Origin of the sequence: Sulfolobus sp. A20 (assembly GCF_001719125.1) — an archaeon.
Lineage (GTDB): Archaea > Thermoproteota > Thermoprotei_A > Sulfolobales > Sulfolobaceae > Saccharolobus.
The window spans coordinates 57,672-173,014 of record NZ_CP017006.1 but is presented as its reverse complement, the minus strand read 5'-3'; the positions used below and the strand labels follow the sequence as shown (position 1 = coordinate 173,014).

Sequence of the window (115,343 nt, the reverse complement as noted above, 5' to 3'; positions counted from 1 at the left end):
AAGACTACTACAAATAATGCTAGATTCCTTGCCTCCATAATAAAATGTTAATTATTTAACTATTTAATCCTTTTGTTATGAGAAGTTTAACGGCGTTTTATAGCCAGAAGGTACACCTTTATAAGAATTATATGTTGTTGAAAGACAGTTCATTCAAGGTCGAAGTTAATCCAAGAAATGCTGATGTCTCTTATACAAATGATTCCTAATATTAGTAATTAATACGATCTAAATATATTTTTGTCGAAATATCTTTTGATTTTACCTTTACTCTAGACTCTTCCCACGTAAATGTTTAGAGCTTATTCTAGCTAAATAATAGTATAATTGAATAATTCCTAACTGTCTCATTTTTTTAAGTAATTAGTGAAGATAGATTGAGTAATAATGTATTATACTTTATTTCTCTATTAACAATTCTTAGTCCATGAGAAGTAGTGGGTTTCTTAAGACGTGTTTAAGTCCCACGTTTTTTATTGAATTTAGGGAGAGTTGAGGGCTTTTCTCAGCTGAAAATTCTGTTACGTTAATTTGCCAAGTTAACCTCCAGTTAACTCGACAAAATATTACTTAGAGTTTTAATCCCGTTTATTCCAGTAGAAATAATTGTCCTTCTAATCGTTACATAGATTGAAAGTAATATCTTCCATCAGTATTCCCAAATGAATTGGATTAAAGGATATAGCTCCAAGACTCATGAAAACTTTAGAAATATTTTCACAGAATAAAAAAGAGGATCTTCTCCATGATCGATTAAGGTATCATAGATATCTTAAAGTTAGATGAAAGGTCAAAACATATTTATTCGTCATTTCTTATTATAGAGTCAATGAAGGTATACGAAATTCCTTTGAGGTTTGTGAAAGCGTTTTTGATCGTTACTGATAATGGTTCAATCCTCGTCGACTGTGGAATTCAAGGTAGTGGAGAGAGAATTATAAATGCTATAACTAAGATCAATAAGAAATTAGAAGAAGTGAAATATGTAGTGTTTACGCATTCTCATGGAGATCATATAGGAGGTGCTTATGAAGTAAGGAAAGTATTGGATAGAGCTAAGTTTGGTATTGATAAGAACGGTGTAAAGTATTTAGAACGAGGTGAAATCAGAGAACCAGTACTACACTCCTTAATCATGAAGACTTTTTTTGCCATAGGAAAACCGTTTCTCTTTAAGAAACTTAATCCAGTTAGAGTTGACTTTGAGCTCAATGAGGGGGAGCTAGTAGATGGTGTGGAAATAATTAAAACACCAGGTCATACTGACGATTCAGTGTCAATATATCTTCCATCAATTAATTCGGTTATTGTAGGTGATCTGTTACAAGGTACTAAAGAAGGATTGAAATACCCTTCAATATATGAGGATTTCAATGAATTACAGAAAAGCGTAGAAAAGATAAAGTCCCTCAAGCCATCTATGGTTTACGTCTCTCATGGTATAAGTTCCTCCAAATTCCTTGTGTAAAGTCTTAAAACGTTTCAAAGACGCAGAGAGTAAACCTTTTATGTTTACAGTTAAAGTAAATCTTATGAGTGAAGTAATATCAATAAGGGTTAGTAGGAAGCTTAAGAAGGATCTAGAAGAGCTAAACATAAACTACTCTGAGCTGGTAAGGCAATACTTAGAACGAGTAGTCAGGGAAGAGAAGATGAAAAGGCTTTTACAAAACGCTGACAAAATTAGAGAAGAGTTAAGCAATAAGAGTTTTATACCCTCCTATGAGTTAGTAAGGCAAGACAGAGATGAGGATAGTCGTTGATACGTCTGCTTTAGTAGCATTATATATACCTGAAAAGTTAAGTAAATACATCAGAGAGGAAATGGAAAAGAACGAAGAATACCACTTCTTGGATCTCATATACTATGAATTCACTAATGTTATAAGAAAGAGAGTTGCTAGAGGAGAAATAAGTAATGATAAGGCAATGGAGATTCTAAAAAATGGATACGAGTTAATATCTAATTCTACAGTTCATGAGGGTAAAGAAGTTATCATGGAAGCATATGAGATGGGATTAAAATATAGTATAACAGTTTATGATGCTTCTCTAATAGCCTTAGCTAATAAGATAAATGGGAAGATCCTCACTACAGATTTAAAGTTGTTGAATTCTCTTAAAAATACTCAATTATATAGTCTATTTCTAGTGGGTGATGGGGTATCGTAGTGATTGGTTATTTTGATGGGTTATGTGAACCAAGGAATCCTGGAGGCATTTCAACTTTTGGATACGTTATATATTTGGATAATGAGGTCATTAGAGGTTTTGGACTAGCCTCAAAACCCTTTAGTAAGGACTCTACGAATAACGTTGCAGAATATATGGGTTTAATATGTTTAATGGATAAAATGATTTCTTTGAAACTAGATTCTCCTATTATAAGAGGGGATTCTCAACTGGTTATTAGGCAAATGAATGGGGAATATAAAGTGAAGGCTAAGAGGATAATCCCGCTCTACGAGAGGGCTATTCAGCTTAAGGAAAAACTTAATGCTAAATTAGAATGGGTTCCACGAGAACAGAATAAAGAAGCAGATAGGTTGAGTAGAATTGCTTATGATCTAGTTATGAAGAATAAGTTAAAGGAGATAGGGTGTAGAGAAGAAGATCAATCCCTTTGAATTACAGCTGTCATGCAGTGTATACCACCACCGCCACTCGTTAGATTTTCGACGGGAACTTCTATAACGTCTATCCCTTGTAATTTCCTATTAGCACTATTTTTGGGTGAGACTACTTTACCATCATCTATAGTTAAGAAGTTAGTAGCGTACTTTCTAGCTTCATCTAAGGTTACTTCGACTACATTAAATCCCTTCTCCTTGATGTAATCATAAAGGTTTGTGACTTTGACCAGCTTCTTATCATAATATACCTCAACTCTGCTTTCCTTCATCAATTCTTTAACCCCCACTGCTAAATTCGATGAGGCGACGTTAAAGAAAGTATCAAGGTGAAAGAACTCTTTTCTAGTCTCATAGACTATTCCAACCTCATCTTCAATTTCAAGCAATATTTTAGCTCCGTCAAAGCTACTCCTATTACCTATCCCCATTAGGGAGAAATCACCCATTGGGAAGAAATCACCCCCTTCAAGATATCCTTTATTAACCTCGATATAATCAAGTCCTAAGGCTTCCCAAAACAGTTTAACTATTTCAACTTCCTTTTCTCTTTGCTTTGTAGCCATCTTTCCTATGATAATTCCTTTCTTTGTAGTTATCTGTTGATCTCTCATGAAGTACAAGTTTGATAAGAAATTGTTTAACTCTATTTTAAGATAGGTCTGCGAATTCTTAGATTCGTAACTTAAAGAAGGTTTAAGGGTCAATAATTCTACTAAGAGAAAAGGGTCCTCAGTCTTAGCATTTGTCTCATTTATTAATTTTTTCCTAAAGTTAGGGTCTTTCTTAGCTCTACTCCTTAAAACTTGTTTGAGCCTAAATACTTTTATTCCTTCTTCTCTAAGCACTCTCCTAAGCTCATCGTGTTCTTTCTTAGCCTTATTTAAATTAAATGGTTTTTCGTAGAGAAACGAAGATGGATCGATTAACCCGAATAGTACTTCCACCCCAGGCTTATGGACTGCAACGGCTCTAAGTTTTCCCCACTCGGCTTTAGAATAAGCCTTCATCATATCATTGAATAAAATAATACGAGATAAGGACAAAAAATTTTTGGCAATACTTTTCAATTATTTTGTATCAATCCCTTAATTTCTGTATCCTATTAGCAATAAGCAGATGAAAGATGCAAGTATGTAAGGGATTACGATTTGAATTACTTGTAAATGGGTTAAGGCTAATAGTGAAGGAGATAAAGAACCTCCTATTATACTAGCTAGCTGATAAGAAAAGTTTGTTGTAGTGTATCTGTATTTTTTATCAAAGAGATCTACGAATAATGAGGATTGAGGAGAGTATAAGGCTGAATCAGAAATTGAGAGTAAGAGTTCCCCTAACAGTAGGTCAGATTTAAGAAATAAAGAGCCTAAAGCAAATATTATTAATCCTAATGTGAGTATTATTTTTCTACCTATGCTATTAGCTAAATATCCGAAAAAAGGCATTGTTATTAGTTGTGTTAAAATAGATATCAAAACAACTGATGAGATGAGATTAGTAGATACAGACTGAGAGAAGACATATGAGGTAAATATATAAAAATTCGAACTCTCACTCACCTTAATCCCTATAGCAATTAGCACGTTCTTCCATTCTTTCCTTATTGCATCTACTAGAGGGATTTTAACTAAACTAGTCACCCTTCTCTCCTCAAAATTGGATAAAATTAGTGTAGTCGAAATGACGGATAAAATTATAGTTAAGAGGAAAGAGTAGTTCCATAACTTAATTATAGAGAATAAGGATAATAGGAATATGACTGATGTAGAGATTATTAATCCTATAGGGACAGCTAACTGAACTAAACTTAAGATGAAGATTCTAAGTTTAGAGTTGGTGAAGCTTTCTGAAACTATTATACTTGCACCTCCCCATTCACCCCCTAAACTTAATCCTTGTAACGTTCTAGAGATTATTAACGCATAATAATTATTAGCTAAGAAGATAAGAAGAAATGAGGAAATGATGATTGAAATTGTAACCAACGTTATTGATAACCTACCGCTTATTTTATCTCCTACATATCCAAATATTATACTACCCATAACTCTCCCAATAAATCCTAAGATGAATACGATTATTCCTAGTCTAATAGGAAATATAATGAAGGATAGTTGGGAAACTAAGAAAAACGTGTACCACTCTGTAATAGTTAAAAGTACACTGCTGAACAGCACTAAATTCCTTCTCACAAATAAAAAACACTGAAATCTACTCTTTAAATAATACAGAGGCGTAGTTACCTAGGTCGAGTAGTCCATGCCCTGAGAAGCTCACTAAGATAATTTTCTTCTCTCCGCTCTTCTTAGCTTCCTTAACAATCTCCTCAATTATTGGCAAGGCGTGAGAAGTCTCTGGAGCTGGTACATAACCTTCAATTTGCGAAAACAACTTAGCCCATTTAAACGACTCTTCTTGAGAGTAATCCCTAGCTTCAACTATCCCCTTATTCATTAATAGGCTTAGCGTAGGGGCTACACCATGATATCTTAGTCCTCCAGCGTAAACTGGTGGAGGCACGAAATCAGATCCTATCGAGTACATTTTAAGCTTAGGGAGTAATTTAGCAGTATCTGGATAATCGTACTTATAAACTCCTTTGGTCATCTTTGGTACTTCTAATGAACCGCTCGCAATATATTTTCTCCTAACTTTTCCGCTTCTAAGCTCGTCTCCTAAGAATGGATATGCTAATGCAGCATAGTTAGATCCTCCTCCAACCACTCCGATAATATAATCTGGATCCTCCCCTATCATTTCCATCTGCTTTTTTGCCTCTAGACCGGCAATTGTCTTGAACATTATATCTGAGTTAACTACGCTTCCAACAACATATTTACCTCCATGCTCTTCTGCATATTTAACCGCTTCACTTATTGCAATTCCTAGCGATCCAGGGTGATTAGGGTCTTTAGCCAATAATTCTCTTCCAAAATCAGTTAAATCAGAGGGAGAAGGATGAACTTCGGCACCATACATCTGCATTAAGTATCTTCTATATGGCTTAGCAAAATAACTAGTTCTAACCATGAATACGTGAGCTTTTATGTTAAATAAAGCTGATGCTAAAGCGACTGACGATCCCCATTGTCCAGCTCCAGTCTCAGTGGTGACGAAGTTTGCACCATCTTGAGTAGCGTAATAGACGTGTGCTAGGGCACTATTAATCTTATGTGACCCGGTGTAAGTATAACTCTCCATCTTTAAGTAAATCTTTACAACGTTTCCTAAATATTCCTCTAATCTCTTAGCTCTAATGATTGGAGTAGGTCTACCCACTTGTAAATATCTTTCAAGAACCTCATCAGGAATTTTAACATACCTTTCCCTAGAAAATTCTAGCTCTAACACTTTACTCGGCAAAACCTTTTTTAAAGTTTCAAACGATTTTCCGGTCTCATCAATAGGCTGAGGCAATTCCTCTGGTAAGTCCGGTAAAATATTATACCAAACTGTAGGTATTTCGTCTTGCGACAAATCTATTCTGATCTTATTCATAGCTTTAATCTAATGTATTCACCTTATTATCTTTTCGTTTTAAGTTGCTTAAGAGTTTTCTTGGTAAGTGTATCTTAATCGTGGCATTATCATTAATGGTCTCTCAGTTTATACAAGAACTCTTTTCGTATAGAGATTTTAAAAAGTGAGTTTGGATCATCTGTCGATATAATACCGTTATATAGGCATAAAATATTAATCCCATCCAGCTTATCGACGAATCAGATTTTACTAAATCCTCATCACTAAACTACATTCACACATTTTATAATTTATTTTATACCTTCAAAGCGGCATCATATTTACACTGCTTTTGAGACATTACTATATTGACTAAGAAAACAAGTTTTATAAGTTTTTATTATCTAAAATAGATTATGATATCAAAGATCTTAGTCGCGTATGATGGTTCTTCTAGTGCTGAGAAAGCCCTTGACTTTGCAATAGACTTAGCCAAGTCTGTTAATGCTTCAGTGGTCATTCTGCACGTAGTCAATACGTGTATAGAAAGCTGGGGTGTTGTATCAAACGACACTATAGAGAGGATGAAGAAAAAGGCATATGAGTGTATAAATAATGCAGTGGAGAAAGTTAAGAAAAACGGTATAAGTGTAGAGGGGCAAGTTATTGAAGGTGAGCCATCGTCAACTATTGTTGACTTCGCGGAAAAGGTTAACGCTAGCTTGATAGTAGTAGGGAGCAGAGGTTTGTCTAGGCTAAAGAGGACGCTAATAGGTAGTGTCTCCTTGGCTGTGCTTGAACATTCGAAGATACCAGTATTAGTGGTTAAGTGAGTATTTTCTTCACTCTACTCTCCTTTAACTCTCTCATTAGCTTCATTAGATCGTCCTTAGTGTAGCCTAAAGGTTTTATCTTGCTAATTCCATCTGATAGTATTCTCTCGACCTTAGGATGTATTTCCTCAACTAGGGTAGAGATGATAAATATATTTCTCTATACCTTTACGTAGAGGAGTTAGAAACAATATAACTTATATGGTCCTCTCAATTATTCCCAAAACGAGGATTAACGAGGTGAACCCTCCAAGGTGGGAAGAATTTAGAATGTTGATGTTCCTATAGCTCAACAGAGATATAGTTTATTATTAACTATTATATATGATATGATATGGCGGAACTGGAAAATCTGTATGACGCCTTTTCTAGATATCCATACACTGAGGTAAGGAAACACGTTATATCCTTCAACTATTTACATTTCTTAAACGGTAAGCTTATGGGATCATTTAAATTTAAGGATGACGGTTACTCTGTAAGGTATTATAAAGATGGTGTTCTCTATTTCTCATCATCTCATCGCCTAGAAGATCTTAAAAACGTGAATGAGTATAAAGTCCCGGGATGGGAAGGAGGATATGATGATACTGAGCCAAAGGATGGTGAGTATGAGATTAAGGAAGTAAAACCGTTCGATTTAATGAGTGTAGAGGAAAAGGTAAGTTACTTTAAAGGCTTATATGACTCAATAAAAGAAATTCCATCAGTAGTTAGTATAACTTTCTCTTACTCGGAGAGTGTAGAAGAAAAGGAGATAATTGTGAATAACGCAAAAATTAGAGGAAGAGTACCTAGGTTATATGTAGGGGTTAGCTTAGTTATTAAGGAGAACAATAGGACAGCAACAGCTTTTTATGAACAAGGAGGAAGCGGAGGTCTAGAACTATTAGATAAGATGAATTTGGAAGAGTTTATAAATGAAAAGGCTAGGGCGGTGACAGAGGTTTTAAGAAAGGGTAAATCGTTTGGAGAAAGGGTTACAGATGTAGTTCTAAGTAATATGTTGTCTGGAATAATGGCTCATGAATCGGTTGGACATCCGTTTGAAGCTGATAGAGTTTTAGGTAGGGAGTTCGCTCAAGCTGGTTTCAGTTATTTAAATAGCTTTAAGGGTAAAATAGGTAGTGACGTAGTAACGGTAATAGATGATCCCACTATCCTCGGAAGTGGTGGTTTCTACAAAATTGATGATGAGGGAATAGAGGCAAGACCCAAGTACTTAATAAAGGATGGAAATGTAAATGAACTGCTTCATGATAGATTTTCATCTGTTAAGTTTAATACTAAAAGTAATGGATCCGCTAGGTCAGCTGGATTTGATAGGGAACCCCTCATTAGAATGTCTAATACATTTTTCAAGCCTGGGAATATGAGCTTTGATGAGCTAATAGAGGACGTAAAAGAAGGTGTATATATAAAGAGTTATATGGAGTGGAACATTGATGATATGAGGTTAGGTCAGAGGTATGTCGGATTGGAGGCTTATGAGATAAAGAATGGTGAGATTGGTGAACCAGTTTTGTTCCCAGTACTTCAAGGCAAAACTTACGAATTGTTGCGATCTATTGATGCAGTAGACAATACGTTGGTCTTCTACCCCGGGACTTGTGGAAAGGGAGATCCGGATCAAGGTGTCCCTGTTTGGTTAGGTGGACCAAACATGAGATTAAGGAATGTTAGGATAAAGGTGATGGTAAATGAATGAGGAAATGGTAAAATACGTTCAAGAAATTGGTGGAGAAGAGACTGGTTTACTAAGAGTTACAACTAAGTCGATAATTATCAAAATAGTTGAGTCTAAAATAGCTACGATCCAGCGATTAAATAGTCAGTACTATTTCTTATCTGTGAGGAAGGGTAATAGGGGATATATGGGAAGGATAGGAAATCTAAATGAAAAGCCACAACTTAATCCAATGGATTTCTATCCAATTATGACTAAGAACGAAAGAGAATATAAGTTAGTGAGGCAAAGCAATATACAATCGCTATTTGATGATCTTTCCCCCCTTCTCTCCTTGTTAACTGAGTCAGAATATCCACTATATGGTATAGTATCATTAGATAGTGTAGAGAGAGCTTTAGTTAACTCTAAGGGGTTTAATGGTTTAGAGAGCAATTACTCCATCAGCGGATATTTCAGGGCTAAGAATAAGGATTTCAGTGGGCAATGGGCTTTCTCTTCAAATAAGTTTGAACCATCAATTGTAAAGGAGTCAATAAAGAGGGCTAACGAGCTAGCTTCAATTACTGGTAATTACCAACTCTCTGATGGAAAGTATACTGTAGTTTTATCGCCATTGGTTATGGGAAATCTAATGGAAAGTGTTGCTAGGATGGCTTCTGGATATTCAATAATCTCCGGTATGTCAATGCTGAAGCCAGGTGAAAAAACAGCCTCAGAAATCTTCACCCTATTGGATACTCCAAAAGAAGATAGACCAAACGCGTGGGGATTTGATGATGAGGGGACCTTCACTTATAATAAACCAATAATAGACAAAGGTGTGTTCGGTACCCCTCTACTGAATAATGAAATAGCTCAGATCTTTAAGACAAATACTACCGGAAATGCTGGTTGGATATTCCCATCAGCATGGAATTTAGAGGTTAAGGAAGGGGATGTCAGTTTTGAATCGTTATTGTCGGGTAATAACGTAGTTTTCATAAATAACGTATGGTATACTAGGTTCCAAAACTACGCTGAAGGAGATTTCTCCACAGTTTGTAGAGATGCTACAGTAGTATATAATGAAGGCAAACCCTTAGGTGTAGTTGGCAGGGTTAGAATAGCTGATAACCTTAAAAGGTTATTATTAAATATAGAGAACTTGTCTAAAGAGAGGTATTCAGTGAGATGGTGGGATGCTCCAATGCAAGGTGTATATCCTTATGCTTTAGTTAAAGATGTCAGATTGACGTTAGCCTAGATGATGAACCGTGTTTCAGCTTAGAGGTGAAGAGAATCGCTGTGCTGATGAGAAATCTTTAATCTAAGATAACATTACCGAATCATAAACTATTTTTCCTATCAAACGCTTCTTTAAAGTGGTGAAGAATTTTTGCTTTTAGATGTTGAGACTAATGAGGATCTCGAGCTCGTAAAGAACTCCTTATCCCAACTTCTGTCCCGAGAATGGAACATTTACGGAAGTAAAAAGCATGAGGTACCTAAAGACAAAGTACTTGATCTTTTCAATAAGTTTAAGGATCTTGGAATATTTCAATTTGTTAAAGAGGATTTCACTAACGCTTTAATTATAAACGAAATAATAGGTGAGAACTTGCTCCCCGGTATCATTGCTACTACCGCAATGGTGGGAGAAGATAATCCCATAACTGTTGGAACTGAATACGTTCCGGAAGCTGAAATAGCTAACTTTATATTAACTCCACATGGGATTGCTGATAAAGATAAAGTTAAACTTAAGAGAATTGAATCTCCAGATCCATCAATCAATATGTATAAGGTAATAAGTGGTGAATGGAGTAAGTCAGAAATAGATTTCGACAGAGTGATGTTGATGGCTTCAGCTCAGATTGTCGGACATGGTGTAGCATGTATGAGGGAGATAATTGAATATTCTAAAAATAGGACAGCATTCGGGAAACCCATAGGTAGTTATCAAGCTATTAAACACAAAATAGTCGATGACGTCATCTCGTTAGAGTTGGTTAGGTCTAGGTATTTAACCATTAAGTCCCCCTCAAATGCAAAAAGTATTCTAGAACACGCTTTCAGGAAATCATTTAGGGCGATACTGGACTCGATCCAAATGCATGGAGGAATAGGATTTACTGCAGACTTAGACCTACATCTACATCTTAAGAGAATAATAGCTTTAGAAAAAATCTTTCATGTTTAACCTTTCTTATTGCAAACTATCTCCATCCTTAACGTCATAACTTCCTCTCCCGACTGGTTCATAACTCTTGTCATTAAGTATACCCTTCCATCCTTTTCCCTCTCCTTCTTGTCAGTAACCTCTACTACACATTTTAGTGTATCCCCTATTTTAACTGCCCTTTTTGCATCGAATTCTAACTTAGCTAACGCTACGAAACCTTCTCCAAAAGGATCAGCAGGTAACTGATACGTTAATCCAACCGCTATTGACGCTGTTAATAACCCGGGTACTATCCTCCCCTTAAATCTAGTCCTCTTTCCATACTCCTCATCTAAAAATAGAGGGTTTAATGCTCCAGTCATTCCCGTGAATATTACTACATCTGCTTCAGTCACAGTTCTACCTTTAGTCTCCCATTTTTGACCTAACTGAAAATCTTCGAAGTACATGATTAAGAAAAAGTGTTAATAGTATTTATAGATTAGTCTTCAACTTCTTATGAATCTTAAGATACTTAAAAGCTTAAAGAACTGACCTCCTTCCCTAAAGGCTAAAGTTTTTGCTAAGGTATTACTTCAGCTTTTTCTTATCTAGATGATTTTTAAAAAGGTATAATAATATATATTAACGTGATTAAGATTGAATGAAGAAGATTTCAGAAGACAATTGAGAGAGTGGATAGAAAATAATGCCATTGAGTCTCTCAAAGGAAGGAAAATCTTATTTGAAACTGTTGAGTTCGATGATTACAATTTACTGAGACAGTGGCAGAGAAAGCTTTATGAAGCTGGTTATTTAGGAATAACTTGGCCTAAGGAGTATGGTGGACAAGGTCTAGATCCCATTTACGAGGTAATAGCTTACGAGGAGTTCATAAGGGCTGGATTGCCATATGGTAGAAGCCTAGGTTCCATTGGTTTAATGGTTTCAGCTCCAGCTATATTAAAACACGGAAATGAAGAGCAAAAGAAAAAGTATTTACCCAGAATATTAAGGGCTGAGGATATCTGGTGTCAAGGGTTCTCTGAACCTCAAGCTGGCTCAGATTTAGCCTCAATAAAGACTAAGGCTGAGGATAAGGGAGATTACTTCTTAGTTAATGGTCAAAAGATATGGAGTAGTTACGCTCATCTAGCTGATTATATGATATTGCTAGCTAGAACTGGAGAGGATAGGTATAATGGTTTAACTATGATGATTGTGAACATGAAACAAGAGGGTATTAGGGTCTCACCAATTAATCAGATGACTGGAAAAAGTGATTTCAACACTGTATATTTCAATAACGTTAAGGTGCCAAAGGAGAACGTTATAGGGAAAGTAGGAGAAGGATGGAAGGTAGCAATGACGGTATTAAATCACGAGAGGTTTACGTTAGGGATAACTATGCTTTTCTCGTCTAAGATAGCGTTAGAGAGACTAAGTGATGATAGGTTAAAGGAGTTAAGAGAAGATGTTGAGGGGTTGTACGGCTTTTATCAAAGGCTCTTGGTTAAATTGAGAAAAGGGGAAGATATAGATGTAGAGGGGGCAATACTTAAACTAGTTTCATCAGAGTTACTTCAGAAGATATACGAATTTGCCGTTTCAAATTATAACTTAGAGTATATAATGAACGAGAAGTGGTATTTAGGTATGCTAGCTTCAAGAGGAAGAACTATCGCCGGGGGAACATCAGAGATTTTGAGAAATTTGATCGGTGAAAGGGTTCTAAAATTGCCTAAGTGATAAAGGAAAGACAGAATCTAAGCCCTTTAGGAAGAGCTGACCTCCTCCCCGCCCTGAAGGGCAAGGCTTGTCCTTCCTTTGTTAGTAGAACCTTATAGCGTTTAACATTTCCTTCTTGATTCACAAATATTTTAAAATTTTTATAAAATTAAATTCAAAAGATCTACCAATTAACTTAAAATGACTTCCTTCTTATAAACTAGTATTTACTTAAGCGAAATTTACAAAAATTTTAAAAGATATATTGTGTATAATAACCTAATGAAAGTTATTGATATTAAAGGAGTATGGAAGCTTTACGGAAAACTAATAGCTAACGAAAATATATCAATGTCAGTCGAGGAGGGAGAAATAGTATCGTTACTAGGTCCTAATGGTGCTGGAAAGACTACTCTAGTTAAGCAAATTTATGGAGAGTTAACTCCCAGCAAAGGTGAGATTAAGGTATTGGGAAAGAAGCCTTCTGATAGAAACGTGAAGAAGCTCATAGGCGTAGTTCCTCAAGAGTGTGAGCCATATGGCGATTTAACGGTTTGGGATAACATATATTATATGGGAAAGTTAAAGGGGGTGGATAAGGAAGTCATTAAGAATAGGGGTGAGGAATTGTTAGATAAGCTAGATTTAAAAGATAAGAGGAATACCTTGGCTAGAGACTTATCTGGAGGGCTAAAGAGAAGGACGTTAATTGCTATGGCTCTAATAAATGATCCAAAGCTCTTAATTCTGGATGAGCCAACTACTGGCCTTGATCCAGAGGCTAGAAGAGAGGTCTGGGACATTTTGCTGAAAATGAAAAAGGAGGGTAGAAGTATGTTATTGACCACTCATTACTTAGAGGAGGCTGAAAGATTAGCTGATAAGATATATTTTCTCAGTAGGAAAATAATAGCTGAGGGAACCCCTTCCCAAATAAAGGAGAAGTTTGCAGAGTGGTATGAGGTAATAGATTACTCTACTGGTAAGACTTATAAGGTAAGGGGGGAGGAAGAATTGAAGAGCCTTATACTGAAATTGAATGGAAAGTTTGAGGTAAGGATGCCTAGTTTAGAAGAGATTTATTTACAGGTGATCAAAAATGCTGAGTGAGTTCTTTAACTTAATTGTAATGCAATTTAAGATGGTTAAGGCTTATTTACCAGCGTTTCTTTTCTTCTCAATACTCTTTCCAATTGGTTTCATGTTAGTGTTTGGAAACATCTCTATAAAATCGCTGACTCCCTATATAGTAGCTGGTACTATAACGTTCTATATATCAGTAGGTGTTTTGACGTCAGTAGCACAATCTTTAGCTTTTGAGAGAAATGCAGGAAGGTTTTCATTAATGATAGCCACTGGAATACCTAGAGAGTTATACGCTATAAGTATAGCTTTAAGTAATGGTTTAGGCACGTTAATAATGGTTCCCATAATCTTGATCTTAGGAGAGTTCTTGTTACATGTAAGAATACTGTCAATTCCATACTTAATAGTTTCCCTATTAGCGTCGATATTTATGGGTTCTATGTTAGGAATGACACTTGGATTAGGGATAAGAAACTTATATGCAGTCAATCAGTACTCAACAATTATAGGCTTCGTTCTGTCCTTCTTCGCCCCAGTTTATTTCCCGCTCTACTTCATTCCATTACCCTTCAGATATCTAACCTTTTTAGAGCCTACTACATACGTTTCTCAAGCCCTATATAACGCTCTAATAGGAAACCCTTCATCACTCTTATGGTGTTTAGGAATAATAGTTTATGCAATTATCTTCGTCCTTCTAAATAGATTTGTGTTAAGAAGACAGTAACTTTCTACCATGTTGTGAATGTCATCCTTATAGGGTTCCCCTCATCGACTCTATTTTTAGGGATAATCTTAAGGACCCTATGGTCATTATTTTTCCAAGTCCCTTACCTTATGAGATAGAGAGGTTTAAATGTTCCTTTATTTCAGTCTTGAAAGATGAGGATCATTTTATAATAGAAAGTAATCTAAAATAAAACATACTCGCCACTTTTTATTTTTGCTTGAAAGAAATTTTGGTGAAAACTTACAAAAGTAGCATCTTTATGATCTAAGTCTTTGAATTACTCTTATTATCGTCTAAAGAATGGTTTTTCATTTAACTTTAAAATCTTTAATCTAATATTTTTCCGTTAATGGGTGAGTTGACGTGAATAGAAACAAATATATTATAATAGGTTTCATAGTGATGTCTTTTAATTCTTTATATCAGTACTCGTGGAATGCATTAGAACCTCTATTAAGATCTGGCTTTGATGTAAGTTTAGTCCAAATAGCTTTAGGCTTCACTTTATTTAGTATATTTTCCTCGGCTTTTCAACCAATAGGTGGACATTTCGCTGACAAATATGGTCCAAAAATGATAGGAATATTATCTGGAGTTCTATCAGCAATAGGCTTCTTAGGTACTTACTTATCTCCCAATATTTATGTATTTTATGCAGTCTGGTCAATCGGAAGCATAGGCGAGGGTATCCTATATGGCATAGCAGCTAACTTAGCTATGAAGTGGTTCAGAGATAGGATGGGCTTTGCAACTGGTATAGTATCTATGGGTTTTGGTTTAGGATCAGCAATAGCTAATCCGTTTATAGCAATGGCTGCGGATTACAAGTTAGTTACACTAATAATAGGTTTAGCTGAAGTAATATTGTTACCAATTCTCCTTTGGTTATCTGATTATCCACCAAAGTTGGCAGGACAAGCCCCAAAACAAGTTATTCTAACTGCCAAGTTCTGGCTAATTTACGTATCGTTTGTAGGAGCAGTAGTACCTTTAACCACAATGTCATCTGAGTTGCCTATTTTAGGAAAGAATTTACCTCAGCAGGAACTAATAGCGTTAATATCAATTTTACCTCTACTTAGTGGAGGTTTGAGACCATTTTTTGGATACATCGCAGATAGGCTGGGAATAGTGAGGACAACTTTACTCCTTAACGTACTAATAACCATTGGTGCAGCTTTCCTTTTAGTTGATTTAGTTCCAGTATCTACAGTTTTAATAGGTTTTGCAGGAGGTTCTATGATTACGTTGTATTTTAACGTTGCTGGGGAAATATTTGGAACTAGATTTTCTACTGTAAATAGTGGAATCTTATATACTGGCAAAGCCTTAGGTGGAGCTTTAGGAAGCGTAGTATTCGCTATTCTCTATACGATAAGTTTGCAATTGTCAGAAATTTATACTGTAATTTGTGGTATTATAGGTGTTATAGGCATATTATCAGTAATTATAATGAGTCCTAAACAGACTAGAAAAGTACAGTAATTTTTTTCTTTCATTATTACGATTACATGTATCTTACTTAGTGTTAAGTAATACGTTAAATGATAATACGCCTAAAACAGACTAAATTTGGGATAGCCCAATTGAGTTAACTTTTCTTCCTTATATTTTTACAATACTAATTTTATTGTTGTACATTAAAAATATTAATATTAATATTTATCATAATTACAAAAATATTATAATATAAGACTATCTTAATATGAAAAAGAATAAAATATATCTATAAATATTATAATAATAATAGTTTTATTTTATAATAATACAAATATATAAAAAATAGTGGAAGATAGAAAAGTTAAGTCATGTATTTAAATAATAGATTTTACTATAATTCATAATTAAGCAGTGATAGAAAGAGCGACAAACCTCGCCTTTTAAGGCGGGGGGAAGAGATCAGTAAGTCAATTTTAAGAATACGTGTGAGGATTCATTCGTCTTTATATGCGACGAAACTTTCAGATTTCCGCTAAGTTATTTTGACTTAAGCTTTTAGGTTAGGAAAAGTTTCAGAATTATTTTTACGCTGGTTCGTACTCCTTAACTATGTTTTTTGTTATACTGCATCATGTCTATCATGCTATTATATTTTCTATATATATTATAAAGAATCAGAATACATGAGTCATATCTAATATTTCATTCAACTTAATTACAGCGGTGTTATGAATTCCTCATTATTTTGCTAATAGGAAAAAGTATTAATATACAAAGAAAAGCTTAAAAGATTGAACAATATGGATTACATATGAATAAGGGACTTATTTTAATGACTATAATGTTAATATCTATAACGCCAGTTTTTCTTGTTTCAAGTTCATCTGTAATTAGCTATCAACAGCCTGTGGTGCTTCACGGATTTAGACAAGTAGGTACTCTTAATCCTAATCAACAAGTTATCGTCAGTATCTATCTTCCCTTAAAAAATGTAGGTCTACTTTATTACTATGCGTCAGCAGTTTCGGACCCTAATTCCCCTCTATATCATAAGTTCTTAACTTCTCAAGAAGTTTCTCAATTATTCTTACCTACAAATCAGTTTAATACTATAATGGATTACTTGAACAATGATGGCTTTAAAATTTTATTTACGGCATTAGATTCTGTCATAGTTATTCAAGGAACTGTATCTCAAGTTGAAAAATATTTAGGTCTCAATTTTGCTGTCTACTCTAACGGTAGTGTAACCTATTATACCTCCTATGGGATGCCTAAGATTAACGCATTAGTGTATTCCAGTAATGTCTCAACAATATATTTCTCTCATCCGTCCACACTAATAACTCAAAAAGATATAGAGAAGTTATATAGTACGATCAATCAAACCTTCCCTATTGAGGGATATTGGCCTACAGTTTTACAAAAAGTGTATAATACTTCATCCATACCTACTCAAGGGGAGAACACTACTATTGGAATACTCGACTTCTATGGTGATCCTTACATCTATCAGCAATTAGTTTATTTTGACAAGGTTACTGGCTTGCCTAATCCTCCTAACTTTACTGTAATACCAATAGGTCCTTATAATCCTAACTTAGGTATCTTAACAGGATGGGCAGGTGAAATAAGTTTAGATGTTGAAGTTGCTCACACGATGGCTCCTAAGGCTAACATAATCTTATACATAGCTAATGATGAATTACCATTAGCTAGCATAATAGCCTACATAGTTCAACAAGACGCTGTAAACGTTTTATCCCAGAGTTTTGGTATTCGAGAGTCAGCGTTTTCTTCATCATTCAATGGGCAAGCTTTCTACACATGTATAATGTTGAGTGATGAGTATTATGCTTTAGGTTCTGCTGAGGGAATAACTTTCCTAGCGAGCTCTGGTGATGCGGGAGGTTCTGGTTATAGTAACGGTCCTATTGGGACTGTAGGCTATCCAGCTACTTCTCCCTTTGTTACTTCGGTAGGTGGAACTACAGTTTATGTACAGTTTCCTAATGGTTCATATTACCAGACAGCCTGGTCAAATTACGGTTTTGTCCCTAATGGCCTTAATTATGGTGGCTCTACTGGTGGTGTAAGTATAATTGAGCCTAAACCTTGGTATCAATGGTCATTACCAACTCCATCAACTTATCCTAATGGTAAACTGATTCCAGAGATCTCGGCTAACGCTAACGTATATCCCGGCATATTTATAGTATGTCCTACTAACATTACAGGGATTTCTGGAGGTACTAGTGAAGCATCTCCTCTTACTGCTGGTATCTTAGCTAATGTAGAGAGCTACTTGCACATGAGGATAGGCTTACTTAATCCGATTTTACAATATATGTATGAAAAATATTATGGAAAAGCCATTGAGCCAGTAACATTTGGATATAACATACCTTGGGTTTCTGCCTATGGTTATAATTTAGTTACGGGTTATGGTACGATTAATGCAGGGTATTTTGCTAAATTGTTTCCTGTAAATTCAAGTGAACAAGGATTATCGATCGTTATTAATGTTTATAATACTTCAATACCAACCTTACCAGCTATTCAATTCTATCCTAGTCAAAGAGTGCTGATAGTAGCTAATGTAACATATAATGGCTCTCCAGTTCAAAGTGGAGAATTTCATGCATTGGTAGAGAATTATTTAGGTAATCTTTCCCTAGTTAATCTCACATATAATCCTTTAAGTAAGGTATGGGTTGGGTCGTTAACTCTACCTAGTGATGCAAACGGTATTCTATTCTTTTACGTATTTGGAGAAGCTAATAATGGTATTAGCGGTATCGGATACTATGAGGCTTTCTCTGGTTACTATGTGGAATTCTTTTCTCCAGTTACATTTGTTCCAGTTGATAGCGAGTTTGGAGTACCTCTTGCTGTAAATGTTAGCAATATTTACGGTCAGCCTGTTTTAGGTCCTACTAACATTACCTTTAACATCTACGTTTATAACATTACTAATAATGAATATACATTTTTAACTAGTATTAACGTAACTGTAGCAAATGGGACAGGGGGAGTCTATTTACCATTAAACTTGACTTCTGGTGACTTGTTAATAGAGGCAGTGAACGGTTACGGATTTGACGCGTTTACTAACGGTATATATATGCAAAGTCTATTCATATTGCCTCAAGTAGTTACGGAACCAGGCAGTGTTTCTCCTGGGCAATATATTGAGATTGAGGGTAGCATAACTTCTCCAATTAACTTACCATTAAGTAACCCATCAAACGTACTTTATGGTACTAATATTACAGCTGAATTATTAAGTAGCAATGGTAGTATTGTGAATAAGGCTAACGTACTATTGAATCCAATAACTTTACAGTATCAAGGATACTTGTACGTACCTTATGGTATTCCTAGCGGGCTTTACACAATTTTGTTATTTGCAAAATACTACTCTTATTCATTAAACGTTAATATAACTGGTTTCTACTATGGACAAATTTACGTTTCAAGTATGGCTAAAATTAAGGTTAATTCTGTTAATTACGCTTTTGAAGGACAAAATGTTATAGTTTATGCCAATATAACAAATGCCAGTGGGAGAGAGATCGAGTATGGTATGTTTAGTGCAACTATCTATCCATCTAGCCTTACCTCACAATATACTACAATCAGTCAGTTAATTGAAATACCCTTGTGGTATAATCCTAAGATAGGGTTATGGGAAGGCAATTTCACGCTACCTTCCTCATTGAGTCCGGGAAATCTCTCCTACTTAGCTGGAATAGGTTACTATGGAGAGCCATTTAACATTTTGGTAACTGGTGTATCTGCTTTTGGTAACCCAACTACCACTAATTACACTGCTGAATACACACTATATGCCTTACCTTACACGTACATTGCTAATCAAAAGCTAAATGATCCTCTAACTTACTATGCCAGTTTAGTGAATGATGAGATTTCTAACTTAAGAGGTGCGATGATAAATGATTTCCTCATCAACGATACGATTAGTAACGGTAATTTAAGTATAACATCTAGTAACATTTCTAATGTAGTAGTCTATAACTCTTCATTAACTTTATCACAAGATGACGTGAATAACCTAACACTATATAACTCCGTAATTTACGCTATTAGTAGTAACATAAACGGTATAAAGCTAATAAACTCTAAAGTTATTCCAATCAACACACCACTAAAGAGTGTTTATCCCTCCCTTCCAACTATCTATATATCAGCCCCTATAAGTAATCTCACGGGTATACAGAACATTACAGTAAGCGTAAATGGGATTGATGTGAGTTCTGTTAATGCCTATTTAGATAATCAACTGATAGCTTCATTTAGCAGTAATGGAACTCATGTCATCACTATTAATACTACTAAATATCCTGATGGTTCGTACAATCTGACAGTAATAGCTACTCAAGTTGATGGATTGAGTTCTTCAAACAGTACCCATCTATATTTCGAGAATTCTCTCCTTAATCTAAACTCTAAAGTTAACGTAATTAGCAGTACGCTAAACACGAGAATAAGTAGTTTAAATAGTACGCTAGTATCTTATGAGCATACTTCATTTACGTATAATATAATTGCCATAATACTTTCAGTAGTTGCAATAATTGTAGGGATATTCGCTTTAGTTAGGAGAAGAGGATAATACATAGCAAAAGTTTTTAAGTCATTTTAGTCTTTCTTGACTATGATTAAGAGAAGAGGGGATGTTTTAAAGATCTCTTTTTCCGCATTCTTTGCTGATTTAGGTTATCAAGCGGTCGTAGCATCGTTTCCTATAGTTTTTGTCTTAGTCTTTAATGCTCCTATTCCACTGTATGGATTTGCCGAAGCCTTGAACTATGGTCTAGGTACTTTCATGTCATATATCGGTGGGATAGCCGGGGATAAGTATGGTAGAAAGAAAATAGCGATTATTGGAAATATACTGATTATCCTTGTATCCTTTGTCGGATTTGCAAAGGATTACGTGGAGGCACTGATATTTTTCATGCTAGGATGGTGGTTTAGGAATTTCAGATCACCTCCTAGAAGGGCGATGATGGCTGAAGTCACGACGCAAGAGGAAAGAGCTGAAGCTTTTGGAATTTTACATTCGTTAGACATAGCTGGAGCTTTATTGGCAATAACTTACTTATCTACTCTCCTCTTCTTTCATTTTCCAATACTCCTTATTCTTCCATTTACGGCTATTCCTTTAGTGATTTCAACTATAGTTTTGGGCACTGTCAACGCTGGAGAAAGAGTGGTAAAAGAAGGAAGAAAAGAAGCAATAACTAATAAGAAGGTCTTCTGGACAATAATAGTTTCTACTATGTTTTTTGGGTTTAGTCAGTATAGCTTTGGATTTCCGATTCTTACTACCGCTGAAATCAGTGGAAAAGACTACTTAGGTATAATATCTTATGGCGTTTTTTTAGGAGCCTCTTCGCTGTTCGGTTATGTTTTCGGTAAGTTAAGGTTGAAAGAATTGTCTAGCTTAGCTTTCTTAGGATATTTAGTAGCTAGCTTAGCTTCTTTAGGTTTCGCTCTCTTGTCAAAGTTTGGGTTAATCACTCTGTATCCATTGTCGTTTATTATGGGTATAGCAGTAGCTTCTACTGAGACTTTTGAACCCACTATTATATCTAAGCTGATAAAAGAGGAGTCATACGGTGCGGGAATGGGTTACTTATCAGCGGGTAGGAGTATAGGACTGTTCCTAGGTAATACAGTAATGGGATTTCTATATCAGATAAGTTACAGTTACGCATATCTGTTCGCCTCAACGATGTCATTAGTCTCATTCCTTTTAGTCTTAAGTATAATATTGAGGAAATAAATAGTATTAAAGAGATTCATTATTTTAAAAAATTAGGGTTGATATGTAACTATTACAGTTAATGTTTGACCATTTGATAATGCTATTTGAATCGTATAGATGTTGCCGGGTACTAGAGCAAAAGAGGTTCTGAAGTTTATCCTTACTGTATTATATCCTACGTTTAGTTGACTAGGAACGATATCTGATGTAACGTAATTTGTTCCTAACAGTGTTGCGCTTAACATCTGTAATATATATTGCGAGTAAATGGTTAGCGTTGCTACTCCATTGCTATATAGAGTTCCAACTCCTATCTGAGATATCGGTCCAGTAGGTGGAGGAGCTTGAGGTATATTAACTTGTCTTTGAGGCAAAGTTTTCACTAATTCTCCTAAGCCTGAATAAATCATTATGAAGCCTATTAAGTTCAAAATGTAACCTATTATTCCGATAAATAGTCCGAGTATAGATCCTATTAATACTAATAGTCCACCCGTTTTTAGATTATCATTCATATATATTTCCCCAGTCCTTCTATAAGATAACGCTAATATAATGTATCCTATAAAGGCTATAATACCTCCTATTAATAGAATTGCTACACTTCCAAAAAGAGAAGGAAGTGATGACACTCGGACAGTTGAAATAGTTGATAAAACAGCAATAAAGGATAAAAATCCTATGAAAATAATGACTATGCCAACGAGTATTAGGGTTGTTGCAGTTAATCCTTGCCTTAGGTCTTTCCCAGTTGATACTAATAATCTGAAACCCTCTCTAGTTCTGAGATAAGATAAGACTAATATTGGTATTGTAATAAGAGAGATTATTAATCCCGAAATCAATATTGGCAAAAGCCCAGATACGCCAGATGGTGCAATAGCTAATATAGAAGATAATGCTAACGCATATGTTACTCCTATTATTATTCCCAGAATTGAGGCAATTAGGTAAAATAATACACCTTCCCTTAGTTTTGTCAATCCTAATATTTCTGTATTCTGTTGTGTCATATCATAAATGATTTGAGCCGTTTTAAATAACTTGTCATAGTTGAATCAATGAGTAGCTGAGTTTCAGTTCCTACTAAATTAAAAACGATGAAGAAATGTGAGATATTATTAATACAAATAAACAAAATTTCAAATATTTTTTATTATAACTTACTAACTATTAAACTATTGAAGAATTTTATGATAACATATACCCTAAAATTAACGAATTAACAAGAATATGCATGTAATTTTGCAATTTCTTTAAAAATTTCCCTAGACTTTTTGCATATTTTTTAAAAATCCTTTTATCTTCAAAATCATAATTATAGACTAATGGGTGCTAATTTAATTAGGCTAGATGATATAGATGAGAAAATTCTTAACATTTTGCGTTATAATGCGAAGAGGAGTTTAAAAGAATTATCTGATGAATTAGGCATTCCTATAAGTACTGTGAGATATAGGATCAAAAGACTTGAAGATGCCCAAGTGATTAGAGGATATGTTGCACTGATAGATAGAGTAAACTTGGGATTGAACGTATCATTAGTTATGGAAATTGAAACCGTGCCATATTCGATAAAGAAAGTAGCTCAAGACTTAGGAGAATTTTCAGAAGTCGTTAGAATCTATGGTTTAGATAATGGTCCTAGATTACACGTCCATATGATATTTAAAGATGACAGTAGTGCACATCAATTCATAGCAAATAGATTATATAATATTAAAGGAATAAAGACAGTCTCTATATCAAGAATAATCGAGAGATATAAAATTGACCCCTCAGTATTATTATAAAAAAAGATAATTATCTTTTCTTCTTTATTTATTTATCACTTATTTTAACGTTAACTGATTTTATAGGCATTACTGCAGGAATCTCCCACTCCTCATACATCTCATCTACCATCTTCTGGAAGTATTCTACATCTTCCTCAGTGAAGTGTGAGAATCTACCTTGTTTTTCTAAATACTCCTTTACTGGTTTTCTCTTAATCCTCCCCTCAATTATACTCTTAGTAGGCTCGTTATATACTATCTCCCCATTAATGTACTCGTATAGTGGCCATATCCCAGTCTCCACTGCTAATACTCCCAGCTCATGAGAGAACTTTGGATCATAATCCCATCCTTTAGGGCATGGATCTAGAGAGTGTATGAATGTAGGTCCACCTATAGCTAGAGCCTTTCTAAACTTATTAATCGAGTCTAATGGATAGGCTGGTGTCATAGTTGCTGCGTATTTAACGTTTCTGTGCCCAGCAATTATCATCGGCACAACACTCTTCTTCCATCTAACCTTCATTATTCTTCTTTGCTTGCCAGGTCTACTGAAAGAAGTTTGTGCTCCATAAGGAGTCATACTAGTCTCTTGTATATCAGTATTGGCTGAGGATTCGTTATCGTATAGAACTATTACTAGGTTATAATTGTATGTCATCGCATTAGATACTCCAGATAATCCCATATCTGCACAGCCTAAGTCTCCGCAGAACGCTATTACATTTATTGGCTCTTGCTTAATCTTGCCTTTTCTCATTAATGCTCTTAAAGCTGCAGCAGTTCCTAATGCTGCTGCTCCTGATCCTCCTAACTGTGTGTGAACCCATGGTACAATCCAAGACGTAGTATAATAAGTGGTGTTGGCAACATACATACATCCAGTGGCTCCTATTACTATAGTTCTAGGACCTGCAGCTTTAGCTAAAAATCTCATCACTAATGCAGATTCACATCCTTGACACGTTCTATGTCCGGACGTATAGAACTCTTCTAATGGGGCATCTTTGATTGTCTTAACTATTGACTTATAAACCTTTTCTTCTATTTCTTTTTCAACCATGACTTGATCACCTCAAATTACCAGGGGTCACCTCTGACCCCAACCCAATAAACGGGCTTAGTTATAGGGGTATCCCTATGCTCGTAACCTATCTTGATTATTTTTTCTACATCTTGAATCGTTATTTCCCTACCGCCTAACCCTCCTATGAAATTCAATACTTTCGGTCTTTGATCCAGATCATATAAGGAGGATCTAATCTCGTGATAAATGACTCCTCCCCTATTAGGAGAGCCTATAGAATAATCTCTGTCAATCACACAAACCACCTTAGCTTGACTTAAGTACTTTATTACGTCTTGAGTTGGAAATGGTCTGAACCATCTTATTCTCAGCATTCCTACTTTATATCCTTGGTTTCTCATCTTCTTTATAGCGACTTTCATAGGCTTTGATACAGTTCCCATTCCTATGAGAACGATTTCGGCATCATCAATCATGAAAGGTTCTACAAATGGATTTTCAGGCATTTCGATCTCGCTTGTAGAACCAGGATATCTTCCAAAAACTTTCTTAAAGCTCTCATACGCCTCAACTATTACTCCTCTAGCTCTTTCAACTGCCTCGTCATGCTGTCTCCTTATCTCCATTACCCAATCCTCGTTAACTTGCGGAGCTACTGTTATAGGATTATCAGGATGTACTAGGTACTTACCTCTATTATAAGGAGGCAGGAAATCCTTGACTAATTCCTTCGGGGGCAACCTAACTATTTGCTCTGAATGGGTTAGAAAGCCTCCATCCATTGAGATCCCTACGGGTACGAGCACCCTAGGATCTTCCCCGACTCTATAGGCTATTAAAGTAGTATCAAATGCTTCCTGGGCAGTATCTACCCATGCCAATAACCAGCCTACATCTCTAACCATCATTGCATCATTGTGTTCAACTCCATATGCTCCGGGATCATCTAGAGCTCTATTTCCTATTATAGCAACTACTGGAGCCCTATCAGTTGCTGTAACTACTATAGCCTCCATTGCATATAACCAACCTACACCACTACTCCCTACTAAAGTCCTAGCTCCTACTAATGATGCATGCTTGACTGTCTCAAATTGTCCATGCTCTCCTTCAGCTACTATGAACTCTGCATCTAACTCACCATCAGCTATTAACTTAGATATCGTATCCATCACTTCTGTATAAGGTCTTATAGGATATGCTGCTACTACGTCAACGTCAGCATACATTGCTGCATTTGCTACAGCTTGCGTTCCATTCATTAGGACTTCTCTTTCAATTATTTTTCTAGTCTCTGTCATCTTCCCAACCCCGGAACGTATACTCTTTCCTTCCTCGCATTTCTTACTTCTTTCAACCACTCCTTATACTTAACCTTATTCTCCTTCCACATCTCATACGGTCTCCTATAGTCAGTAAACATACTTTCATCTACCATTACTATACAGTCCTTCACGGGGCATACTTCAGCACATATCCCACAGCCTACGCAATAATCGTAGGCTATATCGTAATAGCCGTCAGGAGTTTCATCGAAGCATTCATCTGGGCAATATATCCAACATAACTTACATTTTATACAAGTGTCAAAATCTACAGTTGGTCTTTCAAATTTCGTAGTTCCCCTCTTGAACTGTTCATTTCTTTTACCTCTCGGCACTGCGGGAACAACAGTTCCCTCAAGCATTTCCTGCCATGTTAGGAGTCTCGGAGGATTGTAAATGAAATCTATTCCCTCTCCTTTCCTAATTGTTCTATAGTCTACTGAAGAAAAGGCTTCCTTAACAGCAGATATTCTTTTATCCGAACTTTGCTTTTTACTAACATATTTTACTAGATGATCTATATCAATTATATCTGGTCTGAGTTTAGCAATAGCTCCCCAAACTTTTTCCATCGTTAAATCATCTTTGAAAGCCCATAATCCAGAGAAAGAAGGCTCAGTTTTTATCACACCAAAAGTCCATTCGAAATCCTTTTTCGGCACCATCTTGACTAATTCATCCATTCTCTTAGTTGATGTAACTATCATCGTTCCATTTGCTTTTAACTTAAGATTTATTGGTTGTACTCCTTGCCAAGCCCATGACTCAACACCTTTAAGTAGAGTATCATCTAGAACTACTATGACATCTACTAAATCAGGCTCAACTCTTGTTGAATATCCTATTAAATCCTCCTCACCTATACCATTACCTATCCCTACATAATATTTTGCCGGTACTCCATTTCTTTCGGGAGAATCCCCATATCTTCCGAAGGACAATGCAGGTTTACCCATTTCTCTTGCAGTATAAACTATACCCTCAGCTATGTATTTAGCGAGTCTCTTCTGGAAGATTCCCCTATATACTATTTCAACATACTTTACTTCATCCTCTGTTTTCATTAAGTAAATTATCAATAATCGATTATATATAGATTGATTTGTAATTTTGGCAATTAATGATCAATCCATTCTAACTATGACCCGCTAAAGTTAAAGATAATTTGTAAAGATTGCAATTATAAACGTACCGATTGTTAAAGTAGCTATCAACAATTTTCTATACAGATTTGGTAAAATAGTTTAAAAACATCTTTATTTAATACTGAACTATATTCTCTTGGTTTAAAGCTTAATATATTCCGAAGCAGACTATGCAAAACTATTCATAGATTTAAAAATAAGATGGAGAGTTAAAAATGTGGAATGGAAAAATAAGAAATAACTTTTAAATAAAAATGTCTTATTTTTCAATATATCCCTCAGGAATTTTTCTATTACCTATAATGCCACTGAAGAGTCCTAATAATATCCCTATCCAATTTATCGCTATTCCTAAGCCTACTATAGATGCTGAATGTTTATTCACACCTATCACATCTATTCCAAATCCTATCAACAGCACTATCCAACCAATTATATAGATTATGGTATCAGAAACATTAATTAGCCCCTTGTGAAAGATGTACTCCCCACTATCTTGATTCTCGTTCATTTTTTATCTACCTCCTTTCAATTTTTGTTGAATCTCGGGTGGAATTGGCTCCCTTAATTTCTGTCTTACCTTTATGTATTGTTCTAATGTAGGAGGTTTCTCGACAAACCATACTAAGGCTGCGGCTATCAACGAAAAGACCGCGCCTATCCAGAACACTACTGACCAAGCAAAGTTGGTTATTGTTATTGGTGCGCTAGTTACTACATCAGCCCATGTCCCCCCTGAAACAAGAGTTAGTATAGTTGCAGCTACAATTCCCCCGAAAGCTCCACCGACTACTTTTAATGCATACGGTATGCTCCAGTTTCTGCCTATATAATTTTCGCCGAAATAGTCAGCTATTATTAGCCAATCGAAGACAAAGCAGGCTCCGGAGACAGCACCTGTAGCTACAGCTAAAATTGCCCATAACCACGCTATGTGAGCGAGACCAGCATAAAGTACGCCAAGGCCTCCTAATCCCATAAATGCATAGAATATAGTTAAAGCTTTCCTTCTACCAATGAGGCTTGAAATAAAACCTTGGAATGGTCTTCCTAATCCATCAGTGAAGGCGAAACCAGCTGCACCTACCGCGAAGGCCACACCACCACTGAATCCCATAGCTGCTCCAAATGGAGCGTAAAAGGACACATTAAATAGAGACGCAGCTAATGCGAGAGTGAAAGATGCCATTTGAGCTTTACCTTGTGGTGTAGCAAGCATTTCTCTCGGTGTCCATTGAGCTACTGGAGGTGGATTAACCCTTAGCTCCCTCGATTTTAACCTAGCTTCTCTTGCAGCTATAGGATCTACATCTTTTGGCCACCAATATTTTGGTGGATCTACTACTAGTAGTCCAGCTATCATCAAACCTATGCCGATAGTTAAACCCGTAATATACAAGATCGTCTGAAAATCGCTTTGATTAAAGTAGTAAATGTAGAGTAGTATAAAGGGTACAGCTCCATAGGCCCATGCACCATTAGCAAGTCCTAACCTCCATCCCCTTTTCTCTGGGAACCATTTATTTACTACAGCACCACCTACGGCGTATCCTAGTCCGGCACCTACACCACCTATCGCGGCGTATCCAACATACGCTATCCAAGGCTGAAATGAATTAGCAAAAAGGTAATATGCAATCATCAACATTGCTCCTCCAAAAAGAAGGGCTCTTCTAGGGCTTATCAAGCCTCTTTCCCTAAGCCATTGAAAGATTAAAGCGGTTATTGTAGCTTGAAAAAGTACATAAGCAGTATAGTTAAAGAATCCCTCAGCTAAGGACCATCCATAATGGGAAATAACTGTTGTCGAAGCTGCACCCCATCCATACTCAAGCACGCTTCCGAAGAAGAACGACATCCAAGCTCCAAGAAGGAGTAATCTTCTACCTATTGGATAACCTAGCAATTTCTTCGTTATCGCTTTAACGTCCTCACCTACTCTGTACTTCCTACCGGTTCTGTCGATTATAATTGTATACTCTCCGTATGGAGATCTAAATTTGCTAGACTCTTCCATTTCTATCGTGATATTATTGGTTAAAATGAATAAAAACCTATCTATCAATCAATAATTAAATATCTTGTTATTTTTTTATAAATCAATGTTTGAACATTACATTTTTTTCATAGTATAGTATTAGAATGTAACATATATGTTCATAATTAAAATAAAATAAAGGTCTATAATTGACAAAATCGGTTGATATTATATTGCAAAAAATTAAATCCTTATCATGAAATACTTCCCAACTTATTATTAGACCCACATAATTTTGTGAGAATTTTTTAATGCGATAAGGGGAATGAGTGTAGACAACAATTTGGTTGTTTTGATATAAATTGAGTTTTCTTCATTATGAAAAAGTATTTTTCGGGTGAGGTTATTTATTGAGGTGAGAATATCAATAGGTTTGATTTTCTCGCCCTCACCCAAATTATCTCTACCCTTTTAAGCCTAGGTTCCACTCCTTGGACGAGATTGTATTAGCCTTTTACTTGCTAGGCTAAAGGACTTTACTACCTCACACTACCTTGTTTTTCACAAGTTGGCTAATGTTAATTACGAGGTTAAGGTTGATGTTAAGCATGGGGATCATTTACTCGTTGTCGAGGGTTAATGGTGAGATGGGTTGTTAAGCATTACGAGTCTGGGCTAGTTGTGTTCTTCATGTAAGAGTGATTTCCACGTTTATGTAAGCTTGAGAATTGGAGGGATAAAGTTACACGATAAGTCTACAAGGCATTCTCTTGGTTAAAACATGATGTTGAAACTTTTGGCAAGCTTAGTAAGTGTTCAGAAGCCTAAAACTAGCAAGTATGCACTTCACATGGAACTCAACAGAGAACACAATAACGAGATGGCTAAAAATATTCTTCAATACAATTTACTCGAAATCTATTTAGCATAAGTTAGAATAAAATTGAATTTTATGGAGGTGGATGAAATTGTTATCCACACGCCATAGTGGAATCTAAAATAATCAATAATTCTTTCGATCTCTTAAGGTTCATCTTGCTAGTCCTAAGGAATGATTAACTTTCAACTCTATCAAAGATCAATAGAGCGAGATTATTGTCGTGAAGATGCATAAATCAACGAAGCATCTGCCAATATAATTGGAATATTACTTGGGTTGTTTAGTGGAGTGATAGGAAACAGAAAAATTCCTCAGGATATGAAGAAAAATGATTTTTTAATAGAGATTTTTACGGCAAAAATAAGGTAGGAGCTAGAAACGCATAGACTACTCCAATTATAATTAAATAAATCAAGATGCCAATAGCCCACGGCAAATTAGCTCTTATCACTACTCCTTCCTTTCTGACATACTTTGTAGTAGATACGCCAGCACTAGCTGTCTGCGGAGCTACTGGCTTCGCTAATTCTGCCCCTACAGAGTTTAATGCAGGAGTTAAACCTATAGGTAATCCGGCTAATCTAGCAGTTGTTACTTGAAATACTCCGAATAGTGCATTTGAAGATGTGTTACTACCAGATAACGCACAGCCTAACCAGCCAAACAATGGAGACACTATTATAAATACTAGTCCTAGATCACTTGTCTTCCACGCTAATGAGTAAGCCATTCCGCTAAAATTAAATACGTAAGCTAAACCTACTACGAAAACACCCGTTAATATACCTCCCCAATATTGCATAAATGATCTTTTTATAGCTTCTCCCATGATTCTTGGAGAAGCTCTCAAAACTATTGATATTACAATCCAAGATACTAATATTGAGGTACCGGCAACAAATGGATTAAAAGCGAAGCTAACTGCAACTTTTTTATGGAGGAGTGTTGAAAAAGCTGGCTGCTCTAAAGTGGCTATTGATACTTTAGTTAATGGTGACCACGGTCCCGTCCATAAAGTCACTATTATAATCAGTATTATGAAAGCGGACCATGCCATTATAACATCTCTAGTCGTATATTTTTTATCATTCCCTCCACCCCCATTAAGTTGCCTCAAGGATAGAACTCTTTTAGGCCTCCAGACTCTTAAGAATAAGAGCAGTATTATGAACGAAACTAGTGATCCAGTAATGTCCGGTAAATAGGGTCCCACAAAACTCGCTATAGGATATTGACCTAAGATGTAGGCTAATGAGGCTACAATAGCCATAGGCCAAACATCCTTTATTCCCTTCCATCTATCAACCAAATATAATAGTATCCAAGGCGGTAAAAGCGCTAATATTGCCACTACTTTAGCGACAGACGAGGATACAAATAGTAAAGGTAATCCCGTAGTTGCAGCAAGGATTACGATCGGTGTTCCTAAAGCACCAAAAGACACCGGGGCATTGTTAGCTAATGCGGAAACTTGTAGAGCTTTTAGATCTTCGAAACCTAAAGCTATGAGTAATGGTGCAACGAAAGCCCATGGATATCCAAATCCTACTAAACCTTCTAATAGAGCGCCAAAAGACCAAGCTAAAAGAACAGCTTGAATCCTAGCATCATTTGTAGAATTTCTAATTACCCAATCCTTAAATGCATCGAACTTCCCTGTTAACACTAATGTATTGTAAATAGTCAATCCCCAGAAGACTATCCATGATATTGCCCACGTTCCAACTAATGCACCAATAAGCCATGCATTCATTACTTGCGTAACTGGGGTTCTCCAAACTAATATAGCAACTAAGATTGTTACAATTGATCCTATTAATGAGGCTAGCCAAGCAGATAGCCTTAACCCGGCTAATAGGATAAGTAGAACAATTATTGGAGTTAGTGAAGCTAAAATCGTTAAGCCTACATTTCCTGTTGGGTTTAAGGGTTGGGTAAACATTTTAATTCTAGTTATAGAAACCATTTTTCTGATTTTTAAAGTTATTTTTAACACTTAAGCAAACAATTTATGTGCACTTTGTAAAAATGTTATTTTCTCTAATGATTTGATTGACATTTTTTACATTTATTATTATCTTAACTTGCCGGAAACGTTTAAATATTAATATGAGGAAGGAGTTCTATATAATGTAAGTTAGGTCTAATATAGATGGAGAGCAAAAGAAGAGTGAAGAATCTTATTATCGAGAATACCCATATGATCAAAACTGAATATAGCTGGTATAGAAGTTTTAAGAGGTGTAATAAATGTACTTAAAGAAGAAATTTGGTGAGGATAAATACAGTTGGTTTTCGTACTGTAGGCAATAGAATAAAGCGCCGTAGTAAGCAGTTTCAGTGAGAGAATTAAGTTTATATAACTCCATACTAGTATTTTTTACAAAACGCCAGATGTGGGCATGTATCCCGAAAGGCTTGCATAGTCCAAGATGTGCGGGTTTCCCCACTTAGATGGTGGGTTGGGGTTATCCCGCTAATGGGGCGTAGGAGGATGAGGGCGAAGAATTCGCTTGACTCCCGTGAAGCCCAAGGGTCGATATCAAATTATATGAGATCCGATGAAACGCAAACCCCTTTAAGACACTTCTTGTCTTATCTAATCTTTCGCCCTTATCACAACAACAGAAGGATTAGGGAAGAGATAGAGTTAAATTGTTGATTAATGTTGAGACAAGCTAGAGCTCATGTTATAGTAACAGCTTATGCATTTGAACTGAATTTTGAAGCAAAGTTTATTAAACAAAAGGAAAAAACCTAGCCTCTTAAGGTGAAGGAGATTTAGTTTATAGCGACGTTCTGAAGGTATAGAATAAACTATAAATGTGTGAATATAGTGTGGTAATGAGGATCTAGCAAAGTCCAGTTGCATAAACAAGCTAGTTAAGATTTATTTTTATACTCATATGATTGCACTCTATTTAGTTTAGTATTTAAGCTTAGCTTTCACTAAAAAATTCTTAGTAAATCTGATGGGAAATATAATAATTATAAGGGCAAGACTACCCCTTTAGGGTAAGGGGGGAGGTAAGAGAGACCATAACCATGGCTTAAGATCTTTAGTTTATTACTCAAATATATCCAAAATATGTTCATTATTTTAGTGTTGATTAACTTTATTTCTCAGTAATATTTATTCAATTATCTCAGCTAACTTTCTAGGATTTCCTTCCATTAACCACCTAACTGCATTATTAGGATCATCGAATTCCCTCGAGTCAAAATCATAAGCCATGGCAACTCTCCAAGGATGTGTGACTGGAGAGAAGAAGTCCTTATTGTATCCTGCTCTCATTCTTAAAGACTCATATCCGCGGTTATTTATTAATAATATCCTTACATCTAAACTATATCTAGATGCAGTCCATAGTGCTTGAGGAGTATAATTAAAACTTCCATCTCCTAATATTATTAACGACTTACCTCCAGCAGATGAATATCCTATCCCGGCTGGTAATGCCCAGCCTAACAATCCTGCTCTATTAGTATAGAAGCTATGCTTTCCTTCAGAAAACATTTTTCTTATAATTTCTCCATGGGAAGACGCCTCGCTAAATACAGTATAACCATTAAGTTTATCACGCAAATTTTTCATCACGTTATATATCTTTTCGTCAATTTTCCTTTCCCTTATAATGGATATACTTTTTTCATTCTTTGGCTTTACTAAACTACTCAATTTGATCAAGAAGTCTTTGATGTTACACACTATACTACTCCAAGGTCTCTTCCTCGCTTCATTTAAGTCTGAAGTTATTTGTATAGCTTTTTTCCACTCTATTTCCTCATCGGCATATAATACTCTGTGTAACTCAGCCCCAACTACTAGCACGAAATCATAATTTCTTATTATTTTATTTATTTCACTAGCCCTAGTTGGTAGGGTATCAGTAATCTTTACCCCTACTGATCTAGATAAATATGGTTCAACATAAATTGGAGTTTTCAGTTTTTCTGCTAAGGTCCTTAACTCCTCCCATGCCTCATAGACATCTATCTCATATCCTGCTATAATTGCAACCTGGTAACTTGAATTTATCCTTTCTGCTACCTCTTTGACGTTAGTGTCATCGCATAAATTACTATATTTAATCTCCCCTTGGTCTATGTATTCTTCATGAGATTCAATATCCGCAATATCATAAGGTAAAGAAACTATTACCGGACCGTAGGGTGGAGAAAGGCAGGTTCTTATGGCTCTATTGAACGATTTAATAACTTCTTTAGAGTTCTTTATCACAATGTAATCCTTTACGTACGGTAATGAATGGAAATTATAATATAACATCGGCTCATCAACAAAGGTATGAGATGCTTGTTGACCTACTATAATTAGTAAGGGTGATTTATTATGATAAGCTGAATAAATGTATCCAAATGAATTAGACAAGCCTGGTCCGGCATGTAGGTTAGAAATCCCTAATTTCCCCGTTTTAAGATAATATCCTTCACTCATCCCTACAGCTATACCATCGTGTAATGCCAAGTAATAATTCATGTTTTCTGGAATATATTTTAAAAACGGTAATTCAGTGGTTCCAGGATTGCCATAAATGGACCCAGTATACTTGGCTAGTATTTTATAAATTTCATCAGCTATTTTAGGCATAGGATGTGTTTATTCATGAACAATATAAGCTTTTCTTTTAATGTTTTTTTAAAGATACAATGATTAAAAACTAATAACGAAATAAAATTTACAAAAAATAACTCGAAAAATTCTAAAAAGAGGTAGAAAAGCTTAAAAACTTATTTTCATTTGATAAACTTAGAATGGCGAGAAAGTATTATATAACAGTAGGGGTTTTAGCACTAGTATTCATTATACTCTACTCCCTCTTGCCAATTTATTCTAAGGATTCTCCTACTCTTTTAGGGTTACCACTATTTTACTGGTATCAAATGATACTAATGCCAATAGGTGCTATAGTATTTTTCATAGTAATATTAACGATAAAGGATTGAGAACATGGATGGCTTACATGTCTCAATAATTTCAGTTATATTATTTGTAATCCTTTTCGCTATATTCGTATTTTTAGGATTTTATGGAAGCAGGTGGAGAAGGGGAGATCTATCAAAACTTTCAGAATGGGCTTTAGCTGGTAGAAGATTAGGTCCCTATCTGATGTGGTTCTTATTGACAGCTGATTTGTTTACAGCATATACTTTTATTGCAGTCCCCTCGCTCGTTTTGGCAAGTGGCCCTATAGGTTTCTTCGCTGCCTTTTACTCTGGAGTTACACCATTTATTGCACTTCTCTTTATGCCCAGATTGTGGGCAATATCCAGAAATAGAGGTTATGTGACAGCTGCGGACTTCGTTAAGGAGAGGTTCAATAGCAAATTACTTGCTGGTTTAGTTGCCATAACTGGTGTTGTAGCAGAACTACCCTATATAGCCTTACAAATAGTTGGAATGCAGGCTGCGTTATTTATTTTATTATTAGGTTTAGGAGTTAGTAACATTACTTTAGCAAGCGATTTAAGTTTATTAGTATCATTCATAATACTCGCAGCTTTCGTATTTACCAGTGGATTGAGAGGGGCTGCCTTAACTGCAGTTTATAAGGACGCTATAATTCTTATCAGCGTAATAACAGTTGTAATATACGTCCCATTAGCATTTGGAGGCTTTTCAGCTGCCTTTCATAACGCAGCCACATTAAGCAATCAAATCAATCTAGCTTTAAACCACGTTAATAAACCCATTTTCTACAATTATTTACCTAATACTATTTCTGCATATTCAGCCTATATATCCTTAGCAATTGGAAGCGCTTTTGCACTATACCTTTATCCTCATGCGGTCAATGGTAGTGTTAGTGCAGATTCTAAGCAATCTCTTAAAGTATCTCTAGCTCTACAGCCATTTTATTCATTAATATTAGCTATTATAGCTTTGTTCGGCATACTAGTTTACGCCGATATTAACGTAGTAAAGTTCATAAGTTCTGTAAAATCTGGGGCAATAGCAGTTCCTGCATTAATTGGATACACTATGCCAGATTGGTTTGTTGGAATCGCTTTATTAGGTATTTTCATAGGTGGGCTAGTTCCAGCAGCTATAATGGCTATAGGAGCAGCTAATTTACTGACAAGAAACATCATTAAGGAGTTTAAACCTAATATGTCTTCTAACACTGAATCTGCATTAGCTAAATGGATTTCTACAGCCTTTAAATTCCTAGCCTTGGTATTGGTCTTCACTACTCCAGCAACTTATGCGATACAACTACAATTACTTGGAGGAATAATAATATTGCAAACATTACCCCCCGTATTCTTGGGATTGTATACGCATAAGCTTAATGGTTATGCGCTGACAGGAGGATGGGTAGGAGGGATGTTTAGCGGGATTTATCTAACACTTTTAGCTAATCACTTCGGACCATTGAAGACTTCTTCATTCTTAACTCCTATAGGACCGATGTATATTGGTGCAATATCAGTTCTAATTAATTTGGCTATTGGATTAATAGGTACTGGAATAGCATATGGTATTGGCTGGAGACCAGTAACGAATATTAAATCAGAAGAGCTAGTTTAATTTTTTAAAAATATGCTAACTTTTTTCTACAGTTGTAGTCTTTTACAAAAGTTAAATACATCCTAAACAAAATCACTAGTATGATAGACTTTCATTTTCATGCTCCAATAAAGGAATTTCTAGATTTTTTGGGAGAATATGAAGAATCCGCATTAAAGTACTTTAATGCTAAAGTCGAGGTCAAAGGATTAAAAGAAATCCTCGATTACTACGAATCCTTCGGTATAAGGAGATTTGTGGTTTTACCAATAGATTCAACAACCTTTCTAGGTAGGAGAATTCCAAACGAGGTCATCAAAGCTGATGATAGGATAATCAAATTTATTTCAATAGATCCGCTAAAGCATAATGCCGTAGAAGAGTTAAGAAAATTAATAAAAGAATATGAACCGGTTGGTGTGAAACTACACCCTCAATTACAAGGTTTTCATCCATTAGATGAGAGAGCATTAAAGGTATATGATGTAATTAATCAGCACGGTTTGGTAACAGTTTTTCACACTGGAACTTCTGGAATAGGGGCTGGTGTTAAATCCCAGATAAGGTTAGATTATGGAAGACCCATATATTTTGACGAAATAGCAGTTAGGTTTCAAGACACGAAAATCGTCTTGGCACATTTCGGATGGCCATGGACTGAAGAAGCAATAGCTATTTCTCTACACAAACCTAACGTTTACTTAGATCTCTCTGGTTGGGCTCCTAAGTATATACCAGATGTAATATGGAAGTACGCTAAAAGGCTTAATGAAAAATTACTGTTTGGCTCAGACTTTCCCTTGATAAAACCAGAAAGATGGGTTAAGGAATTTTCTGAAGTAAATATTAGTCAAGACGTTAAGGATAGAATTCTAAAATATAATGCTGAAAATCTAATAAAGGCTGTAGAGCATTTCTAACTAAAAAATAAACGATTTAACTTTTTGTTAGATAACTTTTTATTACATTATGAGTGAATAATCATATGTCTTTCTTTAATTTAGATGAAATAAAAAAGCTGGTTAAAAAGAACAACTCAGTATTAGTAGTGTGGGACGTTCAAGACGCTTTAGTAAATTCAATATTCAATAAGGACGAATTCATAAACAAGCTTAAGGAGTTAATCGATGCAGCAAGGAAGAATAACGTTCCGATAGTGTACACTATGATTACGCCGTTTCCGGAGAGATTCCAACCAATAATTAGACGTTCATTTAACCCTGGCGATATATATAAAGAAGTCTATCCTAAGGAAGGTGATGTAATATTAAGGAAAAACACTCCAAGTATATTTGTGGGTACAAATTTTGAGCTTATGCTAAGAAATGCTGGAATAACGTCCATAGTTTTCACCGGGATAGCAACTGATATAGGTGTTGAAACTTCAGCTAGACACGCACAAGCCTTAGGATTCATTCCAGTTATAGCTAAAGAGGCAGTCTCATCAGCTGATAAACAAGCCCATGAGAGGTCATTAGCAAATATGCAAAGGCTGATGCTGGTGTTAAGCAATAAGGAAATAATTGAACTTTGGGAGAAGTCTTAAATTCTTTGAAAGCCTAGACAATAAGTATGCGTGAGACTCTTTTCAATTCGTCTCTGAGCGCTAATGTTTACAAAGTGAGGAAAGCCTCGCCTTTTAAGGCGGGGTAATATTTTTAGTGAAGGAATATTATTGGGGAGGAGGGAAGCCATAAAGCGTAGTGAAAACGTGTCCCTCCTCCTCAATATATATCCCCAAGTCCCGAGGAGAGTGGAGTGTCGCTCAAGGGATAGTGGTAATTTGACTGAAGACCCGGACATTGGTCTACCGCTAGACAAATGGAGTTGGGCTTTAAAGCCAACTACAATGAAGTGATGAAGGCGGTAAACTTGTGAACTGCTCTAAGGGAACCCTCTAAGGGGAGGAGGTCAAGTTGTAGACGAAGTATATATTAGGGAAAGGATGATGACGTTATAAAGATTTAATAACTTTGTTAAGTAAATATCACATATGGTAACTTTAGCAATATATAATCACCCTATTGAGACTTTAGGAACTTTTAAAAAATATTTCTATAATGTTAAAGAAATTTATGCAGAAGAACTGAAGGGTAATGAGGATTTTGAGGAACTAGTAATTATGGGAGGACCTATGGGAGTTTATGATAGAGATAAATATGGATTTTTAGAAACTGAGATGCAATTGATCAGAAAGGCTTATTATCAGAATAAGAGGGTTTTAGGAGTTTGTTTAGGGTCTCAATTAATTTCAGAAGCTTTAGGGGGGAAGGTAATTAAAGGCCCCTATGGTGTTGAGTTAGGAGTTCAGAAAGTCAAGATAATTGGAGAGCTATCGAATTTCTTAAAGACTGATGAGTTATTAGTCTTTCAGTGGCACGGAGATACTTTTTCTTTGCCTATAGATGCTGTCCTTTTGGCATACAACAGGAACTATTTCCAGGCTTTTAAAGTTAAAAGGATCTTAGGTTTACAATTTCATCTGGAAGTGAATTCAGAAATGATAAGGGAATGGGTTAAGAATTATGGAGGAGATGCTAGCATTGTAGATGATGTGAAGAGAAATGAAAAAGAATTAGAACATAATGCTGAAAAGATCGTAGCTTTCTATAAGTCATTATAGATGAAAAAGAAAACCCTCGCCCTTTAGGGTCAGAATAGTGTTATAGCTATTAGTTTGTTCTCAGTCATTTCAATCATGGTTTCTCTAACTCCCTCTCTTCCTATTCCAGTCTTCTTAAATCCGCCGAACGGTAATGAGTCCCACCTTAACCTTGTACTATCATTTATTATAACTGCTCCGAATTTCAACTGTCTGCTTATCTTTAAAGCCCTATTTAAGTCATTGGAAAATATCGCTGATTGCAAACCATATTCTGTTGAATTGGCGATGCTAATTGCTTCCTCATCATTCTTAACACTCACAATTGGTGCAATTGGTCCAAAAACTTCAGTTTTTAGCGCTAACATATCTAAGTTTGCGTTGGTTATGACTGATAGCGGGAAGAAATATCCAGAATCTGAACCCTTGTTTAATATTTCTACCTTACCTCCTTTAATCTTTGCGTCCTCCAATACACTATTTAGCTTCTCTACACTCTCCCTATTAATAACTGGACCTACGTCAGTAGTTTCGTCTAATGGATCTCCTACTCTTAGGCTTTTTACTTTCTCGTAGAATGCTTTAGCGAATTTATCCGCGATCTCCTGCCTTACTATTATTCTTTTTCCAGCATTACAGTTTTGTCCTGCGTATTCAAATCTCGCTCTTACCGCTATTGAAGAAGCCCTATCTATGTTGGCATCTTCCAAAACTATTATTGGATCTGATCCCCCTAATTCCATAATGATCCTTTTCCCTAATGCTACAGCCTTGGAAGCTATACTTAGCCCAGTTTGCGTAGATCCGGTAAGCGTAATTAATCCAACTAAGGGATGCGTTATTATCTCGTCTCCAATCTCATTGCTATATCCCGTGACTATTCTTACAGCACTGTCTGGAAGTCCAGCTTCAACTAAAATTTTTTTCATTTCAATTGCTGATAGTGGCGTGTTTATGCTAGGTTTTACAACTACTGAATTGCCCACAGCTATCGCAGGAGCTACCTTATGAGCAAAGGAGTTTATCGGAAAGTTAAAAGGTAATATAGCAGTAACTACACCTATTGGTTCTCTAGTACTTATAACTATCCTGTTCTCGTTACCAGGAGGATACTCATAAGCATCTACCCTATAATTCTTGCCCTCTAAAACTATCGATGCCTCTTCCGCAGCTTGCCTAAATAATCTGGATGCCCTTAAAACTTCTACTCTAGAATCTTTTATAGGCTTTCCAGCTTCTGTCGCCAACAGCCTAGCTAACCTCTCTTGTTCCCTTTCTATGATCTCCGAAACTTTTCTTAAGATATTTGTCCTCTTGTATAACGGCATCTTTGAGATCTCTTCAAACCCCTTATAAGCTTCTTCTATCTCTCCCCTAACCTCATCTTTACTCATCCTCTTAACTGTTCCGATAACTTTCAAATTTGAAGGAGAGCGTATTTCAATATTTTCTGTCATTATTCATTATTAAGATCTCCAATTTTAAAACTTTTGCAAAACATATAAACCTTAAATATATCCTTTAAACTAACTGACAAAGGAAGGACAAGCCTCGCCCTTTAGGGCGGGGTAAAGTTTTTAAGTGAAGGAAGATCATTGGGGAGGAGGGAAGGAAAAAGTAATGAGAACGTGTCCCTTCTCCTCAGTACATATCCCCAAGTCTCGAGGAGGGTGGAGTGGGGGCTCCTCTACCCAAGAGATAGTGGTAAAATGGCTGAAGACCTAGCTATCGCTGGACGAGTGGAGCGGGCTCTAAAGCCCACTAGCTATGAAGTGGTAAAGGCGGTAAACTTGTGAACCGCTCTAAGGGAACCTTTAGAGCGGGGAGGAGGTCAGAATTTAGTCTTTGACTAGCAATTCAGTGTTAATAAAAAGCATTAAGGTAAGAATCTAGATCTTCTCAATATCTTAGAAGTGAGTTCTATATTTACGGAATATAGGTTTATAAAATCAAATAGAAAATTGTATTTATGCGTAACTGAGCAGCAATCTACAAGAATTTCTCTTAGTTTAAACACAAAATTGAAACATTCGACTAGTTAAACTATTAGAAGCCTAAAACACGCACGTGAACTGCACTTAGCATTCAACAAGAAATAAGGTAAGATGTTGAAAATATCCATAGTACAATTTACTCAATCCATAAGTCAGAATAAAATTTTATTGAGTGAACGAAATTGATTTCTACATGCGCAGTTATGTCAGCTAATATCGCTAGTTTCCTCTATAGCTTTTGGAATAGTCTTACTACTGTTCTGACATTTTAGTATTACTGGAGAAATCTGTTAAAGTCCCTTATCTTCATGAAATACAATGGGCTACGAGGAGCAGTCCAGAATAAAAACTCAGCTTTGAAAGGCTATCTTTTATTTTCACTTTATAACCCAGTTATAGAGTGTGTATCCAGCTAATACTGAACCGTTAACGTCGTTGAACTCCATGCCCACTTGTATGGCGTCCAAGTAGTATCCTTCCGGTGTGATGTTAGGAAACACCTTCTGAATGAAAGAGAAGCTCCCCTCGATCAGCTCCGAGAGCGGTACTGTCACGTTTCCCTCCAGCTGAATCTCGCTAAGGAAGTAGACCCCTATCCAACCGTTGGCAGACCCAGTGTGTGGGATCACGTAAACGGAGAAGTTATCCTCAAGGGGAGTCCCATTGACTACCAAGGTGGCCTGCACTTGTCCCTCGTATATGAAGTAATTGGAGAGGGTCTCGTTGTGGTACAGCCAGATCATCACCTCTACGTCAGGGAACTCCAAGTAGGTAGTGTTGGGGTTCTGCGTGAGCCATATATCGTAAGAGAAGTCGTCTATTACACCCTTCTTTAAAAAGAGGGAGTAGGAAAGGGTAGAGGTGAACTGCGGTAACTTGGTTACCATCAGAGGAAGGGGTAACAGAGGAGAGACTTGAGTGGAGCCGGTGAAGGGGAACCAGTCCTCTTGTCCATACATAATTCCTGGGTAGCCGTCCACGGATATTGATGGGTTGACTTTCTTAAAGTGAGTGAAGTTGATGTAAACGTGGAGGACGTGCCCTATGTAGGTCAAGTTAGCCTCACCGTTGGCGCTCTTCATGTTCCACAGGAATGGAGAGACGAAGAGAGAAGCGTTAGGAGTGTAGACCTCTGCCATCGCGTATGCACTATCGCTCTGGTACTTGCCTAGGACAGTGAAGGTGCCAAGCTCATTGAAAAGGAGTAACTTCCCTGAGTTTTGTGTAGAGCAGGAAGTTGAGCTCTCCTCAAAGGAGCTTTGGGTAGACGTCGAGATACTGGAGGTCGTCTGGGTACGACCTAGTTCTTGGATTAAGGTCACTACCAATGTCACTACTAATGCTATTGCTACTATACCTAGGACAATTTTTCTTTTCATTGTTAATAGTAAAGCGCAGAGTTTAAAAGCATAGGTTAGCTTGATTTTTTCAAGCATGTGGAAGGTCAGTACACGACTATCACGCTGACTATAAGAATGGCTTCAGTCTCATGATGTCTGATAGAAAGAACGGCAAACCTCACTTTTTGAGGGTATAAGCTTTTAATCTTTTCTAACTTTTCCTATGGCACTCCCTTCTGGTCAACTTCAAGAAGATGAGGAGCGGGAACTCTCTCCCGCAATATCAGAAGGGAGTGTCCGTACAATCCTTGTTAGACTATTCCCTAATGGTTACCAACAGAAGAAAATAAAGCTGGTAAACGCATCAGCAAAACTGTGAAACGAAATCAATTACGAGAGAAGACAGCAGTTCTTCCAACATAAGGGAGTGGATCTTAAGGACACTTGGGACAAGTATTATGAAAAGTACAAAAAGGTTCTAGGCTCAGCTAACGCTTTTTTGAGCTTATAAAGTTGAGGAAAGCCTCGCCTTTTAGGGTGGAGAGGAAAAGTCAGCTAAATACCACTTCTACACTAAAAAACTTTTACCCAACTCCTTAAAGGACTAAGCTTGCTTTTCCTTTGTTAATTAATCCGTTAGCTAAATCTGACTTCCTCCCCTTTTCCTTCATCGATTCGTGCTTACATCTCTCATATGTCGAGAGGCTCAGAGAACCATAGAGGTTCATGACTGCAATAACATCACGATCATTCTCATAACCACACTTTATACAATGAAAATACCTATAAGCTACTTCTTCCATTTCTTTTCCGCACTTTGGGCAATGGGTAGAGGAATAATGAGGGTCAACATAAACAACCTTTAGCCCATGCTTCTTAGCCTGCCACTCAATCCAGTATTGAATCCTACGGTACTGCATGAGATAGAGTTTTTATTTCTAAACTCAGAGGGCAATTTCTTCACATTTTTAATTAGGTTATTGAGGTCTTCGAGGAATATAGCAGAAATATTAAACGACTTAGCTGTATCAATAACCCATTTACCCACCTTTTTTGCAGAGTCCTCTAAGATGTTTTTAGCCTTCTTATGGTATGACCTAATTCTGTTAAGGATCCTTCTATTCTCCTTCCACCTCTTCTCATACTTCTTCTGTAAGCCCTCAGCTAATGATTTGTAATGATGAGCATCCTCTAATCTTGTGGGTATCCTAACGTACTGTTCATCGTCTTTACCAACAACTACCTCAGCCATGTTAATATCAATTGCGACACCGTCTTTAGCCTCTGGTTCCTTCCATTCCTTTAGAAGAGTGACCGTTAAGTACGCTTTGCCTTCCTTTAGCAATAGCCTAGCCTCTCTCATTTCTCAGTCCTTGTATTCTGACAAGCTCCTTGGATAGCCTAGTATTGGTATTTCACCAACTCCTATTTTCCTTACACTCATTTTATCGAAATCAATGGAATATGATTGTTCTGGTGTTAACCAGACAGATACCCTCATTTACTACTGGATACTTACCACGCTTGGAGTTCTTCAACCACGACTTGTATATTGCTATAGCGTTTCTGTTACAGTCTACGGCAACCTTTGACGGTAGATTAAACTTTTGCCTTAGTGTTTTGTAAGTACCCTTATGAGTGTCTTTTAATAACCTCTTTGGCTTGTTCTCTCTTACCAATTAAGGACATAACGTAGGCCTTTTTCATAATTAGAGACAAGGCTGAGCAGAGGGGAGGTAGGGGGAAATCTTCAAACTGTAGCTCTGATTTCTAACCCAATCTTTTTAGTCCCTCTACTCATAATAAAGGGGTAAAGGAAAGGGGTTTATATACTTTTCATCCTCACCTAAAGGGCGAGGCTTTCTTTTTCTTTTGTATCGTTAGTTGATTTTTAAATTCACAATCAAAAGATGTTTTGATAGTTATATTCATATATTAATATATCATTACTCATTAATCCTAGTAAAAATAATAAGTTTAAGTTCCGTATATATAGTGTGAAAAAGCCAAAATTGCTAACGACAATTTTAAAGACTATTGCTAATAGTGATGGATCTGTACTTATCAAGGACATACCGTTGAGTAAGAAGACCCCTTTAGGAAAATTATATAAGGCTCTATTATTGTTGAAAAAATTGGACGTAATTGAGATTGAAGGGGATATTAAGTCAAATAGGGCAAGAATAGTTCTAAAGAGAAAATACGATTTCCTTAACTTGTCTCATGATGTTAAAGTAATTTTCAGAGGGGATAGAACTAAGATAAAAAGTTTCAAATATAACGCAATAGCGTTGAAAGAGATGGATAAAATAGAGGTTTCTAGTTATTGGACAGCTGATTATAAGTATAGAACAGAAGTTAAGGTCTATGTCGCTAAGAGGGAAAAAGGTGAAGTGAAACTCTATGAGAAACAGGTCAGTCAACAAAAAGCCTATCTTAAATGGATTCTTAATCCCCCCTTACAAGTAGGAGAGAGTATTCGTTATGGCTTCAAAGTAATTCAAAAGAATTACTTTACATTTACTAAGGAAGAGACGTTAAAGGTGTATAGAGATGAGGAAATGATGGATGGCTTACAAATTTCTACACCCACAATATCTGCTAAACTTGAAATCACTTTTCCTAAATGTTACGAGTTTGAAGGAGTTAAGGCTGAGAAATATGATATAGTGCTCTATGAGGGTCCTCAAGACCCTGTGAAAATCCCAAAGGAGGTCGGAGATTTAATAGTAGAAACTAACCAAATAAGATTATATCTCTATTCACCTCCCTTAGGAATGTACTTTGTAAGTTGGAAGCCAGCAAAGTAGTCTTTATAGCTAGAAAAGGAAGCCTCGTCAATTATAAGGAAAAACCCAGTTTTCTCATTCCAAAATGACCTATTAAGAAAATAAACATAAGATAAGGAAAATTTTAGTATAAGAAAAATAGGACAAGCAGTAAGGGTTTAAAAATTATGATTAAGTGGCTATCTAGTAAAACTTAAATTGAAAAGATATATCTATTTAGGTTATGAGAAAAGAATTCTTTAAATACTTAATTGTCCTAGCGTCAATATCTATTCTTACAATGTATATTGAAATGGTTGTCCTCCCTTCATTACCAACTATTGAAAAGCAGTTCAACGTTAGTGAATCTGATGGCTCATGGATCTTATCATCAGAAACTCTAGTAGGGATGACCTTATCTCCAGTCATAGGAAAGCTAGCTGACACGTATGGTAGAAAGAAAGTGCTCTTATATATCCTTATCTTTTATACTGTGAGCGTATTTTTAACCTCTATATCGCCAAATTTTGGTGTTTTGATAATTTCAAGGTCAATTCAAGGTATAGGTTTAAGTATAAATCCGTTAGCTTATACAATCTTGAGAGAAAGGTTAAATAATAGAGAGCTTCCCATAGCACAAGGTATAATAGCGTCGACTTTTGCAGTAGGCGCAGCTGTAGCAATACCTATCGGAAGTTATATAGCTCAATATTATTCATGGCAGTTGGCTTACGAGACAGCATTACCCTTACTTATCGTCATAATATTCGTAACAAGGTATTCATTGCCTCAATCAGTTATGAGAGAAGAGCAGAAAATAGACAGTTTGGGTATCTTATTACTATCCTCGTCCTTCTTAACAATAGGGATATCCTTGACTGAAGCTCCAACACTAGGCTGGTTATCGTTTCAATTTCTCTCTTTACTTTCATTAGGTTTAATTCTCTTTTACTTCTTTTTAAGGCATATTTCAAGAGCAGAAAATCCCTTAATAAATGTGTCAGACTTTAAAAATCCTAACATAGCTGTTCCTCTTCTCTCTTCATTTGTCACTGGTTTTGGCTTGTTTCTAACATTTCAGTCCTTAGTGTTTATGCTAGAACTACCGAAACCAGTTGGATATAATATGACTATTTTTGAAGCGGGATTGACAATGTCTCCTATCGCGTTAATATTACTCATCGCTGGACCTTTCTTCGGATCTCTAGTCAATAAAGTAGGCTATAAAAAGATTATATTGTCCACCTCTTCATTCTCAGTTATTGCTATACTAACCTTATCTTATCTGATAGGATTAAAAGTTTCCTTGATAGAGTTAATGCTTTTGTTAGTATTAGTCTTATTTTTCATCTCAGGCATGAACATAACTCGAATAACGTTATTGCTCGCCAGTACTTCAAAGAGGAGAATGGCTACAATAACCGGGACCAATACTAGCATGAGACTTATGGGAAACACTTTAGGTCCTATAATAGCTGGATCTATAGAATCTACCTTTAGGCAACCCTTACTTTTAACCATTTACAATGGTATTCCTCTGTTCACTTTCATTCCGTCTATCTTAGCGTTCCAGTACTCATTTTTGATTTCAGGGATTATAATAGTAGGTGTAATTATGTTAGCTACAAAGATAAGGGAAGAGAGAGTAAGTGTTTGAGACTATATGTTACCTCCTCTCCATCCTAAAGGATGAGTTTTCCTTAAATCATTTCATAGGTTTATGACTTACCACCTTTATCCTCATCTCTTCATAGCTAGCGTGCTTGAGTGCCCACTCCTCTAATCTATTAGTAGACTAATGGACAAGTCTTCAGCCATTTTACCCACTCCGCTATCCTTAAGACTCAAGGATATCTGTTGAGAGGGGGATGCTATGCCAAATCCCCTTTTGGACTTCCCTCTGCCTAATGTCACTCCTTATTTGAAAATAAAAAGCTTTACCTTGACTGCTTAGGCTTGTAGTTCATTTTCTAGCTGAAAAAGAAGGGAGTATGTAAAAATTTTCGATATCTATTGTTTATCTATGTATGAAATAAATTATATAAAACGAAATACCCATAACATCACTAAAATATAATGCTTCAGTTAAATATTTTACATAAAAATGTTTTGTGTAATACATGCAAACTGAGAAAACTTTATAAACTTGTATTACATGTAATACATATGAGCCAAGACAATAATGAACAACAAAAGAAGACTATAACTATACGTGGTATAGATGAGAAGTTGTATAGAAAACTCTCCGAGATTGCTAGGAATTCTGGTAAAACAGTTGGTGAAGTCACTAATCAAGCCTTTAAAACTTTCATAGATTTATCTAACACAGCGAAGCAGACAGCTTCCAGCATTATTGAGAGTGGTAAAACTTTTGTTGAAGGTTTCAGAGAGGGAGTAGGTGAGCTTATCACTATCTCTGACATCGATGAGTTAATTATAAATAAGGAGGAGCTAATGAGCGCTGGTAAACCAATAGTTTTCAAGAACATCAAGAGGCTTACCTTAACTGGGATAACTGATAATGATATAGACGCCTATATTCGTGAAATATATGGGGTAGACGAATTGATTATACCTTCTGGAATTAATAAGATAAAATTACTTCAAAAATGTAGAATGGTAAAGAAGATAACTATACAGAATCCAACAAGCTAGATATATCTCGAAAAACTTTTTTAGTTAGATAATTTTTTGCTATATAAGTATGAGAAAAATATCCCTTATTTTAGTAATTATTGTGCTACTTGCATTTCCATCATTAATTAGCTTAGGAATGGCGAGTAATCAACGAGATGCCAGTATAGTAAAGTACCAACAATATTCGTCAGATTTGATGATTGCTAGAAACGGGGTGACTTATAGCTATTCTAGTATCGTTTACAACTCAACATCAACCACTAATATGGAAACATTGACTTATACACAGTATAAATATGACGTAACAATAGGTAGTATACAAAGATATAGTGGAAACCTACAAATCAACGTAACACCATTTAGCATAAACGTTTATTCACAAATTCCCCAACTAGCTAGAGTTATATTAATTGAGCCTAATTTCGTCAGAGAACTAGTATGGGCTGGATTCTTAAATACTTCTAATGAGATTTCTGGTATAGCTTACTTCAACAACACGGCAACTTTAGTTTTAGAGTTTCTGAATGGAACTACTTTTACTAATGTAACTTTTAATATATCACATACTGAAACGCAATACACCAAAAGCGTATCCTTATCCCTCTTGAAGGTTAACCTTACGTTATCGGGATATTCACAATATACTTTAAGCTTTACCAATACTTTTCCAAGAAGATATGGTAATGAGGTCTTCACTTACAATGGAATGACCAGTGAGGCACCATATAATACGAGTATAGCCTACTTTAATGGAACCTATGTCCCAGCAATGATTTGGAGAGGAGAAGTTAAGGGTCTTACGGCTTTCTCCTCATTTAATTTGCAAATTGATGCTCAGTTTACTAATATTGAGTTCTTTGGAGTAAATGGTAGTGTAATAGGAGATTTAGACAATTCTTACGTATCATCCTATTTCTCTCATAATGGATTCTTATTCAATCTGACTATCAATAACGTGGAGTCCCATATGAAGCTTGTGATCAATCCTAATGCAGAGTACGGAAAGGCTAAGGTATCAAGCATGATAAGCGTTAGTAATATTCCAGTCGTGATTGAGATAACTGATAAGGGAGTGGAGAGTACAGCTGAAGTTCAATTATATCATCAAGTTGTAGTAATAGAGCCTGCGATGTTAGTTAGCGTTAATGTTAACGGCTATGGGGAATACGTGACCGTATTCCCAAACGGAACCGCTGAGTATGTTAGAATAGCTTCTCCCTCGTATGTTAACGTTACCAATATTACTCTAAACTCTAATCACTACACTGCTCAAGTTGTTAAAGTTAATAGTACAATAAGTGGATACATAGTTTTCAATGTAAGCTTGCTAAAGAATGAGACTTTTGTTGTGTTTAAACAGACTAGTAATGGTATGGTTCAATTGAATCCTAACGACTATTTTATATATAACGGGAAGATAATCGTCTTCGACGATCCATCAACTACTTATTACATAGTTTACGGCTATAAACCATCAATACAGACGCCATTTACCAACGTCGAAATATTAATGATAGCAGTTGTAGTTTTAGTCATAATTATTGCTTTAGTATTAGTTATAAACAGGAGAAAGTAAACTATTTTTTATTTTAAACTTTTCTTTACCTTCTCATTAAATTACCTTTATTTTCTTATAGAACTCATAACCGTAAACTCGGAATACTAAACTAACAATAGCCCCTATTATAAACGGTATTGCATAAAACCCTATTGATAATAGATATCCTTCCATAATAACTCCAAGTGTTTGTCCGAACCTTCCGAACATTTCTTGCAATACATTACTAACTTCAACCTGGCCAAGTCTCTTCAATAACTTAACAAATAGGATAGAGTTTACAACGGTTATTAGTGCATCAATAAAATCTGATGCCAGTAGTGCTGATACACTCGCTATATAAATTCTTAATGATATTAAAGAGACTAGAACGCTTGAGATAATAGAAAATGGGATGTAATACTTAATCAAAGTCTCCTCTTTAACCTTATCAGCTACTCTAAACGATATTAGATTTACAACATACTCTAACAGATATATTATGCTTACAGTAAAGCCATTTAAATCTAATTTTAAATAAAAGACTTGAAGTAGCTTCATCACTATAGCAGTTACAAAAGAAGCTATGAAGCTAGGTATAATCACTACAAAAATAGCCTCCTTAGATGGTACTAATTTGAAATTCTTCACTTCAGACGTAGTTGGTCTAAACAATAAGATGAAGAATATTGTAGTTAAATAAAATATCCCTAACGGTAAGAATATGTACTTGACTATTCCGAAATAATTTGTAATAGCTGATAAGCCTATAGAAGATAAGTAGCCCATCACTGTGATACTATACCTTTTTGAGTAGATTCCCTTTAACTCATTCTCATCAAAATTATATACAATTAGTGTTCTAAACTGCGTTATAAAGACCTGGGCTAGCGACAGTAGTCCAAACGATAAATAGAAGAACGTTAAGGAATTAAATGATAACAGGAGAAGCGATATCGCGTCTACTAGATTAGATAATAATACTGAATTTCTTGCCCCTATTCTCTTGACCACGAATAAAGATGGATATGATAATATCGCGGATAGTATATAATATGTACCAAAGAAAGAGGCAATTATTAAGGGAGAATATCCCAACTCATATGCGTAAATCGGGAAAATTAAATTTCTTACCATGCTTATAAAGCTGGTCAAGTAGTCTACCGTGTAAATATAATATCTAAGTGTAAGTTTTCTACGCTTGTCATCCGTCATCTTCCTCCCCTGCTATGAAGTTTCTGTTAAGGAGACCGTTTTCATAAAATAGTTGACATAATGGATGTGGTGCGTTAAAGTCCCTGTAGAACTCGTATGCATCAGCTCTGCAAAAGCCTCTACAATAGTCTTTTATTAGGCATTTTCCACAGATACCCTTAAGCTTTATTTCCTTTCTGTTGAGTATCTCGTGCGAGAAGATTTTGTTTAAGTCATCTCTCCTCACATTTCCAGCTCTCATTTCTGGGAATAGTGTGAATCTATGACAGATTGATACATTACCATTACTACTGATTCCAGCTATTCTCCACCAATGGCAACCCAAATTTAATAGAGTGTCCTTTAGCATGAATTCGGTAAATTCCTCTGGAATTACTGCTGGGGGAACGTTTAAGACTATGGGAATTTTTCCATCTAATTTTATTCTTAATGAATAGAATAGTCTTATTGCATCGTAAATCTCTTTAACCTTAGTAGGCTTAAGTAGTTTTGCCCTACCCTCTGGGCTTACCCATACGTGGACGTACCATACATTAGGGGATAGGTTAATAAGGAGGTCAATAAAACTATTTATTTTTTCTTCATTATATATCCAGTCTGTTATTACAAGGGTAGTTATTATTGTCCTTTTTACATTATATTGTTTTAAAAGGTGTAAGGAATTAACTGTTCTTTCAAAGGTGTTAGCTCCTCTAATACTTTCATGAACTTCCTTAGGGCCATCCAAACTTACACTTATATGTACTTTGCTTAGGTCAGAAATTGATTTCAGAAAATTATCATCTATTAAAAGACCATTAGTCTCTATACTTACCGTAATGTCCTTGGAAATTGTATAATTAATTATTTCTATAATATCCTTTCTTAAAAGTGGTTCTCCCCCTGTTAGTCTAATTTCTTTAACCTTTAATTTTTCAGCGTAATCTATGATCTTTTTAAACTCATCTAAAGAGAGTTCATTTTTAATAATCAATTTAGGTGAGGAAGGAACGTAACAGTGTGTACAAGATAGATTACACGTTAATGTAGTATAAATATAAAAAAGGTCTCTTTCATTTTCTCCCATTTTTATTAATCACCTCAACCCACTGTACCTGTATCGCAAATTACTGTCCCTTTACCACAACTTGTTAAACCAGCAAATATTGATGCTATGTGAGATAATAATGCTCCTTGAAGCTCGGACATTTTCTCACCCAAATATTTATATTTCATTTATATATATATTCCTCTTAATACCTTTCATTAATAATTTGTCGTAAAGTATAAAATCTTTAAGAACTAACAATTAACACTTAAAAAATGCTTTAAAAATCAACACATATACTAATAAGTAATTATAGTAAAGTTTTTATATATAATCTTTTATGTAGTAAAATATGCGAGAGTACAAAAAGATAGCTTGTACTATTGGTTGTGTAATTATTAAAGGACAGGAAATTTGTGATAATCCTCTGTATTATTATATTGAAGAGGGGAAAAAGCGTCTTATTATCACAAAGAAAAGAAAATATACTGTTGATGATTAATCACGTTTCTACTTTCTTAACCCTTAAAGTGAAAGACAGTATAAAGGCTATTAGTTCCATAATTATTACTATACCATCGCCCTCTAGCATCGTTGATAGATTATCAAATAAACTACTCATAAATACGGGAATCACTGCAACTCCTACGTTAGTAATTGCACTATACATCGAAGTAGCTAACCCTGCATCTGCAGGATCTGAAACGTAGTTTGTAACAGAGGTTAGTGCCATTGACCAATAGGCATTGCCAAAGAATCCAAATAGGAAGTAACCTAAGCCTATTAGAGTAAATGATAAGTTAAGGGTTAAGCTCATCGACATTATTACTATAGATATGAAGGAAAGCAATGCTGCAATGATTAACCCTAGCCTTAAGTTAAAGGATTCGAATATGGAAGGCAATATAATCGCTCCTAAAGCTGATCCTAAGAAGGTTAATCCTCCAAATAATCCTCCTAAACTAATGGCAATCAAGGGAATTACCTTATGTAAGATTAATACTGTTGACGCTATACTCCCGAACATTACTGAAACTGAAGCTATTGCTAATCCTACGTACCAGTTCTTTATCATTCCTAGATTAAAACTTCCCCTTAAAGACCTCTTAAAGTTCTTAGGGTAATCCCTTGTACCTAGTAAAACTAATATAAACGCTATAAGGGACAATACTGTTGGGATCCATAGAGTTAAAGATAAACCTAAGTAATCATATATAAAAGGTCCAATGAAAGAGCCCATAGCCATTCCCAAAAAAAGTAAGCCAATACTTATGCCCACTATTGTATGTGATCTGTTTTTAAAGAATGCCTCAGCTATACTCCCCACTGGAGCAACTGCTAATGGATACGCAAGAGACGCTATTATCCCAAAGGTTAGAAAAGTAGTGAAATTCAATAATAGTGCTCTGCCAATAAGTCCAATCAATGAGATAATGCTAGAAAGTATTAGAGAAGTCTTTACAGTAAATCTGGCTGATAAGTAGCCTGCTAGGATTCCCAAAATTGCCATTGAATATCCGTAAGACGAGATAATTAACAGTATTGAGCTAATTGAGACTTTGAACAAATTACTCAATACTGGTATGATAGGAGATAATATGAACCAGCCAAAGCCTATTGAGAATACTAAGACCCAATATGGGATTAGCTTGTTTAACATCGACGCATATATAGTTTACAAGGTTTTAAACATTTCTAGATTTATGTAGTTAGTTCTCTCAAAAATTTTAAGATGTGGATGCTATGAGAAACTTTAGGTCTTGACTATCTCATGGATTTATTAGACAATTTGAGCGATGTCCTTAAATACTTGGAAATGAACGTTTACAAAATGTTAATAGATTTACATGAGGATTTAGCTTACTCCAACCAACAGGGAATTGATGTGATTAATGGAGATTATCAATCTAGCATTAAAATGCTCAATGAGTTTAAAGACGCTTTAGTTTTCGCATCGATATTTCCGCACGTAGATACAATAGATGAGAGGAGTGAGGAGTTAACAAAACTCTATGGCAATTTTACGAGATCCACTAATTTCTCGTTCGAATTGTTCATAGACCAAATTAAGTTTTATTATTACTTAGACAGAAAAGGGGTTGCCAAAATAATTAAGAGTATGGATGACATTAGTAATAATGGAGTTAAACTATTACTATCCTTAGAGGGTACGGACGTTTTAAGAGATTATACTGACTTATACATTTTAAAAGAATTACACGTTCTAAACCTAGGCTTAACGTGGAACTATGATAATAAGTTTGCCTCATCTTGTATGTCTAAGAAGGATTATGGCTTAACGTCGGAAGGCGAGGAATTAGTTAAGCTTGCAAACTCTCTGGGTATAATAATAGATTTGGCCCATGCCAGTAAGAAGACAGTATTAGACGTTGCGTCAATTACTAAAAAGCCTGTTATAGTTTCTCACGCAAATGTTAAAAGATTAAAGGATCATAAGAGGAATTTAGACGACGAGGAGATAGAGGCTGTAGTGAAAACTGGAGGAGTCATAGGAATTACCGCAATAGTCTCCACTTTAAGAGAGGCAAATATAAATTCTATCGTAGAAAACGTAAAATACATAGGAGAGTCATTTGGTTGGGACTACGTTGCGTTAGGTACTGATTTTTTAGGCATTAGTCAAGTTCCTAAAGGCTTTGAGAATATACTTAAAGTAAGGGAGTTAGTAAAGGCTATAGAAGGTCATGAGGAACAGTTAATGTGGAAAAATGCTTATAGAGTAATTACCCAAAGTTTGGACTAGTGTCTGGGCAGAAGCTATAACAATTCTTCATTATTCTACTATTTGGGCTTAATTACTTATTCACATTATATAATTTATTTTAATCTTAAAAAATATTTATATTAATTATATTAACTAATACTTTTCCATTTTTGAATTTTACTAGTAGGGTTAATCAACGGTCGTTATTTTATCCTACATTACTAAATGTTAGGAACATATACTATATAAGTATTATAGTAAATATTAAATTAATTTATAATTACATAAACTTCTTATGACTTATGGATAAATTTTTATATAATTAAAGTAGAATGTAATACGGTGTCTACTAATGTATAAAAAAATTCTATATAGAGCATTAAGTAGGACTCTCGTAATAGCTATCGTAGTAATAATAGTAGTTGCTGCTGCAGCTGGTGCAGGATATTATTTCGTAACTACGTCACACCACGTCACTTCTCAACACGTAACTATAACATATTATGACGACCTAGCCCCGTCAGAAGCTAAGGTCTTTGATGGATTAATTATTCCTCAGTTTGAAAAAATGTATCCAAATATAACGGTGAATCTAGTATCTGAAAGTGCGGGTGACATAGTAAATAGCATAGAAGCATTAGAGAAAGCTGGGGATGTGGGTCCGGTAGTGATAGCTGAGGATAACTTAGTAATAGGAGAGTTATTATACGCCGGTGACTTGATGAATTTATCACCATATTCGTCAATGATAGAGATACCTAGTATGATTCCATCTATGACCAATTTAATGAAATATGAGGAGAGCGTATATCACGGCATATATTTCATTCCATTCAGAGGAAACATCCCATTAGTCTGGTATAACAAAACAGTCTTCCAAGAGCTCAATTTGCCCGTCCCTCAAAATTGGAGCCAGTTAATGCAAGACGCTAAGATCATATATGAGAAGACGGGTGCTAAACCCGTAATGTTCCAAGGCCATGGTGGGGCAAGTACATCTACTGAGCTTTATCAGTGGATGGTTCAAGCTGGAGGAAATCCATTTGTATTCAATGATAGTGGGGATATTCAAGCTATGACCTTCTTAGACGAATTATCTCAATACTTTAATCCAGAGTACATCCATGGTTATTGGGGAAGCTACAAAGGTTTAGTTGATGGACAATATTACATTTTGGATTATCAGTGGCCTTATATTTATTCAGTAATGGCATCTGAGGGAGTAAATGTATCAAATATTGGTTTCTATCCTGGTCCCGCTGGTCCTGTAAATAATGACCACCTAGTAGGAGGAGACGTCTTAGCAATACCGAAAGGTGCGACACACATTTATGACCTATTGTTATTCGTTAGATACTTACTATCAACACAAGTTCAGAGAGAAATTATAATGGTATTGGGAGAGCCAGCGGTTAACTCACAGGCTTATCAGAATCTACCATCTAACATATCAGCATTGTTTAAAGTAGAAGAAGAGGCTTTCCAGAACGCTTTCTTCAGAGAACCTGTGCCATGGATAAGCTATTGGGACACAATAGCAGATCAAGTATTTGATGAAATAGTAGTAAATCATGCACCGACTTCACAAATTCCAGCTATTTTGAGCCAAGCTAACGCTGAGATGTATAAGTATCTGGAAACTAACTATAACCAAACGGTAGCTCAAGAGTATGAACAAGGGGTATTCCAGCCATTATACGGGTGAATAAATTATGAATAGAGAGGACTTAAGGTATCTATTTTTTACTATTCCTGCAATTGTTTACATAGGTGTTTTCGCGTTTTATCCAGCTTTTGATGCAGTATTTTTAAGCTTTATTGGATCAGATGGGCAATTTACGTTGAATAATTATAAAGAATTATTTTATTTCAATATATACGGTACGATTATCGATACAATAATAGTAACTATAGGAGCCCTTCTGATCCAGTTATTGTTAGGCTTGGGTGTAGCATCAATCTTAGCTAGGGAATTCAGAGGTAAGAGTTTTTTCTCCACATTAAGTATTGTCCCAATGGGAGTAGCAACAGTAGTTTCAGCTATAGCATTTTCGTTCATATTTCAAACGGCTGGGGGTTACGCTAATACCTTCCTTACGATGTTAAAGATACATCCCGTAAATTGGTACGCTAATAGTTACATCTCACTTCTAGTGGTAATGATTGCTGATAGTTGGAAAAACACACCTATAGTGGCGTTGATACTCCTAGCTGGGATGATGTCAATACCTAAGGATTTATATTACGCTGCCTCATTAGATGGGGCAGGACCAGTGAGAAGATTTTTCTACGTTACGTTGCCTAACCTTAAATCCTATATCGCAATAGCTCTAATTATAAGAGGAGTTAGTGAATTTAATATTTTTGCATTACCTTTAGTATTAATAGGATTTCATCCACTTATCTTGACTACTCTTGCGTACGAGCTTTACTCCACTACTACAATATATCTCTCATCCGCTGCTGCAGTTATACTCCTAGCCTTTATCTCTGTCCTAATAGTCTTAAACATAAAATTAGGTGGGAGAAGATGAGTAAAATAGTTTACGTAGGTTTCGCAATATTTACTATATACTTCTTATTTCCCCTATACATATTATTGCTTGTAGCTTTTAGCCCGGCAAAATACACGATAGAGTCATTATATCCTCCACCTATTTTTAAACAATTTACATTAAATAACCTAATATTCGCGTTTACGCAATATAATTTTCTTCAACCTTTTATAAAAAGCCTTATAGTAGCTACGTTAGTGGGAATTATAGCATTACTAGTTGGAATTCCCGCAGGTTATGGATTAAGTAGATTACCAGCTAAGATAGCCTATCCCGTTTTAGTTTTACTATTAATAACGAACATGGTTCCGGGAATAGTAGTTGCAATACCGATAAGTGCAGAGTTCATAAAACTACATTTATTCGATACCCCAATAGGATTAGCCTTAGTTCAAGAATTAATAACATTACCATTAGCAACTTTCATAATGCAAGGTACCTTCTCAGCCATACCTAAGGAGATAGAATATCAAGCTAGGATAGATGGAGCTTCAGCTTTATCCTACATAGCAAACATTCTCGTTCCTACAGCATTGCCGGGAATTATAGCTGCGTTCCTTATCTCATGGATGTTCTCTTGGGACGAGTTCACATATGCAGTTATTCTCTCCCCCATTCATCCAACCTTACCTGTAGAAATCTATATAAATATAACTAGGGGGAACGAACTAGCTGCAGTAGCTTTTTCCTTAGTTTTCACGATACCTGTCATAATTTTAACCGTTATTCTTCAAAAATATTTGAAAGGTGAATATTTAACCGGAGGGATAAAAGCATGATTGAATTAGATAATATTATTAAAAGGTATGGTAGCTTAATTGTATTAAATGGTATATCTGAAAAAATTGAAAGTGGAGAGTTTTTCGTGATATTAGGCCCTAGTGGAGCTGGAAAGTCAACCTTATTGAAAGTACTAGCTGGAATAGAAAGAGCAGATAAGGGAAGAATTGTAGTAGATGGCAAAGATATAACAAATCTTCCTCCAGAGAAGAGAAATATAGCTATGGTCTTCCAAAACTATGCATTATATCCTAATATGACAGTATATGATAATATTGCATTTCCCTTAAAGATGAGAGGTATGAAAAAAGAGGAAATTCAGAAGAAAGTAGAGAGAGTTGCTAAGTTATTAGGGATTTCTGAAATTCTCAACAAAAACGTTACTAAAATAAGTGGAGGTCAACAGCAGAGAGTAGCATTAGCTAGGGCTATAGTCAGAGAACCTTCGTTTTATTTGTTAGACGAGCCTTTATCAAATTTAGATGCTAGAACTAGATTTATAGCTAGGGGAGAATTAAAAAGAATACAAAAGGAACTAAATGGGACTTTCGTCTACGTAACTCACGATCAAAAAGAAGCCATGAGCTTAGCTGATAGGATAGCAGTTTTACATAACGGAAAATTCGAACAAGTGGGAACACCAACAGATCTTTACGAATACCCTAAGACTAAATGGGTTGGAGAGTTCATAGGAGACTTCCCCATGAACTTTCTACCCGGTGATATATTAGGAATGCAAGGTATCGAAATAGGATTCAGACCAGCCTGGGTAAAATTAGGAGGAGAGTTTAAGGGTACGGTAGAGTCTGTAGAAGTAGTTGGAGACTCAATATATCTATCTTGTAAATTAAAAGATGATAAAAGGGTGATAATAGAATCTAAAGAGATGTTCGATGTGGGTGATGAGGTAACTTTTAAGATAGAGAAGTTTAGGAAATATAAAGATGGTATTTTAATAGATAAGGAATAAACTATTTTTTATTTCTATTTAATTCTTTATTTAAATTCTAGAATATATATGCCATCATATTGAAACTTTTAAAATTACAACATCTTATGTAAAGTAAAAAATCTACAAAAATTCTTTTACAAGACGAGAAAAGCCTAACCATTTGTGGATGATTTCTAAAATCTATAGGTTTCCCGAGCCTCTCGACACATGGGAGATGTGATTATATATGAGGGAAACCGATGAGATTCCATAAGGGTCGACTTTTAGAGCGAGAAGGAAGTCAGATTAAATGTATATCCTTTACCTCCTCCCCTATGTGTATGATAAAGAGATTGTTTTTCCTCTCAAAACTCTTATCCTTCTCTTTATTAACAATTACCTTTTTAATATCGTCTCTTTCTATCCAGTATAACCTCTTTACGTAAAACTTATTGGAGAACGAAATTCGTTTTTCTTCACTCTTAATTACAATATCGTCATATCTAATCTCCCCATTACCGAAAACTAATAGCTCATTATCTTCTAAGAGTATTATACTTCCCTCCTTGATATATATTGGTAAGTCATATGAAGAGTATACCCAACTCTTTCCTTCCAATATCTCATTACTCCAGTAATCAAACCACTTGGCATTAGGAAGATAAACTCTTCTCTTCTCTTGGTTAGGGTAGACTATTGGAGCATACAATAAGAACTTGCCAACCATATATTCGTCATCAATATAATAGCAACTTTCATCATCCTGGAATTCATAAAATAGTGGTCTAACTATTGGATGACCGTAGAGATTAGATTCTTTTACTAAATAATATAAGTATGGTAAAAACTTGTATCTTATATTTATAGCCTCTTTTACCTTCTCTTTATAAAATGAGGGAAGGTTTAAAGGCTCGGAGTCAATACCATCTGTTGCCTTATGACTTCTGTAAAATGGAAAGAATAATGCTAATTGATAATATCTCATGAGTAGTTCTGGAGAGTTCTCTATTTCATAAAATCCTCTACCTTGAAATCCACCAATGTCAATTCCAACATAAGGTACTCCACTAATTGATAAGCCTAAAACTAGTTTTAGTTGCAATCTTAAATCATCCCATGATGGAGTGTTATCACCAGTCCATATTGAAGCGTATCTCTGTATTCCAGCATACCCAGCCCTACTTAGGATAAACACTTCACTCCTCCCTGCTTTCCTAAATCCCTCGAATGTCGCCATAGCCTCATAGTAAGGATATGCATTCCTAACTTGCCAGTGATAAAACTTCCCATCATGAACTACATTATCTGGAAAAGTATAATAGAGTCGGTCATCCTTTACCTTTATTGGTAGATCCTTTAAAACGTTATTTATTTCCATAATTTTTGTAAAATCTGTAGGCTCATTCATATCTAGCCAAATCCCATCAACTCCTTGAGATAACCACTCAGAGATTAGGTTAGCCCACCATTCCCTTGTCTTCTCCCTAAAGAAGTCTGGGTAAACAGTATACCCTGGCCAAAGTTTGCCTACGAACATACTGCCGTTATCCAACTCACAATAATTACCAATGCCAGATATGAAAACGTTATAATTCTGGTCCACTCTAATACCATGGTCTACTATAGTGATCAGTTTAACGTTTCTTTTCTTCAATTCCTCGATCATTTTCTTAGGGTCGGGAAACCTCTCCCTATGCCACGTGAAGAGCTTATAAGAGTCCATGAAGTGAATATCTAGAAATACTCCAGTTATTCTAAATCCCTCCTTTTGCATCAAATCAACCAATTCTATCACACTATCTTGAGGAAAATAGGAATACCTAGATATCATATAACCTAAAGCCCAATACGGCAATAAGTAGGGTTTCCCAGTTAAGTCAGTATATTTTTCAATTACTTTTTCTATCGTAGGTCCTTCAAATACGAATATTTCCACAGATCTTTCCGGAACTTCTATTATTATTTTATTATATTCCTTAAACCCAACGTCAACTATTAGCCTACCAGCGTAATTTATGAAATATCCTTTAGCTATCCCATCATTAACAGAGATGAAGAATGGAATATTAACGTATAATGGGTCATCATATTTCTTATAAGCTCCTGCATCTACATTATACATGAAATATCTCTTCCTTTTCCTATCTAGTTCAAACGCTTTCTCACCTAAGCCTAGTATATGTTCTTTAAGTCCTAACGGTTTGGTTATAAGTAGATGATTACCTTCTTCCTTTATCTCTAAGGGGAAATCCTTAATCTCTATTTTACTTCCCCTAAATCCAAAATCTATGGGAGGAATAGGATCATTTATCATTAGCCTAAATATCCCACTTTTCTCATAAGCCTCTATTCTCATGGATCTAAAGCTATTATGTAAAAATTTAAAAGCTATCGCTAAACCGTAATATTTTTACAGCTCCATTAACGTTTAAAGTTATCTACCTAATTCGTTAAAGTATATATGATAATAAGGTAAATATTTCTTGTCATACTTATATATAATCTAACGTAATATACCTTAAAACGTACTATATTCTAGGATAATAAAAACTTCGAATTAGCAAAAAATTAGTACGTTATTTCGCACTTATTATGTAAAAATCAACTATGTATCAATTTAAAAAATCAAATCAAACTTGGAGCTATAGCATTCTAAAACTATTTTATCTTCTTAAAAAACTTGATATTACTCATAAGCTAATACGAATCTCTGAATTGATTAATAGATGTTTAAACCACCAATTATCTATATACCTCCACTTGTATTGTATATTTCGTTAAGACAGTTCTAGCATATATAATCTTAAAGAGAATTGGGTTAGAATTTAGGATGTATGAAAGATAATTTCGTTCATCTCGATAAAATTTTATTCCGACTTATACTTACGGATTTCGAGTAAATTATATGAAGAATATTTTCAACTATCTCGTCTTGTTGAGTTCCATGCTAGCTATGCTAATCTGAATGCCAGTTCTACTAAGCTTATCTTGTCGAACCTCGGAGTTAAACAAATAGAAGGCATTGTAGAATCACGCCTTATTGTGTAACCTTTTCCCTCTTATTAACATCACATAGACGCGGAAATCATTTTTTCTAGACTCATAAATAGTAATGCTCATCATAACATCAACCCTATAATTAATATTAGCCAACCAGTGAAAGCAAAGCAGTGTAAGGTAATAAAGTCCTTCAATTTGACGAAAGGTCAAGGCTAATGAAATCTCGTCCAGCAGTAAAAACCTAGGCTCTAAACTTGGGTGAGGAAATCAACTCTGACCCCAATAGATAACCTCACTCAAAATCTTTTCCGCAATGAAGAAAATCAATTTATATCAAAAATTATTGTTTATACTAACTCCTACAAGGTATATCCCTATAAACTTGCTTCCTTTTACCTACCATATGAAGAGGGTTGAAAATTCTGATTTTATGACTGTACTATATTTACACTATACTTATAAAAATATTTATTAATAAACTGTTAATTCGTATAAACCTATTCATATTTTGTTGTGAAATAAACTAAAGTATTCATTCTCACGATCGTTAACTTTTTAAAAGTTCGCTTAAGTACCTCCTCATCTCCATTAACCTATTCCTTGTTTTCATGTATTCGGTTATTAACTCTAACGTCTTTTCCCCCTTTTCTGTTAAGAAATAGCTCCCATTTTCAAATTTTATCAGACCTAAGTTCTCTAATTCACTTATATATCTCATAAATACTTGATAATTAAGTCCAGAACTATACATCAGCTTAGTCTTTTTACTGCCTTCTTTACATCCATTAAGAATGATGTAAATTATCTCTATTCTTTCTCTTCTTATGCCCATATTACTCATCATCTTTCTTCTGATTCTATAAATATAAATTTATCTATCCACCGTCTTGTAAAATCACTTAATTTTATATTTAATAATCTATACATCTGACCTCTCCTCCCTGCCCTAAAGGGTGAGGGTTTCCCTACTTTGTAATTATTTTATGTCTATCCTCAAACTGGAAGTATATAGTATCATCCGTAGTGAATGAGGTACTAAAAAAGGTTCTAAGATTAAATGCTTAAACCTTAATATCGTGGCTGTTATTTGATATATATAATATATTACATTATTCCAGATATGATAGAAATTTTGTTTGATAACAAATATCCTTGCTTCATTAATACTTATATGTTAAGCTCTTATCACAAAACGTATATCAGGAGGATTGTAGTATATGCCTAACTAACGTTAGTGTAACCTCATCTTTTTAAATTGGGATGACAATAAGAGATTAGACCAAAAATGAACCTAAAAGTCTTAGCCGCAATATCTGTAGCAATAGTTTTAGCAACACTGCTAGTATATCAAGCATTTGTAGCAGGCTTCGTGGTAAGCAACTCAACGAGTGGTAGCGTAGTGCAAATAGATTCAGAAAACGCATTACTGCAGTTAGATCCATTAGAGTTTAGCCAAATTTCGGGAAATGGCGGATTATCAATAACTTTACCTGCAATAGGACCTGGTACTGCTGACTATGCTGCATTTATATATGATCCTCCATCTCCTCCTCCACCGCCTCCACCTCCTCCAAGTCCTCCGCCTAGCGCTAAAGTAGTTGCAAGCTACTCTGCAGCCTACCTATTTGCAGTAGTTGAGGCAGAGTTCAACTATCCTGGTAATAATAACACGATGGCATATCTAGGGGCATCACTAGAGCATGTTATGAACAATAGCCCAATTCAAATAATAGTACTTGGAACTCATGGTTCTAGTGAACAAGCAATAACTACATTCCCTAACAATGCAATTAACATAATGCCTATGGGTAATGGTGAGGTAGATATTAATGGCGAGCAATTTGCAGTATTATCAACATATGGCTTACCATCTTCTGTTGCAACTGCAATAGGTAATACTACAGTCACTATAGGCAGTGGAGGGAGTAATGGAGAGGTGATCTATATACTAGTATTATTGCCATCTTATGGCGTTATAGGTGCATCTGCAGCAACATTCACGGCAGCATTGAACTTATATGGCTATCAAGCATAAAGGATAATAGAAAAGAGAATATAATTTAAAAGGGAGGGTTGTTTTTTTATGTCTACATATGTACTCACTTATTCTTTAAAAAATTTTTTGAAAATATTTTTAAATATACTCGTAATATTACTATTTATATTTTCCATCTTACTCGCATCTGCAAACCTATTGGGTAGACCAACTTTCATTGCTATAACGAATGGCTATAGTATGTACCCCGTGTTAAAGTCTGGGGATATAGTAATTGCAATACCGGAACCTTTAGCGGGAAAAATAACTAATGGTAGTATTATCGTGTTTAGGGATCCAGATTATGGCAAAATCCCGGGGTATCCCCCATACATAATACACGAAGTTGTTTCAGTTCTACCTAATGATACGTTTATAACTAAGGGGGTTAATGATAACTTTATCGACCAGATTTACATGCCCCCGGTAACTCCTTCAGAGATATATGCGAAGGCTGTCCTAATAGACGGAAAGCCCTTAGTAATACCATACCTAGGTCAAATATTACTTTCCGCGAGAGGGAATATCATAACCACCATCGTAATCTTCGCAATATTAATAGCTGTCCTCGTAGGGATAGATGAGAGAAAGAAGATTAGAAGGGTAGCTTTGCCAAGAAGAGCTTTATTGCTCTTTTTCACCATCGTTCTATTCTCTATTTTTATTATAATTTCAAGCACGTCAACTTATAGTTTCTTCGTAGTCTACTCAGTCTCTCATCAAGAAGGTATTTTAGCGGGAGGTGTGAATGAAGTTTCAGCAATTAACTTACAAGTACTCTTATATAACCAAAGTAAGTCATATACTTTTAGCGTGACTGACAAACTAATGTTACCAGAGGTAGTAATTATCACTGTTGAGGGAAATGGGACATATACGGTTAATCCAAAAATTATTACTTTATATCCCGGGAAAAGTGAATTAGTGAACTTGACGGTTGTGGGAAAAGGTTATGAAGGCTTACATCAACTATTAATCAAGGTTTATGTTATAGTAGCACTTATACCTCTCGGAGAGTTATTAGGTAGTCCATTATATACGTTGTTTCTCTACTCTGCTCTTGATACGCTATGTTTATTATTTCCAATATCAGTTATTATAGCAAGAGGTGAAGAATGGTGAAGATATTTATAACCTTTATTATCAGTATGATTTTAATATTGTCATCATTATTGTATTTGAGTTCATTTACTCCTGCTTTTGTGGTATCTAATGATTCCGTTTCTCATATAATTCCCCCTGCTCAGTTAGTGACTAGCGAACTTAATGGGTCTACAGTGGTGAAAGTTTACATTAATCAGCAACTCCTTTCAACAGCTAACAGTATAAAAGTAGTTATTCAAGGAGGTAACTACACTGATCTTACAGTAGATGGATACGTAACTAGTAGTAATCAAGTAATTTTGTCAGGACCATTTATTAATCCTCTAATTCAATTCTATACTACTAATCCCCAAAACATAAAAGTTTGGATTATATTTACATATTATGGAGGTGTTGGAGTATTAAGCTTAAGTATATAAGATTAGGCGTTATGCTGGCTTTAATAATCTCGGGAGTTTTTCTAGTATATTTAGGTTTAAAATCCAATTCTATAGTATTTATTCCACAACGAGCGTCAATAGGTTCATATTTTGCTGAAACTAAATATGTTACAACCTTTTATATAAATAGGTCTATACTTTTTAACAATGATACTGTAATAAATACTAATTCAATGTTTAGTGCCTTAACGGAAAAGCTAGTAATCAATGGTTATTTCAATACAACGGCTAATTATTATCAAGGGAATTACACGGCAAATTTGACTATAAAAACTCCTTATTGGTCAAAGCTTTTAGGAACTATAGGAAAAGGCAATTTGACCTCCCATTTCTTATCCTATAGTCCTAACTTTACATACTACAATAATTTAGTTAAAGAAATAAATAATCAGTTAAAAATACAAGGGATATCATACATTGTTATTTTAAACATAAGTGTTTACGCTAATTTAAAATATCCTTATGGCGAAGAGCCAATTTATGTTAGAGACGGAATTGTAATAGAGAATAGTTCATTTAATATTTCTGTCTTAAACTATAACGATTCAACAGTGTCAGGTTCTTTCTATAGAGAGATTTTAATCAAGGCAACATCTGGGTATAACTATACTTACTTTTATGGAGCGTTTTTCTTAATACTCTTTGGAATATCAGCTTTCTTCATAGTTACTCCAGATGCTATGAAAATAATAAATAGGAATTCAATCAGAGGACCGCCCCACCGACTAATATGACACAAATAAAGGTTAACTCCTTGGAGGACTTCATGAAAATGATGAGACACTACAACGCTAGAGCCATACGGTTTGATAGTGGATATTACTTTATACATGACAATGTAGTTTATTTGTATTCCTATAATTCATGATTTTTGTAGCAAAAATTAAGAACAATAATTTTTTATCGAGTAAGAATTAATATTTTTCCCTTTGTTTACGTCCTTCTTTGATTAGCCGTAATCTTTAAAAGGTTTGTCTAATATAAATATATATGCTTTTAAAGAAAAAGAGGAATAGCCTAGAGATAACTATTACCATGTTGGAAGCTTGTACAGATGGTATTAATAAGACAAAACTCATGTATAAGGTTAACCTCAGTACCAGACCCTTCAACAAATATTTAAATCAATTGGTAAAAAGCGGGTATATAAAAAGAGAAGGAAATTTGTACAAATTAACTGAAAAAGGTATGAAATATTTACAAAGAGCTAGGGAATACTTAGAGTTAGCTAAGAAATTAGAAGAGTTAAGGAAGGAGATTGATAAGTGACAAGCTAATAGTAAGAGGCTTATTTCTTTGATAGGAGAATTATCACTTATATTACAATTTCTTTTAAGTTTGATTCTGGCTATTTTATTGATGTCAATAATGAAAGAATATATGAAGATTTTAGAGGATAAGGAGAGAGAGATGAGTATGAAAAGAACTTTAGATTTTCTCATAGCTCTTACTTCAGTTTTAGGTAATAGTAATACTAGTAATCTCTTAGAGGAGATTTTAGTTTACATTACTACAATGAAAGGGGGAGATGTAAAAGCAATTTATGAGACTACCATTAAGAAGTTAAAACCAATCGAGAATGAGTTGAATTATGTTCTCGAAAAAACAAGAAAGATAGAAGAGGTGGAGAAAATTTCGAAAAATATAAAATTATATGGTAAAATACTTAATATAATGCTCCTAATCTTAGTAATTTCTACATCGTTATCTTTCCCTATCTATATATTTTTTCCTTCTCTGCCTATAACGTCATACTATTACTACTTTGAGAGTGCTCAAGGTGTAATAATCTTATTCCTATTCGTAGCTCTACTTAAAGAGTACAAGAAAATTGATATCAATGTGATTTTTGAAGATCCTAAAAGAGATATTTTAGGTTCGTCTAAGAAAGAGAATTAAACCTTTAAATATTGTAACTCCTTAGTCATTCAAAAATTTTTTATCTTCAGTCTCATTTTATTCCCAAAATCCTAGGATATCAACAAATTATACTGCTTTAGTGATATCAGTTAACCTTTGGAAAGATTAGTGACAGAAAAATTCTAAGTTAAATCAAGGTCTTATGAATTTTTTATTTAAAACTTTTTTCTAAATAGTATTTTTACAAATTTTTTAAAAATTCTGTTTTCATCAATTGTTTATAGAAGATAAATTACTGCCCCTTAAAGTCAGAAAATTTTTAAACAATTGTATAATGAAGGTGAATATTTCATGTTATGTTCTTTAGAAATTAGAGTAGGTTTAATGTATCATATGATAACTATTGAATATAATTTTCAAGACATTTCATACTCTCCAGAAAGGATTAGATGAGATTCTTATTTTCATAAAAACAAATATTTATACAGTTTATCCTGATTAAATCTCCTCCAACAATTGTCATTAAATTTTTAAAGTTTCAACAATATTGGTTCGTTTTAGAAAGTTATCTCCCATATTATACTGTAGATTTAGTACTAATTTAGTCTTATTAAAGGATAAGAAATATCGTAATATACATTACCACTTTATGAAAGGCTTCTTCCCATTTATAGTAAGATAAAAATTCGTTTTGTTGAGTAATGTGACGTAATCATGGAAAGTATGAACTTAGCCTAGGCAACAATAAATATTAAATATCTTATCTAATAATAAAACGTATGCGAAAGACCTTTCAAGGAGTTAACGTAAATGTTCAACAGTTAGCTCAAAGTTTAGCTGAGTGGTTTAGGTTAAAAGGTTATATTTCACAATATTATGGCTATGGTAACAGCTATATAGTTCAAGCTAAGAAAGAAGGATTACTAAGACATTTATTTGCTGCAGACAGAGCTTTCACAGTTAAGATCATTGGATATCCAAACTATTTGGATGTAGATATTGGTGTGGCCAATTGGGTTAAAGCAGAAGATGTTACCGAAGCTTTGATTGGAGACCTGATTCTAGGACCACTAGGTTTATTGATAGAGGGTGGAGAAGGGTTATGGAACTTAGAAATAGAACATGAGACAATGAAAGAGATAGAGAGATTAATAAAAAGTGGTCTAGTTAACATGAATATTCAGCAGCCATACTATATGCCACAACAACAGTACTATGTTCCTACACAACAGTTTAAAGTATGCCCTAATTGCAGATTTCAAAATCCTCCTTATGCTAGATTTTGTAGTAACTGTGGAACTCAACTATCCTAGATCAAGATGAAAAAAGTTAGAAAATAAAAAATTTTATAACATAATTAAGTTTAAAGATTTTTTAATAGTCATTTCAGATGAGGGATTGAGCGGATTAGAGTTAATAAGTGAAAACTTTATAATTGCTGGAAGGATAGTTATGATACAATTCCTAATAAAGAAATCTTTGGAAAATGGGAAATGAGTTGGGACGAGTTCTTATTGATGCTCGTAAGAGGAAGGTCAAAATTTTAACTAAGGATCATTAGGTAGATAGAGAAGAGTCATGAAGAAGCGTATGAGGAATTATGGAAACTTCAGTTATAAACTAGGTTAGATAATTTTTAAATATCATGTATTACAAGTATATACTATGAATAATAGATTTAATATAAATGATAAAAGAGATAGAGAGATATGGATTAGGACTATTTGTAACAATGATAAGATAGAGGATGAAAAGGAATGTAAGGAAAATATTAAGGAAAATTTAAAAATATTAAATGTAAATGATATCGAGCTAAAAAATATATTATTTAAGTATTTAGATAACGTCCTTGAGAAGTATCTAAGATATGTACAAGCATTTAATTATTACATGAAGTATTTTACGCTAGACGAAGAACTGTTAAGGATAGGAGGTAAAAAATTTATCTTAACCCCTCCTATGTTAAATTGTTTACCTAAAATTGATGTTGATGAAAATACTAACGTATATGATGTTATTGAGGAATATAAGAAACTCATTTCTAGCAATACTAGTCCCTCATTTTTAAGGGACTGTTTTATTGAACTTAATTACATTAATTTTCTCGTTGATAAGAGGATAATTTCATTGAAACAATTTCTATCCTTGTATTCTAAGATAATACCTATGTAAGAAACTTTCTTAAATGAGTAAGTGAGCATTAATGGAAACTAGGAGTTGTTTAAACTTCTCTTCAGCCTTTAATAAGGCGTTTTCGACACTTTTACTTAGCCCAATTTTATAATCCTCATACTCTTCCGGCTCACAACCTATTACATAAATTTCTTTAGGTAAAGCATTTAACTTTTTGCTTATTATTAACGCTCTCTCTGGATCTATTTCATGAAGATAGGCTACAGAGTCATTAATATCTTCTATAGGTATACTATCATAAGGGATTTTTAGAACATATAAATTGCCTGGCTTTCCATTTCTCTTAATTGCGTCAAGGATAATCAGAACATCGAAGTGATCAGAAATCAACTCATGAACCAATGAAATTCCGCTATTTCCGACATCGATGACGTTTATACACTCATTAGCATATTTCTCTAGCCTTTTAGCAAGCTCAATACCAAAAGCGTCATCACCTTTTAAAAGGCTTCCAAAACCCGTTACTAATATTTTCTTTTCACACATTTTCTTTCTCCTTTTCAGCTATCTTTATAAGATCTTCTATAGCCTCACTATAACTTGGATAAAACCTCTTTCTCTTAAGCTCCTCCAGCTTTTCCAGAACGTCTCTTCTAATTTTTATCCATATTATATCAGCTCCGTAAAATGTCCTTATTATATTATTCCATGTATCGAAATCTAAATCATAAATTGTCTCAATTGGTGGTTCTTGTGGTAATTGAGAGAAGGTCAACTTATTATCTTTATAATAAATAATCATGCCATCTATCGCAAATGCTAAGGTCAATTTCTTTTCCTTTCTCTCCCTAAACCTTAAGAGCAATGCCACATCCATTTCACCCGTAATCGGAACTGTAATATCAACTTTAACATTTCCCTTAAATCTAGGTGTGGAAAAAGTTGATGAGGTTAGATATTCTCTCTCTAGTTGTACGTATCCCTCATAGTGCTGAGTGTATTGTATAAAGATTCCTATCTTTCCTATTATTCCCAATATCTCCTCTTCTACATTTTTATTGTTAAATTCAACTGTAAGAATAATTGTTGGAGATACTGAAAACTGATGCGGCTTGATGTCTAAAACTCTCATTGATATATCAAGCATTTTATGACAACTCGTGAAGACTATTAATTCTTAATGGTCTTTTAGTATCTATCTTAAACTTAAAACTCTCATTAATGGTAAGGTTACAATATAGTGGTCCTTTCTCGTGGCAAGCACATTTAGGATCGTTGCATAATCCGTGTGCAGATCCGTGGAAAAATTTAAACTCCTCTTCATATCTACTTTTTGCCTCATTTAAGCCAATAGAGGATAAGATATAGTAACCATTGTCTTCCTTAATTAGATACCCATATTTACATAACCTATCTAGGCAATCATTAATTATCTCAGTTTCCATTCCACTAAACTTAACTACGTCATTAATACAAAATTTATTTAAACCAGCGTATATCTGCAAAAAGTAGCACACTTGAAATATTTCGTCTAATACCCCTAAAGTCTCCCAATCATCTCCCAATTTTAAAAACCTCCTCAATATTCATACCGTATTCCTCCCTTATAACTTTTGAGGCAATTTTAACTATATCATATAATTTTTCATTTAATTCTATTTCTTTAATAATAATTTTTAAAACGGCTAATATACTCCATACTATTTCCTCACTTAACATATTGTTCTCTCTTATCTCGTCTACCTCAACTTCGATTACTTTTATTTTCCTCCTTAAATCTTCATTTGCAAAATATTTCAAAAAATATATTATTGCATTTATATCTACTGATCCGCTTACTGATTCTCCTATGAGTTCTTGTATTTTATCTTGCTCAATTAGGTTTATCTCATCTAGATGATATATGTGAATTTTGCCTAATTTTTCCATTTTCTTTATTGCTCCCACAAGAATTATCTCATCTACGTTAATCTCATTCAATCTGTGATAAACTGCAACTGCGTTATAACTTAAATCTTCAATAAGGATGTTATTAGGCAAATTCAAATTTTTCAATATATCGACAATTAACGGTCCTATTCCATAATCAGATAATCTATGATAACCTATACCTCCTATAAGAAAAGATTTCATCTTTGCATTTTCACCATCATATGCTACATGCACATGTAGTTACATCTCTTGTTATCACTCTGCCTCCAGTGAACATGTGTACTGTACAAGGCATACAAGGATCGAAGCTTCTAATACTTCTTAAGATATCAATCCCAGTAAATTGTTCTGGTGTAGTAAACTTTTCAACTATTGGTGTATTTAATGCTGCTTCTTCATATGGACCAGGTTGATCTAATGGATCCCTTGGTGAGGCATTTATAGTAGATGGAGTTATTATCTGATAATTATAAATCTTGTAGTCTTTAATTATCAAGTGATGTGATAGCCATCCCCTTCCAGCTTCATAAAAGCCTACTCCAATACCTTCTCTTGGTATTTCGAACTTATTCCATACTTTAGTCTTTCCTGCTCTTAAGTATTCGAAAGCCTTTAGCAAGAAATTCATGGCAACTCCTATTACATATGGTATATGATAGGCTCTAGCCCTATTTCTCTCTAATGCGTTAATTACTTTAGGTACTTTCCACTCTAATTCCATTTCCGGTAACGTAGCTCCTTTAGGAACTGTTATTTTGAGTCTTCCACCTCCGGCCTTTATGAAAGGATTTGATGGGATTTTATTAGCGATAGCAGTTAACCAGTGTCTAGCTAATGGTCCCCCACCAGTTTCTACTACTAGTTTATTCCACCTTGGTGCCGTATCCCATGTGTACTTTTCACGCCAATTCAATGGTCCGGGTTTAGGAATTGTTATCTTATTCCATGGATGGTCAACACTTAAAGGGTTACCTAATGGATCTTTTTCCAGGATTTTTGGTTGTTTCTCCCACTCTTCATAATAAGAGTGAGTAACGAATTCTTCTAGCCCTACATTTGCGTCAATTAAACTAGTAGTCTCCAACTGTCCATCCTTTATGACGCCTGGAGTTACCATTCTCCTCTCTCCCCACTCCTTAGCTTTATCGTACTTGTAGAGATCCCCGGATTCAGCAAGCTCTGGATCATCATAAATTCCACCACATATTATGTTTATTTTAGAAGCTTTACCTACATTTTCATACTCTGGAACTTCTTTATAAAAGAAGTTAACCAAATCCTCCCATATTAACGCAACCGTTTTTGCCCAATCATAAATTTTTGTCAATCTCACTAAGTAGTCAGTAAATAGATCTGGCCTTAATGTAGTGGATACACCTCCAGGTACTAAGGTTGATGGGTGAGGATATCTACCCAACATTAAACTAAACATTTCCCTAGCTATCCTGGTGATTTGGATAGCTTCCAAGTATAATTTTCCGCTTAATGGGTTTAACGCTTCCATAAGATCTCCAATGGTACTGAAACCGTGAATATCTCTATGCTCAGCAGGAGTTTTCTTAGCTGTTTCATATAACGTGGGATTAGTTTTTGAAACTATGGCAGCAGAGTAATCTGGGCCAGCTAATAAGAATAGATGTAACGGATGATCATACATCATCTCTGCGGCTCCTGCAAGATTCCTCATTACAACAGCTAACGGTGGAGGTGTTACACCATAAGCCATTTCTTGTGCCATCACTGAAGTGACTGAATGTACCCCACCACAAACCCCACATGCTCTACTGCTTATCATAGCAGCATCTCTTGGATCTCTACCTCTCAAAATAACTTCATAACCTCTAAATAATGCTGCAACACTTCTAGCTTCTATAACCTTTCTAGCATTTAAATCCACTTTTACGTAAAACGCTAGATCTCCAGCAACCCTAGAAACTGGGTCCCAAAATATCTCTCTAACGTTAGAAGATTGAGATCCAGGGGGATCTAATTCTTTACATTCCTCTGGGGATAGCTTATCTAAGCACATATTTTATTTCCACCTAGGTGATTTATCAGTTTTAGTTTTCATAGTGTTTAATCTAGCAGACTTCTTAATAGAACCCGGTAAGAATCCAAATCTTAAGCTTAGCATGTGTTCAGATTGTCTTGTGTAAAATGGTGAGAAGGCATCGGGGAAACCAGGCATCGTACAACCGATACATGGACCACCCATATTAGTAACTCCACCCACTCCATTTATCCATCCCACTCTATTCACGTTACATTTAACCACCGGTCCCCAACAGCCTAAGGATAATAAGCATTCTTTCGCTCCGAATTCCTGCGCGTAAGTACCTTCTTCTGCAAAACCTGCTCTTGGGCAACCTTGTCTATTTGTTTCGCCATATGCGAAAACTGGTCTACCTAGTTCATCTAATTCAGGTGGCGGTGATAAGCCAAGCACGGCTAAGATTAATAATGCAACTGTCTTCATGAAATTATCTCCTTGAGGCGGACATCCTGGAACGTTAATAATTGGCAAACCTAGTTTACTCTTGAAATCCTTTCCCAATAAGTCCATTAATCCCATAGCGTTTGTTGGATTATTTCGCGCTGCTGGTATCCCTCCCCATGCAGCACAAGTACCAATAGCTATTACAGCTGCTGCTTTAGGTGCTAGTCTCTTTAACCATTCTACGGTAGTGATTGGTTTGTATGTTTGTTTATCAAATCCAAAAGCAGCCCACCATCCTTGTTGTTTCTCAGCTATACTCTCATCTGGTACTGAACCTTCCAATACTAGTACGAATGGATCTAGTTCTCCTCTTTCAGCTTTTCTATAATATTCAATCAAATCCTCACCAGCTTCTACAGCTAAAACTGGGTGTACTAGAACTACCGGAGGAACACCCGGTAATCTTCCAGCTAAGACATCCTCTATTGACGGGTTAGTAGCTCCAGTCACAGATATTGAGCAACCGTCACAGCCTAAACCAGTGCTCATCCATAGGACATAAATTTTCTCAATTTTCTTTTCTCCCATATTTATCGCATAAATATTCATCTTTTAAGTTTATAAATTGATAAGTTACTGTAGAGTAACTAGTTATTGTTAACTAACTTGTTAATAGCCTCTTGAATTTTCACGACTTCAATACTTGACGGCATGAAATCTCTAAGTATGTAGAACATGTTTGTAAAAAGTTCCAATGCAAGATATCTAGCAGTATCCATGTCTTCCTCGGCTATATCATAGAGGTAGTCCTTTAAGATAATATTGAAAAATTGTGGTAAAAGATCCTTTCCCATAGGTAACTCAAGGATTCTGTTAACTATGTTCTCCAATCTTTCGAGCTCTTCTCTGAACGCTACTGCAGAAGCTACTTCTAAGAGTTTCCTCGTCTCATCCTCACTTTCTGTATTTAAAATCTCATGGATCTTATTTAGAATTTCCTTCCTTTCAGATTCATCTGCATAGCTCTTTAAGAGAATTAGTAGGGCAGTTAATTTTACTATTTTCTCATTGCTATCTAAATTATATATCCATAGACCTTCTTTAGCAGACTTAATTGCCTTTAAAAATTTTTCTTCATCCATAATTAAGTATCGTTAGATATGTATTAATAAACGTTTATGAAAGTCATTGATAAAAAGAGGGCAAGTCTTAAGGCAGGGAGGATGTGAGGTATAGTTCACCGCAGTCTTAGATAAGTCTAAAATATACCTTATTAACACTAGACTTACCTTAAGTGTGCAGATAATGGAGTGTTTTAATTTCATCCTAAAACATTTTGTCAGTAAATCTCAATAGAGTTTTATCTAAAATACAAAATGAGGAATCCTCATGGTGAGGAAGTTAATTTCCTCTGGTTAGTTAGTCTAATGGTCTTTATTAAATATAGATTTAAATCTAACTTTTATTAATGTAATATTAGGTGATAAGTTGAAAATAGCAATAACAGGTAAAGGAGGAACTGGCAAAACTACGATAGCTGGTACTTTAGCGCGTATCTTATCTATGAGGGGTTATAAGGTAATTGCAATAGATGCAGACGATAATCCTAATTTAGCCTTAACCTTGGGAATAAGCTGGGATAAGCTAGAGAGTTCAAATCCTATTCCGACAAGAATTCTGGCTAGAGTAGGAGATAGGCTAGAAATATTAATGCCTCCAGAAGAGATAATTAAGAATTACTCAATAAGAGGTCCAGATAATATTGATCTTCTAATAATGACTAAAATAGAAAAGGCAGGTGTTGGTTGTGCTTGTGGTGCCCACGCCACTGTTAGAGAGCTAGTAGGACATATAATACCTAAGGAAAACGAGATAGTAATAATGGATATGGAACCCGGCTTAGAAAACCTTAGTAGGGCTACTCCTATGCATTCAGACGTGATATTTACCGTAATAGAACCTTACTATAAATCTATACAAACAGGAATTAAGATTTACAAGTTAGCCAGCGAGTTAGGTGTTAAGAAAGTTTTTGCAATCATAAATAAGGTCAAGCACGAGGAAGAGGAGAAACTAGTTAGGGATATATTAGATAAGAATGGTGTCGAGGTTTTAGGTGTACTTCCTTATGACGAGGCGGTGGTAAAGGCTGATAAATTAGGAATGGCTGTAATTGACGTTTCACCTAATTCTAATTTTGTCCTAGGCCTTCAAAGGGTTGCGGATCAAATAATAAGGATGAAATGATGCCTAATGTTTTTATAACTATTAATGATGATAACTCAAACGAGGTTTATCTCACATTAATTGATGCTGAAAGGTTCAGTAAAAAAGGTTATAAAGTTTATATTTTATTTTTAAATAATTCATTTTTATCAAATAATCAATTTAAACAAATAATATCTGAATTAATAAATAATGGTGTTAAAATCTATACTACTCAAAGAGTTAATGATGATAGTATTGAGGAGATTAAGTTTGATGATTTTATGAAAATGATTGATAATAATGTCGATATATTTATAAGACAAGGTCCTGCATGCCCTAACGCGGTGAGATAATGGATTGTAATTCACAAGAGTTAGCAGATGAGATTTTAAATAAGTTAAACTCGATGCTCTCCTGCATAAATAAAGAGTATATCCTTTTAGACGTCCAGAAAAATAATCATTCGTTACAACTCACTCTTAAATCTAATACTAACGAAATAAATAAATTAAATGTAATTATAAATGATAATTGTGAGACTATTAACGCTGATGAGTTACTTCTATTTTATAAGCAAATTCAAGATAAAGGGTATTTGGTCATGAAGGTTAATTTATTCCCTGAACCTCTTGTGATCATAGAAGGTGAAAAGAGTAATAATAAGTTTAAGTTTGAATTTAGCGATTGCAAATATGCTTATATTGTTCTTGAAGATTTATTAAAAATTGATGAGGATTGAATATACACCAATAGGGTTCGTGAGGACTAAGAGAACTAAGGAGGAAATAGATAAACTGTGGAATAGAGGATACGAGGCAATCCTAGAAATAATACCAGAGTATGAGGAAGGGCTTAAAGGAATTGATGGATTCTCCCATATAATTGTTATAGCTCATCTGCACTTATCTACACCTCAAGGTAGTTTGATAATTAAGCCAAAGGGCTTTACTAGGATAGGGCTAAGTATTGATGAACTGCCTGAAGTTGGTATATTTTGTACAGCGTCTCCTAGAAGACCTAATCCAATTGCAGTTAGTATTATGAAGTTAGTGAAAAGGGAAAGAAATCTATTGCACGTTGACGATTGCGATCTATATGATGGTACACCAATTCTTGACATTAAGCCCTTCACCCCAAATAGATGTCCAGAAAATGTGACAATTCCCCAATGGTTAATTAATTTATATAATTTAGCAAAGGAAAGATATGGGATAGATATATTTAAAGTGAAGGTGACGGATAGTGGACTTTCTAATAAACGCTAGTGGTCTTATAGTTGATGATGATCTTTCAATTTTGTTTTTAGGTAAATATAAGACTACTAGCGCAATAAGCTTAGGTGAGGAGCTGAATAGCCTCGGTTATAATGTTAAAATTATAGATTATGTTGTCCCAATAAAACTAGAAAATAATCAAATGATAATCTCTAACGAATTAAATTTAAGTAATGTCAAGGGTGCTGTACAAATCAGATGGTGGGATAAAACTGAGTTAGCTAAATTACCTCTAGTTAAGTTAGGTGACAAGATAAATAGTAAGGTTAAGTATGTTTTAGTGGGAGTTAGTGGTTTAGGAAATAGCGTTTATAAATTCAGTAATAAATGTCCTTGTATCATTTCCTATGCTGATTTAGTAAACAAGGATATATATAATGACGAGGTTTTGAGATTAAGAATGCCCGATGAACTTCTGAATTTATTACCATCAAGTATAAATTATTATATTTTTACATTTAAAAAAGGTGAAGAGAAGATAGGTAAAATTCTAATAAATACAATAATAAATAATAACGTAAAAGAAGTGGAGTGTAACATTCCGTATTGTTCCCTCTCTGATGATTACTGTGCCATCTACTTGAAGAATTTCTTCGATACTATTAACGCTCATGAGATGTGTGACTTACTAGTGATAGGTAAATCATATCTGGAGTATTATTGTATGGATATAAATCAACTGAGGGAAGTATTGGATATTAAGGGTAAACTAATCGAAATTGATAGAGAAGTTAAGAAGAAAAATGCGATAGGCTTAGGTTTGAAATGCTCTAAAGGTCATATCAATTTACTTACCACCATACCTCTTAGACATAAGGTAAGGAGGTGTGTTATCTGTGGTAATGAGACAAAATATGGTTACTTAACTCTTCCAGCATTATCTATGACTAGAAAACTGTCTACCAAGCTTAAGCTATTACCTGCTACCATTTTAAGGCTGTTTATAGATCAGTTATATAATACGGGAATGAAGGATGACGAATTGATCAGCGCTTTTCTCTCAAGTAATTCAAAATTTGAGAAATTCATAACTGATCTCTTCTCTTAATCATTGAACCCTCTACTATCTTTTTAGTTAATTTATTCTTGGGATTTTCAATTATTTCATTGATATTACCACTCTCTACTATCTTACCTTGGCTTATTATAATTACCTCTTTGCTCATCTTGTACGCTACCAATAAATCGTGCGTTATGAGAAGTATTCGTGAGTTAAATTTTTTCTTATATTCATTTAAAACTCTTAATACTCTTAATTGAGATATTACGTCAAGTGAAGACGTAGGCTCATCTGCAATAATATATTTAGGTTTAGGTAATAACGCTATTAAAATCAGTATTCTCTGTATTTCTCCTCCAGAAAGCTGATAAGGATACCTATTTAAGAGGTCTTGACTAAGACCTAAATTATCCATTAAATATTTTAATTCGTCCACATTTACGCTAATATTATTAGCTCTACATATCAATTTTATATGATCAGTTATTTTCCTTACGGGGTTTAGATATGTATATGATCCACCTTGAGGAATATAGGAGATCACTTTCCATCTCAGATGTTTTATATCCGATTCTATTACGTTTACGTCATCAATGAATATCTTTCCACTGACTCTAGAAATTGGAGGTAATATCTTTAATATAGCCTTACCTATTGTAGTCTTCCCACTGCCTGATGGACCCAATATGGCTATTGAATCATCTAAGTTAAAACTCACTCCTTTAATTACGTGAAGGCTATCATAATATACATTTAAATTATCTAAAATAATCGGCAAGTATATCACCAAAAGGCTCTCAATAGCTTAGCTGATAGTGTAGATATATTATAATTTCTCTCAAGGTCTAAGATTATCAATAAAAATGACATGTCTAAAAGAATGAGGAAAGCTAAAGGTGGTAAAATCCACCAGATCCATGCATTCGTGTATATTACTCTAGGAGTATCGATTGCAACTCTTATTAAATATCCCCAACTAGGAACACTAACATTTCCAATTCCTAAAAAAGCTAATCCTGCTTGCATCGAAATTGCAACTATAGCATTAGTGCAGAATTGGGAAAATATTATATTAATATTTTTTCTAATTATCTTTCTTAAAATATAAAGATTATTAGCACCTAGCATAAAGTATGAGATGACGTAGTTACTATTTAAATGCTGTTTAAATATTGGTCTTAATATTCTTACAGGCAGAGTCCACAGTACGAGTACCATTACTCCTAGTGTGACATAATTATTTGGTGGGAGTACAAAGGATAATATTAGAAATAGTGGATACTTAGGTATTGAGATAAAGAATATCGTTATCTCATTTACCGCATTATCGATAAACGAGTTAAAAATACTCATTAATAATCCTAAGCCTATTAATGTTGAGAAGAGTGGAGCTAGAATTGCAAACATTAATGATACGCCAGATGCTCTTAGGTCATATACTAGCATACTTTCCCCACTCCACGTAGTACCTAGAAGATATTGAGGCGAGGGAGGTAAATACGGCTGGGCAGTGGGAGATAGTTTCATAAATAGGCTTATAATGTAAACTATAACAAACGATATTATTATTGATACTCCTACAAACATTTTTCTTATCCTCATTACTTCACCCTCCAATCTACCTTACTATTAGTAACATCAGCTATTAAATTTAAAATAATTGAAATTATACTAAATAATATAAAACATCCAGACGCTAAGGGATAATCTGAATTATTAATAGCTTGAACCATCATGTATCCTATACCGGGGTAATTAAATACAGTTTCGACAAAAATTAGGGCAGGAATTGATGTAGAAATGGAATAAGTTATAGCCACTAACAATAATGGTACTGTAAGTCTAAGTATTTCCTTACTTATTATTCTTCCATCAAGACCCAGAGAGACGAAGAACTCAATCATGTTGTAATGCTCTACTAGTAGTTGGGTTAAATTCCTTCTAACGAACATATATAAGAACGTCAATTCAATCACCGCTAATGTGAGCATGGGAGAGATTATATTAGGAGGTAATAATATGAAAAGTAAAGTAGCAATTACTACTTCGGGGATTGAATAAAGTATGATCAAAATTGTGTTCAAAAAATTATCTTGAAAACTGCCTAGATACTTAATTGAAAGGTACGTTATCAATAGAATTAAGGGAATTGATATTCCTAAACTGCCCGCTATGAGTATTAATGATCTAATAAGTGCCCCTAACACTAAGCTTATCACGGGTCTTCCATAGAAGATAGAATAGCCCCAATTTCCTGTAAAAAAACTGATTAAATAATTTGAAACTGAATAGAAAAGATTTGAATTATAGCCATATAGCATCTCTAAGCTTCTAATCTCTCCTTGTGTTAAACTATACCCATTTTGTGATAATAGCGATATTAGTGTATAAAATGATGTTGACTTTCTAGCTAAAACGTAATCTAAAATTACTAGTAAAATTACACTAACTATTGCTCTAGCTATATACCTTATGTACTTTTCCTTCATCATCTCCTTAACCTCATTACGACGAAGACTACCACTGCTACCATTATTACTATGCCTACTAACACGTAAGTAATTGTTAGATTACTTGTCGCAGTACTAGTCATACTAGGCATTGATGTTTGTGGCATCATGGGTAGGAATACTATTTTATTTAGAATCCATGGTGGTCCAGACTCATAATCAGGGTTAAAGAACCAATTAGTTATTCCTGCTTGCTTATTATAGACCCAGAAGAAATATGGGAAGTATATTGATATTTCTGGGACTAATTGTGCAAAATATTTATTAAATTCGTTCATTAGAACTATTCTCTCACTAAGATTTACGAATTGGGCTTGATTTAAAATCTGTTTAATTGTAGCGTTATTAAAGCCTGGAATATACTGTACACTCCCCTTTACGAAATAGGCTAAAGCATAGGGTACTAAAGCACCCCCGAAAATATTTATCATCATATCGAAATCTCCCGATGCCATATATTGAGTTCTTAAATTACTAGGTACTGACTTAATAGTGATGCTAATGCCAATATTAGACATGAAATTCTTTATATAACTTGCAATTGTCTGTGCTATCGTATCATCTGATGGAATTATGAGAGTGAATGAAACTGGCTGTCCTTGGGGAGATAATAATTGACCATTAACGTATTTAAAGCCTAAGTCTTGCAGTATTTCTAAAGCCTTTTGAGGACTGTAGTTATAATAATGATATAAATTAGGATTAAAATATGGTGTGTTAGGTGCTACTACGAATGGTCCACCCATATAGCCAGCCTTTTCTCCTCCCAGTGCGTCATATATTGCAGTTAGATTTATTGCATATACTAGTGCTTGCCTAAACTCTGTTATATTGAATGGATATCTAAGCAAATTAAATTCTAAAGTATACTCTAGACCAGGTGAATATGCTACTATTCCAAATTGCGAGTTATTCAAGAATGGGATTATATCAAAATAATTATCGAAACTCCCTGCGTCGACTTCCCCTTTTAACAACATATTAGGTAATTGTGACGAAGACACCACTAGTATTTTTAGAGTGTTGACGACAGGTTTACCCATGAAATAGTTAGGATTAGCTACAAATGTATACCCTACACCGGGTTGGTAGCTTTCAAGCTCGAATGGACCAGATCCTATGAAAGCTTGAGGTGAGGTAAAATGCGTCGGATCCGTTACGTTCTTCCATATACTTTCTGGTACTATGAATATAGATGCAAACAAGTTCTTTTCGACCAGATCAGCTGGAATCGATCTATTTAATGTTAACAGAACTGTATAATTGTTTATAGCTTGAATCTGTTTTACGTATATTATATATGATGCATACCATATATATCCTATATGAGTGTCAACATATTTAGTATAGTTATAAGAGAAAACTACGTCCTCAGCAGTAACTGGCATACCATTAGTGAAATCTACGCCTTTACGTAAAGTAATTAGCCACGTTGTGGAATTTATTTGTGTAAAATTTTCAGCTAACCAAGGAATTATTCCATTTGGACCATACCACGCTAATGTATCGAAAATAAGGGCAGTTACGGTATAGAATGGACCAAAAGGGTATAGAGTAAATGGTTGTGGGTAACCAACATCAGACCAAGCTATAGTATACGTTTGAATAGTATACGTTTGAATTGTTTCTGATCTCAGAATAAATGGTGTTATCATCATGGACATTATTAGGAGAGATAACAACAGTAACCTAGGAATTACCTTTTTCACCTCATATTTACGTCTAAAATTCATTTAACCCACTTAACTAAGTATATTAAAGGATACCTAATAAACTTTTGGTAATGAAATGAAGAAAAAATGACTTTTTAAAAGATTAACTTCTTCTCCTAACTAAAATTAATCCAACAACTATTACTATTATAATAATTATTGCTATGGCGATAGGTAGGATGAAACTAGACGTTGGTTTAGTTATTGTAGTTGAAGTACTGATCATAGATGATGAAGAAGTAGTAGGCATAGATGACGTTGTTGCCGTGGAAGTTGTTACAGAGATCACGCTACTTGAGGTCGTGGATGTAATAGTCTGTTGCGGGGTAGAGTAAGCTATGTAATATTCACTAGCTGGATCGTCATAGACTATTATTTTTCCGTTAAGCATAAAGTAATTTGAACCATTTAGCCTGGCTAAATGTCCATTAACCAATTTATATACTCCTACTAGTGTTAAGTTATTAATTACACTAACGTTAAATACAATATTTTGACTAGTAGCGTTAACATAAACTTCTTGCGAGAGATACGTCTTTCCGTTTACAGTAATGTTTGCCATAACTATTTTTTCCGGCTTTACTAAAGTTACGTTATAACTACTATTAGTTTGAGTAACAACAACCACTTTTACGGTGCTGTTAATGTTTAGATATGCTAAAACTCCTAGTGTAGAGTTTACTACAACCTTATGGGATAACATTACGTTAGCGGTTGACGTTATATTCCCACTAGAGTTTCCAGCTATAACCACTGGTAAACCATTAATGTAAGTGTGAGCAACGAATTCAGCTTTAATCGGCTTAACGCCATTTATAGTAATAATTTTAACTTCGCTGAAATAACCGAAAGATGAAACTGATATCTTTCCTAATGTTAACATTACAGTAGAGTTAGCAGTCGACTCATGTACGTAACCTAAAACCGTACCATTAACTCCATAGAATTCTATTGTCTCAAAGTTAAATTCCATTTGCCCTCTTAAAAACCCTCCTAATGCTATCCCTTCACCTTTCCATACTAGGGCTGGGGTAAGAGAGCCATTAAAGTAAGCCATTGTAGCTATGTATCCATGGCTGGTTGAATTAGAGTAAGTTCCATTGAATTCTGTATTAAAGAATATTGGTGTGTATCTTCTCGGAACGTTAAATTGTACAACACTCTTGCCAGTAACTATCGTTTTCACTTGTTCTTGATTAACTTCCTCTAATGTTAAACTCACTTTTTCACTTACGGTCTCGTTTACTTTTATAGGTATTGTAATCGTAGTTATGGAAGACCCATTTGCAAACTGTAATAGTAAGTATCCAGTTCCATTAACATAAGCAAACGTATTTATTTCACTTGCGTTAATTCCAGCCCAGACAAGTGATAATTCTCCAGAAGAGTTAACTAATACTCTTATCAAATTTGGTATATTAGTCTTAACGTCTAATGACATATTAGACATTACAGTTGCATCAATTTCACCGGTGAAGTTCTTTACCACATTCGAGAACGTTAATAAATATGTAGTTTTATTATAGGTTATCACGGTACTTCCGGTCTCATTTGTAACTGTAGCGTTATAGGTAACTGCACTTACAGTATATTCAACAGTTTGTAGCAATGGAGAGGAGGTGACGTGATATATGCTTCCGTATCTTTCATATAATACATGCATCGTGGGTGATGATGCTGAAGTTGCCGACGATATTACTAAAAAAGGTAGGCTAAGAACTAGAAAACCTATGAGGAACCATGAGACGTTTCTCATCGCCTAATTACATCATCTTAAACATTATAAATCTTTTCCATATAAGCCTTTAATTAATCTCATTTTTATCTCTATAATATAAATTGCATAAAATATAGAATTTAAGATCATCAAAATTGGTTTAGTCATTAATAAATAACATGCCCGCATTATGTACCAGAAAACTAAATACTAATAGTTGAAAACAATTTCCCTATTACAATCTTTATCCTTGAAACGTCACTAATTCGGACGTAGCGAATAAAAACTAGTTAAAATTTTTATTCATTCAAGTTCACTTAATTTATATAATGGCACTAACTCTTGAGTTAAGGAAACTTATATTACCCCTTTTTATGACTGAAATAAATTTTCTGATTGAAGGATCTAAAGTAATTGGAATATTAGGTGAATCGGGAAATGGTAAAAGTACGTTAGCCAAAGTTATGGCAGGGCTTATTAAACCTGTAAGCGGTTACGTGCTTATTGATGGTAGAGATATCTTTAAGATAAGCAGAAAAGAGAGAGGTAGGCTAATACAGTTAGTTTTGCAAGATCCCTATACTTCGTTGGATCCAGAAGCTAAGGTCATAGATACCATATTAGAGGGAGTTAAAATATTAAAGATTCACGTTAACGATGAAATGTTTAACTATTATGTGAATAGGTTTGGAATCACTGAATTACTTAATAGAAGAATATATGAACTTTCCGGTGGAGAAAGGCAGAGAATTAACATTTTAAGATCTATGCTAATAAATCCAAAGGTCATTATTTATGATGAACCTACATCCATGGTAGATTCTATGAATAGGAGAGAAGTTCTTGATTTAATATGCTCAAATAATTCTGCAATATCAATAATAATATCTCATAATGTTCTTGACATGTCATGTGTTGATACAGTTTTTGTTATGAGGAAGGGGAAGATAATAGCAAGAGGTAAGATTGAAGAACTTAGGGGCTACGATGATCTTTATGTAAGGACTTTAGCTAATGGATTACTTAATGATAATAAGTTTAGATAGGAAACATTTGAGATATTCAGAGAAAAACTTATTAACTCTGAAAATAGTTAGTATAATTAAGAAAACCTAGTATCAAAAAGAAGTGATAAAAATGAGTAACAAGGAGAGTATAAATGGTATATTAGCTTTCGGGACAAGCGTATTGATTTGGTCTATAATCTATATAGCTACTAACCCTGTCCTAGGATTATTTCCGAAAGGTCCCCTTTCATACAATTTTTCTCCAGGTTCATATCAAGGATTAGGTTTTAGTATTGCAGCAGAGCTAGCAATATTTCTAACCCTTCTAGGATTATATTATCTTAAGGTTAACGTTAAATTTAGGACATTGTTGGTTCCCTTAGCGTTAGTTAACGTCGGAATATTATTGGGTATGGTAGGAACTACAGCCTTCATGTGGTATTTAGGACCATCTTCTTCCTCGATGGGAGGAATGATGGGAACTCCACCCACTAATGTTGGAATGGCTGAAGTTGGGTTCATTGGATTTTTAATAGCAGGTATTGGGTTACTATTCTCATCAATATACTTAGTATATTTGGGATTTAAAAGCAATGTAAAGTTTCCTATATGGTTTAAATATATCTTTTTCTTTGGTCCATTTTTAATGTTATTGACTTTACCGATAATGTTAGCTGCAGAAGTATGGAATCTCTTTTTACAATCATCAATGGTTCCTATGTCAATGGTTCCCATCTCCTATGGTATAATTAGCATGTTGTATTGGCCTGGTGGAACTATGGTCTTCACATTAGCATATTATTCTCTTTTCCAAGCCTTTGGGTTAATATATTTGGTAGTTAGTAAATTAAACGTAGGCTTTAACGAGAAGAATGCTATTTTAGGAATGTATCTGTTCTCTGCTGGAATAGTATTATCTCTGGTAACTAACGGTATTGGAACGTGGATATCAAGTTGGACGCCTCCTTCATGGCTAGTAAATCTAACTCAAGGAATTGGATTATTATCAATAGCAAGTGTAGTAGCGGGAGGATTAGTGAATATAGGAAACATAATATTTTACACCTTAAAAACAAAGGTACAAATCTAATTTTTTTAATTTTTTGTTTTTAATAAAATGATTACAAGTTAATTTAGAAGAAAAAGTTTTTATAGTACTGAATAACATAATAACTTATATGGAAGAATTAAGGTTCAATCCTAGGAAGGAGATAGAGGAAGATATTAGAGAAAATAATCTTCAAGATTTACTGATAAAGTCCGCAGTTCTTCATGGTCACTTCTGCATAGGTCTTTCACTGGGTGTGAGAGCTGCGCTATATGCCACTAAGAAATTAAATTCAATTACAGAGAACGTTCAAGGAGTTGGTCAACACTTGACGAAAAGATTAATTGCAATTGTAGAAACTAATACTTGCTTCGCCGATGGAGTCCAAATGGTTGCAGGTACAACATTAGGTAATGGAGGTCTAATTTATAGGGACACTGGCAAGCACGTTCTAACATTAATTGATAGGAATACCAGTAAGGCTGTAAGAGTCTCATTAAAAGTAGATCCACACACAATTATAAAAACGGCTAACGATCCAGAATTTTTAAAATTATTTGAAAAGATAATGATAAAGAGGGAGAAAGCCACACGCGAGGAGCTTAATAGATTCAGAGATCTTATGAATAAAGCTTCATTTGAACTGTTACAGCCAAGAGATGAGGAATTGTTTGATGCTAAGGAGTTGACAGTAGAGTACCTCAATACTCAAGAAGTTTCAACTAAGTGGAAAAAATGTGAAGGCTGTGGGGAAATGACGTTAGAGAGTAAAGGTGTAATTAAAGAGGAGAAGTTCTACTGTGCCGATTGTGCTGGAAGTGAAGTATGGACGTTAAATGTCAAAACACCTATTAGAGTAAAGTTAGATGACATTCTTAAGATAAAGAGATAAAATTTTTTCATTCATTTATTCGAAAACTTTTTATCTTATGGAAGATAATGGTAATTTATGATAGTAAACGATTGTAGATGCCCAGTAGATGTGTTATCTGAAGTTTTTAAGAGAAAATGGAGCATTTTAGTTATTGCTTCAATAGGATATTTGAATAACGCTAGGTTTAATGATATAAAAAAATTAATTAATGATATTAGCTCTAAAATGTTAGCAGATACGCTCAAGGAACTAGAGGATGTTGGTTTAATTCAGAGAAAGGTTTATGAGACTAAACCACCTAAAGTTGAGTACAGTCTGACTGACGAAGGTAAGAAATTCTGGGATGCTTTACAACCTTTGATAAATTATATGTATTCTAATCCTAAGTACTTAAATAAGTGTGGCTGTTGCGATACGCCATAAATTTGCGAGCTAACTAATTATTTTCAAGATTTTTCTTAAAGGTATTAATTATTATTGGTATATTTAATTTTTTCTGAATATTTTATAATTACGCAATCATTTGATACATTATTAAAAAAGATTTATAAAGTTTAAAAAGAGTAACTAGGTATAGGTAGAGAAATTTGGAATCATCAAAAATAGGTGTATTAATATTTAGAGCTATAAATGGGATAGCAGGAGTAATCTTAATATGGAGCGGACTTTACGAGGTTATAAGCTACTTAACAATGACGGGAATGATGGGAATGGGCATGGGTATGATGATGATGGGATTTAGACTATTTTATTATACCCCAATTGTGTTACCGGGGAAATATTTTATACCAACGTATTTCTTAGGTATGGGGATTCTATTACTCATTTTTGGTGTATATCCAAAATTAATGAAGTCTTTTATACTTAATGGTAGTAAACCGTATTGGATATTCTTACGAATATTGATGTTCATAGGTGGATTAACATTCCTGCTCTATGGAATCAACTTCTCTCATTCAATGATAATGGGGATGGTAAATCCATTAGCACCAGCAGCTTCGATAGGATTTCCTTTCGCTGGGGGAATAATGTTACACTTAATTTTTGAACACCTATATGCTAGCGGATTTGCTACTGTTGTAGCAATTTATAGTAGGATATTAAACGTCTTACTTAAGCCAATTAGGATAACTAAATAAAAAAGGTACGTTTTTTTATTTCCTAAGGATCTAAGGTATTTTACAGTATATCTTATGAAAATAGATGATAGTAGCTACCGTATTTTTACATTATATATCATTTAATTGTGTTTAATTTGGAAATATAAATTTATTTACAATTTTAGTTAACTCATATAAGCTTAAAAACTAATAAATCGATGATGGCTAAACTGGTTTGTAAGACATAAGAACTTAATGATAAAGCCTTAAAGTTATAATTTTATCACGGATCTTAATTTTTCATAAGCCTCAACTTCTTCCTTTGATGGATTCTTAAAGAGGATAATATAGAAATCTACGCTTATCTCAAGATCTAGAAAGTTATCTTTAACTTCATTACGATAAACTACTGCCACTTCTCTCTTTAACACTTCATTCATCTTAGCCTTAAATAACCTTAACTTTTCATATTTATCCTTACCACAAGTGGAAATGTATTTCTTTTCAAATAATTTGCTAGATATATCATACTCTCTTACAGCTATCTCACTTTCCTCACATATATCCCTTGTGTTAGTTACCACTATTCCCTCACTACCTATTTTTTGAGAATGCACGATAAGATCCCACTCCTTCAAAGTCTTCATAACATAAAACGGTGCTATTATTATACTTGGCTTACTTATACTGAAACTTAAATTACCTATCTTCAGTTTCCCATTAAATATTTGTGAAAGTATTATATCAGATGGCAAAAATTCTAATAAATATTTTGCTGTAGGAATTTCTTTAAGACTACCCGTTATCATTTCTTTTAAAATCCAGAAGTTAATGTTTAGAATTAAAAGGAGGTTGTAAGGAATCTCGCCTACAAATTCCTCTAAAATGTCATTTTCGTTACTGACATCTATTAGCAACCTGCAATACCCTCCTTTTAATTTCTTCCTCGTCGTAGTTTATTTTAAAATCAGACATCACTTTTAAGAGAGCTTCTGCAATTTTAGGCAAATTTTTCTTAACCTCTTCAGATAGACCAATTTTAGGTTCTAGGCTATAAGGCTTACAACCAATGATGTAAACTTCCGACGATGATCCCATTAACTTAAGCATTGTCAACACGCTTTGTATTCCCAAACCGTGAGATCCAGAATACTTTAGATCTAAAACAGTTGACGCAACTTCATCAAGGTTAACTTCTAAGTTAATTTTTACTACATCGACTTCCTTATCCGTTAACATAGCGTCAATTATTATTAAAACGTCGTAATCCTTTAAACTCTCTATTCCAGCTATTCCAGTACTGCCTAAATCTATAACATCAACTCCTTCAATACTATTCATTAAAGCTTCTGCTATATGTGAACCGCAACCATCATCACTCATTAAAATATTACCAACCCCGACTATTGCAATTCTTTTCATTAAAAGTCACTCCAATATTTTGCATCAAGAGGTAGTGGTTTCCAACTCTCCTTCTTAGGATGATTCATTATCTTACCGTGAAGCTTTACGACTTTGGAAATGACTGGCATCACTTCCTCTCTCTCTTTAATCTCATCGGCTACTAAATTTGAAAGGAGTTGCCTTAATTTCATTAAATTGTCAGTCACATCTTTCCATAACCCCCAATCGGCTGAAGTCAATTCAAGTATCTTATCTTCTTTAACATCTTTCACTAGTAGTAGTGAGGCTATGTCTGCTAAGTCTTTATTTACTGGATTATGTCTCTGTAATTTAGATAGGATTAGATCCTCGTCATCAAGGGTAAAATCAGAATCCCAATTGACCGGAATTACATGGTTAAATCTCATTTCGTTAAAGTAGTAGACCTTAACTATAACATTCTCTTTGAAGAACATTCCCGCTACATCCCCTAAAACCTTCTCTAGATGAAAATATGGAGTGTATTCGAGGTTAGTAATTAATCCCTTAAACTTATCCCTATCCTCCGGTTTTACCAAGAAGTTAATATCTATATCTTCACTTTTTCTATACAATTTTAGTAATTCTACTGCGACCTTATTTTCCTTTGCTTTATAATAGAAAGCAACAGAGCCATAAAGTAACGGCTTAATCCCATCTTTCTTAGCCTCTTCATATATATTTCTAGCCTCTACCAGTAACTCATTGAAGGTCTTCTCTATATCCTTTCTCATCATAACATCAAAAGGTGTTAATCCAGACATACCAAAATATAATACGTAGTTCTGATATATATTTTTTATGTTTTATTTTTCACTCAAACAATTTAATAACTTTTTCCAGTTCATCTAATATATTCTGAATTTTAAAATAATTTTCTGATCTTCTAATAACTTTAATTGTTCTATCTATTTGAATAGTTGTGAAATTCCTCACTCTCATCTTCATGTCAGGGTCGTTACTTACAATAATCCCATAGTTTATCACATTTCCCAATAATGGTAAAACGTTAGGTAAATTGAGATTTAACTTAACTTTCTTATCAACCTCTACATAAGCCTCATAAGCCCAAACCACATCACCTAGCCTTATTTTAAATGCCCTTTCTAAGCTAGATAAGAATGAATCAGCCCAGTATTGTACATCTCCATTGAAAAAAGATATTTGCTTGAGAAAACTCTCATTTCTCTCATCAGTTAAAAGACTAACTCTAGTTTCCTTTAGATTAAATTCCAAATCATTAGTATTGAATATTTTATTTATGATGTATAAAGGGATAGGTCTCAAAAACGAGATGGTGTACATTTGTTCCTTTACTTTAATAGCCTTAACACCTCACTTTTCATTAATTCCTTACACATTCTTCCCCAATCGCTTAACTCCCCATCCTCGTTTACCACTTCACACTCTACTATCTCAGCACGCTCTATTATCCTAAATGCACTCAACATCCTTAGAAAGGTGTCAATGTCGCTATAATAAGCTTTAAAATTAGCATAAATTTCAGCCCAATCAGCAAGAGGACTCTCTGATGATTCAAAACTATAACGTCTTAGCTCTTTTTCCCCTCTTTTAGCACTGGCTAAAATTACTAAATTCTTAGGTCTAACATCAGATAAAAAAGTAATTGACTTGATAGCTCCACTCAAATCAATTATTTGGAATCCCTCTTTATTCAATTCCTCCATTACTAATAGAGGTATATAATAGTCGCCCTTATACCAATAACCAACTGCACCAATCACCTTTCATCTACCTTTTTTGGCTTTATTGACTGTGCCAATTCCCATAATATCTTCTCCGGCTCTTTCAAGTTAAGGGGACTTATGTTAGAAGCTAAGGCAGTTAATTTTCTTCTATCGTCCACTAAACCATTAACTTCCTCTATATTAATCTCTAAACCATAACTCTTCAATATCTCTCTTAAAATTTCAATAGAGTTTTCACGTCTCTTTACTTTGGGTAAAACAAGATAGAGATCATTATCGCCTAGATCGTTAACTATTTCCTTAAGTACTTTATCTAATCCTAAAAGTTTGATTAAAAAAGAAGAGCTCATATCTTTATACCTCTTTCTAATATGATAGTAAAGTAAGTTACATCAAAATTAGCTTGCTTATCTGCAATAGCATTACCTAATGATAATTTGCAGTTAGGGTCAAATACTATTACATTTTTACTCCCCCATCTACTTAGTTGATTAATAACATACTCTCTAGCCCTCTTTACAATTTCCTTCTTCTCGCTGATTAGCTCTAAGTGGTGTGTACAAGTATATAACTTATGTGAGGATGGTGAATCCCTTGGCTCAATAAATTGAGGCGCTGTAAGCCTTAATATTTCTCTAACAGGCTCTTCTACTCCCCCTAACCTACTTAGGAATTCAGAGTAATGTACACTAGTTGGTCCCTTAACGTCAGCCTTACTTAGCTTAATAGACCCTTGCTTATACTTTTCATAAACTGTTTGTGTTAAGTGCTCTACTGGTATGGGCAACTTTACTCCTGAGGATTTAGGTCCTTGCCACCTTAACCAGAAATAGGAAGTACCATCAGTTGTAATTATTTTCTTAACCTCTAACCTTTTAGCCTCCTCTAGTACCTTTACAAACACTGACCTAGCAGTCTCGAAGTCTCCTACAAGATATGCATAATAACCGGGGTCACTTACCGCTGAGCTTACAGTAACTGAAATCTTCATCTTAGAGAATATTGATGCTATAGATTGTAGGATTTCCATGTCTTGAATTTCCAGTGGTGAGGGAATGTAAAGATATTCAGAACCTTTTTTATCTACCTGAAATCCAACTTTCGAAGCCATTTCTTTCCAATTAGATATTCCTAAAGCGTTACCTAACTCTTTAGTGTTTTTTGCTAGTTTTTCAGCAGTCTCATAATTGAATCCAGAATAATGTAATATCCTTCTCATTAATATTGCGGTGTACCAGTTTGGAATCTCCATTGGCGAAGTTTCCGTACAAGCTCCACAAGCTGTACAATTGTATGCGGAATCAGTCCACCTCATGAATTCCTTATTGCTAATCCTTCTTAACCTCAGATATCTAGCTACAATCCCATAGCCAGTGTAAAACATTGAATAGATTTTGTTAATCTCATACGTCCTCCACGCTGGAACATCAATTGGTCTCTTAGTAACTAACCAAAATGGGCAGGTATAAGAGCAAATTCCACATCTCATGCAATTTTCTAGTCCATAAACGTCGGCTGGACCTAATTCGTCAAATGTCCTTGAGGCTAAGTTCCTATTTATCTCTACTCTATTGCCCTTCACCTTAAATCCCCCACATTTAAACTCTTCTTCTCCCATATGAATAACCTGCAAAACCCTTACCTACATAGTACCAGAACATGTGGAATGCCTTGCTGAATGGTGTGTAGCCTATGAATATTCCTACTAAGGCTATGTGTAATCCGTACCAGTTAGCTTGGTTTGGAACTCCAAGATAAGGAACTCCCCAATCATAAGCTGCTCCTAAACCAGTAACTATTATTGCTGCCAGTAAGATTAGGAATACGTAATCACCTATACTACTTAAAGGCCTATGCTTAGTTATGTCATCTATAATCCTTGTAACTAGGTAGCCTATTAACCCTGCAAAAGCTAGCAATGCCATGAAACTCCCGTTAACTATTACTGATAAAACACCCCAAGGTGAAATTGTATTAGTTGCAACTTCAGCTGAATTCCATGCCCCAACTGGGTTTAGAATACCTCCATGTGAATATGATGTTGCACCTAAGATTCCTAGCTGGTATCCAGAAGTGAATGATTCTGGTACGGAAGCTGGCATTAGCCATCCTAAGATGTTAGGAACTCCGAATATACCACTAAAAATATAATTCCACGCTATTATATGTATTCCAACAACTATTATTAATCCTAATATGAAGATATGATTGAAGATCGTTTCAACTATCAATAATGGGTCGTGCCTAGATGCTCGCCCAAAAGGTCTAGGTATTGCAGTTATTGCCTCCTTAAATTCTCTTGAAAGACCAGCTTCACCCGGAATATTAGATCTTCTGAATATGAACTCCCTCCCTATCCTATAGACTAAACCAAATATAAAAAATAATATTCCTAGAGGAAATATTACGTTTAATCCCCACCAATATAGACTTAATGGTGTCCCTGGTCCTCCATTGGCACCTATAGCTGCGTGCACTATTATCATACCTTTACACCTTTATTTAACCTTCATGGCGAACTTATAGAAAGCCTTTATTGCTTCACTTAAATCAATTGGAGCTCCTAAGGTCAAATATCTCACCTTACCATTTGGTAGAACAACGTGGACTCCGCAGACGAAGCATGGATCGAATGACCTTAACGCCGCTGCAAACTCAAATCCATCCCACTGCTCTAGTGGAGTTACTGTTAGTTTAGGTGAACCGGGTATGTTGTATCCCTTATTTCCTTGTATTGTCTCTTCAAATGTGCCAGCACCATCGTTTTGTGCCAAGGATGGAGCTGGACTAACTGTTTGAATTCCGTCATCATAAGAATTCTTCACTCTTGGCCCTAGGTTAACCGTCGTAGGTTGCATTTGTTGTGGATTTATTGCTGGCACATTTGGTCCTTTGCCAGTAGCTATCACATTAGCGTGATACTGCGCTCCTCTCGGAGCTTCCTTCATCCCCACTCCTATTGCTACCCCAGTATTCGTGTTAGCCTTGTACTCCCAGTCATACTGATTTCCTCTACTAACAGCAGTTTGTCCATTCTTTATATAGTTTACTGCAGAGAACCATGCTACCCAGGCTCCAGCTGCCTCTAAAGCTACTGCGAAGGCTCTTGCTCTCATTCTCTCTACAGCGTTAGTGATGAATTTTCCATTGGTTATTTGCCATGGAGATAAGTAGTTTAGCTCTATTTCACCTTGTAGTTCTTGAGGCAAAACTACCCTAGGACTTATAGTTTGAGGTAAGTTCCATTTCACGTATTGATTGCTGGCATTCCCGTATTGTATTTCTATTCCTGCTATGCTATACGTCGCTGTGTATATGGGCTCCGGTGCACTACCTTGTAATACTTGAGCATACATTAAGCCCATCGGATCTGCTTCTACATTATAGAAGTAGCTTGAAATGGGCTTATGTCCTTGATATGGAACGAATCTAGGGGACACTCCCCAGCTATACTTTCCGTACTGGTTGCCAGAACCAAATGGATATCCTCTAGCCAGAGGAGTTGGTATCGTCCACTTCTTCCACGGGTGATAAGCATTTACCTTATTCCCAATCGGATCTACTTCTATACCGGAAACTTCAGAAGGTACTTGCGAGCTATATGGAGACTGTGTCCAGTCTGCTTGGAATGAGGACTCTACGAATTCATGGACTGCTAGATTAATATCGATGTAACTGTTTGTAACTATTTGTGGCGGGGAAGTTAGACTAGGCTGAATGACTAATCCTGGCTTAACCACCCTAGCTCTTCCCCAAGCTCCAGCATTTTCATAAGTTGCATCATAAGGAGCTACTGTAGTGGATGAAGGACTAACCTCTGGAGCTTCAGCTACATCACTTTGTCCATAAGATACGAAGTTAGCTGGTCTATTTCCTAGTTCAGCAAAACCTAAGTTGTTGAAATGTGTATCGTAATACGCTTGAACTCCGAAAACGTTATCGTAATCGTTTAAGAATAATGATAGTACTTCCCATACTACTGCTTGCTTTTTCATATAGGCAGTACCGTCTATTAACCTCTGTAAGTATGCTTGCAAATTCTCTACAGTGGCGGGAACTCCAATTCCTCCTGGGACCATCGTAATTGGATGTGGTATTCTCAAGTAATATAACAGTTCTGCTTCATGCATTATCCTCCAAACGTAAGCCCCTTCTAAGAATATTGCACCAATAATAGGAACTAAACCATCCATTATATCAGCAACCGTCCTCATAGTTACTCCAGCAAATTGAAGTTGACTAGGTGCTCCATTTGGAAAAGCCTCTGAGTAATCTAGAACCTTACTTATCGGTGTTTGTGTAGCTAATTGATAAATGTCAGGAGGATAGTACCCAGCTATTTTAAAGAATAATGAACTCCAATCGGGGCCTCCTAAAGCAGTTAAGTGGGCTGTGTGGTCATACATCATTGCAGCATCATTTGCTAACATTATCGTCTCTAAACCTAAGGGTGGAGGAGCATAACCACCCATTGCCATCTCTTGAGCTATTCTTTCTATGAATTGATGATGTTCTCCACAGATTCCGCACTCCCTTGAGGATAACATTATTATATCCGGCGCTGGCTTATTTCTCATAAAGATCTCAAATCCTCTGAACATTCCAGCACCAGCGTATGCTTCAGTAGCTCTTATACTCCCATTTTCATCAGTACTGACAGTAACTTGTATTCCTAATTCTGGCTTTATTCTCACTATGGGCTCTATAACTACAGGCTTTGTCCAATCATACTTAAATAAATATGAGCTAGCCATTTTAGCTCACCTCCTTAGCCTTAGGGGTTAAGGGTTTTCTCCTAGTTCTGGATAATAAGTAAGAACCTACACCAACAACTACTCCAACTCCAGCTGCAGCTGCAAGAAGCGTAGTTGAAGGTAATGTGGGAGCATTTGGAGGAGCGTAAAATGGTTCGTATAAGTCCGGAAATCCTGGGGCAGTGCAAGCAATGCATACTCCCCCTCTTGTACATCCTCCTACACCACCGACCCAACCCAATAATGGAGCTGGGCTATTAGCCTCAGTACCCTTACACCCTAGACTATAAGTACATTGAGGATCTCCAAATTCCTTTGCGAAAATTCCTTGAGCGAAGAAACCAGCCCTTGGACAGTTCTGGTGCGTTTCGTTCCCGTAGAAGAACTTAGGTCTATTAAAAATGTCAAGATAAGAAGAGGGTGGTGGAGCTAAGCCTCTAGCGTATAAAACTCCAGCTACTAAGGTTCTCATTATCCAATCCCCGGCTGGAGGGTCAGCGGCGATTGCTACAATTGGTTGACCCAATTTACTTTGCCAATGATAACTTGGACCAGGATAGGCTGTATTATAAGGTGAGTTGGTTACTGCATAAATGTCCTCATCTATTACGGTTTCTCCGTTAAAAGTTCCTAAACCTTTTTCATATACTTCATGTAAATAAGCTGGGAACCCTAAGATGCCTCTATATGGGTCATCTAACATACCCATCGTATATGTAGGAGTCCTTTGACCTAAACCGTTTGTAGTAGAAGGTATTCCTCCATAGGTTGCACATGCACCTGTTGCGTATACTAGTGCTGCCCTTTTCATTAAATTAAACACGAACTGATCACATAACAATACTTCTCCACTGGGAGTTCTACCGGCAGAACACCAGAAGGAACCTGATGGCTTTTGATAATACAGTCCAAATTCGTCAAACATAGTCCCTTCAACAACTAAAACGTAAGGATCAAATAGTCCAGCTAAAGCCGCTTCCATGGTTGGATATGCCATATCATCTTGTGGCATTAGGATTGGGTGATAAACTAAGTTAACGTTGCCAAGCTGGGGTATCGATGGTTGCCTTAATTGTATTGGCTGTAAATTGAACGTAACTTGGGTTACAACATCTTCCACAGCTGGATTCATCGCGTCTATGAAGGCTATAGTGTTTCCTCCACACCATCCGTTACCAGTCCATATGATGTTTATTGGATCTGCCAGTGTGTCACTAGCCATATTAAACAAGTCCTTCCATGTTAATCCCTTCTCGACCATCCAAGCTGTTAAACCGGACATAGCTGCCAGCTTCATGAAGTCTCTTCTACTAATTCCAACTTTAAGTTCCTTTGATTTTACCTCCTTCACTCTCTCACACTAGGTATACTTAAGTAAACCAGATTAATAAAATTTACCTTGAATATTAGTTAAGTTAGGATACATTTAATTAACTTTATTTTTAGAATATTAAGACTGAAATATAAGAATGATTAAAGTGCAAGACTTATTTATTTGCATTATTAAATTAATGTTAGATGAAGTTCGTTCCATGGAGGTTAGCTTATAATAAGGAACTAATAGCCCTCTTCATGAATGCTAGCTGGTGTATAGATTGCTATCAGCAAGAGAAGGAAATTGAAGGCCTTGACGAAGAATTTCTACAAATATCTTTTACTAAAGAGGATGCTGATGAGAGACTTGATCTAGCAGTTAGATATACTCCGCAAATTTATCCATCTATTAGTTTAATAAGTAAATCTACGGTAATTGGTGGTACTTATGGTTTAGTCAAAAGGAATAAGATTAGAGAGATTTTAACTCAAGCTATAGAGCTTACAGAAGGTAAACGAAAACTCGTTACGTTACCTAAAATCTCTGTGCATAAACTTAGCGTTAGCCCTCAGTATGTAGTAAGTGAGGTATTAAGAAATTGTGAGGGATATTATGATTGGATAAATGGGGGATTTGAAAGAGAACCTAAATTCGTTTCTCCGGAAGTATTAAACTTATTTTTAAAGCTTAATGATTTCTATCATACGTCTATGGTAGTTGCTACGTTAGATAACGTTATATCTAATTTGTGGGATGATGGATTCTATGCATACTCCATAACTAGTGATTGGAAAACTCCTTATAAAGCAAAGTTATATGATTTTAATGCAGAGTTAGTTAGCACTCTTCTTGAAGCCTATGAGAAGATAGGGGATGACAATTATTTAGATTATGCAGTAAAGTCTATAGAGTGGATGATAAGGAATAGGAGGAGTGATGGATTATTTCCTAATGCACAAGTGATTGATAAAGTGGATAGCAGAGCCTTTTTGAGTGTAAACAGTGTTGTTGGAGAGTCTTTATTCAGAATGTATAAGGAGACTGAGGATAGTAAATATTTAGAGATAGCTGAAGAATTGTATAATAATATTGTCTCTCGTAAACTCACTCATAATCTAGATAACCCTGACTCTCCCCTTTTCCTAATTGATATTGCGCGTTTTCTAAAATTTTCCTCTTACCTAAAAAAGAATAATAAAGAAATTTTCAATATTCTTAGTAATTATGAAAGCAATAAGGGTGCATATTATGATGTGACATTGAAACACGCGAGTGAAGAGAGGATTGGTAGGTACACTTTCCTCTACGATAATTCTATTTTAGCCCAAGCCTTCATTAATCTTGGAATGATTAATGAGGCTAAGAAAATCTTGGACTCTTTAATCGAGTCCTTTACAATATACACTTACTTTAATCAAGCTGTATACGCATTAACTTTAGGTGAAGTATATGGTCTCTTTCCTCACTAGACTTTTTGTAAGTTTTGTCATAATTACGCAAATCATATTTTCAATTGAGGTTATTTCGGCTATTTATGAGATAAATATTCCTTACATATCCTATATTAACTACGTAGTAGGGATAATAACACTTTTAACATTAATAGCTAGGTTGTTTACTGCATTTATCTATAGCAATATCAAATACGTCTCATTACTTATGATTATACCCATTGTGAACGTCTTTACAATAACTTATTTAACATATAAACTAACTTTTTCAAAGCTTCTTTCCCTTTTAACACTCATAATCTGGTTCTCTAGCCTGATCGTTACACTTTTATTTAAACTACCAATTTACCAGTTTACGTCTGTGACATACTATTTACCTTATTTAATTACCCTAGATCTAACTTCTTTAGCCTCCTTATCAATCGTAACGTATGCTATTTTTAAGTTTGAGAGAAGCAAAAGATGAGAAATTACTTTTACAATAAAAATACGCAGACCCTCTCTAGAAAGTTTAGAAAGAAAAATTTTTAAATCTTTAATTAAGCTAAATTGATAAAGCGGTAGGAATGAAAAGGCATAGTTTTCATACCAAAATTACAGATCTTAAAAGTGAAGTGCTACATATCCTAGACCTCGTCCCTCTGTCTACCTCTTCGGTTGCCCCTACCTTCAGTATAGCCGCAGCTTACGGTGTCATGGTCTCCCTAGCTGGTCCCCAAGCTATAATGGCTACTTTCCTTACGGCAGTACCATTTCTACTCGTTGCATTGATTTTTAGACAATTTAATCTGCACTTTCCACATGCTGGGGCATCCTATCATTGGGGATGTAAGATTTTGGGGAAAAAGTTTGGTGCCTTTCAAGCGTGGGTGGTAACTCTTGCGTACTTCTTATCTATCCCCCCTATAGTAATCCCCGCTGGAGAATACACGCTAGCTCTGTTTTATTCGCTTGGATTAATCCAATACTCTGTTTACTCATCCCAGTTTTGGGTTTCCGTAGTAGGCATAATTTGGGTCTTAATCGCAGCAATCCCTCTTATGTTAGGGGCTAAGCCAACAGCTAGATTTACTGAGGCCTTTCTCATTACGGAGCTTATAGTATTGGGCCTCTTCTTAGGCCTCGGTTTTGCAAACTTTAAGGTGGTGAACCCATTTAGCTGGAGCTGGTTCTTCTCTACTAAAGTTAATTGGACTGGATTAGTACTCGCAATGATTGTTGCAGCCACAATTGTTGATGGATGGGAAATAGATAGTTATGCCTCTGAGGAATCTAAAAGACCTAGAAGGTGGCCAGGACTTAGTGGAATAATAGGCCTCCTCTCAGTCCTATTAATATATAGTGTTACCATGCCTCTAATGACCATAGAAACCCCCTTAAAACCTCTAGCACAGAGCGTAGATCCCTTATTTACTTGGACTCAATATGTGGTACCTTCATATTCCTGGCTTATGGACATTGCAGTGCTTACCTCTACTGCAAGCTCTCTCTGGCTCACTGCATTTATACTCAGTAGAGCGTGGTACGCCATGGCTAGGGACAAGCTTTTGCCCTCGTTCTTTGGCTGGGTACATGAAAGATTCAAGAGTCCTTGGAGTAGTATACTCTTAATATCTGGTCTCAATGTTCTAGTAAATGTATTAATGTTAATTTCCCCCTCAGTTGAGTCCTTCTTTACTTTATTGCTTAGTGCTGCTGGAATCTTTCTAGCCATGGAATTCTTCCTAGATAGTGTCAGCGGAGTACTGTTTTTCTGGATAAAGCATACGCCAATGGGGAAAGAGAAGCTAAGCCCACACATTCACTGGGCTTACAGGGTAGTATCTATCATAGCCTCCCTTTCCCTTGGTGCAATAATAGCCCTAGGACTTTTTTACAGCCCATCCACCATAGGTGGTGATTTCCCATATGTATTTGCAGGATTAATGACGTTTTCAATTCCTTTCATTTATCTCTCAAGGAAGATGGAAGTAAAGGAATTCGCAGCTTAAAAGAAGGAGGAGACTTTTTTAAGTTAAATAGCTAAAGACTCTGACCTCCTCCCCGCCCTAAAGGGTTTTGCCAAGGTCTAAAGCGTTACTCCCCTTTATTACTCCATTTGACGTTACGAGAAAGGAAAGGGGCTTCTTTAGTACGCTTACAATCCTATTTATTGCTCTCTTCATTATGTTTAAAGCACCATTAACGTCACTGTGAAGCTTATGACCTAAAGGGCAATTGATAATCCCTCTAGGCTTCCTCTCAATCTTAACGTCATGGAAAGCACAGAGCTTTGAAGTATTATACTCGACAACGAGAAACACCTTTATACCATATTCGTAGAGTTTATACACTATTGCCTCAGTTAGTTTACGATAAGACCAGATATTCACAGTGAACTTGTTACCCTTATCTTGAGAGATAAAGTAAGGGTAACCAAGGTAGACTGTTAAGACTCCTAACTCCCACAACGACTTAGCGAGGTGAGAAGCTAAAGTGTATTAATCTGCGATACAGTTTCTTAAAAAGTCTCTCTCTTTCCCTTAACACTTCCTCCCTAGCTTCAGTCTCTTTGTATCTTCTCAGCTTCAGCCTTTAGTCTGTCTAACTCTGCAACCATGAGTCTGCCAACTTCCTCAGTTTTCTTTCCTGTGCTCCATTAGGGAACAATCTAACAACGATTGTACGTACACTCCCTTCTGGTATTGCGAGAGTAATAGTCGTCTCCCGCTCCTCATCTTTATGAAGTTGATCAGAATGGAGTGCAATAGGAGAAGATGGGGAAAAGGTTTAAAAACTTACCCCGCCTTAAAAGGCGAGGTTTGCGTTCTTTTTATCATGAGATTATAAACGTACTTCTAAGCACTGTTGACATGAGTGGTAAAGTTGTTTTACTATATTAGTGCAAATTTGAGATTATCTAATGCTGTATTTTTTAGCTAAATCTTGAATTTTACTAGCTGAAGAGTAGTATCCCATGTAAATTTTTTGGCTAGCATTTTTACTATACATTATAGTAAGTGACGCACTAGGTCTGACTTTACTTATTGCTTCCCTAATCTTATTAGCCATATCATTCTCGTTTAATGGTAATACTACTAAAACATTAATGACATCTTTTGGAAGGATAAGGTCGAAAAATTTTTGATAGTCAGATACTATACTGGTATTAAATGCTCTAAGATCAGATATACTTAACGTTCTTGCAACTTTAATGATGTAATCTTCAACTTCAATATTAGATGTCATAGCTTAATCACTTATATATTAACTTGGATAATGTGGTATAAATATGTATCAATGGAAGGACTTGGAGTAGGAAATTGTCCTTTGAATAAATATGTGAAAGTTTTTATATATGAAATTAAAATCTAAATTAATGAGAAGAAAAGTAGTTTCTTTTATATTACTACTTCTTATCATTGTGCCTATTCTAGTATCACCTAATATTTTAGCTGGCTCAATTTCTAGCAATTCAATAATTATTGTGAAAAAGAATAATGTTATTATTGAAGGCATGAAGATTATAGGTAATATCACAGTAATAAATTCACATAATGTACTAATTTATAACAATACAATTTTTGGAAGTGAATATTACGGAATATTTGTTTACAATTCATCAAATGTTAGTATAATTGACAATAAAATAGGATCGAATTATTATGATGGAATTAGCATCAAACAGTCTAACAATACTGTGATAGAGAGAAATATTATATTTAACAATACTAATGGTGATGGAATTACTATTTGGTATTTTAGTAATAATATATTTATTTCCAATAATAGTATTATTGAAAATAAATATGGTATCGTTCTATTAACATCTTTAAATATAGTAGTTAAGAATAACAATATCACGAATTCAATGTATTATGGAATTTACTTATATAACGTCAGTAATACTAGCCTTTATGATAATTTAGTTGAAGAAGATGATGCGGGAATAGAGATAGAGTATTCTAGTGTAGTGAATGTTCTATCAAACCACATTTCAAATAATTTAGTTGGTGTTTATTTGGGAAAAGAAATATACAATCTTACCTTAAGATATAACGTAATTCAAAGTGCTAAATTTGTCGGATTACTTATCGTTTATTATCCTATCCCGTTTGTATCTCAAGGAAACACTTTCTATAATAATACTAAAAATCAATTTTATGCATTTAATACTACTATAAATTCGATTACTCCGTCGTATAGTATAACTAACATTACAATACGTCAGCAACAACGGTCTGGGCAAAACACTTTTTACTATTTAATCCCACTTAGCTTAATTCTATCTCTCTTAATCGTGTTATTAGTGAAAAGGAAAAAAGGTTAGAAACGGGTAAAAAAGGATTATTCACAAACAAACAGTATTATTTTTCCGCTTATGCTTGAGTCCGCACCTACAGCATATCCTACCTGCTAGAGTCTCCGTAATTGCCCACTAGAGTAGTCGTAATGTTTCTAGAATTCTCTAAATATGTAGTTTATAAGTGTTTTTGCGTATGATGTTTTAATGAGAATAGAGTGTTTATTTTCAGGAATAATTTTACCTTTATTAGCAATCCCTTGGGAATTATACGCATATTCTTTAGATAGATCATTATATTTAGGAGCGTTAGTGGTCTCAATAGCTGAAATAGTCTCCCTTCTATTGGTCAAGAAAATAACTAAGAATAAACTGAGAATGTCTTATAATCGAGGAATCTTCCTTTCAATACCAATGATAATTATTATGATAATTTTTCCTTCAAGCAGTCCAATAATTTTCAAATACCCATTACTACTATTTCCAGCAATTATAGGGGGAATATGTGAAGAGTATATTTATAGGGGTTATATTCTAGAAGAAGGAAAATATGACGTTTATATTCAAGCAGTCCTCTGGTCGTTTAACCACATTTTAGATGGACCAATTTTCATGATTTATACTCTTTTTATAGGTGTAATTTTAGGACTAATTTCTAAGAAATATGGTATTATGCCATGTATTATAGCCCATGTCTGTAGTAATGTTTTAAGGCTAATGTGAAGTAACGAATGGTTTCAGAGACGTTGTGAGGACACTTTTCTAATGACGTAAAATGATGAAAGTAGATAAACGAGTAGTAGTGAAAGTCCTATTGAAAGTTGCAGATAAATTAAATTATACCATAAAGCTATCGATGCGCCCCATAAAAACTGTGAGATTGCTAAAATCACTTCATCAATATAAAGTAGTTTAACGTTGATAGGATTTGCCTTAGTTTGAGCCATACTTAGAGACAAATAAATTGCTATTAATGTTAATAAGCCATAAGGTATCTCGTTAATACTTATAGAGTAATATAGAGATGACGTACTTAAGGCAAGATTTAAAATGACGAAAGTTACAAATTTATTCACACTCATTTTGCCTCTAATTACCAGATAAGTGACATATATTGACAAGGAAAAGGAGATCAACGTGACCAAAATTGAAGCCTCTCTGACTGGATCGTAAGGTAGTGGAAGAATGGAGTGCGTCATTTCAGATGCAATGTTTGGTCCACTTAAGGCAATTGAGCTTAAGAGTATTGGATAATAGTCTTTACTCCTTAAGGAGAAGTAGACTATTTCTGGGAAGATCATTAAGAAGAACATGAATGAATTTGCAAGCTCAGCTAGTGACATGAAAATTTGTGATAAAGAATTAATTGAAATAGCTGGAATGTCAGTTCCATATACAAATAAGGTAACTAACGCATTATTGAACCCTCTTAAAATTACATAGTACAATAAGCTCATGATTATCTCGTTTGATAATAAAAATATGATAAGAGATGTTCTCCAAAAACCTAAATTTCTCAGAGTTATTGGGATGATAAATAAAATAATTGAAATGGATAATGCGATTACGAGGCTATCGAGTGAAAATGCAATTAAGAAAGCTACAGTTTGTATGTAAACTAAAATCATTGATAAGAAAGCGTATTTATCCTCATTATTTCTCATGCCTCTCTCTAGCGTTATTGATAGTAATATTGTCATTAGAATGATGTCTATAATGTAAACTAGTACTAGAGTGGAAACCACATTTTAAAATATGATGATAGCTTTTTTAACCTTTTTAATTAGCTATCAGAACTACATTAAGATGATGATATTTAGTTGATATATAAGATAAAATATATTTAATAAAAATTAAAAAAAGTAGAAGAGTATTATTCAGTTTTATGGGATTTGCTATTATACCTAAAAAATAAAGGAGAAAACATTAACCTCCCCTTTACACGCATATTCTTTTTAACTTCCTTCTCACAATTTATTTATGCACGAGTGGTCAGTTGCCGATTCGATAATAAGGGCTTTAATAAATTGGGCTAATGAGAACAACGTGAAGGAAATAGAGAAAGTTAAAGTGGGGATCCCATCTTTCACTTTCCTTGAAGTAGACATTCTGAAAGAAGCTTTTGATACGATGAAGAAAGGATCAGTAATTTTAGATAATGCAACTCTAGAGGTAAAGTTTAAGGATCCTACCTTTAAGTGTAGGAACTGTGACAATGTGTTTACAATTGACCAAGTAAAGGATCAACTTGACAAGGTGAGAAGTGAATATGGTGAGGAATATCCTTTGCACTTAATTCCCTCATTAGCCTCATCATTCTTAACTTGTCCAAGATGTGTGTCACATGATGTTGTAGTTCAGTTAGACGATATAACAATAGATGAGATAGTGGTGAGGGAAGGTGGAACCATTAAGACAGTTGGCTAAGGAGAAGCTTAGGGGTAAAAGAGTATTTGTGGTAATGAGTGCTAAAGGTGGTGTGGGTAAAAGTATAATCTCGTCTCTATTAGCACTTTCTTTATCAGAGAGTGAGAAGACTACCGTTATAGACGTTGATGTGCACACTATGGCAATAGCAAAGCTATTTGGATTAGAGGGAAGACTACACGAGGTTAGTAAGCTAGGTGTAGAGCCCTTTATGATAAACAACTCGTTAGGATTAGTTAGTCTAAGTGGAGTTGTAAAGGACAATTACGTAATTTTACCCGGTATTAGTCAAGACAAAGTGATAGAGTCTATAATAGCCTTTGGAAACTTAAAAGAGGCTAAGAATGTGGTCTTTGATCTACCGCCCGGTTTAGGAGATGAATTGTTAGTAATAGAAAGAGTTGCAGACAGAGATTACGCTCCGATTGTAGTAACTACTCCGTCAAAAGTCTCTGTGAAAGTAGTAGAGTATTTAATCAAATATTTAGTTAACGAGAGGAAAGTTAAACCAATGCTTTTAGTAAACATGTCGTATTTTAACTGTGGTGATAAAGTGGTAAGACCATTTGGGGATGTAAAGATAATAAAAGAGTTGTCTGAAAAATATGGTATAAAATTCTTTGAGTTGCCAATTGATACAGAGATAGAAGCTTTCATAGGAAATATTCAGAACTACAATGGTGTAGTTAGGCAGAGAATTAGGGAGTTAGTCTTGTCACGAGCTATTTTTTAAATGATAAACCACAATACTTAATAATCGCAATTCACATTATTTAATTTGTGAATTAATGGATGAGTGATCCTAAAAAGGTTGTCACACTTTTACATGGCGCAGGAGGAAGTTATATGCATAGTTTAATTAAAGAATACTTCTTACCTCTTTATGACGGCTTTGGCGAAGTTGGGCTAAATGTGTTAGATGATGGAGCAATTGTAAATGGAATAGCTTTCACAACTGATTCCTTCACCGTTAGACCAATATTCTTTAAAGGAGGAGATATAGGTAGGTTAGCAGTTTCTGGAACTGTAAATGATTTAGCAATGATGGGAGCTGATCCAATAGCGTTAAGTTTAGCAATTGTTTTGGAGGAGGGATTTCCTAAGGAGGATCTAGCCAAGATTGTTGAAAGTATAAAGAGGACTTCAGAAGAGGCAGGGGTGCACATAGTTACTGGAGATACTAAGGTGATGGAGAAGGGTTCATTGGATAAAATTATAATAAATACTAGTGGAATAGGCTTACCTTCGCCGGAGTTAAAATATAACTTCAAGGTTTTAAGGAAATCTAGGGAAGTTAAGTATGAATGGTTAGTGCCAATGAATATTAGACCAAATGATAAGATAATAGTGTCGGGAACTATAGGTGATCACGCCATTGCCATCTTATCATCTAGAGAGGGGATAGAGTTTGAGATTAACATATCATCTGACGTAGCTCCCTTAAATAAGATGATGAAGAGTGTTTTAGAAGTGGGGGGTGTAGCTGACGCTAAAGATCCTACTAGGGGAGGTCTAGCTGACTTATTAAACGATTGGGCTGACAAATCTGGTTTAGGAATCTATATAAGAGAGGCTGATATTCCAGTAAAAGAAGAGGTTAGAAGTGCCGTTGAGTTCTTAGGACTGGATTTATTGGAATTAGGAAATGAGGGAAAAGCTGTACTCGCTGTATCCCCAGAAGTAGCTAATGATGTCTTAGATGCTTTAAAAAAGACTCCTTGGGGTAAAGATGCTAACATAATAGGTGAAGTTAAAAAAGATATTGAGGGTGTTATATTAGAAACAGTAGTAGGGGGTAAAAGGTTAGTAAATAGACCAGTAGGTGATCCAGTTCCAAGAATATGTTAGGAGGGAAAAAGGATGGCTAAGCTCATTTGTATGGTCTGTGAACATGAAGAAAAAGTTCCCATGCATTGTGGTATGGAAATGGAGTATATACAGAAGGGGAGTTTTAGAAAAGTTGATTATTTAAGATGTAAGATATGTGGGCATGAAATGTTTATGCCATTACATTGTTCAGTACCTATGCTATACTTTGATGAGGATTATTTCCCAATTTCTAAACCCACAAAAGCTGAAATAGAGGAGATGAAAAAAATTTATGGGGGTATTTAAAGATGTGCGTAGCATACCCTGGAAAAGTAATCGAAATAAATGGGGATTTCGCTAAGGTCGATTTCGGCTTCGGAACAATTAAGGATAATGTATTAATCTCTTTAGTTAACGCTAAGATAGGAGACTACGTTTTAGTCCATGCAGGTTATGCAATACAAGTAGTTGATGAAGAAGAAGCTAAGAAAACTATTCAAATGTGGGAGGAGATGACTAAAGGATTAAATGAAGAACAGAGGAGGAGAGATCTATATGAGGCAATAGGGGGTGGGGTAAATGAGTGAGAGACTACCCCAAATTTTAAAGTACTATAGAAATTCAGAATTAGCTAAGGTATTAGCTGAGAAGATTAACCAGTTAGCGAAGAAGATTGAAGAAAACATCCAAATTATGCACGTTTGTGGCTCACATGAGTGGACCATAACACATTATGGGATTAGAACGCTTTTGCCAGATAACGTACAAATTAGGGCTGGACCAGGATGTCCGGTATGTATAACGCCAGCAACTGATATTGATGATGCTGTGAAGTTATCATTAGATGGAGTAACAGTTGTAACTTATGGAGATATGAGTAGGTCAAAGGGCACGAAGATGAGTTTACAAGACGCAAAAGCTTTAGGAGCTGATGTCAGAATCGTTTATGGAGTTCAAGACGTTATAACTATGGCTAGAAAAGAGCCGAATAAAGAATTTCTATTCTTCGCAGTAGGAATGGACACTACAGCCCCAGCTACGGCGTTTGAAATACTTAAAGGGATTCCTCCAAATGTGAGCTTTTTAGTTAGTTATAGATACACTCCATCTATACAAGGGTCAGTAATGGAGTCTAACGTTTTAGGAATAGATGCGTTCATTTCTGCTGGGCACTCAGCAACTATAACCGGGATGAAGCCTTATTATGAATATTTTCTGAGAACCAAAAAGCCGGTTGTGTTTTCAGGTTTTGAGCCAATAGACGTTCTATTATCAATTTATATGTTATTGAAGCAAATTTATGAAGGTAAGCCGAAGATGGAGAACGAGTATACGAGATCTGTTACTTGGGAGGGTAATATTAAAGCTCAAGAGGTAATGGAAAAAGTATTTGATTTAGAGGACGGTTATGTTAGAGGAGTTGCAGTCTTTCCTAAGGCTGGTTTTAGAATAAAAGACGAGTTTAGGCATATTGACGCTAGAGAAAAATATGGCTTAAGGAAGGGAATATCTACACAAGACGAATACGTAACCGGCGCTAGATGTGGTGAAGTGGTTATGGGTCTAATTGATCCTCCAGAGTGCCCGCTATACATGAAGAGTTGTACTCCAGAAGATCCTAAGGGAGCTCCTATGGTATCCCAAGAGGGTACGTGCTGGATATGGGCCCATCATAAGATAATTAATGCAGTACCTAGATGTAAGAGGTGATGGAAATAGTTTACATGATTGGCAATACATATTGTAAGCTCTGTCAAACTAGTGAAGAACAATTAAAACAAGAATTAGTTAATACGGTGAAAGCTTTTTACTATAAAGGCTTAGTGACTAATGCTGGTGGAAACCAAAGTGCTAGATTACCGGGGTCTAATAAGATTTGGATTACCCCTTCAGGTTATCCTAGGATGAGTTTAGCAGCAAATGATTTAATTGCAGTAGACTTGGAAGGTAATGTTATTGAGGGCGATTTAAAACCGTCAATAGAAACTTATGCTCACCTAGCTATATATAAGAACAGACCAGATGTTAATGCAGTGATTCACGCTCACGCCCCTTACGTTATGGGAGCCACTTTATCTGGATTTTTAGAGATTACACATGGTGAAGCTGCAGCAATATTAGGTGACGTTAAAATAGTACCCTATTCTCACCCAGGCACTAAGGAACTAGCTAAATTGATAGGCGAAGCGTTTAGAGGAGAAGGAATGAAAGTGCCTAGAGTTGTAATAACTCTAAATCATGGAGCTTTTTCAGCTGGTGCTTGCATTCACGAAGCTAGGGCATTCATGGAGATATTGGACGAATGGGCTAGATTTAATGTAGCTTCAAAGGCTTTAGGGGGTATAAAATACAAATTAACCTTAATAGACTTGAGAAAACCTGGTGCTGGATACATTAGGGCGGTAAAATTTGGCGGAAGACAAGGAAAGCTGTCTTAAAAACTTGGAGAATGTAATAGAGCTTGAGACAGGAATACCAGCATTAAATTTAGGTTTAATTAGAGTTGAAAACGATACGATCTATTATAGACCAGTCTCAGCTTACACCCCACAAATTCTGGTAATAGCTTTAGGATTGCAAATATTGAAGGAGGTATTTAAATGCGGATACCAAGTTAAACTTGAAAACTATTACTTACGAGATGAGATAAACGTTAGATTAGAGATGATAATGAATGGACTCTCATGAATACTTAGCTAAGAATTTATTAGAATTAGCTGAAATATCAAGAGATCCAGTCGTTAAACTATCGGCATTGTTAGACTGCCTTGAGGAATATGCATTATTTAAGTTTCAACTTAAAGATTCAATAGTCGATTACAGATACTTGATTATAGAGAACATGAAAAAGAGTGACAGCAAGATTTATGAGTTATACTCTGAGGTTATTGACGAAATGTTCAACTATCTCATTAGCGGTAAGTGCAACGAAGAATTAGTAAAAAGAGTAAAGGAACTCATTAGTCAGAAAGTAAGCTCTTAATTTTGCTCCTTAAATCTTCCTCAATCTCCTTATCATTTAATACTTTTATAGCATAACCCGCGTGAACCAAAACGTAATCCCCTACCTTAGCGTTAACTAATGAAATATTTACCTTTCTCATTACTCCCTTAAAATCCACTTTAGCCTCGTCACCGACAATTTCAATTATTTTACCAACGTGTGCCATATCATAGGGATCATAGTTGCTCAAAATAATTCACCATCTCTTTCTGAATTTGTTGTAACTCTTTAAATTCCTCCTCACTTATCTTACTAATTATCATCCCATAACTCACAATAACCTTATCACCAGGCTTAACGTCAACTTCAGTATTTATAACTGGTTGAATATTGCCATTACCGTAATCAACAAATACCACCATTCCCTCGCTCTGAACCACAACAGCTGGTAAGCTTAAACACATATAAATTAACTATGTTTATAAGTTTAAAAAGATAACTAATTTATATGATATCTCCAGAAATAGAAGTCATCAATTTAGACGTTTTTACAAGTGATGGTAAGGTGATAAAGGCAAAATCTAGCGGAAACGTTTTGAGAGGATTTGAGAAAGCGTTTATAGGAAAAGAAGCTTTGAAACTTTATGAAATATTGCCTAGATTATTAGCAACTTGTAGTCAATCACACATTTACGCTTACGTTTCACCTTTTCTAGAAAACAAGCAGATAATTGAAATAATGGTAATGCTAGAGATAGTCGAAAGTCATCTAAGACATCCTTATGCCTATTGGTTTCCTCATTTAAAATTAGGTGTCGAATACGACTTTCCGTCTGGTGATAAATTTAGGAAGGTAAGTTATTACTCTAGAAAGATAAGAGAAATAATGGAGAGAATTGGAGGCAAATGGCCCCATACTAAATATTTAAGTGAAAAAGTTAACGTCCCATTTAAAGGAGAGGATCTAAAGGAAGTTGTCAATTTCGTCGAAAACGAAATACTAGGAATGCCCCTAGGTGATTTCCTAGAAGTAAATGACTTAGACGAAATAAGGAAAGGTGACGTAGGTTTACTAGTTGATAAAGCTTATGAATCAATTTTTTGGAATAATGGCGTCAATAACTATATTACAGTAGGATTTCCATTTGGTACCAATTTCGAGGTTAGTAAATTAAAAGATGAGGGGTTAAGAGTAACATATGATAGTAAACCAGTTGAAGTAGGACCTTTAGCTCAAGCTTTAACCTTTGATGGATTGGTGAGAAAGTATCACGAAAAATTTGGTCCATCTCCCCTATTGAGAGAAATATCGAGGCTTAAGATAATTGCCAAACTACTTATACTTCTTTATCATAACGCTGATTTAATTTCGTCAACTTTAAGAATTCCAGATGGAGAGTATATGGGACTTGTAGAATCGATAAGAGGGTCTTTACTTCATACTTTCAAAATAGATAATGGTAAGATCGAGAATTATAACATTCTACAGCCTACTACAATTATAGCCTCGCCGGGAGGAGTACTAGAGAGGAGTGTAATAGGAATACCAATAGATGGAATACCATTAGCCGTTTCATCATTAGATACATGTTTTGTAACTAAGGTTAATATTTATGACGAGAATAATAGATTAATAGGAAGTAAGAGGATAGGTGGATTCTGCTAACTTTAACAATTTTCAATTTTAAATTTAAATTTTTAGAAAACGTACACTTATTTTTCATCCTCAAAAAGATATGGGTCAGAGAATATGTGAACAACAGTTTAACTAATAAAAACTAAAGAGTATGAAATTAGTTTAAGCGGTAGTTTTTAAGATAAAAATATGAGTTTAGATTCCAATGAGTTAGGTTCTATCTAAAATATGGAGATTATTATAATTTTCAGATATTATGAATATTATTAATTATTCATTAAAATTTACTATCCATTAGATTCCCACTCAGTCTCGTCTGATCAAAATTAAAAGTATTTTTAGAAGTCTCGTCAAATCAAAAGTTGGGAGCTATTAAATTTACAAAATGAGGAAAGTCTAGTTAGAGGAAGTCAGTGCTGGGATACAGTCTTTTAACCCTCTGGATTATCCTAAAATTAGTCTATACCTTGATAATTACGCTATATTAATACAAGATTCATTAAAAATAATTTATTACACCTATCTTTAAATGGTAAAAGTATCTTTACTTTTATTGTAAACAATTATAAGTATACTAGAATTTACCTAGTATATTTTAGTAGCTTCAATATTAAAAGACTCGTCGAAAATATTGGTATTTATAATTATTATTGAAAGCTAAGAGTGAAGTTAAATAATATAATAAAAGTATCGACGATTAAACAGATGCTTAATAATGGTATACTGGGTGTAATATGTTTTCCTCGATAGAAAAGTTAGTTTAATATACTTTTATAAGTTGTCTAAGATTTAGGTACAAGATGGCTCAAGTAAATCAATGTTGCATAAGGGATCAAGACTTATGTCTTCCATATTCTTCGAAACTTTTTGAGCTAATAACTAAAAAGTATACCTATGCTATACTTGTCTTGCTTGACAAATACGGAAAGCTTAGGTTTAATGAAATACAGAGGAAAATTGATGGTATGACTCAAAGGATTCTATCAATCAGACTTAAGGAACTGGAGGACGTTAACCTAGTTAAACGTGAAGTAGTTTCAGAAGAGCCTATAAAAGTATATTATTATCTGACCACTGAAGGTAAGGCTGTTAAAAATGCTATGCAAATACTCATCACGGTTATAAATTTAATAGATAAGGATAAGAACGCTTATATGTGCTAGTTGTCTTGAAAATTGTGACAAAGGAAAGACAAGCCTTTTAAGGCGGGATAATGTTTTTAGTGAAGGGATATTATTAAGGAAAAAAAGAGGTAGTGAGAATGTGTCCCTCCTCCTCAATACTAATCTCGAGGAGGGTGGGGTGAGGGAAAAAGGGATAGGGATAATCTGGTTGAAGATACAGCCATCGCTGGACGAGTGGGTGTTAAAGCCCACTAGCTGTGAAGCGATGAAAATGAAGTTGTTTAACCATAAACCAGTAAATCGCTCTAAGGGAACCTTTAGGACGGAAAGGAGGTCAGTAAAACTGAAAGAATAACTCTGATGCATAATTGGACATTTTTAGTCTAAAGAAAAATATTTTAATATATGGTAATCAATAATATGATACGTAATGACAGAGTCATTTGAAGATCAAGACTATATTGAAGGAATCAAGAAGTTAACTGAGATAGTGATTTACTTAAATAGTAGTGGAATTCTGGATATGATACTTGACCTTTTAAAATCGGGGAAGTTAATCTCGGTTGTAAAATCACCTACGTTTAAGGCTATAGTAGAATTATTAGGTGACATACAGCATATGATAGATTCTGGGGAAGTGAAAGTTGACGATTTCATTAATGGATTTATAGCTATAGCAAAGCATTTAGATAAGATAGGTAAGGTGGTTAGCACACTAGATCAGCATGGAGTTTTAGATGTTATGACTTCCGGTCTATCTAAAGCAGCAGAGAGAATAATTAAGGAGAACAGCCAGTCAAACATTATAGAGTTACTAGCCTCTTTCGATGACCCAGACGTTAAGATGACGTTAGCCTTCTTACAGTATATGTTAAAGGAGCTAGGAAAATCGACAAAACCGTTGGTTAATAAAGATGATGGTAATAGTTAATGTACGTTACACACCATACATGCGTCATGAGATCTTATAATATGATAAACCTCTACAGGATTACTTACATCAACTACCTCAGTCCCTATTAAGGCTTTGGCTACGTGACTCTTATTATTTGAAGGATCTTCTGGTCCCATATTTATTTCTGTTGGTGTAACCATTTGATAATTGTATATTTTTCCATCTTTAACGCTAATCCAATGACCTAGAGCACCTCTAGGTGCCTCAACTAAGCCATAACCCTTTCCCTCTTTTTCTTCATTAGGTTTCTTATAAGTTGGCTTTCCAAACTCAAAGGCTTCTAATTCATCCTCGATTAGCTTATGATAAATTGAAACTCTAACGATTCTTGCTATAACCCTAGCTAAAACACTAGGACCTAACTTATTAACTATATCTAAAATTAAAGGATTTTGTCCTACTGTTAGCATAGCCAGAGCGCCGACTTCCGGTGTTATTAACTCTCCATTAAGATTATATCTAAAACATTTTGTTAAAGTATATTTCCCCTTATCACCACTCATGTTTGGGTTGGTCTCTCCTTCGAAGGGATGAAGACCAATCGTATCCCCTTTAGTGTACTTATAATACGATTTATTAATGAACTCCATAATATTCTTCTGATCGAACCTTACCAATTCACCTTTATTCACTATATAAATTCCTGCTCTAAAGATCAAATCCTTTTCCCTATCAACCTCCTTAACGTATTCATCTTTAGGAAAGTGACCATAACTTAACATAATCCCAGAACCGAAGCCTAACTTATGCCATCCTAATTCATTTCCAAACCTCCAAATTTTTCCCAGATCACTTTCCGGGAAATCCTCAGACCACTGATCTAAATCCTTAACACTTTTTACGGTATTTAAGAACTGATCAAGATCTCCACCTAAGATAACTTTCTCTAAGTAATTTGACGTTATATTTTTTAATATACCCAAAGCCTTATTGATCTCATTAGGATAGGGATCTGTAGTGACCCCGCCCGGAATGATTGCTGAACCGTGTGGCCATTGTCCGCCGAAAATGGCGTAAATTTCAGTATATTTTTTACTCCATCTTATTGCCTCCTTATAAGAACTTCCAACTAATGGAGTCCATCTCTTTAAAATTTCTGGGTAAAATTCATACTTTTCATATAGCCTATTGGTAGAGTCTATCAAGAACATTAAATACGTGTGCCTAATATCATTTTGACACGTTTCAGCCATTGCCAATACGTTCCTAATTTTTACCGCATTTTTAGGGACTTCAGCATTATATATCATATCTAATGCTGACGCTGATGAGTATAGATGCGATCCTCCACATATTCCACATACCCTAGGCGTTATTACTAAAGCATCCCACGGATCCTTATTTCTCAATATTATTTCTAACCCTCTAAACAATCTTGAGATGAATTTCACGTCAACGACCTTATTTTTCTCATATTTAACTTCTACATCTAAATCGCCTTCAACCCTATTAAATGGACTTATCGTTATATTAGTCAATCCAATCCACCTTTTCCTCCTTCTTCACTAACGGTCTCAATAAGAAATTAGGTGCTGCTGATCTAGCTATTGCTGATAACATGGTATAACTTCCCCTACTAACCCCTAATGGTAACTGCTTAGGCAACTCAGCCTTATTCTTCTCCGTCTTAAAGAAATTAAAAGTTGGGAAATCAAATTCAGTGCAACCAAAGCAAGGAGTTCCAACTCTAGTCTTACTACTCTGGTTGTTCCAAAGTATTAAGTTACATGGACTTCTAGTAAATGAGCCTTTACATCCTAGGTTAAAATATAAACAACCTTCCTTATGTCCAAACTCCTTCAAGCCAACCTTATACGAGAAATA

The 115,343-nt window shown here is 35.0% G+C and carries 120 protein-coding genes and 1 pseudogene (2 of these 121 cut by a window edge); 70 read left to right on the top strand and 51 right to left on the bottom strand.

Annotated features, from left to right (window positions below; translation table 11 throughout):
- Window positions 1-38, bottom strand: partial view of an MFS transporter gene (locus BFU36_RS00805; protein ID WP_069281459.1) — the 5' end (the start) only. It extends 1,402 nt beyond the left edge of the window; 38 of the gene's 1,440 nt are visible here — the first part of the coding sequence; the start codon lies at window positions 36-38; its stop codon lies beyond the left edge, outside the window.
- 791 nt (window positions 39-829) lie between these two features.
- Here BFU36_RS00805 and BFU36_RS00800 point away from each other — a divergent pair.
- From BFU36_RS00800 to rnhA, 4 genes are read left to right on the top strand one after another with little or no spacing between them, the layout of a single operon-like run.
- Window positions 830-1,468, top strand: coding sequence for an MBL fold metallo-hydrolase (locus BFU36_RS00800; RefSeq protein WP_069281458.1), 639 nt, complete (start codon window positions 830-832; stop codon window positions 1,466-1,468).
- A 40-nt stretch (window positions 1,469-1,508) separates the two neighbouring features.
- Window positions 1,509-1,763 (top strand): antitoxin, encoded by a 255-nt coding sequence (locus BFU36_RS00795; RefSeq protein WP_069281456.1) that lies wholly within the window; start codon window positions 1,509-1,511, stop codon window positions 1,761-1,763.
- The gene (locus BFU36_RS00790; protein WP_069281455.1) at window positions 1,747-2,172 is read left to right on the top strand and encodes a type II toxin-antitoxin system VapC family toxin; all 426 of its coding nucleotides are present in this window, start codon (window positions 1,747-1,749) and stop codon (window positions 2,170-2,172) included. The genes BFU36_RS00795 and BFU36_RS00790 overlap by 17 nt, the downstream gene beginning before the upstream one ends.
- On the top strand, window positions 2,172-2,627 hold the full coding sequence (rnhA, locus tag BFU36_RS00785) for a ribonuclease HI (RefSeq protein WP_409349226.1): 456 nt from the start codon (window positions 2,172-2,174) through the stop codon (window positions 2,625-2,627). Before BFU36_RS00790 ends, rnhA begins: the two co-directional genes overlap by 1 nt.
- Here the strand turns inward: rnhA and BFU36_RS00780 are convergent.
- From BFU36_RS00780 to BFU36_RS00770, 3 genes are all read right to left on the bottom strand, one after another.
- Window positions 2,615-3,640 carry an arginine deiminase family protein gene (locus BFU36_RS00780; protein ID WP_069284510.1) on the bottom strand — a complete coding sequence of 342 codons (1,026 nt, stop codon included), beginning with the start codon at window positions 3,638-3,640 and terminating at the stop codon, window positions 2,615-2,617. The genes rnhA and BFU36_RS00780 overlap by 13 nt on opposite strands.
- Window positions 3,641-3,718: 78 nt before the next feature.
- Window positions 3,719-4,822: an MFS transporter gene (locus BFU36_RS00775; RefSeq protein ID WP_069281451.1), complete on the bottom strand. Its 1,104-nt coding sequence runs from the start codon at window positions 4,820-4,822 to the stop codon at window positions 3,719-3,721.
- 19 nt (window positions 4,823-4,841) lie between these two features.
- Entirely contained in the window at window positions 4,842-6,128 is a 1,287-nt protein-coding gene (locus tag BFU36_RS00770) for a TrpB-like pyridoxal phosphate-dependent enzyme (protein ID WP_069281450.1), read from the bottom strand.
- Window positions 6,129-6,505: 377 nt separating this feature from the next.
- On the opposite strand from BFU36_RS00770, the gene BFU36_RS00765 reads away from it, so the two are divergent.
- The 4 genes from BFU36_RS00765 to BFU36_RS00750 all read left to right on the top strand — a co-directional run bounded on the left by BFU36_RS00765 (window position 6,506) and on the right by BFU36_RS00750 (window position 10,791).
- A complete protein-coding gene (locus tag BFU36_RS00765; RefSeq protein ID WP_083216331.1) occupies window positions 6,506-6,922 on the top strand; it encodes a universal stress protein in 417 nt (138 codons plus the stop codon).
- Window positions 6,923-7,256: 334 nt separating this feature from the next.
- On the top strand, window positions 7,257-8,630 hold the full coding sequence (locus tag BFU36_RS00760; RefSeq protein WP_069281446.1) for a TldD/PmbA family protein: 1,374 nt from the start codon (window positions 7,257-7,259) through the stop codon (window positions 8,628-8,630).
- Window positions 8,623-9,855, top strand: a complete 1,233-nt coding sequence (locus tag BFU36_RS00755; RefSeq protein WP_069281440.1) for a TldD/PmbA family protein — start codon at window positions 8,623-8,625, stop codon at window positions 9,853-9,855. Before BFU36_RS00760 ends, BFU36_RS00755 begins: the two co-directional genes overlap by 8 nt.
- Before the next feature lie 132 nt (window positions 9,856-9,987).
- Window positions 9,988-10,791, top strand: coding sequence for an acyl-CoA dehydrogenase family protein (locus BFU36_RS00750; protein ID WP_069281438.1), 804 nt, complete (start codon window positions 9,988-9,990; stop codon window positions 10,789-10,791).
- Here the strand turns inward: BFU36_RS00750 and BFU36_RS00745 are convergent.
- On the bottom strand, window positions 10,788-11,222 hold the full coding sequence (locus BFU36_RS00745; protein WP_069281436.1) for a MaoC/PaaZ C-terminal domain-containing protein: 435 nt from the start codon (window positions 11,220-11,222) through the stop codon (window positions 10,788-10,790). The two genes, BFU36_RS00750 and BFU36_RS00745, sit on opposite strands and share 4 nt — an antisense overlap.
- A gap of 190 nt (window positions 11,223-11,412) precedes the next feature.
- Between BFU36_RS00745 and BFU36_RS00740 the strand changes: the two genes are divergently transcribed.
- The 6 genes from BFU36_RS00740 (at window position 11,413) to BFU36_RS00715 (ending at window position 21,548) form a co-directional block, all read left to right on the top strand.
- Entirely contained in the window at window positions 11,413-12,501 is a 1,089-nt protein-coding gene (locus BFU36_RS00740; RefSeq protein WP_069281432.1) for an acyl-CoA dehydrogenase family protein, read from the top strand.
- Window positions 12,502-12,762: 261 nt separating this feature from the next.
- Window positions 12,763-13,590, top strand: coding sequence for an ABC transporter ATP-binding protein (locus tag BFU36_RS00735; RefSeq protein ID WP_069281430.1), 828 nt, complete (start codon window positions 12,763-12,765; stop codon window positions 13,588-13,590).
- Window positions 13,580-14,293: an ABC transporter permease gene (locus BFU36_RS00730; protein WP_069281428.1), complete on the top strand. Its 714-nt coding sequence runs from the start codon at window positions 13,580-13,582 to the stop codon at window positions 14,291-14,293. The genes BFU36_RS00735 and BFU36_RS00730 overlap by 11 nt, the downstream gene beginning before the upstream one ends.
- A 366-nt stretch (window positions 14,294-14,659) precedes the next feature.
- Entirely contained in the window at window positions 14,660-15,781 is a 1,122-nt protein-coding gene (locus BFU36_RS00725; protein WP_069281426.1) for an OFA family MFS transporter, read from the top strand.
- Window positions 15,782-16,547: 766 nt separating this feature from the next.
- The gene (locus BFU36_RS00720; protein WP_069281424.1) at window positions 16,548-20,372 is read left to right on the top strand and encodes a protease pro-enzyme activation domain-containing protein; all 3,825 of its coding nucleotides are present in this window, start codon (window positions 16,548-16,550) and stop codon (window positions 20,370-20,372) included.
- A gap of 42 nt (window positions 20,373-20,414) precedes the next feature.
- Window positions 20,415-21,548, top strand: coding sequence for an MFS transporter (locus BFU36_RS00715; protein WP_069281420.1), 1,134 nt, complete (start codon window positions 20,415-20,417; stop codon window positions 21,546-21,548).
- A 32-nt stretch (window positions 21,549-21,580) separates the two neighbouring features.
- On the opposite strand, the gene BFU36_RS00710 is transcribed toward BFU36_RS00715, so the two are convergent.
- The gene (locus BFU36_RS00710) at window positions 21,581-22,543 is read right to left on the bottom strand and encodes a DUF973 family protein (protein ID WP_069281418.1); all 963 of its coding nucleotides are present in this window, start codon (window positions 22,541-22,543) and stop codon (window positions 21,581-21,583) included.
- 315 nt (window positions 22,544-22,858) lie between these two features.
- Between BFU36_RS00710 and BFU36_RS00705 the strand changes: the two genes are divergently transcribed.
- On the top strand, window positions 22,859-23,323 hold the full coding sequence (locus tag BFU36_RS00705) for an Lrp/AsnC family transcriptional regulator (RefSeq protein ID WP_069281416.1): 465 nt from the start codon (window positions 22,859-22,861) through the stop codon (window positions 23,321-23,323).
- A gap of 28 nt (window positions 23,324-23,351) precedes the next feature.
- On the opposite strand, the gene BFU36_RS00700 is transcribed toward BFU36_RS00705, so the two are convergent.
- The 5 genes from BFU36_RS00700 to BFU36_RS00680 form a co-directional block, all read right to left on the bottom strand.
- A complete protein-coding gene (locus tag BFU36_RS00700) occupies window positions 23,352-24,368 on the bottom strand; it encodes a thiamine pyrophosphate-dependent enzyme (protein ID WP_069281414.1) in 1,017 nt (338 codons plus the stop codon).
- Between the two features lie 17 nt (window positions 24,369-24,385).
- Complete coding sequence (locus BFU36_RS00695; protein WP_069281412.1) at window positions 24,386-25,633, bottom strand: pyruvate ferredoxin oxidoreductase; 1,248 nt, start codon at window positions 25,631-25,633, stop codon at window positions 24,386-24,388.
- Window positions 25,630-26,721: a 4Fe-4S dicluster-binding protein gene (locus BFU36_RS00690; RefSeq protein ID WP_069281409.1), complete on the bottom strand. Its 1,092-nt coding sequence runs from the start codon at window positions 26,719-26,721 to the stop codon at window positions 25,630-25,632. The genes BFU36_RS00695 and BFU36_RS00690 overlap by 4 nt, the downstream gene beginning before the upstream one ends.
- A 340-nt stretch (window positions 26,722-27,061) precedes the next feature.
- The gene (locus tag BFU36_RS00685) at window positions 27,062-27,313 is read right to left on the bottom strand and encodes a hypothetical protein (RefSeq protein WP_069281407.1); all 252 of its coding nucleotides are present in this window, start codon (window positions 27,311-27,313) and stop codon (window positions 27,062-27,064) included.
- A 3-nt stretch (window positions 27,314-27,316) separates the two neighbouring features.
- A complete protein-coding gene (locus BFU36_RS00680; RefSeq protein WP_197490537.1) occupies window positions 27,317-28,819 on the bottom strand; it encodes an MFS transporter in 1,503 nt (500 codons plus the stop codon).
- Between the two features lie 757 nt (window positions 28,820-29,576).
- Between BFU36_RS00680 and BFU36_RS14380 the strand changes: the two genes are divergently transcribed.
- Window positions 29,577-29,711, top strand: a complete 135-nt coding sequence (locus BFU36_RS14380; protein WP_257784676.1) for a hypothetical protein — start codon at window positions 29,577-29,579, stop codon at window positions 29,709-29,711.
- Between the two features lie 298 nt (window positions 29,712-30,009).
- Here the strand turns inward: BFU36_RS14380 and BFU36_RS00675 are convergent, their stop codons facing one another.
- Window positions 30,010-31,602, bottom strand: a complete 1,593-nt coding sequence (locus BFU36_RS00675) for an L-lactate permease (protein WP_069284509.1) — start codon at window positions 31,600-31,602, stop codon at window positions 30,010-30,012.
- 1,191 nt (window positions 31,603-32,793) lie between these two features.
- Window positions 32,794-34,269 carry a thiamine pyrophosphate-binding protein gene (locus BFU36_RS00670; RefSeq protein WP_069281404.1) on the bottom strand — a complete coding sequence of 492 codons (1,476 nt, stop codon included), beginning with the start codon at window positions 34,267-34,269 and terminating at the stop codon, window positions 32,794-32,796.
- Between the two features lie 164 nt (window positions 34,270-34,433).
- On the opposite strand from BFU36_RS00670, the gene BFU36_RS00665 reads away from it, so the two are divergent.
- From BFU36_RS00665 to BFU36_RS00645, 5 genes are all read left to right on the top strand, one after another.
- A complete protein-coding gene (locus BFU36_RS00665) occupies window positions 34,434-34,625 on the top strand; it encodes a DUF3311 domain-containing protein (RefSeq protein ID WP_069281402.1) in 192 nt (63 codons plus the stop codon).
- Between the two features lie 4 nt (window positions 34,626-34,629).
- On the top strand, window positions 34,630-36,210 hold the full coding sequence (locus BFU36_RS00660; protein ID WP_069281400.1) for a sodium:solute symporter: 1,581 nt from the start codon (window positions 34,630-34,632) through the stop codon (window positions 36,208-36,210).
- Window positions 36,211-36,290: 80 nt separating this feature from the next.
- The gene (locus BFU36_RS00655; RefSeq protein WP_069281398.1) at window positions 36,291-37,109 is read left to right on the top strand and encodes an amidohydrolase family protein; all 819 of its coding nucleotides are present in this window, start codon (window positions 36,291-36,293) and stop codon (window positions 37,107-37,109) included.
- Window positions 37,110-37,174: 65 nt separating this feature from the next.
- Complete coding sequence (locus tag BFU36_RS00650; protein ID WP_069281396.1) at window positions 37,175-37,735, top strand: isochorismatase family cysteine hydrolase; 561 nt, start codon at window positions 37,175-37,177, stop codon at window positions 37,733-37,735.
- Between the two features lie 447 nt (window positions 37,736-38,182).
- The gene (locus BFU36_RS00645) at window positions 38,183-38,812 is read left to right on the top strand and encodes a type 1 glutamine amidotransferase (RefSeq protein ID WP_069281394.1); all 630 of its coding nucleotides are present in this window, start codon (window positions 38,183-38,185) and stop codon (window positions 38,810-38,812) included.
- 29 nt (window positions 38,813-38,841) lie between these two features.
- On the opposite strand, the gene BFU36_RS00640 is transcribed toward BFU36_RS00645, so the two are convergent.
- Window positions 38,842-40,251, bottom strand: a complete 1,410-nt coding sequence (locus BFU36_RS00640; RefSeq protein WP_185957809.1) for an aldehyde dehydrogenase family protein — start codon at window positions 40,249-40,251, stop codon at window positions 38,842-38,844.
- A gap of 135 nt (window positions 40,252-40,386) precedes the next feature.
- Here BFU36_RS00640 and BFU36_RS14020 point away from each other — a divergent pair, with 135 nt between their 5' ends.
- Window positions 40,387-40,587 (top strand): hypothetical protein, encoded by a 201-nt coding sequence (locus BFU36_RS14020; protein WP_069281390.1) that lies wholly within the window; start codon window positions 40,387-40,389, stop codon window positions 40,585-40,587.
- A 575-nt stretch (window positions 40,588-41,162) separates the two neighbouring features.
- Here BFU36_RS14020 and BFU36_RS00630 read toward each other — a convergent pair.
- On the bottom strand, window positions 41,163-41,924 hold the full coding sequence (locus tag BFU36_RS00630; protein WP_231961200.1) for a GH12 family glycosyl hydrolase domain-containing protein: 762 nt from the start codon (window positions 41,922-41,924) through the stop codon (window positions 41,163-41,165).
- 55 nt (window positions 41,925-41,979) lie between these two features.
- On the opposite strand from BFU36_RS00630, the gene BFU36_RS14145 reads away from it, so the two are divergent.
- On the top strand, window positions 41,980-42,198 hold the full coding sequence (locus BFU36_RS14145; protein WP_231961199.1) for a hypothetical protein: 219 nt from the start codon (window positions 41,980-41,982) through the stop codon (window positions 42,196-42,198).
- A gap of 150 nt (window positions 42,199-42,348) precedes the next feature.
- A complete protein-coding gene (locus tag BFU36_RS13750; protein WP_069281386.1) occupies window positions 42,349-42,504 on the top strand; it encodes a transposase in 156 nt (51 codons plus the stop codon).
- Between the two features lie 217 nt (window positions 42,505-42,721).
- On the opposite strand, the pseudogene BFU36_RS00620 reads toward BFU36_RS13750, so the two are convergent.
- Window positions 42,722-43,854 (bottom strand): annotated as a pseudogene (locus BFU36_RS00620) (RNA-guided endonuclease TnpB family protein).
- 268 nt (window positions 43,855-44,122) lie between these two features.
- Here BFU36_RS00620 and BFU36_RS00615 point away from each other — a divergent pair.
- Both BFU36_RS00615 and BFU36_RS00610 read left to right on the top strand, forming a co-directional pair.
- Entirely contained in the window at window positions 44,123-44,935 is an 813-nt protein-coding gene (locus tag BFU36_RS00615; protein WP_069281384.1) for a hypothetical protein, read from the top strand.
- A gap of 202 nt (window positions 44,936-45,137) precedes the next feature.
- A complete protein-coding gene (locus tag BFU36_RS00610; protein WP_069281382.1) occupies window positions 45,138-46,550 on the top strand; it encodes an MFS transporter in 1,413 nt (470 codons plus the stop codon).
- Window positions 46,551-46,672: 122 nt separating this feature from the next.
- Here the strand turns inward: BFU36_RS00610 and BFU36_RS14375 are convergent, their stop codons facing one another.
- Window positions 46,673-46,807, bottom strand: a complete 135-nt coding sequence (locus tag BFU36_RS14375; protein ID WP_255446846.1) for a hypothetical protein — start codon at window positions 46,805-46,807, stop codon at window positions 46,673-46,675.
- 252 nt (window positions 46,808-47,059) lie between these two features.
- Between BFU36_RS14375 and BFU36_RS00605 the strand changes: the two genes are divergently transcribed.
- Together BFU36_RS00605 and BFU36_RS00600 are read left to right on the top strand one after the other, a co-directional pair.
- Window positions 47,060-47,548 (top strand): hypothetical protein, encoded by a 489-nt coding sequence (locus BFU36_RS00605; protein ID WP_069281380.1) that lies wholly within the window; start codon window positions 47,060-47,062, stop codon window positions 47,546-47,548.
- A 49-nt stretch (window positions 47,549-47,597) separates the two neighbouring features.
- Window positions 47,598-49,106: a hypothetical protein gene (locus BFU36_RS00600; RefSeq protein WP_069281378.1), complete on the top strand. Its 1,509-nt coding sequence runs from the start codon at window positions 47,598-47,600 to the stop codon at window positions 49,104-49,106.
- A gap of 36 nt (window positions 49,107-49,142) precedes the next feature.
- Here BFU36_RS00600 and BFU36_RS00595 read toward each other — a convergent pair whose 3' ends face one another.
- Complete coding sequence (locus tag BFU36_RS00595) at window positions 49,143-50,282, bottom strand: MFS transporter (RefSeq protein WP_083216330.1); 1,140 nt, start codon at window positions 50,280-50,282, stop codon at window positions 49,143-49,145.
- Complete coding sequence (locus BFU36_RS00590) at window positions 50,272-51,348, bottom strand: radical SAM/SPASM domain-containing protein (RefSeq protein ID WP_069281376.1); 1,077 nt, start codon at window positions 51,346-51,348, stop codon at window positions 50,272-50,274. The genes BFU36_RS00595 and BFU36_RS00590 overlap by 11 nt, the downstream gene beginning before the upstream one ends.
- A gap of 313 nt (window positions 51,349-51,661) precedes the next feature.
- Here BFU36_RS00590 and BFU36_RS13745 point away from each other — a divergent pair, with 313 nt between their 5' ends.
- A complete protein-coding gene (locus tag BFU36_RS13745) occupies window positions 51,662-51,811 on the top strand; it encodes a hypothetical protein (RefSeq protein WP_156770042.1) in 150 nt (49 codons plus the stop codon).
- On the opposite strand, the gene BFU36_RS00585 is transcribed toward BFU36_RS13745, so the two are convergent.
- On the bottom strand, window positions 51,812-52,969 hold the full coding sequence (locus tag BFU36_RS00585; protein WP_069281375.1) for an MFS transporter: 1,158 nt from the start codon (window positions 52,967-52,969) through the stop codon (window positions 51,812-51,814).
- A 171-nt stretch (window positions 52,970-53,140) separates the two neighbouring features.
- Between BFU36_RS00585 and BFU36_RS00580 the strand changes: the two genes are divergently transcribed.
- The 5 genes from BFU36_RS00580 (at window position 53,141) to BFU36_RS00560 (ending at window position 58,339) form a co-directional block, all read left to right on the top strand.
- The gene (locus BFU36_RS00580; protein ID WP_143576896.1) at window positions 53,141-54,073 is read left to right on the top strand and encodes a dipeptidase; all 933 of its coding nucleotides are present in this window, start codon (window positions 53,141-53,143) and stop codon (window positions 54,071-54,073) included.
- A gap of 313 nt (window positions 54,074-54,386) precedes the next feature.
- The gene (locus tag BFU36_RS00575; protein ID WP_069281374.1) at window positions 54,387-55,739 is read left to right on the top strand and encodes an ABC transporter substrate-binding protein; all 1,353 of its coding nucleotides are present in this window, start codon (window positions 54,387-54,389) and stop codon (window positions 55,737-55,739) included.
- 7 nt (window positions 55,740-55,746) lie between these two features.
- The gene (locus BFU36_RS00570; RefSeq protein WP_069281373.1) at window positions 55,747-56,568 is read left to right on the top strand and encodes a carbohydrate ABC transporter permease; all 822 of its coding nucleotides are present in this window, start codon (window positions 55,747-55,749) and stop codon (window positions 56,566-56,568) included.
- Window positions 56,565-57,368, top strand: coding sequence for a carbohydrate ABC transporter permease (locus BFU36_RS00565; protein WP_069281372.1), 804 nt, complete (start codon window positions 56,565-56,567; stop codon window positions 57,366-57,368). Before BFU36_RS00570 ends, BFU36_RS00565 begins: the two co-directional genes overlap by 4 nt.
- On the top strand, window positions 57,365-58,339 hold the full coding sequence (locus tag BFU36_RS00560) for an ABC transporter ATP-binding protein (RefSeq protein WP_069281371.1): 975 nt from the start codon (window positions 57,365-57,367) through the stop codon (window positions 58,337-58,339). The genes BFU36_RS00565 and BFU36_RS00560 overlap by 4 nt, the downstream gene beginning before the upstream one ends.
- 262 nt (window positions 58,340-58,601) lie before the next feature.
- Here BFU36_RS00560 and malA read toward each other — a convergent pair whose 3' ends face one another.
- Together malA and BFU36_RS00550 are read right to left on the bottom strand one after the other, a co-directional pair.
- Window positions 58,602-60,656, bottom strand: a complete 2,055-nt coding sequence (gene malA, locus BFU36_RS00555; protein WP_069281370.1) for an alpha-glucosidase MalA — start codon at window positions 60,654-60,656, stop codon at window positions 58,602-58,604.
- A 1,191-nt stretch (window positions 60,657-61,847) separates the two neighbouring features.
- Window positions 61,848-62,141: a winged helix-turn-helix domain-containing protein gene (locus tag BFU36_RS00550; RefSeq protein ID WP_185957806.1), complete on the bottom strand. Its 294-nt coding sequence runs from the start codon at window positions 62,139-62,141 to the stop codon at window positions 61,848-61,850.
- Between the two features lie 444 nt (window positions 62,142-62,585).
- On the opposite strand from BFU36_RS00550, the gene BFU36_RS00545 reads away from it, so the two are divergent.
- The 8 genes from BFU36_RS00545 (at window position 62,586) to BFU36_RS00510 (ending at window position 68,911) form a co-directional block, all read left to right on the top strand.
- Window positions 62,586-63,335: a hypothetical protein gene (locus BFU36_RS00545; protein ID WP_069281369.1), complete on the top strand. Its 750-nt coding sequence runs from the start codon at window positions 62,586-62,588 to the stop codon at window positions 63,333-63,335.
- Window positions 63,336-63,383: 48 nt separating this feature from the next.
- Window positions 63,384-64,457, top strand: coding sequence for a S24/S26 family peptidase (locus tag BFU36_RS00540; protein WP_069281368.1), 1,074 nt, complete (start codon window positions 63,384-63,386; stop codon window positions 64,455-64,457).
- The gene (locus BFU36_RS00535; protein ID WP_143576894.1) at window positions 64,454-64,858 is read left to right on the top strand and encodes a hypothetical protein; all 405 of its coding nucleotides are present in this window, start codon (window positions 64,454-64,456) and stop codon (window positions 64,856-64,858) included. The genes BFU36_RS00540 and BFU36_RS00535 overlap by 4 nt, the downstream gene beginning before the upstream one ends.
- Window positions 64,859-64,869: 11 nt before the next feature.
- Window positions 64,870-65,613 carry a hypothetical protein gene (locus BFU36_RS00530; protein ID WP_231961197.1) on the top strand — a complete coding sequence of 248 codons (744 nt, stop codon included), beginning with the start codon at window positions 64,870-64,872 and terminating at the stop codon, window positions 65,611-65,613.
- A 256-nt stretch (window positions 65,614-65,869) separates the two neighbouring features.
- Window positions 65,870-66,148 (top strand): winged helix-turn-helix domain-containing protein, encoded by a 279-nt coding sequence (locus BFU36_RS00525; protein WP_069281366.1) that lies wholly within the window; start codon window positions 65,870-65,872, stop codon window positions 66,146-66,148.
- Window positions 66,149-66,238: 90 nt separating this feature from the next.
- The gene (locus BFU36_RS00520; protein WP_083216328.1) at window positions 66,239-66,778 is read left to right on the top strand and encodes a hypothetical protein; all 540 of its coding nucleotides are present in this window, start codon (window positions 66,239-66,241) and stop codon (window positions 66,776-66,778) included.
- A 740-nt stretch (window positions 66,779-67,518) separates the two neighbouring features.
- A complete protein-coding gene (locus BFU36_RS00515) occupies window positions 67,519-68,052 on the top strand; it encodes a zinc ribbon domain-containing protein (RefSeq protein ID WP_069281365.1) in 534 nt (177 codons plus the stop codon).
- 352 nt (window positions 68,053-68,404) lie between these two features.
- Window positions 68,405-68,911: a hypothetical protein gene (locus BFU36_RS00510; protein ID WP_069281364.1), complete on the top strand. Its 507-nt coding sequence runs from the start codon at window positions 68,405-68,407 to the stop codon at window positions 68,909-68,911.
- A 9-nt stretch (window positions 68,912-68,920) separates the two neighbouring features.
- Here the strand turns inward: BFU36_RS00510 and BFU36_RS00505 are convergent, their stop codons facing one another.
- Genes BFU36_RS00505 through BFU36_RS00475 form a run of 7 tightly spaced genes read right to left on the bottom strand, consistent with a single transcriptional unit; the run spans window position 68,921 to window position 74,383 of the window.
- Window positions 68,921-69,418 carry a hydrogenase maturation protease gene (locus tag BFU36_RS00505; RefSeq protein WP_069281363.1) on the bottom strand — a complete coding sequence of 166 codons (498 nt, stop codon included), beginning with the start codon at window positions 69,416-69,418 and terminating at the stop codon, window positions 68,921-68,923.
- Window positions 69,411-70,019 carry a DUF6084 family protein gene (locus BFU36_RS00500; RefSeq protein ID WP_069281362.1) on the bottom strand — a complete coding sequence of 203 codons (609 nt, stop codon included), beginning with the start codon at window positions 70,017-70,019 and terminating at the stop codon, window positions 69,411-69,413. The genes BFU36_RS00505 and BFU36_RS00500 overlap by 8 nt, the downstream gene beginning before the upstream one ends.
- Window position 70,020: 1 nt before the next feature.
- Entirely contained in the window at window positions 70,021-70,437 is a 417-nt protein-coding gene (locus tag BFU36_RS00495; RefSeq protein ID WP_143577025.1) for a hypothetical protein, read from the bottom strand.
- The gene (locus BFU36_RS00490; protein WP_083216327.1) at window positions 70,427-71,038 is read right to left on the bottom strand and encodes a hypothetical protein; all 612 of its coding nucleotides are present in this window, start codon (window positions 71,036-71,038) and stop codon (window positions 70,427-70,429) included. Before BFU36_RS00490 ends, BFU36_RS00495 begins: the two co-directional genes overlap by 11 nt.
- A complete protein-coding gene (locus BFU36_RS00485) occupies window positions 71,022-72,833 on the bottom strand; it encodes a nickel-dependent hydrogenase large subunit (RefSeq protein WP_069281360.1) in 1,812 nt (603 codons plus the stop codon). Before BFU36_RS00485 ends, BFU36_RS00490 begins: the two co-directional genes overlap by 17 nt.
- A 3-nt stretch (window positions 72,834-72,836) precedes the next feature.
- On the bottom strand, window positions 72,837-73,829 hold the full coding sequence (locus BFU36_RS00480) for a hydrogenase expression protein HypE (protein ID WP_083216326.1): 993 nt from the start codon (window positions 73,827-73,829) through the stop codon (window positions 72,837-72,839).
- A 59-nt stretch (window positions 73,830-73,888) separates the two neighbouring features.
- Window positions 73,889-74,383 (bottom strand): hypothetical protein, encoded by a 495-nt coding sequence (locus BFU36_RS00475; RefSeq protein ID WP_069281358.1) that lies wholly within the window; start codon window positions 74,381-74,383, stop codon window positions 73,889-73,891.
- A gap of 346 nt (window positions 74,384-74,729) precedes the next feature.
- Here BFU36_RS00475 and BFU36_RS00470 point away from each other — a divergent pair, with 346 nt between their 5' ends.
- Genes BFU36_RS00470 through BFU36_RS00450 form a run of 5 tightly spaced genes read left to right on the top strand, consistent with a single transcriptional unit; the run spans window position 74,730 to window position 77,771 of the window.
- Complete coding sequence (locus BFU36_RS00470) at window positions 74,730-75,488, top strand: AAA family ATPase (RefSeq protein ID WP_069281357.1); 759 nt, start codon at window positions 74,730-74,732, stop codon at window positions 75,486-75,488.
- The gene (locus BFU36_RS00465) at window positions 75,488-75,802 is read left to right on the top strand and encodes a hypothetical protein (RefSeq protein ID WP_069281356.1); all 315 of its coding nucleotides are present in this window, start codon (window positions 75,488-75,490) and stop codon (window positions 75,800-75,802) included. The genes BFU36_RS00470 and BFU36_RS00465 overlap by 1 nt, the downstream gene beginning before the upstream one ends.
- Complete coding sequence (locus BFU36_RS00460) at window positions 75,802-76,188, top strand: hypothetical protein (RefSeq protein ID WP_069281355.1); 387 nt, start codon at window positions 75,802-75,804, stop codon at window positions 76,186-76,188. The genes BFU36_RS00465 and BFU36_RS00460 overlap by 1 nt, the downstream gene beginning before the upstream one ends.
- Window positions 76,178-76,714 (top strand): tRNA (N6-threonylcarbamoyladenosine(37)-N6)-methyltransferase TrmO, encoded by a 537-nt coding sequence (gene tsaA, locus BFU36_RS00455; RefSeq protein WP_069281354.1) that lies wholly within the window; start codon window positions 76,178-76,180, stop codon window positions 76,712-76,714. The genes BFU36_RS00460 and tsaA overlap by 11 nt, the downstream gene beginning before the upstream one ends.
- Window positions 76,692-77,771 (top strand): hypothetical protein, encoded by a 1,080-nt coding sequence (locus BFU36_RS00450; RefSeq protein WP_069281353.1) that lies wholly within the window; start codon window positions 76,692-76,694, stop codon window positions 77,769-77,771. The genes tsaA and BFU36_RS00450 overlap by 23 nt, the downstream gene beginning before the upstream one ends.
- Here BFU36_RS00450 and BFU36_RS00445 read toward each other — a convergent pair.
- The 5 genes from BFU36_RS00445 to BFU36_RS00425 form a co-directional block, all read right to left on the bottom strand.
- Window positions 77,749-78,501 carry an ATP-binding cassette domain-containing protein gene (locus BFU36_RS00445; protein ID WP_185957852.1) on the bottom strand — a complete coding sequence of 251 codons (753 nt, stop codon included), beginning with the start codon at window positions 78,499-78,501 and terminating at the stop codon, window positions 77,749-77,751. The genes BFU36_RS00450 and BFU36_RS00445 overlap by 23 nt on opposite strands.
- A gap of 5 nt (window positions 78,502-78,506) precedes the next feature.
- A complete protein-coding gene (locus BFU36_RS00440) occupies window positions 78,507-79,325 on the bottom strand; it encodes an ABC transporter permease subunit (protein WP_069284504.1) in 819 nt (272 codons plus the stop codon).
- Entirely contained in the window at window positions 79,325-80,215 is an 891-nt protein-coding gene (locus tag BFU36_RS00435; protein ID WP_069281351.1) for an ABC transporter permease, read from the bottom strand. The genes BFU36_RS00440 and BFU36_RS00435 overlap by 1 nt, the downstream gene beginning before the upstream one ends.
- Complete coding sequence (locus tag BFU36_RS00430) at window positions 80,212-81,966, bottom strand: ABC transporter substrate-binding protein (RefSeq protein WP_069281350.1); 1,755 nt, start codon at window positions 81,964-81,966, stop codon at window positions 80,212-80,214. Before BFU36_RS00430 ends, BFU36_RS00435 begins: the two co-directional genes overlap by 4 nt.
- A gap of 82 nt (window positions 81,967-82,048) precedes the next feature.
- The gene (locus tag BFU36_RS00425; protein ID WP_069281349.1) at window positions 82,049-83,701 is read right to left on the bottom strand and encodes a hypothetical protein; all 1,653 of its coding nucleotides are present in this window, start codon (window positions 83,699-83,701) and stop codon (window positions 82,049-82,051) included.
- Window positions 83,702-83,991: 290 nt separating this feature from the next.
- Between BFU36_RS00425 and BFU36_RS00420 the strand changes: the two genes are divergently transcribed.
- The 5 genes from BFU36_RS00420 to BFU36_RS00400 all read left to right on the top strand — a co-directional run bounded on the left by BFU36_RS00420 (window position 83,992) and on the right by BFU36_RS00400 (window position 87,730).
- On the top strand, window positions 83,992-84,708 hold the full coding sequence (locus BFU36_RS00420) for an ABC transporter ATP-binding protein (RefSeq protein ID WP_069281348.1): 717 nt from the start codon (window positions 83,992-83,994) through the stop codon (window positions 84,706-84,708).
- A gap of 91 nt (window positions 84,709-84,799) precedes the next feature.
- Complete coding sequence (locus BFU36_RS00415) at window positions 84,800-85,759, top strand: hypothetical protein (RefSeq protein WP_069281347.1); 960 nt, start codon at window positions 84,800-84,802, stop codon at window positions 85,757-85,759.
- 88 nt (window positions 85,760-85,847) lie between these two features.
- Entirely contained in the window at window positions 85,848-86,609 is a 762-nt protein-coding gene (locus tag BFU36_RS00410; protein WP_069281346.1) for an FmdE family protein, read from the top strand.
- Window positions 86,610-86,666: 57 nt separating this feature from the next.
- Entirely contained in the window at window positions 86,667-87,014 is a 348-nt protein-coding gene (locus BFU36_RS00405) for a helix-turn-helix domain-containing protein (RefSeq protein ID WP_069281345.1), read from the top strand.
- Between the two features lie 164 nt (window positions 87,015-87,178).
- Window positions 87,179-87,730, top strand: coding sequence for a hypothetical protein (locus BFU36_RS00400; protein ID WP_069281344.1), 552 nt, complete (start codon window positions 87,179-87,181; stop codon window positions 87,728-87,730).
- 233 nt (window positions 87,731-87,963) lie between these two features.
- Here BFU36_RS00400 and BFU36_RS00395 read toward each other — a convergent pair whose 3' ends face one another.
- From BFU36_RS00395 to BFU36_RS00350, 10 genes are read right to left on the bottom strand one after another with little or no spacing between them, the layout of a single operon-like run.
- The gene (locus BFU36_RS00395) at window positions 87,964-88,608 is read right to left on the bottom strand and encodes a hypothetical protein (RefSeq protein WP_231961195.1); all 645 of its coding nucleotides are present in this window, start codon (window positions 88,606-88,608) and stop codon (window positions 87,964-87,966) included.
- Window positions 88,589-89,113 (bottom strand): hydrogenase maturation protease, encoded by a 525-nt coding sequence (locus BFU36_RS00390; protein WP_069281343.1) that lies wholly within the window; start codon window positions 89,111-89,113, stop codon window positions 88,589-88,591. Before BFU36_RS00390 ends, BFU36_RS00395 begins: the two co-directional genes overlap by 20 nt.
- Window positions 89,113-89,877: a hypothetical protein gene (locus BFU36_RS00385; RefSeq protein ID WP_069281342.1), complete on the bottom strand. Its 765-nt coding sequence runs from the start codon at window positions 89,875-89,877 to the stop codon at window positions 89,113-89,115. The genes BFU36_RS00390 and BFU36_RS00385 overlap by 1 nt, the downstream gene beginning before the upstream one ends.
- 49 nt (window positions 89,878-89,926) lie before the next feature.
- Window positions 89,927-90,400, bottom strand: coding sequence for a hypothetical protein (locus BFU36_RS00380; protein ID WP_083216323.1), 474 nt, complete (start codon window positions 90,398-90,400; stop codon window positions 89,927-89,929).
- 26 nt (window positions 90,401-90,426) lie between these two features.
- Window positions 90,427-90,858 (bottom strand): hypothetical protein, encoded by a 432-nt coding sequence (locus BFU36_RS00375; RefSeq protein WP_069281341.1) that lies wholly within the window; start codon window positions 90,856-90,858, stop codon window positions 90,427-90,429.
- Window positions 90,855-91,172: a hypothetical protein gene (locus BFU36_RS00370; protein ID WP_083216322.1), complete on the bottom strand. Its 318-nt coding sequence runs from the start codon at window positions 91,170-91,172 to the stop codon at window positions 90,855-90,857. The genes BFU36_RS00375 and BFU36_RS00370 overlap by 4 nt, the downstream gene beginning before the upstream one ends.
- On the bottom strand, window positions 91,169-92,440 hold the full coding sequence (locus BFU36_RS00365; protein ID WP_069281340.1) for a (Fe-S)-binding protein: 1,272 nt from the start codon (window positions 92,438-92,440) through the stop codon (window positions 91,169-91,171). The genes BFU36_RS00370 and BFU36_RS00365 overlap by 4 nt, the downstream gene beginning before the upstream one ends.
- Window positions 92,421-93,308, bottom strand: a complete 888-nt coding sequence (locus BFU36_RS00360; protein WP_069281339.1) for a hypothetical protein — start codon at window positions 93,306-93,308, stop codon at window positions 92,421-92,423. Before BFU36_RS00360 ends, BFU36_RS00365 begins: the two co-directional genes overlap by 20 nt.
- Before the next feature lie 12 nt (window positions 93,309-93,320).
- Window positions 93,321-95,576: a nickel-dependent hydrogenase large subunit gene (locus BFU36_RS00355; RefSeq protein ID WP_069281338.1), complete on the bottom strand. Its 2,256-nt coding sequence runs from the start codon at window positions 95,574-95,576 to the stop codon at window positions 93,321-93,323.
- Between the two features lies 1 nt (window position 95,577).
- Window positions 95,578-96,927, bottom strand: coding sequence for a cytochrome B (locus BFU36_RS00350; RefSeq protein ID WP_069281337.1), 1,350 nt, complete (start codon window positions 96,925-96,927; stop codon window positions 95,578-95,580).
- 167 nt (window positions 96,928-97,094) lie between these two features.
- Between BFU36_RS00350 and BFU36_RS00345 the strand changes: the two genes are divergently transcribed.
- The 3 genes from BFU36_RS00345 to BFU36_RS00335 all read left to right on the top strand — a co-directional run bounded on the left by BFU36_RS00345 (window position 97,095) and on the right by BFU36_RS00335 (window position 100,333).
- Window positions 97,095-98,360: a beta-L-arabinofuranosidase domain-containing protein gene (locus tag BFU36_RS00345; protein WP_069281336.1), complete on the top strand. Its 1,266-nt coding sequence runs from the start codon at window positions 97,095-97,097 to the stop codon at window positions 98,358-98,360.
- Window positions 98,341-98,808, top strand: coding sequence for a hypothetical protein (locus tag BFU36_RS00340; protein WP_069281335.1), 468 nt, complete (start codon window positions 98,341-98,343; stop codon window positions 98,806-98,808). The genes BFU36_RS00345 and BFU36_RS00340 overlap by 20 nt, the downstream gene beginning before the upstream one ends.
- A 100-nt stretch (window positions 98,809-98,908) precedes the next feature.
- Entirely contained in the window at window positions 98,909-100,333 is a 1,425-nt protein-coding gene (locus tag BFU36_RS00335; RefSeq protein ID WP_069281334.1) for an APC family permease, read from the top strand.
- Between the two features lie 57 nt (window positions 100,334-100,390).
- Here BFU36_RS00335 and BFU36_RS14140 read toward each other — a convergent pair whose 3' ends face one another.
- Entirely contained in the window at window positions 100,391-100,792 is a 402-nt protein-coding gene (locus BFU36_RS14140) for a transposase (protein WP_231961192.1), read from the bottom strand.
- A gap of 445 nt (window positions 100,793-101,237) precedes the next feature.
- Complete coding sequence (locus BFU36_RS00325; protein WP_069281333.1) at window positions 101,238-101,570, bottom strand: DUF4898 domain-containing protein; 333 nt, start codon at window positions 101,568-101,570, stop codon at window positions 101,238-101,240.
- Window positions 101,571-101,700: 130 nt separating this feature from the next.
- Between BFU36_RS00325 and BFU36_RS00320 the strand changes: the two genes are divergently transcribed.
- Together BFU36_RS00320 and BFU36_RS00315 are read left to right on the top strand one after the other, a co-directional pair.
- Window positions 101,701-102,651, top strand: a complete 951-nt coding sequence (locus tag BFU36_RS00320) for a nitrous oxide reductase family maturation protein NosD (protein ID WP_197490536.1) — start codon at window positions 101,701-101,703, stop codon at window positions 102,649-102,651.
- A gap of 180 nt (window positions 102,652-102,831) precedes the next feature.
- Window positions 102,832-103,347 (top strand): CPBP family intramembrane glutamic endopeptidase, encoded by a 516-nt coding sequence (locus tag BFU36_RS00315; RefSeq protein WP_069281331.1) that lies wholly within the window; start codon window positions 102,832-102,834, stop codon window positions 103,345-103,347.
- 14 nt (window positions 103,348-103,361) lie between these two features.
- On the opposite strand, the gene BFU36_RS00310 is transcribed toward BFU36_RS00315, so the two are convergent.
- Window positions 103,362-104,369 (bottom strand): hypothetical protein, encoded by a 1,008-nt coding sequence (locus BFU36_RS00310; protein ID WP_069281330.1) that lies wholly within the window; start codon window positions 104,367-104,369, stop codon window positions 103,362-103,364.
- Window positions 104,370-104,604: 235 nt separating this feature from the next.
- On the opposite strand from BFU36_RS00310, the gene BFU36_RS00305 reads away from it, so the two are divergent.
- From BFU36_RS00305 to BFU36_RS00265, 9 genes are read left to right on the top strand one after another with little or no spacing between them, the layout of a single operon-like run.
- The gene (locus tag BFU36_RS00305; protein WP_069281329.1) at window positions 104,605-105,051 is read left to right on the top strand and encodes a hydrogenase maturation nickel metallochaperone HypA; all 447 of its coding nucleotides are present in this window, start codon (window positions 104,605-104,607) and stop codon (window positions 105,049-105,051) included.
- Window positions 105,026-105,784 (top strand): P-loop NTPase, encoded by a 759-nt coding sequence (locus tag BFU36_RS00300; RefSeq protein WP_069281328.1) that lies wholly within the window; start codon window positions 105,026-105,028, stop codon window positions 105,782-105,784. Before BFU36_RS00305 ends, BFU36_RS00300 begins: the two co-directional genes overlap by 26 nt.
- Before the next feature lie 59 nt (window positions 105,785-105,843).
- On the top strand, window positions 105,844-106,899 hold the full coding sequence (gene hypE, locus BFU36_RS00295; protein ID WP_069281327.1) for a hydrogenase expression/formation protein HypE: 1,056 nt from the start codon (window positions 105,844-105,846) through the stop codon (window positions 106,897-106,899).
- Window positions 106,900-106,911: 12 nt separating this feature from the next.
- Window positions 106,912-107,166, top strand: a complete 255-nt coding sequence (locus tag BFU36_RS00290) for a hypothetical protein (RefSeq protein ID WP_231961190.1) — start codon at window positions 106,912-106,914, stop codon at window positions 107,164-107,166.
- A gap of 2 nt (window positions 107,167-107,168) precedes the next feature.
- On the top strand, window positions 107,169-107,447 hold the full coding sequence (locus tag BFU36_RS00285; RefSeq protein ID WP_069281326.1) for a HypC/HybG/HupF family hydrogenase formation chaperone: 279 nt from the start codon (window positions 107,169-107,171) through the stop codon (window positions 107,445-107,447).
- Complete coding sequence (gene hypD / locus BFU36_RS00280; protein WP_069281325.1) at window positions 107,440-108,570, top strand: hydrogenase formation protein HypD; 1,131 nt, start codon at window positions 107,440-107,442, stop codon at window positions 108,568-108,570. Before BFU36_RS00285 ends, hypD begins: the two co-directional genes overlap by 8 nt.
- Window positions 108,570-109,298: a class II aldolase/adducin family protein gene (locus BFU36_RS00275; RefSeq protein WP_231961189.1), complete on the top strand. Its 729-nt coding sequence runs from the start codon at window positions 108,570-108,572 to the stop codon at window positions 109,296-109,298. Before hypD ends, BFU36_RS00275 begins: the two co-directional genes overlap by 1 nt.
- Entirely contained in the window at window positions 109,270-109,548 is a 279-nt protein-coding gene (locus tag BFU36_RS00270) for a hypothetical protein (RefSeq protein ID WP_231961188.1), read from the top strand. The genes BFU36_RS00275 and BFU36_RS00270 overlap by 29 nt, the downstream gene beginning before the upstream one ends.
- Window positions 109,535-109,843: a hypothetical protein gene (locus BFU36_RS00265; RefSeq protein WP_069281323.1), complete on the top strand. Its 309-nt coding sequence runs from the start codon at window positions 109,535-109,537 to the stop codon at window positions 109,841-109,843. Before BFU36_RS00270 ends, BFU36_RS00265 begins: the two co-directional genes overlap by 14 nt.
- Here BFU36_RS00265 and BFU36_RS00260 read toward each other — a convergent pair.
- Both BFU36_RS00260 and BFU36_RS00255 read right to left on the bottom strand, forming a co-directional pair.
- Window positions 109,821-110,054, bottom strand: coding sequence for a HypC/HybG/HupF family hydrogenase formation chaperone (locus BFU36_RS00260; RefSeq protein WP_231961187.1), 234 nt, complete (start codon window positions 110,052-110,054; stop codon window positions 109,821-109,823). The genes BFU36_RS00265 and BFU36_RS00260 overlap by 23 nt on opposite strands.
- Window positions 110,041-110,268 (bottom strand): HypC/HybG/HupF family hydrogenase formation chaperone, encoded by a 228-nt coding sequence (locus BFU36_RS00255; protein ID WP_069281322.1) that lies wholly within the window; start codon window positions 110,266-110,268, stop codon window positions 110,041-110,043. Before BFU36_RS00255 ends, BFU36_RS00260 begins: the two co-directional genes overlap by 14 nt.
- A gap of 44 nt (window positions 110,269-110,312) precedes the next feature.
- Here BFU36_RS00255 and BFU36_RS00250 point away from each other — a divergent pair, with 44 nt between their 5' ends.
- From BFU36_RS00250 to BFU36_RS00235, 4 genes are all read left to right on the top strand, one after another.
- Window positions 110,313-111,470: a nickel-dependent hydrogenase large subunit gene (locus BFU36_RS00250; RefSeq protein ID WP_069281321.1), complete on the top strand. Its 1,158-nt coding sequence runs from the start codon at window positions 110,313-110,315 to the stop codon at window positions 111,468-111,470.
- Window positions 111,471-112,240: 770 nt separating this feature from the next.
- On the top strand, window positions 112,241-112,603 hold the full coding sequence (locus BFU36_RS00245) for a helix-turn-helix domain-containing protein (protein WP_083216321.1): 363 nt from the start codon (window positions 112,241-112,243) through the stop codon (window positions 112,601-112,603).
- A 100-nt stretch (window positions 112,604-112,703) separates the two neighbouring features.
- Window positions 112,704-112,919 (top strand): hypothetical protein, encoded by a 216-nt coding sequence (locus tag BFU36_RS00240; RefSeq protein ID WP_069281320.1) that lies wholly within the window; start codon window positions 112,704-112,706, stop codon window positions 112,917-112,919.
- 75 nt (window positions 112,920-112,994) lie between these two features.
- On the top strand, window positions 112,995-113,495 hold the full coding sequence (locus BFU36_RS00235) for a hypothetical protein (RefSeq protein WP_069281319.1): 501 nt from the start codon (window positions 112,995-112,997) through the stop codon (window positions 113,493-113,495).
- On the opposite strand, the gene BFU36_RS00230 is transcribed toward BFU36_RS00235, so the two are convergent.
- Together BFU36_RS00230 and BFU36_RS00225 are read right to left on the bottom strand one after the other, a co-directional pair.
- Window positions 113,492-114,997, bottom strand: a complete 1,506-nt coding sequence (locus BFU36_RS00230) for a nickel-dependent hydrogenase large subunit (RefSeq protein WP_069281318.1) — start codon at window positions 114,995-114,997, stop codon at window positions 113,492-113,494. The two genes, BFU36_RS00235 and BFU36_RS00230, sit on opposite strands and share 4 nt — an antisense overlap.
- Window positions 114,990-115,343, bottom strand: the 3' portion of a protein-coding gene (locus tag BFU36_RS00225) for a hydrogenase (RefSeq protein ID WP_069281317.1). The gene runs 621 nt beyond the window's last position; the window shows 354 of its 975 coding nt (coding positions 622-975); the start codon falls outside the window, past its right edge; its stop codon occupies window positions 114,990-114,992. The genes BFU36_RS00230 and BFU36_RS00225 overlap by 8 nt, the downstream gene beginning before the upstream one ends.

Bases quoted from the DNA above. Each gene is read 5' to 3' on its own strand.
- BFU36_RS00755 (WP_069281440.1), top strand. From the start codon at position 8,623: ATGAATGAGGAAATGGTAAAATACGTTCAAGAAATTGGTGGAGAAGAG.
- BFU36_RS00665 (WP_069281402.1), top strand. From the start codon at position 34,434: ATGGCGAGAAAGTATTATATAACAGTAGGGGTTTTAGCACTAGTATTC.
- BFU36_RS00705 (WP_069281416.1), top strand. From the start codon at position 22,859: ATGGGTGCTAATTTAATTAGGCTAGATGATATAGATGAGAAAATTCTT.
- BFU36_RS00680 (WP_197490537.1), bottom strand. From the start codon at position 28,819: ATGGAAGAGTCTAGCAAATTTAGATCTCCATACGGAGAGTATACAATT.
- BFU36_RS00645 (WP_069281394.1), top strand. From the start codon at position 38,183: ATGGTAACTTTAGCAATATATAATCACCCTATTGAGACTTTAGGAACT.
- BFU36_RS00630 (WP_231961200.1), bottom strand. From the start codon at position 41,924: ATGGCAGAGGTCTACACTCCTAACGCTTCTCTCTTCGTCTCTCCATTC.
- malA (WP_069281370.1), bottom strand. From the start codon at position 60,656: ATGAGAATAGAGGCTTATGAGAAAAGTGGGATATTTAGGCTAATGATA.
- BFU36_RS00340 (WP_069281335.1), top strand. From the start codon at position 98,341: ATGGTCTCTTTCCTCACTAGACTTTTTGTAAGTTTTGTCATAATTACG.
- BFU36_RS00500 (WP_069281362.1), bottom strand. From the start codon at position 70,019: ATGCTTGATATATCAATGAGAGTTTTAGACATCAAGCCGCATCAGTTT.
- BFU36_RS00530 (WP_231961197.1), top strand. From the start codon at position 64,870: ATGCTGGCTTTAATAATCTCGGGAGTTTTTCTAGTATATTTAGGTTTA.
- BFU36_RS00265 (WP_069281323.1), top strand. From the start codon at position 109,535: ATGGACTCTCATGAATACTTAGCTAAGAATTTATTAGAATTAGCTGAA.
- hypD (WP_069281325.1), top strand. From the start codon at position 107,440: ATGAGTGAGAGACTACCCCAAATTTTAAAGTACTATAGAAATTCAGAA.
- BFU36_RS13745 (WP_156770042.1), top strand. From the start codon at position 51,662: ATGCGAGAGTACAAAAAGATAGCTTGTACTATTGGTTGTGTAATTATT.
- BFU36_RS00250 (WP_069281321.1), top strand. From the start codon at position 110,313: ATGATATCTCCAGAAATAGAAGTCATCAATTTAGACGTTTTTACAAGT.
- hypE (WP_069281327.1), top strand. From the start codon at position 105,844: ATGAGTGATCCTAAAAAGGTTGTCACACTTTTACATGGCGCAGGAGGA.
- BFU36_RS00255 (WP_069281322.1), bottom strand. From the start codon at position 110,268: ATGTGTTTAAGCTTACCAGCTGTTGTGGTTCAGAGCGAGGGAATGGTG.
- BFU36_RS00780 (WP_069284510.1), bottom strand. From the start codon at position 3,640: ATGAAGGCTTATTCTAAAGCCGAGTGGGGAAAACTTAGAGCCGTTGCA.
- BFU36_RS00800 (WP_069281458.1), top strand. From the start codon at position 830: ATGAAGGTATACGAAATTCCTTTGAGGTTTGTGAAAGCGTTTTTGATC.
- BFU36_RS00765 (WP_083216331.1), top strand. From the start codon at position 6,506: ATGATATCAAAGATCTTAGTCGCGTATGATGGTTCTTCTAGTGCTGAG.
- BFU36_RS00460 (WP_069281355.1), top strand. From the start codon at position 75,802: ATGGATTGTAATTCACAAGAGTTAGCAGATGAGATTTTAAATAAGTTA.
- BFU36_RS00290 (WP_231961190.1), top strand. From the start codon at position 106,912: ATGGCTAAGCTCATTTGTATGGTCTGTGAACATGAAGAAAAAGTTCCC.
- BFU36_RS00770 (WP_069281450.1), bottom strand. From the start codon at position 6,128: ATGAATAAGATCAGAATAGATTTGTCGCAAGACGAAATACCTACAGTT.
- BFU36_RS00735 (WP_069281430.1), top strand. From the start codon at position 12,763: ATGAAAGTTATTGATATTAAAGGAGTATGGAAGCTTTACGGAAAACTA.
- BFU36_RS00730 (WP_069281428.1), top strand. From the start codon at position 13,580: ATGCTGAGTGAGTTCTTTAACTTAATTGTAATGCAATTTAAGATGGTT.
- BFU36_RS00700 (WP_069281414.1), bottom strand. From the start codon at position 24,368: ATGGTTGAAAAAGAAATAGAAGAAAAGGTTTATAAGTCAATAGTTAAG.
- BFU36_RS13750 (WP_069281386.1), top strand. From the start codon at position 42,349: ATGGCACTCCCTTCTGGTCAACTTCAAGAAGATGAGGAGCGGGAACTC.
- BFU36_RS00590 (WP_069281376.1), bottom strand. From the start codon at position 51,348: ATGGGAGAAAATGAAAGAGACCTTTTTTATATTTATACTACATTAACG.
- BFU36_RS00370 (WP_083216322.1), bottom strand. From the start codon at position 91,172: ATGAGCTCTTCTTTTTTAATCAAACTTTTAGGATTAGATAAAGTACTT.
- BFU36_RS00515 (WP_069281365.1), top strand. From the start codon at position 67,519: ATGCGAAAGACCTTTCAAGGAGTTAACGTAAATGTTCAACAGTTAGCT.
- BFU36_RS00655 (WP_069281398.1), top strand. From the start codon at position 36,291: ATGATAGACTTTCATTTTCATGCTCCAATAAAGGAATTTCTAGATTTT.
- BFU36_RS00405 (WP_069281345.1), top strand. From the start codon at position 86,667: ATGATAGTAAACGATTGTAGATGCCCAGTAGATGTGTTATCTGAAGTT.
- BFU36_RS00505 (WP_069281363.1), bottom strand. From the start codon at position 69,418: ATGTGTGAAAAGAAAATATTAGTAACGGGTTTTGGAAGCCTTTTAAAA.
- BFU36_RS00540 (WP_069281368.1), top strand. From the start codon at position 63,384: ATGTCTACATATGTACTCACTTATTCTTTAAAAAATTTTTTGAAAATA.
- BFU36_RS00650 (WP_069281396.1), top strand. From the start codon at position 37,175: ATGTCTTTCTTTAATTTAGATGAAATAAAAAAGCTGGTTAAAAAGAAC.
- BFU36_RS00415 (WP_069281347.1), top strand. From the start codon at position 84,800: ATGAGTAACAAGGAGAGTATAAATGGTATATTAGCTTTCGGGACAAGC.
- BFU36_RS00550 (WP_185957806.1), bottom strand. From the start codon at position 62,141: ATGAGTAATATGGGCATAAGAAGAGAAAGAATAGAGATAATTTACATC.
- BFU36_RS00275 (WP_231961189.1), top strand. From the start codon at position 108,570: ATGGAAATAGTTTACATGATTGGCAATACATATTGTAAGCTCTGTCAA.
- BFU36_RS00695 (WP_069281412.1), bottom strand. From the start codon at position 25,633: ATGACAGAGACTAGAAAAATAATTGAAAGAGAAGTCCTAATGAATGGA.
- BFU36_RS00575 (WP_069281374.1), top strand. From the start codon at position 54,387: ATGTATAAAAAAATTCTATATAGAGCATTAAGTAGGACTCTCGTAATA.
- BFU36_RS00390 (WP_069281343.1), bottom strand. From the start codon at position 89,113: ATGAAAAGAATTGCAATAGTCGGGGTTGGTAATATTTTAATGAGTGAT.
- BFU36_RS00605 (WP_069281380.1), top strand. From the start codon at position 47,060: ATGAGCCAAGACAATAATGAACAACAAAAGAAGACTATAACTATACGT.
- BFU36_RS00235 (WP_069281319.1), top strand. From the start codon at position 112,995: ATGACAGAGTCATTTGAAGATCAAGACTATATTGAAGGAATCAAGAAG.
- BFU36_RS00580 (WP_143576896.1), top strand. From the start codon at position 53,141: ATGTTAATAGATTTACATGAGGATTTAGCTTACTCCAACCAACAGGGA.
- BFU36_RS00600 (WP_069281378.1), top strand. From the start codon at position 47,598: ATGAGAAAAATATCCCTTATTTTAGTAATTATTGTGCTACTTGCATTT.
- BFU36_RS00325 (WP_069281333.1), bottom strand. From the start codon at position 101,570: ATGACATCTAATATTGAAGTTGAAGATTACATCATTAAAGTTGCAAGA.
- BFU36_RS00745 (WP_069281436.1), bottom strand. From the start codon at position 11,222: ATGTACTTCGAAGATTTTCAGTTAGGTCAAAAATGGGAGACTAAAGGT.
- BFU36_RS00360 (WP_069281339.1), bottom strand. From the start codon at position 93,308: ATGATAATAGTGCACGCAGCTATAGGTGCCAATGGAGGACCAGGGACA.
- BFU36_RS00760 (WP_069281446.1), top strand. From the start codon at position 7,257: ATGGCGGAACTGGAAAATCTGTATGACGCCTTTTCTAGATATCCATAC.
- BFU36_RS00440 (WP_069284504.1), bottom strand. From the start codon at position 79,325: ATGAGGATAAGAAAAATGTTTGTAGGAGTATCAATAATAATATCGTTT.
- BFU36_RS00795 (WP_069281456.1), top strand. From the start codon at position 1,509: ATGTTTACAGTTAAAGTAAATCTTATGAGTGAAGTAATATCAATAAGG.
- BFU36_RS00430 (WP_069281350.1), bottom strand. From the start codon at position 81,966: ATGAATTTTAGACGTAAATATGAGGTGAAAAAGGTAATTCCTAGGTTA.
- BFU36_RS00315 (WP_069281331.1), top strand. From the start codon at position 102,832: ATGAGAATAGAGTGTTTATTTTCAGGAATAATTTTACCTTTATTAGCA.
- BFU36_RS00365 (WP_069281340.1), bottom strand. From the start codon at position 92,440: ATGGGAGAAGAAGAGTTTAAATGTGGGGGATTTAAGGTGAAGGGCAAT.
- BFU36_RS00485 (WP_069281360.1), bottom strand. From the start codon at position 72,833: ATGTGCTTAGATAAGCTATCCCCAGAGGAATGTAAAGAATTAGATCCC.
- BFU36_RS00510 (WP_069281364.1), top strand. From the start codon at position 68,405: ATGAATAATAGATTTAATATAAATGATAAAAGAGATAGAGAGATATGG.
- BFU36_RS00355 (WP_069281338.1), bottom strand. From the start codon at position 95,576: ATGGCTAGCTCATATTTATTTAAGTATGATTGGACAAAGCCTGTAGTT.
- BFU36_RS00480 (WP_083216326.1), bottom strand. From the start codon at position 73,829: ATGGGAGAAAAGAAAATTGAGAAAATTTATGTCCTATGGATGAGCACT.
- BFU36_RS00690 (WP_069281409.1), bottom strand. From the start codon at position 26,721: ATGAAAACAGAGGATGAAGTAAAGTATGTTGAAATAGTATATAGGGGA.
- BFU36_RS00710 (WP_069281418.1), bottom strand. From the start codon at position 22,543: ATGACACAACAGAATACAGAAATATTAGGATTGACAAAACTAAGGGAA.
- BFU36_RS00320 (WP_197490536.1), top strand. From the start codon at position 101,701: ATGAGAAGAAAAGTAGTTTCTTTTATATTACTACTTCTTATCATTGTG.
- BFU36_RS00335 (WP_069281334.1), top strand. From the start codon at position 98,909: ATGAAAAGGCATAGTTTTCATACCAAAATTACAGATCTTAAAAGTGAA.
- BFU36_RS00475 (WP_069281358.1), bottom strand. From the start codon at position 74,383: ATGGATGAAGAAAAATTTTTAAAGGCAATTAAGTCTGCTAAAGAAGGT.
- BFU36_RS00525 (WP_069281366.1), top strand. From the start codon at position 65,870: ATGCTTTTAAAGAAAAAGAGGAATAGCCTAGAGATAACTATTACCATG.
- BFU36_RS00565 (WP_069281372.1), top strand. From the start codon at position 56,565: ATGAGTAAAATAGTTTACGTAGGTTTCGCAATATTTACTATATACTTC.
- BFU36_RS00610 (WP_069281382.1), top strand. From the start codon at position 45,138: ATGAGAAAAGAATTCTTTAAATACTTAATTGTCCTAGCGTCAATATCT.
- BFU36_RS00715 (WP_069281420.1), top strand. From the start codon at position 20,415: ATGATTAAGAGAAGAGGGGATGTTTTAAAGATCTCTTTTTCCGCATTC.
- BFU36_RS00520 (WP_083216328.1), top strand. From the start codon at position 66,239: ATGTCAATAATGAAAGAATATATGAAGATTTTAGAGGATAAGGAGAGA.
- BFU36_RS00425 (WP_069281349.1), bottom strand. From the start codon at position 83,701: ATGAGAAACGTCTCATGGTTCCTCATAGGTTTTCTAGTTCTTAGCCTA.
- BFU36_RS00305 (WP_069281329.1), top strand. From the start codon at position 104,605: ATGCACGAGTGGTCAGTTGCCGATTCGATAATAAGGGCTTTAATAAAT.
- BFU36_RS00435 (WP_069281351.1), bottom strand. From the start codon at position 80,215: ATGATGAAGGAAAAGTACATAAGGTATATAGCTAGAGCAATAGTTAGT.
- BFU36_RS00560 (WP_069281371.1), top strand. From the start codon at position 57,365: ATGATTGAATTAGATAATATTATTAAAAGGTATGGTAGCTTAATTGTA.
- BFU36_RS00245 (WP_083216321.1), top strand. From the start codon at position 112,241: ATGGCTCAAGTAAATCAATGTTGCATAAGGGATCAAGACTTATGTCTT.
- BFU36_RS00285 (WP_069281326.1), top strand. From the start codon at position 107,169: ATGTGCGTAGCATACCCTGGAAAAGTAATCGAAATAAATGGGGATTTC.
- BFU36_RS00670 (WP_069281404.1), bottom strand. From the start codon at position 34,269: ATGCCTAAAATAGCTGATGAAATTTATAAAATACTAGCCAAGTATACT.
- BFU36_RS00585 (WP_069281375.1), bottom strand. From the start codon at position 52,969: ATGTTAAACAAGCTAATCCCATATTGGGTCTTAGTATTCTCAATAGGC.
- BFU36_RS00410 (WP_069281346.1), top strand. From the start codon at position 85,848: ATGGAAGAATTAAGGTTCAATCCTAGGAAGGAGATAGAGGAAGATATT.
- BFU36_RS00720 (WP_069281424.1), top strand. From the start codon at position 16,548: ATGAATAAGGGACTTATTTTAATGACTATAATGTTAATATCTATAACG.
- BFU36_RS00660 (WP_069281400.1), top strand. From the start codon at position 34,630: ATGGATGGCTTACATGTCTCAATAATTTCAGTTATATTATTTGTAATC.
- BFU36_RS00790 (WP_069281455.1), top strand. From the start codon at position 1,747: ATGAGGATAGTCGTTGATACGTCTGCTTTAGTAGCATTATATATACCT.
- BFU36_RS00345 (WP_069281336.1), top strand. From the start codon at position 97,095: ATGAAGTTCGTTCCATGGAGGTTAGCTTATAATAAGGAACTAATAGCC.
- BFU36_RS00685 (WP_069281407.1), bottom strand. From the start codon at position 27,313: ATGAACGAGAATCAAGATAGTGGGGAGTACATCTTTCACAAGGGGCTA.
- BFU36_RS00675 (WP_069284509.1), bottom strand. From the start codon at position 31,602: ATGTTTACCCAACCCTTAAACCCAACAGGAAATGTAGGCTTAACGATT.
- BFU36_RS00465 (WP_069281356.1), top strand. From the start codon at position 75,488: ATGCCTAATGTTTTTATAACTATTAATGATGATAACTCAAACGAGGTT.
- BFU36_RS00385 (WP_069281342.1), bottom strand. From the start codon at position 89,877: ATGTCTGGATTAACACCTTTTGATGTTATGATGAGAAAGGATATAGAG.
- BFU36_RS00545 (WP_069281369.1), top strand. From the start codon at position 62,586: ATGAACCTAAAAGTCTTAGCCGCAATATCTGTAGCAATAGTTTTAGCA.
- BFU36_RS00570 (WP_069281373.1), top strand. From the start codon at position 55,747: ATGAATAGAGAGGACTTAAGGTATCTATTTTTTACTATTCCTGCAATT.
- BFU36_RS00420 (WP_069281348.1), top strand. From the start codon at position 83,992: ATGGCACTAACTCTTGAGTTAAGGAAACTTATATTACCCCTTTTTATG.
- tsaA (WP_069281354.1), top strand. From the start codon at position 76,178: ATGAGGATTGAATATACACCAATAGGGTTCGTGAGGACTAAGAGAACT.
- BFU36_RS00595 (WP_083216330.1), bottom strand. From the start codon at position 50,282: ATGACGGATGACAAGCGTAGAAAACTTACACTTAGATATTATATTTAC.